The organism is Hymenobacter mellowenesis (assembly GCF_030581005.1).
In the GTDB taxonomy this organism is placed as follows: domain Bacteria; phylum Bacteroidota; class Bacteroidia; order Cytophagales; family Hymenobacteraceae; genus Hymenobacter; species Hymenobacter mellowenesis.
In genome coordinates this window covers 457467-572809 of record NZ_JAUQSX010000002.1, presented here as the reverse complement: position 1 = coordinate 572809, position 115343 = coordinate 457467, and the positions used below count along the sequence as shown (strand labels likewise).

Sequence of the window (115343 nt, the reverse complement as noted above, 5' to 3'; positions counted from 1 at the left end):
TCATTCGGCTTTACCGCGAGCGCCGGGGCAGCTACGAAACCAGCGAAGGCGACGTCGACAGCGGCCCGCTGATTCTTGGCTACAGCATCCCGGCCACGGCGTTCGCCTTCGGCAACGCCGTGGCCCTGCGCGACTGGCGCAACGCCCAGCGCCTGCGCCGCGTCATCCGCTTCGGCAGCCGCGAGGTGGCCACACCCCAGGAGCTGCACTACGGCGTGCGCTTCGTGGATTTATCCGTCAGCCCGCTGGCTGAGGCGCTCTTGTTGCACGCCGAAACCATGACGCCGTGGAGAGTAATCCATTAAAAAAGGGAAGCGGCTCAAACCTGTTTAGCCCAATTTAGAGCCCCTCGGAGGTTACCGCCGCAGCCGCACCCACTGCACGGCAATCACCGTTTTGGCATCGCGCAGCGGTTCAGCCACCAATTCATCCCAGCTTAGCTCTACCATTTCGATGTTCTCGTTTTCCTCAGCCAGCCCACCGCCCGCGCCGGGGCGCTGGCTCACTTCGGCGTAGTACACGGTAATTTCCTCTGAGCTGGTGCCCGGCGAAGGCCAGATGCACACAATTTCCTCTAGCTTATCGATTTCGTAGCCCAGCTCCTCGTGAATCTCGCGGCGCACGGCCGTTTCCGGGGCTTCACCTTTATCAATCATGCCGGCGGCAATCTCCAGAATCTCTGCTTCCGGGCCGATGCGGAACTGGCGGGTGAGCACGTACACCTGCCGGTCGGTATCATAAACCAACGCGGCTACGGCCTTGCCGGGCGCAAACTGCTCGCGCCGGAGCCGGTGCTCGCCGTCCTGCACAATGAGTTGATTGACTTTGTAGTGGCCGTCGAAAACGCGGCTGCGCTCGATAATCTGCATGAGGGAAGGTTGGGGGTGACTGCTGAAGCGCCCAAAGAACGGAAAAGGAAACCAGGATTTACGCCCGACGGCCTCCGGAAGCAGCAGGGGCAATAACGGTAAGGGCATCCTCCAGCGGCTCGAAGCTGGTGATTTCGGCCACATGAGCTAGGGGGCGCGCCGCTCCCAGCCGGTTCACCCACACCGGCCGAATGCCTACGGCCAGCGCCCCCAGCACATCAGCCCGCCAGTTGTCACCGACCAGTACGGTTTCCTCCGGACGGGCTCCCAGGCGCTGCAGGGCCACTTCAAAAATCCGAGGGTCAGGCTTGGGCAAACCTACCTCCTCGGAGGTAATCAGCGCATCTACCAAATCTGTCATGCCCAGGAAGGCCAGTTTTTCTTCCTGCTCAGCGGTGCGGTTATTGGTCACAATACCAATGCAGTAGTGCGGTTTCAGGGCTTGCAGCAAGGCCAGGGCGCCGGCTACGGGCTGCCGCATCAAGGGGTAATGAAGTTGGTTGGCCCGCACGAAATCATCGACATCGGCAGCCGAGGCGTCCGGCCAGTAAGGGGCCAGCAAGCGCTCGAAGCGCAGACGGCGCGCTTCGTCATAAGTGTAGCGGCCGGCCATCAGCTGGGCGTGGTATTCTTCCAGCAGTTCGCTGTAGAGCTGGTAAAAAGGCTCGAAATCGACGGTTTGGAAGAACGGCAAGGGCGCCGCGCTGGCCCGCAGAGAGGCCCGCGCCGTGGCAATATGGTCGAATAAGGTATCGTCCAAATCAAATAAAACCGTCGTCAGACGAGTTGACCAAGGCAATTTTTCGGGTTTTAGCGACATGAATGCGAGGCAGTTGCCAATGGGCCGGTGGCGGTTTGCGGGCCCGGCAGGCCATAAAACCCAACGATTGTTGGCGGCTGAATAGGGCGGCTCCCATCCGTTTGAGAAAGGTGAAACAGGCTTTCGGGTTTGTGTGTTGTACCTTTGTTGTCACCAGGGCCGCCGTCGGAGCAGCCCGCTGCCCGGCCGCGTCGGGCAAAGCCCCGCGCCTCGGCTGTCTCCGCGAAGCAAGCGCACCTCACTCCAATTCCTCTTCATTTCGGGAATCGGTCGGCCTCCGACGAGCCGCCCACCCTCCCCACGCCCGGCCTTTGCCCGCGTGGCCATGCCCGCCTATGCTACGGCGCAGGCTGAACCACCCATCTTGTGGACGACTGTCTACCAATAATTTATTTAAGGGCATTGTGACCGTTTCTCCGAAACGTCACGCAGAGCGCAGCGAAGCATATTTATCGCTATGCTATTCTCAAACGAATCAACGAAGCGATAAAGATGCTTCGCTGCGCTCTGCATGACGTGCTGAAACAGCCGCCAAAGCCCTCCCCAATTACCCCCTCAACATGACGTTTGACGAGTTAAACCTGATTGACCCCATCCTCAAGGCCCTCAAAGAAGAAGGCTATACCACCCCTACTCCCATTCAGGAGCAGGCCATTCCCCACGTTCTCGAAGGCAAAGACCTCCTCGGCGTGGCCCAGACCGGCACCGGCAAAACGGCTGCTTTTACCGTGCCCATCCTGCAGGTGCTGCACCGCACAGCGCAGGTTTCGAGCCACCCGCGGGGCGCCATCCGCTGCCTCGTGCTCACGCCTACCCGCGAGCTGGCCATCCAAATCAACGAAAGCTTCGGCGCCTACGGCCGCCATTTGAGCCAGATTCGCCACACCGTTATTTTCGGCGGCGTGAGCCAGGGCTCGCAGGTTGCGGCCCTCAAGCGCGGCGTAGAAGTGCTGATTGCCACCCCCGGCCGCCTGCTCGACCTCATGAACCAGGGCTTCGTGGACCTGCGTCAGGTCGAGGTATTCGTGCTCGATGAAGCCGACCGCATGCTCGACATGGGCTTCATCAACGACATTAAGCGCATCCTGCCCAAGCTGCCCACCAAGCGTCAGACGCTGTTTTTCTCGGCCACCATGCCCGGCCAGATTCAGGAGCTTGCCAGCACCATTCTGCGCCCCAACCCCGTGCGCGTGGCCGTAACGCCCGTCAGCAGCACCGCCGATACCGTGACCCAATCGGTGTATCTGGTTGAAAACAACGACAAGCCCGCCTTGCTCCGCCACATTCTGGAAGACAAAGGCATCAAGCGCGTGCTCGTGTTCACCCGCACCAAGCACGGCGCCGATAAAGTAGTGAAGGCCCTCGCCGCCAACTCAATTCCGGCCGAAGCCATCCACGGCAACAAGAGCCAGAACCACCGCCAGCGCGCCCTCTCCAACTTCAAAGCCGGCAGCACCCGCGTGCTGGTCGCCACCGATATCGCCGCCCGCGGCATCGATGTGGATGAACTGACCCACGTCATCAACTACGAAATCCCCAACGAGCCCGAAACCTACGTGCACCGCATTGGCCGCACCGGCCGGGCCGGCGCGTTCGGCACCGCGTTTTCGTTTGTCGAAGACGAGGAACGCGCTTACCTGCAGGACATCCAGAAGCTCATCAGCCGCCAGATTGACGTAGAAGCCGAGCATCCGTTCGTATCCGGCCGCATCAAGCCGGTAATGCTGCACGGCAACGAACGCATCATCCGGCCTAAGGGCCCGGCGGGTCGTCCGGCCCGCTCCGGTCCCCGCGAGGGCGGCCAGGGTGGCGGCGGCCGTTCCGGCGGCGGCCAGGGCGGCGGCGGTCGCTCGGGTGGCGGTCGCGGCGGCGAGCGCCCCAGCGGCGGCAGCAACGGCGGTGGCCGGCCCAGCGGTGAGCGCAGTCGTCCGGCCGCACCGGCCAGCAATGGCCAGTCCGATACCGCGCGCCGCTTTGGCAGCGGCGGCGCCCGCGTGAACGTGGGCGGCAACCGCGAAGGCGGCGACCTCGGCGGTCGTCGCCGGGGCGATGCCGGCGGCACCCGCCGCGGCTCGTTCTAAGCAGAACGCACCTCCCTTAAAAAGCAGAAGGTCCCGGAAAACTTTTTCCGGGACCTTCTGCTTTTTAAGACTGATACTGAATACTTGACACCCATTACCAACTTCTAGAAATGGCCCACCCCACGCTTCCCGTCATTCAGGCCCTGCGCGACACGGCCCAGCGCCTTGCCACCCAAGCGCCCTACCAGTGGGGCCACATGGGCAGTTGCAACTGCGGCCACCTGGCCCAAACCATCACGCAGCTGACCAAGGCCGAAATTCACGCCCGGGCCATGCAGCGCTACGGCGACTGGGAGCGCCAGATTGTCGATTACTGCCCCACCAGCGGCCTGCCAATCGACCAGACCATCGATGAAATGCTGGCCCTCGGCTTCACCCGCCGCGACCTCACCCACCTCGAACGCATCTCCGACCCCACCATTCGGGCCGCTATTCCATTCGAGCGCCGCGACGCCCTGCGCCACAACCAGCGCGACGATGTGGTGCTCTACCTCCGCACTTGGGCCGACCTGTTGGAGCGGGACCTGCTGGCTGGCATCAGCCTGCCGGACTTTGCCGCCGCCCCCGTGCCCACGCCGGTACTGACCGCCGCTCACTAAAGCAGCACACCCGGCAACGGCTCTATCCGAGGCCAGACCGCCAACATAAAAAGCCCCCACCAAAATTTGGCGGGGGCTTTTTGTTTATCATAGGGCCATCACCTAAAAGGTGACTGGCCGGAAGATTTAGTTACGGGTCACGTTGGAGCGTTGCGCTTCGCGGTAGCCTTCGGCGCGGTGGGCGCGCTTATAGGCAGCATCAGCGGAAGGGTCTTTCTCAGCCTCGGCGGCATCGGGAGCCTGGGAACAGGAGGCCGTCAGGAGCATGGCCGTAGCGGCGGCCAACCAAAGATTCGTGCGGGTCAGTTTCATGCTGCGAAGGTAGCCCAGCGCCGCCAATTGGACAACCGCAACCGGTTATCTCACGCCCTGCTCGCAACGAAAGGCGCACCTAGACTGAGAGATTCACTGGCATAAGTCGAGGCCAAAGTTGATGGCAAGACGGGCATCAAAGCCCATTTACAATTGACAATTCTATTTGCGCTCTTGCGCAATCACCTCTTGAAGCAGCCGAAGCCACTTCGCCAAAACCGGCCATTCAGTGTGGCAGCCCTATCACTTTAGAAATCGTATTTATGGCCGGTTGGGGCCTCAACCCTTCTACTTAAGTCAAGAGCAAAGATGCGCTCAGAGAGTTAGTAACGAAGATAAACACGAGTTTTGACGATTATAACTTAACCGCTTAGAAGGCATGTCAAATTGTTTAGTATAATTCCTGTCATTTCTACCAGGCGCAGGTTTCGAAAGCATCTCATAAAATGAGCATCAAGAAACCCATTACCGAACTGCCAGGCCCGCCTAACAGCCAACAACCAGCTTAATGTATTCAACGCGTTAGCGCTTATTATTACTATGAATATTAACACTATATGAAAAATAAAAACTCCTTATAACACATCACGATATGCTCCCCATATAAATTAGCAACACAAAGAACTAAATATTTATTTTACTACCTACACACCCCACTACTATTAGAACGATTTAAGGGACCTACTAACATACTGACAAATTGCATTTCATTAAGCACCAGCTCGCTTTTGAATCTACCAAGCGTCTTCAATATTCTGGCTGTGGTCACTTCCGTTTATGCTTAACAGCGAGGGTCCGATAGTGTGCAATGGAAAGCATCGTCATGGCTGTGACGCGCCCGATACACTGGCAAAGCAGTCATTATTCCAGGTGCCACAAGCTTCCCCAGAAGCTTCCTTCCTTTCTGCACAGGCAAGATGAGCCCGCAGTTTCTGCCGGCCTTCGCCCGCTGAAACTATCCCTTGCAATGGGTCTGTCAGGAAGAGATTATTCCGGCTGAAAGTCGGCAAAAGACCCGTCCCGGTAGAAAATCACAATACGCCGAATTGGCTTATCCGAACCGGCTATGAGTTGGGCGGCGGTGCTGCTTTGAGGTGCGCTGGCGGGCTCAGCGACGGGGATAGGTGCCGACAAAGGCTCAGGCAGCGGCGAAGCTTCAGTTGCGGGCACCGGTTGGATGGCAGGGGCCTCGGGGACTGCAGTATTTGCCGCTGGCTGGGGTTTCTTTGGCGTAAAGCGCCCGGGCATAGCACGATGGGCCGATACGGCCTCCCCAACCGACTCATCCGTGCTCGGCAAAGGGGCCTGACGGTTTTTCACAGCCTTTGCGGCGGAACCACCAGCTGACAGGGGGACGACGATTGGTGCGGGAGTAGGCACCTTAGCCGGTTCAACGGGCGGTAAAAGTGGCTCTGGGGCATTAGCCGGGGCTGAAAACGGCGCCCCAGCCAGCATGGGACCCGTGCCGTTCAGCAGCCAGGGCATCGACAAGTCTGGCATAGACGCCAGTATCCGTTGCACTACTTCGAGGCTGGGCTTATTGCGGCCCGACAGGATGTGGCTCACGATGGGCCGCGCAATGCCAATGGCATCTGCGAACTGGGTCGGAGAAAGTTGCCGGGTGTCCAGCAGCAGCCTGATACGCTCAACCATTTGCAATTACTAAGTTACAAATGTAAGAACGGTTTTTTGAAGACTGTTATCAACTGCCATAGTCCTCAGTTTACATAAGTGACTTTGCGGGTTTTCAGATTATGTGACACAATAGTAAATCGAATAGCCATGTGAACAATACTCATACTTAATACACATTTGTAATTAACATATCTGTTCATAATATGGTCTTGTAAAAGGTATTCCAAGCAAAAAGCCCAGTTGCCATTGGCAACCGGGCTTCGCAAATCTGACTTTATTTTAGCAGTGTTAGCGTGTGCCAATGCCGAGCCCTGATTGGACTAGGATTTGGTCAGCTAGTCGAAAAACTCCTTGGCTAGGGTCTTATCGTGTCCGTAGATATCATCGCGGAAGTGCGGGTGGCCAGCAGCATCGGCCCAGGCCGTGAAGTATACCAGGTAAACCGGCAGCTTTTCTTTGAGCGAAATGTACTTCTCACGGTGGGTGGCGATGGTGTCCAGAATGGTGGACTGGTCCCAGCCGGCCTTATCGCGCAGGAGGTAAGTAGCCAGTTTGACGGGCTCTTTCACGCGCACGCAGCCGTGGCTAAAGCTGCGGGCACTCTGCGAAAACAGCGCATCGTGTGGCGTGTCGTGCAGGTAAATGTCGTTCGAGTTGGGGAAGATGAACTTCACATCTCCCAGGTCATTGTCGGGGCCGGGGCGGCGGCGCAGGGTGTATTTGAAGGTATTCTGCGTCACGTTGGCCCAGTCGACGGTGGTGGGGTCGATGACTTTTGCCTTGCGTCCACTGCCTTTCACCACCTCCATATTCAGGCGGTTGAGGGTACCTACGGGGTCGGCCACGAGCTTAGGCCGCATCTCATTTTCGATGATGCTGAAGGGCACATTCCAGTAAGGGGCCAGCACCACGTACTCCATTTTGTCGCTGAATATGGGCGTCTCATGGAGCACTTTGCCCACGATGACGGGCATCGAAAAGGCCTCCTTATCGTTCTCCACCACGTGCAGGGTGTACTCCGGAATGTTCACCAAAAGATAGTTCGGCTCGAAGCGTTTGGGGAGCCAGCGCCAGCGCTCCATGTTCAGGATGAGCTGGTCGATGCGGGCCCCGATGGGCACGTTGAGCTGGCGCAGGGTTTCGCCGCCCACCACGCCGTCGGGTTTCAGGCCGGCATCCTGCTGGAACAGCTTGACGGCGGCCACCACCTCCGCGTCGTAGGTGTAGGCGGCCGGAGCCGCGCCCACGCGGGCCGAATCGGCGAGGGGCGTGCTGGCGGCTTCACCACCGGCGCTGTTGAGCAACCGCTTGCGCAGGGCTGCAACCGCCGGCGACGACTGCCCCGGCTTCAGCTTTAAGCCCGCGGGCAAGGCGGGCCAGCCGCCCGCCCGCTCTTGGGCGCGGTAGGTGGCCAGAGCCTTTTTCAGCTGGTCGTACTCGGGGTGCAGGGGGGCAAACTCGTAGTAGTTATAGCGGCTTTTACGCTCGCCCAGGAAGGTGGCCAGGGCTTTGTTGAGCTTGATTTTGTTGGGCTTTACCTGCCAGGTGGTGCTCTTCAGGTCGCGCGGATTGGCTACGCCCCGGTAGTAGTCCGAGGCCCATTTCATGTAGGTGCCGGTCAGGGCTACGTCAATTTCCCGCTCCAGAGCCGTGCGCTTGATAGAGTCCTCGCGAGCCTTTTCTAATTGAGCAAACAAATCCCTAAAGTCCTTAATCTGGTAGTCTTTAGCGTTCAAGCCTTCATCCGCAGCTTTAGCAATTATATCCTGCAAAGTCTTGACCTGAACCACCGGCTGATGGTCTTTGAACCATCCCAAACGGAACTGGCGCTCCCGGTAGAACCGGCGGGCAGGCGTCAGTTGGGCTTTGAACTGGGGCTGAGCCCGGAGGGTGTTGATGACGTAGGTGCTGTCGATGAGGGGCTGGGGGCCCAGCTCCCGCACGGCCGCTGCGCCGGCAGCGCTGCTGCCTTCACCCGACTGGCTACCATCGGAGCCGCAGGCCTGCAGAGAGGCGCCGCCAATGAAGGCTGCTAGCAGCACCCAGAGCAGCGAAGAAAAACGAAGGAATAATGACATTGAAAGGAATGAAGCGAACGAAAAAATGACCACCGGTCAACTGCCGGCAGCTGGGCGTTGTACTGCCTAGCTTAATGGGAAGTTGCGGCGGACCCGCCCGCTGGCTGTCCGGCTGCAAATTACACCCTGGCGAGGCACAGCACGCTATTACCTTGCCCGTAATCGTGCCAACTTCGTACCATTGAAGCCTGTTCAAGCTCCCCGGCACCGGCCGCTCCAACGTTAATCCACTTGCTGTCAACGTCGTTGAGCAAATAGGCCCGGCACAAAGTCGACCTGTCTGAATTGCAGCTGACCCAGGTTGCCGGCGAAAAACGAGGGGTATCAATTTCACCTTGCTACCTGACACCCCAGTTTTTCTGATTTCTCACGATTTCCTCTCTGCCTTCCCGCACCATCCTTCGCTTATGGCTCCTTCCCTGTCTCCATCCGAAACCCTTCCGCAAGACCCGCACAGCCACGCCAGCCAAAGCCCGGTGCGGGTCCGTCATCTCGACCTGGACCTTGCCGTTGACTTCGCAGCCCACACGCTGGCCGGCACGGCCACCTGGCAGCTGAGCAATTCCGACCAGGCGACCGAGGTGGTGTTCGACACGCGGGACCTGACCATCGAAAGCGTCGAGGGCATCGACACCGCCGGAAATGCGTTGTCGGCGTCCTTCACGCAGGGCCCGGCCGACCCGGTGCTGGGCCAGTCCTTGAACGTAGCACTGAAGCCCGAAACGACGGCCGTCCGCATCCGCTACCGCACCGCGGCCACCGCGGCTGCCCTGCAATGGCTTGAGCCCGCCCAGACGGCCGGCAGCCAGCCGTTTCTCTTCACGCAGTCGCAGGCTATTCTGGCGCGCACCTGGCTGCCGTGCCAGGACTCGCCGGGCATCCGCTTTACCTACGCGGCGCGGGTGCGGGTGCCTCCGCATCTGCTGGCACTAATGAGTGCCGAGAACCCACAGCAACTTGACTCGGCGGGCGAGTACCACTTCCGCATGGCCCAGCCCATCCCGGCCTACCTCATGGCCCTGGCCGTGGGCGACCTGGCCTTTGCGCCGCTGAGCGGCCGCACCGGTATCTACGCCGAGCCGGCGACGTTGCCCTCGGCGACCTACGAGTTTGCCGACCTGGAAAAAATGGTGGCAGCGGCCGAGCAGCTGTACGGCCCCTACCGCTGGGAGCGATACGACTTACTAGTGCTGCCCCCCAGTTTTCCCTTCGGTGGCATGGAAAACCCCCGATTAACATTTGTTACCCCTACCATCCTCGCCGGGGACCGCAGCCTGACGAGTTTGGTGGCCCACGAGCTGGCGCACTCGTGGTCGGGCAATCTGGTTACAAATGCAACGTGGAATGATTTCTGGCTAAACGAAGGATTTACGGTGTATTTCGAGCGGCGCATCATGGAACATTTGTATGGCGCCGAGTATGCAGATATGCTGCAGGTGCTGGGCCGCGCCGCCCTGCACCATACCATTGAGGAAATCGGAGTTTCGAGTCCCGACACCCATTTGCACCTCGCCCTGGCCGGCCGCGACCCGGACGAGGGCCTCACCGAAATTGCCTATGAGAAAGGCTGCGCCCTGCTTCTTACCCTGGAGTCGTTGGTGGGGCGCCCCCGGCTCGATGCTTTTATTAAGGAGTACTTCGCTCGCTTCAGTTTTCAGGCCATGGACACGGCCACCTTCCTGCATTACCTCCGCGCCGAACTGCTGGACCAGGAGCCCGGCCTCGAAGCGCGGCTGAACCTGGCGGCCTGGGTGGAGGCCCCGGGGCTGCCCGGCAATGCACCGGCTGTCACTTCCCGCCGCTTCGAAGTAGCGGATGCCGCGCTGGCCCAATTGGCGGAGGGTGCTTCGGCGGTAGGGGTTGCTGAAGCTACCCACGATTGGAGTAGCCACGAGTGGGTCCATTTTCTGCACGGCCTCCCTCCCACTATCTCCGCCGGAGAATTGGCTGAGTTGGACGCAACCTTCGACTTCACCACTTCCGGCAACGCCGAAATTCTGGCGGCCTGGTTTCCGCACGCGCTGCGGGCCGGTTATGTGCCGGCTGATACGGCGCTGGAAAATTTTCTGCTTCACGTGGGGCGGCGCAGGTTCCTAGTACCACTGTACCGGGCGCTGCTGGCCACGCCCGACGGCGCCCAGCGGGCCCGCAAAATTTACGCCCAGGCCCGGGCCAACTACCATTCGGTGGCCACTGGCACGCTCGATGCGCTGCTGGCCGAGCACCAATAAGCGCGTCCGGCCCGAACTTTGCCCCTGGCCTGGGCCACTGCCACGACGGTGGCATTTACTTTTGCATCTTCTCGCTATATAAATAAGGTATCCGTTGAAAACCATCATTCCGCTTGGCAAGCTCATCGCCGTGGGCGGCAACGAGGACAAGGGCACGTACCCCAACCCCCGGACCCGCCGCAAGTACTACCTCAACTTTTTCGAGTTGGGTATCCTCAAGCGCATCGTGCTCGAAACGGGCAAAACCGACCCGCGCATTGAAGTCGTGACCACCGCCTCAATGATTCCGGCAGAAGTGGGTCCGATTTACACGGGCTCTTTCGCCATGCTCAACTGCCTGAACGTGGGCATCATGGACATTCGGACGCCCGAAGATGCCCGCCAGCCCGAGTACCTGGAGCGCATGCTGGCGGCCGACGTCATCATGTTTTCGGGCGGCAACCAGTCGCGGCTGCGCGAGATGTTCGGCGAAACCGACTTTCTCGACCGCATGATTCAGCGCTACTATGCCGAGTCGCACTTCGTGATTGCCGGCACCAGCGCCGGGGCCATGGCCATGTCGCAGCACATGATTCGGGGCGGCTCGGTGCCCGATGCGCTGCTGAAAGGCGCCGTGAAAATGGGCAACGGCCTGGGCCTGCTGCCGGCCGCCATCGTCGATTCGCACTTTGTGAAGCGTGGCCGGTTCGGGCGCCTCATCGAGTCGGTGGCGCTGCACCCCAAGCTCATCGGCATTGGCCTGGGCGAGGATACCGGCGTACTCATCACCCAGGGCAATTGGGTGGAAACCATTGGCTCTAACCTGGTTATCATCCTCGATGGGCACGATATCCAGCACAACAACGCCGCCGCCGCCAAGAAGGGCACGGTGCTGTCCATCGAAAACGTGACCATGCACGTGCTGGCCAAAGGCAACGTGTATGACATGCGCGAACGGAAATTCTACGCCAGCAAAGACGCTCTCCCGATTCCTGCTGCGTCGGCGGTTACTTCCGAGCCCGCCGAAACGGCCAGTTAGCCGCCGCAAACCTGATTTTGAATAAGCCCGCTTATCGAGGAGATGAGCGGGCTTTTTGCTGCGAATGTTGTCAACAGCTGCCGGCAGCCGTATGACGGTTTCGCCTGGCTTTGCCAACTCAGTCGTGACAAGGCTTTTTCACTGATTCATCAATCTCCAAACCTCTCCTCCTTAATATGAACCATCGCAAACTGGGCAAAACCGGTCTTTCCGTTTCCGAAATCAGCCTGGGCACCTGGCAGGTAGGCGGCAAATGGGGCGAACCCTTCAGCCACGCCAACGCCGACCAGATTCTCAACGCCGCCATCGACGCGGGCATCAATTTTATCGACACTGCCGACGTGTACGGCGATGGCGAGAGCGAAAAAGCCGTGGGCCGGCTGGTCCGTTCTCGCTCCGAGCGCATTTTCGTGGCCACCAAGTGCGGCCGCCGCCTGCAGCCCCACACGGCCGACGCTTACCAGCCCGCCGCGCTGCGCCAGTTCGTGGAAGACAGCCTGCGCAACATGCAGCTCGAAACCCTCGACCTCATCCAGTTGCACTGCCCGCCCACGGATGTGTATTACCGGCCCGAAATCTTCGAGCTGTTCGACCGGCTGCGCGACGAAGGCAAGATTCAGCACCTCGGCGTAAGCATCGAGAAAGTAGAGGAAGGCCTGAAAGCCATCGAATTCCCGAACGTGACCACCGTGCAGCTCATCTTCAACATGTTTCGCCAGCGCCCGCCGGAGCTGTTGTTCAAGGAAGCCGCCCGGCGCGACATCGGCCTGATTGTGCGTGTGCCCCTAGCCAGCGGCCTGCTCACCGGCAAGTTCTCGCCCCAAAGCACCTTCGCGCCCGACGACCACCGCAACTTCAACCGCCACGGCGAAGCCTTCGACAAAGGCGAAACCTTCTCTGGCGTCGACTACGCCACTGGTCTCGCCGCCGTGGAGGAATTGAAGCAAGCCTTCCCCAACCAACCGCTGGCCGACATTGCCCTTCGTTGGATTCTGATGTTCGACGAAGTGAGCTGCGTCATCCCGGGCGCCTCCCGCCCCGAGCAGATTCTGCAGAACCTGAAGGCGGCTGAGTTGCCCCCGCTCTCAGCGGAGCAAATGCAGGCGGTGCGGAAAATTTATGATGAGCGAATTCGGCCGCTAGTGCATTACAGCTGGTAAAACGAATAATTTAAACGTCATGCCGAGCGCAGCCGAGGCATCTCGCGTGTGGTGGTAATCCAATCGTTGAATCGAAAGCATTACTTCGGCACGTGAGATGCCTCGGCTACGCTCGGCATGACGTTCTTTTTTCAAATTTCTACTCCTTATATATAGCTACCCAGGCCGCACCGCCTTCCGTCCGGCTACCGCGGTACATTCCCTCCGAATTAAAGGGCAGGGTAATGTTGCCGGCCGCATCAATGGCAATGAGGCCACCCTCCCCGCCTACCGGCGCCAGCTTGTCCTGCACCACAATCCGGCAGGCTTCTTCTAGCGGCAGTCCTTTGTATTCCATCAGGCAGGCGATGTCATAAGCCGCCACGGCCCGGATGAAATATTCGCCGTTGCCGGTGCAGCTGATGGCGCAGCGCTCGTCGGCCCAGGTGCCGGCCCCGATGAGGGGCGTGTCGCCGATGCGGGAGTAGCGCTTGTTGGTCATGCCGCCGGTGCTGGTGGCGGCGGCCAGGTTGCCGTGCTGGTCGCGGGCGACGGCGCCCACGGTGCCTTTTTTCCAGTTGGGGTCGGCGGCGTGGTCGAGCTGCATTTTGCCGGCTTTCAGGGCGTCCTGCAGCTGGTTGTAGCGATGCTGGGTGAAAAAGTACTCGACCGGCTGCAACGGCAGGCCGTATTCGCGGGCCAGCTCGTCGGCGCCGGGGAATCCTAATAGCACGTGCTCGGTTTTTTCCATTACCAAACGGGCAGCCCGGATGGGGTTTTGCACCTGCCGCACGCCGGCCACGGCGCCGGCCAGACGGTTGTGGCCGCTCATGAGGGCGGCGTCCATTTCGTGGTGGCCGTCGTGGGTGAACACGGCCCCGCGGCCGGCGTTGAACAGCGGGCAGTCTTCGAGGCTGCGCACGGCGGCCTCCACGGCATCGAGGGCGGCGGCGCCCTGGGCCAGCAGGTCGTAGCCGGTGTTCAGGGCCGTTTCGAGGGCCGCGCGGTACTCGCGTTCAGCATCGGGCGAGAGGGAGGCGCGGGCAATGGTACCGGCGCCGCCGTGGATGGCGAGTGCAAACATTTTTTCGGGAAATAAGCGGCTTAAATGGGCTGCAAAGGTAGACGGAGGGAACGGCTAGCGCGCCGCTAGCGTTTTTATTCGTAGGTTTGATGTTCAAGTTTTTTACTACCAAAACACCCCCAGTTTTATGGCATACGACGTAACCGGCCGGCTGCACGAAATCTTTGACGAACAGCAGGTAAGCGAGAAATTCCGCAAGCGCGAGTTCGTGCTCGAAGTCCAGGACGGCCAGTATCCCGAGCACATTAAGTTTCAGATGGTTCAGGACAAAACCAGCCTCATCGACCCCTTTAAAATGGGCGACGAAGTGAAGGTTACCTTCAACCTCCGCGGCCGCGGCTTCAACAAGAACGGCCAGATGCTGTACTTCACCAACCTGGAAGCCTGGAAGATTGAGCCCGCCTCGGGCGGTGGCAACGCCGGCAACAGCTACGGCGGTGGCCAGCAAGCCGCTCCCCGCCCCGCTGCCCAGAACCAGAACCCCACGCTGCGTGCCCAGCCGTCGTCGGCGGCTCCCATTGCCAGCGACGACGACAACGACCTGCCTTTCTAAGACTCGTCCAACCGTTTTCCGGCTCTGCTACTTCGGGTAGCTAAACCATAAAAAATGCCGCATCTGAGCTTCAGGTGCGGCATTTTTTATGTCCGATTTTCGTATGAATTAGGTATGGATTTACACAAACTGATTGCGCGCGGCGAGGGCGAGGAGTTGGAATTCAAGCAAAAAACCACGCATCCGAGCCGCATTTCGCGCACGCTGGTGTCGCTGGCCAACACCCGGGGCGGGCAGGTGCTGGTGGGCGTCGACGACGCCGGCCGCATACTGGGCGTGCGCGATGCTGAGGAAGAACTATTCGTTCTGCGCGAAGCCGCCCAGCACTACGTCGAGCCCCCGCTCACGAGCCTGCGCTTTCAGGAAATGGAAGAAGACGGCCGCACCGTCCTCATCGTGACCGTACCCGAAAGCTTCAACAAGCCCCACCGCGCCCAGGTAGCCCCCGACGACTGGCGCGCCTACGTGCGCGTGCGCGACGCCAGCGTGCAAACCAGCGGCCTCACCGAGAAGCTGTTGGAGCGCCAGCAGCCCGAGGCCCGCTTCGAGAAAATCCCGCTCAACAAGCAGGAACTGGCCGCCATCGACTACCTGAAAACTAACCCCCGCATCACCCTGGCCCAATACATGAAGCTGGTGAATTTCGGCAAACGCCGGGCCTATCAGACGCTGATAAAGCTGGTGTTGCACGGCTACATCCGTCACCACGACAAGGAGAAGGAGCCGTATTATACGAGTTAGCTTTCTCCAGAATCCTCGTGTTGCTGAAACGCCTCCGCCACCATCTTGTGGACTTGATTATACAGCGGGCTTGCCAGCTTCGGGTCTAAGCCTTCGGCCTTATAAACCACATCGGCGAATCGGTCAACATTGGTTGGCGGGCTATTGATGATTCTTCGCTGCGCTACCAATGGCAAGCAAAAGCCCAACTTTACGCACAAATTGAAAAGCAGCTTTTCCACTTCTTCCTTCGTAAGTAAGACTTTCATACTGACAACTTGGTATAAAAAAAGGGGTTCTTTCCAGTGATTATCTGGAATGAACCCCTTTTTTATTGGTTTCAGAAACTACTCCTGCTTGCGGGCGCGGGCTACTTTTTTCTCGTCCTTCTCCGCTTTTTTCTCTTTCATCGTTTTAACGGGTTCTTTCTTTTTCTCTTTGCGGGCGTCTTGGGCTTTGGCCATGATTGAAAAGAAGTTTGGTAAAGGTTGATTGCAGGTATTTCAACGCACGGCCGGGCCGGCGTGTTGTCACGGGCGAAGGTATAAAATTTGGCTCAACCTTGCAGAAAAGGCAGATACCGCTCGCGAATAATGTTGAGGTGATGCAACTCGTGCCCCGCTATGATGAAGAGCAGGGCCCGCACCGTGGCCGGGCCATTATTGGCAGTGCCCCGGCGGTTTAGCTGCTCGTCGGTAAAGCTTTCGGCCAATACCACGGTGGCAGCGCGCACGGCATCGTACTCGGCTAGCAAGCTGGCGAGGGAGCGGGCATTGGCGCCGCTGCAGGTCACGTAATCGTCCTGCTCGAAGCCCGGCAGGTTTTGGCCGTCGCCGCGCGCAAAGCGCAGCGCCCGGTAAGTAAAAACGCGCTCACTGTCAATTTGATGCAGCAGCATTTCCTTGAGGCTCCACTTGCCGGGAGCGTAGGGCTGCTCGGTTTGCGCTTCGCTCAGGCCGGCAAATATGATGTGGATTTCCTGCGGCTGGGTGCGCAATGCGCGGCGTGGGTCGGTGCCTTCGGGCACTAAGTTGATATAGTTGCCGGCGTAAGGCAGAAAATCGCCTTCGACGGGGCGCGAAATGGGCATGGCGAAGTCGGATTGGCGGGTGGGAAGGTCGGCCGCCGCTGGCGGGGGAACTATTGAAGGCATGTCTGTTGGCAACACCAAAGGCAGAATTTCTACCTGCCCCGGCGCCGAGGATGGCACGATGGACGGCGCCAGGTGCGGGTCGAGTTGCAGGCGCACCACGGGCAGCGGTGCGGGCAGTGTGGCAGTGCCTCCCTCCTGCCCGAAGGCCCAAATCAGAAAATCGGGCATCACGCGGCCCCAGGTGTCGGGGTGGTGGTGGCCGCCCTCCACCTGCACGTAACGCAGGGCATGTTGGGCATCGAGGCCGCCTTTGATAAGCTCCTCGATGAGGTCGAGGCAGTCTTCAACGGAGTCGATGACGCCGTTTTCGTTGCGGTCGCCGCGCTCGTCGAGGGTGCCGGTTTGCAGCCAGAAGCGGTGGCTGGGGTGCGGGCGCCGGGCACGCACGAGGCCGTGCATGATGCGGTCGGCGGGCGTGTAGCCGGCGCCCACGGCCCGTTGCCGCCACCAGAAGGAGCCCGAAAATGCCCCGGCCCGCGCAAACACCTCCGGATGGTGCCAGGCAATATCAAAAGCGGAAAGGCCGCCTAGTGAAAAGCCCGCTATCACGGCCTCGGCCGCATTAGCCGAAGCCTTGTAGTGAGTCTGGGCAAAGTCAACCAGCTCTTGTAGCACGAAATTGGTATAAGCGCCGGCCAAGCTGCCGCGGCCGTTGAAATCGGCGTGGGCGGCGGTGCCGTATTCCTGCACGCGCAACTCGTTGGCGTGGGGCGCCACCAGCACGAAGGGCCGCACGGCCCCGCGGGCGTACAGCGCATCGAGGGTGGGCTGCAGCTGAAGACGCTCCAAATCCTGGCCGTCGTTGAGGTAGAGCACGGGGTACGGCGCGGCGGTTTCGGCGGCGGCTGGGGGCAGCAGAATGCTCACCTCCACGTCGCGTTGCAAAAAGCTGGACGGTAGCACTTCCCGGCACAGCCGGGTGCCGATGGGGGAAGTTTCGGGGCTAATGAGGTCTGAAAGCATCAAACAAAGTAACGGCGCCCGTCGGAATTGCGGCTGGTGCGCAAATTTAAACCGGTTAAATGCAGCAGGTCCATCATTTCTTTACTAGTTTGCCGCGCCGCACCACCCGGACGGCTTCATCCCTTCAGCCCTCCACCCGTGCAGGAACAACACCGCCGCTTCTATTCACACCACCTCGGCCAGGACATCGACATGCTGGTTTTTGGCACCTGGGGCTACCCGGTGGTCATTTTTCCCACCTCCGGCGGCCACGACAACGAAGCCCGCGACTTCAAGCTCATCGAGGCGGCCCGCCCGCTCATCGAGGCCGGCCGCGTGAAGCTGTTCTGCATCGACAGCATCGACGCGCACTCTTGGTACGCCAAGCATCTGCCCCCGGACGTGCGGATTAAAAACCACATTTTCTACGACCAGTTTCTCAGCGACGAGTTGGTTCCCATGCTGCAACAGGAGTGCAACGTGGACAAGATTGGCGTGGCCGGCTGCAGCTTCGGGGGCTTTCATGCCCTGAACTTTGCCTTCCGTCACCCCAACCAGGTGGCCCACCTCTTCACGATGGGCGCGGCCTTCGACATTCGGCAATTTGTGGACGGCTACCACGACGAAAACCTGTATTACAACAACCCGCCTGAATACCTGCCCGGCGCGCACAGCGAGCATTTTCAGTGGATGAACATCATTCTGGGCACCGCCGAGCATGACTTTTGTAAAGATTCCAACTTCCAGATGTCGCATATTCTCAGCCAGAAAGGCATCCGGCACACGCTCGACGTGAAGCCCTTTGGCAACCACGACTGGCCCGTGTGGCGCGAAATGTTTCCGCAGTACCTGAACACTATTGGCTAAGCGCCACCCACTCCCACTCTTTCACCCCGCAATTCTTCACCAATTAGCCTAACCGCTACCCAAACACCCTTTACCGTTATGAAAAAAATAGGCATCCTCTTCGGCCAGGAAAACACCTTCCCGCAGGCCTTCGTCGACCGCGTGAACCAGAAGGCCGTGAACGGCATTACGGCCGAGTTCGTGAACATTGAGCAGGTGGAGCAGGCCGTGCCCTGCGGCTACGATGTCATCATCGACCGCATTTCGCAGGACGTGCCCTTCTACCGCGCTTATCTCAAAAATGCCGCCCTCACAGGCACGGCCGTTATCAACAACGCCTTCTGGTGGAGCGCCGACGAGAAGTTTTTCAACAATGCGCTGGCCGTGCAGCTGGGCGTGCCGGTGCCCAAAACGCTGCTGCTCCCCAGCAAGCACCGCCCCGACGACACCACCGAAAACTCCTTCCGCAACCTGTCGCTGTTCGATTGGGACAAGGCCTTCGCGCACATCGGTTTCCCGGCCTTCATGAAGCCCCACTCCGGCGGCGGCTGGAAGAGCGTTTATAAGGTAGACAACCCCGAGCAAGCTTGGCGCGCCTACGACGAAACCGGCCAGCTGGTGATGCTCTACCAGGAAGCCATTGAGTTCGAGGATTATTTCCGCTGCTACTGCCTGGGCGGCAAGCACGTGCTCATCATGCCCTACGAGCCCCGCAACGCCCCCCACGAGCGGTACCAGACTACGATGAAAACCGAGGGCGAGGCCGGCCAGAAGCTGCTCGACACCATCAAGGACTACACCCTGCGCCTGTGCCAGGGCCTGGGCTACGACTTCAACACGGTAGAATTCGCCGTGCGCGACGGCGTGCCCATCGCAATCGACTTCGGCAACCCCGCCCCTGATGCCGACGTGAACTCCGTTGGTCCTGAGAATTTTGAGTGGGTGGTAGAGCACGCCGCGCTGCTGGCCATCGAACGCGCCCAGTCCAACCGCGCCGGCCGCACCAACCTCACCTGGGGCACCTTCGTGCAGGATTCCGTACGCGCCGCCCCCAAGGGCTCGCCCACCATAGGCGCCAACGTGCAGATGGGCCAGGCCGTGCGCGAAACCAACGACCTGGGCGCCACCGGTGCCCCGAAAGCCGCCGCGAAGAAAGCCACACCTAAGAAAGCCGCTGGCGCTTTCAAGCCCGAGCCGCCCACCGGCGAGTTATCGGCCAGCCAGCAGTCGGCCGCCAAGAAAGCGGCCGCGCCCAAAGCCGCTCCCGCTTCGGCTCCCGCGAAGAAACCGGCCGCTGCCAAAGCCCCAGCCGCTGCTAAGGCTCCGGCTGCTAAAAAAGCCGCTCCTAAGAAAGGCGAATAGTTCCCTACGACTTCTGTCGGGCCCGGCGTGCGGCTTGCGCGCGCCGGGCCATGCGGGGTCGTCTTTGTCTCCATTGTATTCGTCCTGCTCATGGCCATGCCCACGTTTACCCTCGGCATCGAGGAAGAATTTCAGACCATTGACCCCGAAACCCGGGAGCTCCGCTCCCACCTTTCGCAGATTGTAGAAGGCGGCAAAGTCACGCTGCACGAGCAGGTGAAAGCCGAAATGCACCAGGCCGTGGTGGAGGTAGGCACCAATATCTGCCACAACATCGCCGAGGCCCGCACCGAAGTGCTGCACCTGCGCCGGCAGGTGATTGAGCTGGCCGACAAGCAGGGCCTGAAAATCGGGGCCGCCGGTACGCACCCGTTTTCGCGCTGGCAGGAGCAGCCCATCACCCCCGACGCCCGCTACGACAAGATTGTAGAGGAACTGCAGGAAGCCGCCCGCTCCAACCTCGTTTTCGGCATGCACGTGCACGTCGGCATCGAAAACCGCGAAATGGGCGTGTACATGATGAACACGCTGCGGTATTTCCTGCCGCACTTGTTCGCCCTGAGCACTAATTCGCCCTTCTGGGAAGGGCGCGAAACGGGCTATAAGTCATTTCGTACCAAGGTGTTCGAGCGGTTTCCGCGCACGGGCATCCCGGGCTTCTTCCACAGCGCCAGCGACTACGACGAGTTTGTCCAGTTGCTCATCAAAACCGGCTGTATCGACAACGGCAAAAAAATCTGGTGGGATGTGCGCCTGCACCCCTTCTTCGACACCATCGAATACCGCATTTGCGACATGATGATGCGCGCCGACGAAACCATCTGCGTGGCGGCTATTATGCAGGCCTTGGTAGCCAAAATCTACAAGCTGAAGGCCCAGAACCTCAATTTCCGCATCTACCGCAGCGCACTTATTAAGGAGAATAAATGGCGGGCCGCCCGCTACGGCCTCGACGGCAACATGATTGACTTCGGCATCCAGCAGGAAGTACCCACCCGTAAGCTCATCCTGGAACTGCTCGACTTCATCGACGACGTGGTGGACGACCTCGGCAGCCGCCACGAAGTAGAGTACGTGCTGAAAATGATGGAGATGGGCACCGGCGCCGACCGCCAGCTCCAGGTTTTCCGCGAAACCAACGACCTGAGCAAGGTGGTCGACTATATCCTGGCCGAAACTACCCACGGTCTGTAGTTTTCGTATCTTTGTATGAGCAACGCCCGCCTTCCGGTGGGCGTTGCTTCTTTTTTGGCCGGCGCGTAAGTTTGGCTTTTTCTGTTTTCGGGCCAAACGGCCTCTTTTATTTAGCCAATTATGGAAGCTATTCGGGTTGCTATTCTGGACATGTACGACAACGCCCGCAACGAAGGCATGCGCTGCATCCGGCAGCTGCTAGCCCGTAGCGCGGCCGAAAACGGGCTCGTTTTCGATGTCGACACCTTCAATGTTCGGGCCGAAAACCTGGTACCGGGCCTGGATTACGACATTTATATTTCCAGCGGCGGCCCCGGTAGCCCCCTGGCTTCGGATGAGCCCTGGGAACGTCATTACTTCGATTTCATCGATGCGCTGCTGGCCCACAACCAAACGCAGGACGCGAAAAAGCACTTGCTGCTGATTTGCCATTCCTTCCAGCTCGTGAGCCGGCACCTGGGCATGGGCACCATCAGCCGGCGCAAGTCGACCTCGTTTGGCGTGCTGCCGGTGCACCTCACCCCCGTCGGCGAGCAAGAGCCAGTGTTGCAAGGCCTGCCGGAGCCTTTTTACATCGTCGACTCGCGTGATTATCAGCTCACCAACCTCGACATGGACCGCCTGAATGCCTTCGGCGCTCGGGTGTTGTGCCTGGAAAAGGAGCGTCCCCACGTGCCGCTGGAACGGGCCGTAATGGCCATTCGCTTCACGCCCGAAGTCATTGGCACCCAGTTTCATCCCGAGGCCGACGGCGAAGGCATGCTGCGCTACATGCTCACTGATGAACGTAAGCAGCAGGTAATCACCACCTACGGCGAAGCCAAATACGACGAAATGGTGCGCCTGCTGGCCGACCCCACCACCATCGAGCACACCGAATCGGTAGTAGTCCCCACCTTCCTGCGCCGCGCCCTGGCCGAGCTCGGCCAGCTCAGCGCCGCCTAACCCCCGCCCCCTGCCGCTGCTTATGATTCCGGAATACCGCCACACGTTCAACGCTGCCTTCAGCCCCGCCCGCTACCAGGAAATGCTGGCCGACATCGACCAGCAGCTGCCCGGCCAGTTGGATTTCCGGGTGGCTGAGACGCCGGTATTTATTCCGGCGGGCCTGCGCGATAAATTGATTGCCGCCGGTGAAAGCATCATCGCCGTCATCGGGCAGCCCAATTTTAAGGAATTGACCGAGGCGTCTATTCCGACCCACCAGCGCGTACCAAACGAAGACGAGCGGCCCGAATTCCTGACCTTCGATTTTGCCGTGTGCCGCGATGCCAACGGCGAGCTGGAGCCTCAGTTGATTGAGATGCAGGGCTTTCCGTCGCTCTACGCATTTCAGGCTTGGCTGCCCGGCGTGTTTGCTCGGCACTATCCTATTTCGGATGCGGTAACGCCATTTATTGGCGTATCTGATTTTGATGCCTACCAGACTCGGATGCGCGAATTTATTTTGGCTGACCAACCGGCCGAAAATGTTATTCTGCTGGAGCTATTTCCGGAAAAGCAAAAAACCCGCGTCGATTTTGCTTTAAGCAAGAAATTCTGGGGAATTGACGCCGTGTGCATCACCAAAATTCGCAAGCGCGGACGGCAATTATTCTACAAAAAGGACGGGCGCGAAATTGAAATTAAGCGCATCTACAATCGGATTATATTCGATGAATTAGCGCGCTACCCGGAATTAGAAACCGAATTCAAATTAACCGATGACGTTGACGTTAAATGGGTTGGGCATCCGAATTGGTTTTTCCGGGTCAGCAAGTTTACGCTGCCGTTTTTGCATGGGCCATTCTTTCCGCCCAGCTATTTTCTGCATGAATTAAAAGAATATCCGGCCGATTTGGAGAATTATGTTCTGAAGCCGCTATTCTCTTTTGCTGGTGCGGGCGTGCGGCTCCACATTACCGCCGCTGACCTGGATGCGCTGACCGACAAGCAGAATTATTTATTGCAGCGCAAAGTCGATTACGAGCCCGTGGTGCAATCGCCCGACGGCTTGGTGAAATGCGAAATTCGCCTGCTCTACATCTGGCCCGAAGGGGAAGCCCGCCCGCAGTTATTAACCGGCCTGAGCCGGCTGAGCCGGGGCGAAATGATTGGTGTTGATTTCAATAAAGACAAGGACTGGGTGGGCGGCACCACGCCGCTTTTCGAGCGGTAGCGCGAGCCGGGCACGGTGTTTGAAAACCTCTCAACAACGCCCAGAGAGGCTTGCGCGTAAACGCAGCCTCACTCACTTGCTTGACTTTTATGTCCACTCTCGCCGAAAAAGGTCTTAAACTTTCCAAAAACGCGCTTTTCAACGTCTTTATTGGTCGCGCTACCAAACTCCTGGGCCGTCCTTTCAAGGTGGTCACGGTGCTCAACGAAGTAGCCGATAAGCTCGCCAATAAGGAAAGCAAGGACAATAAATTTCGCCAGCTTTTCGACGTGGCGCTCACGCTGGTGCGGCTGGTGCGCAGCTTCATCAGCGGCGAATACCGCAACATCGACAGTAGCACCGTTATATCCGGCCTGGCGGTCTTGCTCTACGTTCTCTCACCTATCGACCTGGTTCCTGACTTCATCCCGGTACTGGGTTTTCTGGATGATTTGAGCCTGGTGAGCTGGTACGTAGGCAAATTCCAGGGCGAAATCACGAAATTCCGCGAATGGGAGCAGAACGGGCGGGGCCAGGCAAATGCTTCGCGTGTTGCCACTACCGGCCCCGATACCGCGGCCCTTCCAGCCGAAGGCGACGTTGCGCAGCCCAGCGTAGCCGAGTTGGGGCATTCATGATTGCCGTTATTTCATTTTGAATTTATGCCCACATTTGTTGTTTCCATTCGCTTGCCGGAAACCTTCGATGAGGAGTTTATCTCCCTTATTCCGCAGCACCGGGCATTTATCAATCAATTGCTGAGCGAGAAAATTGTGGAAGTCTACGCCATTAGTAGCGACCGCAGCCGCGGCTGGGTGACCATGAACGGCGACGACGCGGCCGCCGTGCAAGCGGTGGTAGAGCAATTTCCGCTGTACCGCTATTTGCACGGAGTGGAAATAGATGAACTGTTTATTTTCGACAGCACAGCCTCACGCTTTCCGCACATCAGTTTAAATTAAATTTCCCGCACCATTGAGTTCAGGCTGCCTTTTCCATTCTATGCGTACTTTATTGTCGAGTTGCCTCACTTATACCGGGCTTGCAGGCGCAGCGGGGGCACTTTTTGTCTTGGTGGCGGCTGGCACACCGCCTCCACCCTCCATCACCACGGAGCAACTGACGGCCCGCATGAGCGCCGCCATCGAGGGCCTGAAAACCTTGCGCTGCACCGTGAAAGCGCAGGAACGCATCGGCGGCAATATCAATCAGGCGCGCAGCATTATGAAGCTAACTTACAAGCCGCTGCGCATTTACATCAAAAATCAGAAAGGGGTTGAAGTACTCTATTTGCAGGGCCAGAACAGTGGCGATGCTTGGGTGTACCCGGCAGCTTTTCCCTACGTCACGCTGAGCCTGGACCCCACCGGCAAACTCATGCGCAGCAACCAGCACCACACGGCGCTGCAAGCGGGTTTCGGCACTATCTCGGACTTGCTGCGTACCACCGGCCTGCGGCAGGATAATTCTTACAGTAAGTCATTTCGCTATGTGGGCGATACTACGCTGCAAGGCCGCACCAGCTACGTGCTGCGTTCCGATTTCCCGCAGTTTCGCTACGTGAGCTACAAAGCTGGCAAAAACGAAACCATCGAGTCGGTGGCCGAACGGTTTGGCTGCGGCACCTACCGCGTCATCACCCGCAACGACCTGACCATCGGCGAGAAAATTCCCGAAGGAAAAGTGCTGCAAGTACCCAATGCCTACGGCCGCCGCACCGTGCTGTGCGTCGACCCCAAAACGTATTTGCCCATCATGGTGCAAGTGAACGACGACAAAGGCCTGTTTGAGAAATTCGAGTTTCTTGACGTTGTTCCTAATCAGAACATTCCGCTCGAAGAGTTCTCAAAAGATTACAAGGACTACAAATTGTAACACACTGTCATCCTGAGCAAAGCGAAGGACCTTATCACGCCTGAACATATCCGGTTCAAGGCGTGATAAGGTCCTTCGCTTTGCTCAGGATGACAATGCAGTTTAGCGGCGCATTGTTTTTTCTATTTGGTCCCACATTTCGGGCGTCAGCATTTCGAGCTTATTGAATTCGCCGGCGCCATTTAGCCACTCGCCGCCGTCTATGGTCACGACTTCGCCATTCACGTAAGCCGAAAAATCCGACACCAGATAAGCCGCCAGATTAGCGAGTTCCTGAAACTGGCCCACCCGCTTGAGCGGTACGCTGGCGGCCGGGTCGAGCTTGCTGGCCAGCGGCTCGGGAAACAGGCGGCTCCAGGCGCCTTCCGTGGGGAACGGACCGGGCGCAATGGCGTTGGAACGGATACCGTACTTGGCCCACTCCACCGCCAGCGAGCGGGTGATGGCCAGCACGCCTGCTTTCGCCGCTGCTGATGGCACCACATACGCAGAGCCTACGGAGGCATAAGTGGTAACGATGTTGAGGATGGTGCCTGGCTTTTTGTCGGCTATCCAACGCTTGCCCACAGCCAGTGTGCAGTTGTAGGTGCCGCGTAGTACGATGTCGACAATTACATCGAAGGCCTTGTGGCTCAGGCGCTCGGTGGGGCTGATGAAGTTGCCGGCGGCATTATTCAGCAGGATGTCGACGCCGCCAAACTCCTGAATGGTGCGCGCCAGCATGGCTTCCACTTCGTCGTATTTGCGCACGTCGCAGGCAATGGCCAGCACCTTGCCGCCGGTTTGCTGGCGGAGCTCTTCGGCGGTTTTTTCCAGCACATCCAGCTTGCGGCTTGTGATGGTGACGTTGGCGCCGAGTTGTAGGAAGTAGGTGGTCATGGCCCGGCCCAGGCCGGTGCCGCCGCCGGTTACAATGATATTTTTGCCAGCCAGCGCGTTGTCGCGCAGCATGGGCTGGGTGTAGGGAGTATTCATGCGGGAGCAGAATGAGGGTGGGAAGCGCGGCAAAGTCCGCCGCCCGAAGGTACTAGCGGCGGGCCATCAAGCCACGGCCGTTGCATCAGGCAACTTATTTTGGTTGCCGAATATAGTATTAGTTATTTTTTTCGCACCTTCGTGCCATTAAGGCGATTTTTTTGTTGGGTTGACATGACAAGTTCCATTTCCGGGGGCTCCGCGAGCACAACATCGGGAGCGGAATTCCCCACCGTATTAGTGTTGGGTTGTGGTTGGCTGGGGCTGGCCCTAGCCCGTTCGTTGGCCGCCGCCGGCCATGTGGTGCTGGGCACTACCACCACGCCCGAAAACATCGCTGGGATGGAAGCCGCTGGTATCCAGCCGCATTTATTCCGATTGGGCTCCGAATTTGATACCACATCCGAGGCCCTGCTCCTGCGTCTGCTGAAAGCCGCCGATGTGCTGGTGCTGAATGTGCCGCCCCGCGCCGCCGCCGCGGGGGCCTACCCCACACTGCTGCGCCCAGTCCACCGGGCCGTAGCGAAAGCAGGCACACCCCACGTTTTGTTCGTCAGTTCGACCAGCGTGTACCCCGACGAGCCCCGCGTCATGCGCGAAACCGACGCAATCAGCACCCGAGATGCCGCCTCCGACGTGCTGCGCGCCGAAGGCCACTTCGTGCCGCGCTACGGCCAGTGGAAAAGCACCGTAGTGCGCCTGGGCGGCCTAATTGGACCCGACCGTGCGCCCGGCCGCTTCCTAGCCGGCCGCCGCGAGTTGGCGCAAGGCAATGCTCCCGTCAACCTGGTGCATCTCACCGATGTGGTGGGCGTGCTATCGGCCATCATTCAGCATCGCGTGTGGGGTCACACCTTCAATGTTTGTGCCCAGGAACACCCACTGCGGCGCGATTTTTACCCAGCTGCCGCGCAATACCTGAGGTTGGAACCGCCCACATTTAAACAGGAAACCAACGGCAGCGGCAAAACCATTGACAGCAGCCTAGTGCGTTCGTTGCTGCCCTATCAATTCCAGCACGACGATGTGCTGGGAGCGTTGGCGTACTGTTAGCCCGGCTACTGCGCAATAGCGGCCGTACCTTTGCCGGGTGAATATTGATGCGTCCCGACCTCTTGTAGCCGTGCTAGGTGGCGGTGCCGCCGGCTTTTTCGGCGCCATCGCCTGCGCCGAAGCCAACCCCAGCTTGCAAGTGGTTTTGCTGGAAAAAACGGGGAAGCTGCTTAGCAAAGTCCGCATCTCGGGCGGCGGGCGCTGCAACGTGACCCACGCCTGCGAGTCGGCTGCGCAGCTGGTAGCGCACTATCCGCGCGGCAGCAAGCAGTTGAAGTCGGCATTTCAGCAATTTGGGGTGGCCGAAACCATTGCCTGGTTTGCTAAACGCGGCGTGGCGCTCAAGATGGAAGCCGATGGCCGGATGTTCCCCTCCACCGATTCCAGCGAAACCATTGCGCGGGCGCTGGAAGAAGCGGCCCGTCAGGCCGGCGTCCGCATCATTACCAATGTGAGCGTGGATGAGATTCAGCCCTTGCCCACTGGCAGCTTCTCTTTGAAACTTAGTGGCAGCGGTGCCACCAAGCTCAACCAGACCTTACAAGTGAGCCGCCTGCTGATTGCCACCGGCGGCAACCCCAAAAGCGCCAATTACGACTGGCTTCGCGCCTTGGGCCACACCATTGCCGAGCCGGTCCCATCACTCTTCACCTTCAACGTGCCCAACTCGCCCCTGAGCGAGCTCATGGGTGTGAGCGTACCGCAAGCTCGCGTGGTACTTGCCGGCGAAAAGCTGCAATACGAAGGCCCGCTCCTGGTCACCCACTGGGGCGTGAGCGGCCCGGCCGTACTCAAACTCTCGGCCTGGGGCGCCCGTCGCCTGAGCGAGCTGGGCTACGTCGGCACCGCCCTGATTAACTGGATTCCTACGTTTACCGAAGAAACCCTGCGGCCCTGGCTACAACAGTTCCGGCAGGAAAACGGCAGGAAAACCGTGGCCGCCAACCCGCAGTTTGGCCTGCCCCAACGCCTCTGGCGCAATCTGACCGAGCAAGCGGGCATTGGCCCCGAGCTGCGGTGGAGCGACGTACCCGCCAAAGCGCAAAACCGCCTGCTGGAACTGCTGCTCCGCTCGCCCCTGGCCGTGCGCGGCAAAACCACTTATAAGGAAGAATTTGTGACCTGCGGCGGGGTATCACTCGCCGAAATCGACCTCAAAACCATGCAGAGCCGCCGCGTGCCCGGCCTGTACTTCGCCGGCGAAGTGCTGGATATTGACGGCATCACCGGCGGCTTCAACTTCCAGGCGGCCTGGACGACTGGCTATCTGGCCGGTCGGGCCATGGCGGAATCATCGGCAGTGACCGTGTAACCTTCCGCGCCGACAGAGAGTAAACGAGGCATAATCTTTCACCTCAAAATACTCTTTCCACATGGAAGCCAAAGCCACCCAAGCCCTGCTCAACGAACTGGTTGAAACCCTCAAAGACGGCCAGAAAGGCTACGCCGAAGCCATGGTTGACGTACAAGACGCCGACCTGAAAGACACCTTCAAGCATTTCGCCGCCCAGCGTTCGAGCTACCTCAATGAAATCGAGGACCAGATGTTCAAGCTGGACCTCAAGCCCGACACCAACGAAGGCGCCCAGGGCTCCATCACCGGTGCCGTGCACCGCGCCTGGATTGACCTGAAATCGGCCGTAACCGGCAAAGACCGTCACAGCATCCTCGCCGAGTGCGAGCGCGGCGAAGACTATGCCAAGAAAGCCTACCAAACCGCGCTGAAAGCCGAAGGCCTGCCCGCCGGCCTGAAATCAGTTATCGAAAAGCAGTATCAGGGCGTAGTAGAAGGCCACGACAAAATCAAAGCTCTGCGCGATTCGTCGAAGTAGTTTGCAGCAACATCCTTGCTTAAAGCCCAACAAAAAAGCCGCTCAATGAGCGGCTTTTTTGTCTTCTAACCTTCTTCTTAATAAACACTTATATCGTCACAGCTGGTTAATCCAGTTCATTCACGAATAGCCTATTCGTCGAAGCTCTCGTTGCGGGGCGCACGGGGTGCGGGGCGCGTGTCGTACTCGCGGGGCGTGCCGTAGCTCGGCTTGTTGCCATAGCTGGGCTTGTCGCCGTAGCTGGGGCGGTTGCCGTAGCCCGACTTGCCGGTGCCGCCTTCACGACGGTCGCCGTAGCTGGGGCGATTGCCGTAGCTGCTGCCACCGTCGCGGTTGCCTTTGTAACCGCCGCCGTAGCCACCCTCACGACGCTCGCCGCCGCCGAAGCTGCCACCGCCGCGGTTGCCGCCTTTGTAGCCGCCACCGTAGCCGCCCTCACGGCGCTCACCGCCGTTGAACGGACGACGCTCCCGGTCGCCGCCGAAGCCGCCCGGGCCGCCACCGCCCATGCGGTTAAAGCCTTCTTCCTTGGCCGCCGCGTCCTGCACCGGCGTAGCGATGCTGAAGCTAACCGGCGTGCCCTGGATGCTGGTGCGGCCCAGCTTGCTCACAATCTCGTCGGCAAATTCCGACGGTACTTCCACGAAGCTGAACTTGTCGTAGAGGGCGATGTCGCCCACTTTGGCACCGGTCAGGTTGCTCGATTCCGAAATCAAATCCACGATGTCGCGGGGGTGAATCCGGTCTTTCTTGCCCATGGTCACGAACAGGCGGGTGTAGCCGGGGCGGGCCTGGCCGGCTGCCTTGCTGGCGTCGAGGCTCTGCTGCGCGCTCTTGTCCTCCTTCATGGTCATTTTTAGCAGCGCGGCGGCAATGTCGAGCGAGGTGATTTCGTCACCCTGGTCGAGCAGGCGCTGCACGCGGCCCACGTATTTCTCCAGGTTGCCCTTCTCCACGATTTCTTTAATCTGGTTCAGGAACAGCGTGGTTTTCACTTCCGATACATCGGCAAACGACGGCACCTGCTCCAGCTTAATCTGGGCCTTGGTGAAGCGCATGATGTCGCGCAGCTTATAGATGTCGCGGCCGCTCACGAAGGTGAAGGCCTTGCCGCTCTTGCCGGCGCGGCCCGTGCGGCCGATGCGGTGCACGTAGTATTCTTCGTCGGCGGGCAGGTCGTAGTTCACGACGGCTTCCACATTGTCCACGTCGATGCCGCGGGCGGCTACGTCGGTGGCTACCAGCACTTCCAGCGTGCCTTTGCGGAATTTATCGAGCGTGTTCTGGCGCTGCTGCTGGCCCATGTCGCCGTGCAGACCTTCGGCGAAGTAGCCTTTGGCTTGCAGGTCGGCCACGATTTCGTCCACCATGCGCTTGGTGTTGGCGAAAACGATGGTCGACTTCAGGTTGAACATGTCGAGCAAACGGGTCAGCACGTCCTTTTTCTGGGGGCCGCGCACCTCGTAGTAGCTCTGCTCGATGTTGGTCACCGTCATGGTCTGGTGGTTCACCTTCACAATCTGCGGCTCGCGCTGATATTTTTTGGTGAGCTCCATGATGGGCTTGCTCATCGTGGCCGAGAAGAACACCGTCTGGCGCTGCTCGGGCATCTTGCTCAGAATGAACTCGATGTCGTCGCGGAAGCCCATGTCGAGCATCTCGTCGGCTTCATCCAGAATAATCTTGGTGGTTTTGTCGAGGCGCAGGGTGCCGCGCTCGATGTGGTCCATCACCCGGCCGGGCGTGCCAATCACAATCTGCACGCCGCGCTCCAGGGCGCGGAGCTGACGGTCATAAGGACTACCACCATAAATGGGCACCACCATCAGGCCACGCTTGTATTTGCCCAGCTTCTGGATTTCGCCCGAAACCTGCACCGCGAGCTCGCGGGTGGGGCAGAGCACCAATACCTGCACGTCCTTGCTCTCGGTATCAATGTTGTCGATGGCGGGAATGGAGAAGGCAGCCGTTTTGCCGGTACCCGTCTGGGCCTGGCCGATAACGTCTTTGCCGGCGAGCAGCACGGGAATGGCGGCCGACTGGATGGCCGAGGCTTCCTCGTAGCCCATCTCGGTGATGGCGCGTTGTACTTCCTCGGAGAGGTTCAGTTCGTCAAAGCGAACCACAATTTTTTCAGCTTCCATGAGTGGAGTTGATAAGGGGGAAAAGAGACTTAGCTCTGAAAACAGCCGTACTCAGCGACGTTTTCCCTCCTACTACCTTGTCACAATCAGGTGGGAAAAAACAACCAAAAAACTACGCGGCCAATGCGTTAGCGCCTCTCTCAGGCTTGCGCGGACTTGGGCCGTCCTCAAATGCGGGTGCAAAGGTAGGATTTTTATTTTGGAAAAGCTAATGGGTGGAGAACATGATTTTAAAAGAACGTCATGCTGAGCGCAGCCGAAGCATCTCGCGTGCGACCACTAATCATAATCGTTTGACGATTGAGTTACTACCACACGCGAGATGCTTCGGCTGCGCTCAGCATGACGTGCTGTTTTCGTTCTTGTATTGTTCAGGCATCCCCACACGGCACAAAAAAAAGCCCGCCATAGGCGGGCTTTCTTAGGGTTGCAAAGCTGCGGCTGAATTAAACCAGCGATACTTTTACGGCGTTCGGGCCTTTTTTGCCCTGAGCTACTTCGTATTGAACTTTGTCGTTTTCGCGAATCGAGCTAACTTGGAGGTCGCTGATGTGAACGAAGATGTCTTCGCCAGTTTCGTCGTTTTTGATGAAACCAAAGCCTTTGGTGTCATTAAAGAATTTTACCGTTCCGGTGGGCATGGTGGTTGGTTGTGGAGTTTCCCTAAGCGTTTGGGCCACCGTGGCTTGATGTCTTAGGTTGCGTCAAAGATAGGCAGAAATTCCAAATGACCAAGTCGATAGATATTTTTTTCGATGGACGCTGATGGTGCCCACAACAGCACATATCATAAACAGCACGTCATGCTGAGCGCAGCCGAAGCATCTCGCTTGTAGTGGTAACTCAATCGTTCAACGACGCAAGCGAGATGCTTCGGCTGCGCTCAGCATGACGTTCTTTTGTGCCTGGCTTTCTTAATTATGCACACCGCCTCCCCCATGCCCGACGCGCCCGCCCATGCTTTTTCGCACGATTTTCAAGTTCCGGCCAGCGCCATTGATGCGCTGGGCCACGCCAATAACGTGGAATACGTGCGTTGGGTGCAGGACGTGGCGGGCGCGCACTGGCTCAGCATCTGCCCGGCTGAGCTGCGCGACCAGATTATCTGGGTGGTGCGCGAGCACCGGATTCGCTACCTGCAATCGGCCTTTGCGGGCGAGACGCTGCGGGCCAGCACCTGGGTAGGCAAAACCAGCGGGGCCACGTCGCTACGCTACACCCGTCTTACCCGCGCCGCCGATGGCGTGCTGCTGTGCGAGGCGGAAACGACCTGGGTGCTGCTCGACCCCAAGAGCGGCCGGCCGGTGCGCGTGACGGCGGAGATGGTGAGTTGGCTACGGCCAAGTTAGCTATGCCTCCCCGTTAACTATTAAGCCGGTATACTTGCCAGTACTTAAATTAATAATTAAGCTATAAAAACAGTCTCCTCCATCCATGACCATTTGGATGCTGTTTCTCCAATCGTTGAATGCATGACAGAAGCAATTCACCCATACGAGTTTGTCTCCGTGCTGGTCAATAACGCAAACGTATTGTCGTTTATATACCTTCAATTTATTTTCTTGAGCGGCACGAATTAAAACCATCTCTACTTTACTTAATTCTTCATTATTAAGGGGTGCAGGTTTCGCTTCCTTTTCAAAGCCGGTAATATCCGAATCAGAGGCGTAATAAGGCAATACAACAAAATTAGGAGTTGAAATAGGCTTTGTTTTCTTAGCAACTATTAACTTCTGTTGTGCCTTTGCATCAACCCCTATCAAAACAAGTCCCAATACAGGCAGCAGCAATTTATAGATTCTCATAACTATTGCTATTTCGCTTGTTAACAAAATCAAATATACATGCCTCCCTCCTTCCGCATCTACTCCTCTTCGGCCGGCTCGGGGAAGACGTACCAATTAACGAAAGAATACCTGCTGCTGGCGCTGGGGGCCGATGACCCAGCATATTTCAAGCGGGTGCTGGCCATTACGTTTACCAACGATGCGGCGGGGGAAATGAAGCACCGCATTGTGGATGCGCTGCGGAATTTTGCCTACCCGGCGGCGGGCAAAACGGATGCGCTGCTAGCCGACATTGCGGCCGAGCTGAAGCTGCCGGCGGCGGAGGTGCGGCGGCGGGCGGCGGCCACGTTCCGGCTGGTGCTGTACCACTACGCCGATTTTGGGGTGAGCACGATTGACTCGTTTGTGCAGCGGATTGTGACGGCGTTTACCCGGGAACTGGGCTTGCCGGCCACGTTTGAGGTGGAATTGGATACGGATGCGGTGCTGCAAAGCGCGGTGGCCGCGCTGCTGGACAAGGTGAACCGCGACCCGAACAGCAAGCTGCTGTCGCAGACGCTGGCGGAATATGCGCTGGGGCAGGCCGAGGAGGGTAAAAGCTGGAGCCGCCTGCCGGAGGAGCTGGCCGGGTTTGGCCGGGTACTGTTTAATGAGACGGTGCAGGAGGCGGTGGCGCAGCTGGATAGGTTGAGCCTAGCCGATTTCCGGCGGCTGGACAAGGAGATTCGGGCGCGGCGGACGGAGATTGAGGCGGCGTTTGCGCAGACGCAGGAGGTGGGCGCGGCGATTCTGGAGCAGGCCGATGTGCGCGTGGACGACCTGTATTATGGCAAAAGCGGCATCGGCCAATACGTGCAGAAGGGCGTGGCGCTGCTGCAGGCCGACGCGGGGCCAAACAGCTACGTGCGCAAAACGCTGGCCGAGGATAAATGGCACGGCGGAAAAATTAAGTCGCCCGCCGACAAGGCGCGGGTGGATGCGGTGCGCGAGCCGCTGACGGCGCTGGTGGCCACGCTGGATAAAATGCGGGACGAGTATTTGCCGAATTATTTATTGCTGGCGGCGATGCAACCGTATTTATTTCACGCTTCGTTGTTGAGTGAATTAAATAAAATAGTGGAGCAAATCAGCCGCGAGCGCAACGTGGTATTGATTTCGGAATTTAACCGAAGAATTGCCAGCATTGTACTTACTGAGCCGGTGCCGTTTTTGTACGAGCGGCTGGGCGAGAAATACGAGCATATTCTGATTGACGAGTTTCAGGATACGTCCGTTTTGCAGTGGAATAATTTGCTGCCGCTGGTGGAAAATACGCTGGCGAATGGGCACAGCAGCCTGGCGGTGGGCGATGCCAAGCAGGCCATTTACCGCTGGCGCGGAGGCGAGATGGAGCAGATTCTGCGCTTGCACCAGGGCAACACGGAGGCGCTGGCGGCGCGGGCCCGCGAGCCGGAGATGCGCGAGCTGCTACGGGGGCGATACGAATCGTTTCGCGGGAAGCTGGAGCCGCGGGCGTTGCAGGTGAATTACCGGTCGGCGCGGGAGATTATTGACTTTAATAACTCGTTTTTTGAGGCGGTGAGTACGCGGCACGAGGCGCTGGGGCTGGTGACGGGGATTTATGATAAGGACTTTGGGCAGGAGGCACCTACGTTTACCCCACCCCCTAGCCCCCTCCCCGGTGGGGAGGGGGGACTAGATTCTAGCTATAGCTCTAATCTGGTTTATAAAAATGACGATGAAGACAGTAGTCTAGGGATAGAAACTAGTCCCCCTCCCCACCGGGGAGGGGCTAGGGGTGGGGTCAGCGGCCACGTCGAACTCCTCTTCACCCAAAAAGACGCGCCCGCCCTTCGCTACGACCCCGCCACCGGCGCCTACACTACCGAGCCCCTCCCCGGCCACGCGGCCGAGGCGCTGCTGGGCTACGATGAGAGCACCTGCTACCTCACCCTGCAGCTGGTGGAGCAAGCCCTGCGCGACGGGTATGAGTTGCAGGATATCTCGGTGCTGTGCCGCACGCGGGGGGCCAGCAAGACCATTGCCAAGTTCCTGAAAGAGCGGGGCTACGCCATTATTTCGGCCGATTCGCTGGCGCTGGAATTTGCGGAGGTGGTGAATTTGTTGGTGAGCATATTGCGGGTGCTGCATCAGCCGGCCGATACGCTGGCGCGGGCCGAAGCCCTGTTGCTCGTGGACAAGGTGGTGCGCGGGCTGGCCCCCACGCCGGCGCGCGCCCGGCACATTGCGGCGGTGGCGAATGCGGCGGGCGGCACGTCGTTTTTTGACGAACTGCGGGCGCTGGGCTACGACGTGAACGAGGCCGAAACCGGCAGCCTGGGCCTCTACGAGCTGGCCGAGCGGCTGCTGAACCTGTTCGGGCTGCTGGGGCGCAACGGGGAGAGCGACTACCTTTTCCGCTTCCTCGATTTGACGCTGGAATACAGCCTAAAATTTGGCAACAACCTGGGCAACTTCCTCACCCACTGGGAGGAGCGCAAGGGGCGCATCAGCATCAACGCGCCGGGCGGGCGGGCGGCCATCACCATCACCACGGTGCACAAGGCCAAGGGGTTGGCCTATGGCGTGGTCATCGTGCCCTTTGCCGACTGGAGCCTGGAGCCGCACCGGGGCACGCTGCTGTGGGGCCACCTGGAGGCGGGCCAGAAACCCATCGAGCTGATGCCCGACGTGGCGGTGGTGAGCTTGAGCAAGGGCATTCAGCAGACGGTATTGGGCGGGCAGTACGACGAGGAACGCGAGAAAACCTTTCTCGAAGGGTTGAATACGCTGTACGTGGCCTTCACCCGGCCGCGCCACCGCCTCTACGTCATCAGCAAGCGGCCGGAGCCCCAGAAAACCACCAAAACCGACGAATTGGACGCCGCCGCGCCCACCACGGCCGCCCGCACCGTGGCCGACCTGCTCCACGGCTACCTGCTGGGCCGCGGCGAGTGGCAGGAAGAACAGGTGTCGTTCGTCGTATCGAAAGGCACGCCCGCCGCTGCGAAAAAACCCAACACCCAACACCCAACACCCAACACCTACGAGTTGACCAACCTCGCCGCCGCGCCCTGGGAGGAGCGCCTGAAGCTGCGCCGCCACGCCACCACGCTCTTCGATTTTGACGAGCAAAAGGCCCAGAGCGAGTGGAACCGCAAGCTGCACTTTGCCCTGCGCCGCCTGCTTACGGCCGGCGATGTGGGCCGCGTGGCCAGCCAGCTCGTGGCCGAGGGGATATTGAGCGCCAAGGAGCGGCCCGCGCTGGTCGAAAGCCTCGAAACGCTGGTGAGCGACCCGCGCCTAGCCCCCTACTTCGCCCCGCACCTGAGCGTGGAAACGGAACGCGAAATATTGGTGGGCGGCGTGAAGCTGCGCGACTACAAGCCCGACCGCGTGGTGCTCGAACCCTCCCTCGAAGCCCACCACCGCCTGGGTGGCCGCGTCACGCTGCTGGATTTCCGCCTGCCCCCGCCGCAGGAGAAACACAAGCGCCTGCTGCGCAACTACGCCACGCTATTCGAACAATTGGGGTACGCGGAGGTGCGCGGGGTTATCTATTATTTCGGGACGGGGGAAGTGGTGGAGGTGTGAGATTCAATTAGGAAGCGTACCAAAACGCCAGCCATGCCAACGGGCTTTTAATTGCCCCCATTGTGTACGCGGCCAAATATCTTCCCATTTCTTGCCCGCCCATACAGGTAAGTCAAAATCTTCTTCACATTTACCTCCAAGTTGCCTTAGCAGATACAAAGCAGAAATTTCCAGATAATCAATGTGTCCTATTTCTAATTCTACACCGATACTATCCGGTAGGGCCTTATAGAATTCTATTTCTTTAGCCATCACAATACCAAACTCGCGGAGCGTTGCTTCTCTCTTAGATGCATCTTTCTCAAACTAAGAAATCGTCGCTACTATATCAGGCCGAGCAGGATGAATTACTTTTAGATACTCTTCAAATTCTTCATCAAAACGCAGAGCTAAACCCGTAATTTCTAATAACTGCGCTTTCACTTCATCCCGACTTGGATTACGTTTAAAATGAACTGTATTCCATCTGATTCCGCCCATGATTTTTCGTTTTAATTATTTGCATCAAAGCTACTTTCTTATCTGAATCACATTCTCATTTAGTCGTCTTAGAAATTCCTGAACTGCCTCCGTAACTGCTTCAAAAAGCCTTTCTAACTATGGCTTCAAAAAGCCTTTCTAACTATGGGCAAAGAATACTTCATCGAATGCCAGAAGCTCGATACTCAAGCAACTCGGCAGTTTCTTGAGCAGCGCTTTACTGTATCGGCTACTGAAAATGAAACGTTGGAGCTTTCGCTACGATATGCTGCGGCAGAGTCAGCAAGTGACTGGGCACCTGTAGTTGTTGGGCTGAAATCTAATGGTGTTTACTTCCTTGACAATTTAGCTTCTCCCTTCCAAGCGGCAAGCATTTTTATGCAGCTTGTTGACTTCCTGTTATCAAGGACAGAAGCAATTACTATTACGGAACCATAGGGGGCAACCGCTGGCCGGGGACTACCTGCGCATGGGGCGAAGATAGGCGAGCGGACCACCCGGCCCGGGAGAATTCTCGACAGCCCTTGTCACCTTAAGTTGGGAGCCGTCGAGACGCTCGGGAGCCTCCGACACGAGGTGACATGGGCTGTTGAGGGCCGCGACGGGCCATGTTACCCGGCGCCAAGGGCTCCCGAGCGTCTCGCCGGCCCTTGGCATCTTGCGCCAACGCCTGTTGAGCGCCGCGGTGGCAGTCAGCGCGGCCACCTGCAAACCATTGCGGGGAGTTTTGCCGCCTCAAAATTTCTGCGCACCTTAGTCCGGCCGTCGTACGGCGGTGTTCTTCATCCCTCATTCTTATTTGTTTACCTCAATGGCAGACCAGTCTACCACGCCCGCTACGGCCGGTGCTTCCGCCCCCACTCCTCCCGCCGATGCGCCGGTGAACCCCAAACTTCTCATCCCCAAAAAAGACGGCCCGCTGGCCGAGGTGGGCCGGCTCGTGGCCGAAGCCTGGGGCAAGGAAACCTGGTTTGCGCTGCGCTGGAAAACGCAGGCCGACTTTGCCAAGCTGGCGACCGACTTCGGCGCGGCCATCACCGACAAGCGCAGCGCCGCCGCCGCCCGCACCCCGTAAAGTCAGCGCTTGCAGGAGCTCGACGAACAGTTCGACGAGGGCCTGCGCATTCTGAAGAAATACATCAACGAAGACAGCGGCTACGACAAGGCCCGCACCGATGCCCGCCTGCCCGGCTTTGGGCTGATAACGCGCAAAAGCGGCGGCTTCGCCCTCAGCGAAGACCGCAACGAGCGCCTCAAGGCCCTGCGCGATATGCTGCTGCCCGCCGTGGCCAAAGCTCCTTTCGCCAGCCGCGAATTCGGCACCACCTATTGGCAAACCCGTTTTAATGAATACAAAACCTTGCTGGCCCAGACCGGCGGCTTGGCCGCCCAGGTGAGCAAGTCGGTGAGCCAGAAAGACACCGCGAAGCTGGAGCTGCGCCGGGTGCTGCAAGCCGTGGTGTACGGGCTGAAGGCCAACTACCCGGACACGTTCGAGGCGGAGCTGCGGGACTGTTGCTTACGCAAGGAGAGCTATTAGGCGAGGGCGGGAGGATGAGTTAAAAGAACGTCATGCAGAGCGCAGCATCTTGCCCGCCACCAGCATTCCTTTCAGTTAGGTTAGCGGTGGCAGGCAAGATGCTGCGCTCTGCATGACGTTCTTTTTTGCTGTTCACAGCCCGCGCTACGCCGACCTTTGCTCCATGCACACCCTTGCCCAACTGCGCGCCGGCCAACTTGCTGGCCTCACGCGCCTTGATTTAGCCGAAGACCTTACCGAATTTCCCCGCGAAATCTTCAACCTCGCTGATACGCTCGAAGTCCTCAACCTCACGGGCAACGCGCTGACATCCTTGCCCGACGACCTGCCGCGCCTGCACCGGCTGCGGGTGCTGTTTTGCTCCGATAACCAGTTCACCGAAGTGCCGGCCGTGCTGGGCCAGTGCTTCCAGCTGGAAATGGTGGGCTTCAAGGCCAACCAGATACGCACGCTGCCGGGCACGGCCCTGCCGCCGGCCCTGCGCTGGCTCATCCTCACCGATAACCAGCTGGAAGAATTGCCGGCCGAAATCGGCCATTGCCCGCAGCTGCAGAAGCTGATGCTGGCCGGCAACCGCCTCACTAAGTTGCCCGAAACGCTGGCCGACTGTACCAATCTGGAACTGCTACGCCTCGCCGCCAACCAGCTCACCGAGCTGCCGACGTGGCTGCTGGCTCTGCCGCGCCTCTCCTGGCTGGCCTATGCGGGCAATCCGGTTTCGCGCGCGCTGGAAGCGGCCGCCGAGCAAAACCAGCCCATTGGCCCCATCGATTGGAACACCCTCACGCTTGGGCAACTGCTGGGCGAGGGCGCTTCGGGCGTCATTTACCGGGCTTGGTGGCAGCAACCTAACACCGACGCCATAGCGGTAGCCGTAAAACTCTTCAAAGGGGCCGTGACGAGCGACGGACTGCCGCACTGCGAGATGCTGGCCTGCCTGAAGGCAGGCGCGCACCCCAACCTGATTGCGGTAGAAGGCAAAGTACGCCACCACCCGGCCGGCGCCGAAGGACTGGTGCTGGAGCTGATTGACGACGCTTTCGCCAACCTGGCCGGCCCGCCCAGCCTGGCCACCTGCACGCGCGACGTGTACGCGCCCGGCACCCGCTTCAGCCTGCCCACAGTGCTTGGCATCGCCCGGGACATTGCCGCCGCCGCCGGGCATTTGCACGCCCAGGGCATTCTGCACGGCGATTTGTACGCCCATAATATTCTTACTACCGCCGACGGCAACGCGCTGCTGGGCGACTTCGGCGCGGCCTGCTTTTTTGAAGTGACAGCCCCTAATGCCAAGGCGCTGCAAGGGGTGGAGGTCCGGGCTTTCGCCTGCTTGCTGGAAGAATTACTGACGCAGTGCCACGCCACGCCCGCCACAGAAGCCGCTCTGGCGCAGTTGTGGGTGTTGCAGCAGCGCTGCGGGCAGCCCACCCCCACCGCTCGCCCATTAATGGCCGAAATTGAGCAGGCGTTGGCGGAGGTTGCGACGGGCTTGGGTTAGAACGACTTAGGGGCAGGCCTTACCGGGTACGCCCCTACGTCGCTCTAACCCAAGCCCTATCCCCTATTACTTCGTGAGCCAGCCGTTGGCGTCGAACCAGTTGCGCAGGCGGTCAGTCCAGAGGTCCTTGGTGGTTTTGTTGTTTAGGCCGAAGCCGTGGCCGCCCTTGGGATAGAGGTGCATTTCGGCCGGCACGCCGTGGCGCAGGCAGGCCTGATAGAACACGATGCTGTTGTTGACGGGCACCGTGCGGTCGTCCTGGGCGTGCACCAGAAAGGTGGGCGGCGTCTGCGCCGTCACCTGCAGCTCATTGGAATACTGCCGCACCTGCGCCGGGGTGGGCGTTTTACCCAACAGGTTGTCGCGCGAGCCGGTGTGCTTCAGCGAGTCGTTGAAACTGATAACCGGGTACATGAGCACTAGAAACGCGGGCCGCACCGATTCCGGCCCCGGCTTGTCGCCGGCCGGCTGGGCAAACTGCGTGCCCGCCCACGCCGCCAGGTGCCCGCCGGCCGAAAAGCCCATCAGGCCAATGCGCTCAGGGTTGAGGCTGTATTTGGCGGCCTGCTGGCGCACGAGGCGCAGAGCCTGCTGGGCATCGAGCAGCGGCGCAATGGACTTGTCGGGCTGGCTTTGGTCGTTGGGCAGGCGGTACTTCAGCACGAAGGCCGTCACGCCCATCTCGTTCAGGCGCTTGGCCACGTCGTAGCCCTCGCTGTCGATGGATAGGCGGGTGTAGCCGCCGCCTGGGCAGATGATGACGGCCGTGCCGTTGGCCGTGCCTGCGGGCGGCAGAAAGGCCGTAAGGTTGGGCTGCACCACGTTGGAGATGCGTACGCCGCCGTTGGCCAGTGTCACGCTGGTTTCCTGCACTGCGCTGGGCCTGGAATCGGGCACGGTGCCGGTGTAGAGCGGGAAGGTTTGCTGGGCCGAAACCCGGCCGGCTACGAGCGTGGCCAAGGCCAGAATGCCGAGGATGGAGGTCTTTTTCATAAGATGGGCAATTGGACGCTGCATTTCATTTATTGCCAAATTATGGCATAATACGAAATTAGTGTAGAACTTTTTGACGAAAATCAGGCAAAACACAACTAAAAATGAACCTTGTCGTAGCCGGGCGGGTCTGGGTAGCATGCGAAAGACCACTCTGCTGGCCGCCGCCGCCCTGTTGGGCAGCCCCGGACTCACCCTGGCCCAAAACACCGCCGAGGAAAACAACCCCAACGTGGACGCCCCCTTTGTGCGGAACATTCGCGCCGACCGTCCCGGCCAAACCATCACGGCCCAGGTGCTCCAGCCCGGCCGCGTGCAGCTCGAAACGGGCTTCCAGCGGCAGTTTGGCGGCACGGGCCTTGCCCAAAGCCTGAGCGCCGGCACGCTGCGCATCGGCTTCTTCAACAGTATGGAGCTGCGCGTGACGCAGGGCTACCTGCACAACGGCCCCACCGTCCTCACCGAGGCCGGCGCCTTGCAGGCCCGCGGCGCGGCGCCCCTGGTGGTGGGCACCAAGCTGATGCTTTCGCCCAACTACGACACCCGTACCCAGGTAGCCATTCTGGTGGAAACGGCCGTGCCCAACACGGGCAGCGCCGGCTTGCGCAGCAGCACTTGGGCCCCCGCCGGCCGCCTGCTCGTGACCGAGCAGCTTGGCGAGCGTTTCGGCCTGGAAGCCAACTTCGGCTTCAGCCAGCGGGGCATCACGACCAAAGACATTTCCAACGGCCAGTTTCTTGGCACGTTGGCCCTGAACGGTCCCCTCACCGCCAAAACCGGCTTCTTTGTGGAAGCCTACGGTGCCGGCCGCGCCAACCTGAGCACGGGCACGACAACGGGTCTCTACTGGCGCCCCATCCCCCAGATGCGCGTTGATGTGACGGCTGGTCAGGCCATTAGTGGCCTGGCCGCGGGCACCTCCGTGGTGGGGGCCGGCCTCACCTTCAAGCTCGGGCAGTAGCCCCGACGGGGTCCTTACTGCATCTGCAATACCAAAAGCCTGCGTCGCAACGCTGGCTTTTTGCGTTAAAGGCTGATTTGAGCAGGGCAATACCCTGAATTTGCTGAAGCTTTTCATTCCTTGATTATGCGCCTCCCCCTCCTATTGCTGACGCTGCTGGCGACTGCTTGTAACACCCGCCCCGCACAGGAAACGACTTCCACCCCGCCCCCGTCCGCCCGCACCGCGCCTGATGCGCAGCTGCGTGAAACGCACTGGGTGCTCCGCCAATTAGCCGGCCAGCCCGTGACGGTGCCCGCCGATACCCGCGAAGCCTACCTCACCCTCCGCGCCGACGGCACGGCCGAGGGCAACGGCAGCTGCAACCGCTTTCGGGGCAGCTATTTCAGCGAGAAGCCCGGCGAACTAACCTTCACCCCGCTGATGAGTACGCGCATGAGTTGCCCGGCCATTGCCACGGAAAATGCGTTTACCGGAGCGCTGGCACAGGCCCGCGCCTATCGCATCAGCGGCGACACACTGCGGATTCTTGACGCCACCAACACGGCCGTGGCCCGGCTGGAAGCGGTGTATTTACATTAGCGCTTGTCGTCGGTGAGGGGCGGAATGCGGGTGGGCGTTTGCTTGCCCGCCACAATGCCGCTGGCACTCTGCGCGATGGCCTGAATGACGGCCGTCATATTGGTCAGGTTGAGGGTTTCTACTTCGTCATCAACCGAATGGTAGAGGCCGTCGGTCGGAATCTGGTCGGTGCTGATGGTGTGGGCCGGCACGCCCAGGCGGGCCAGGGTGGCATTGTCGGAACGGTAGAACAGGTTTTGTTCGGGGTACGGGTCGGGCTCGAATTTGAATTTGCTACCAGCCAGGTTGGCTTGCAGCAGCTTGCCGAAATCGGACCGCTCATAGCCGGTGATGAAGGCAGTGTTGGGTCCGAACTTGGCTTCCTTGCCAATCATCTCGATATTAAACATGGCCGTCACCTGCTGCGGGTCGAGCTGCTTGGAGAAAAACTGGGAGCCGAAACCGCCCACTTCCTCGGCCGCGAAGGCCACGAAGATGAGCGGCCGGGCGTTGTCGTTTTTCTTCTTGAAATACTCGGCCAGGGCCACCACGGCGGTGGTGCCGCTGGCATCGTCGTCGGCGCCGTTAGCGATGGAGTCGCCGGCCGGCGAGGGCTTTAGGTAGCCCAGGTGGTCGTAGTGGCCCGAGAAGACGACGTTTTCCTTGGCTCGTTTGGCGTCTTTGCCGGGCAGCATACCTACCACGTTGCGCAGCTCCACCGGCTCCAGCACGCTGCTGGCGCTGATGCGGTAGCTGAGCGACGCTGGCTTGGGACCCAGTACAAACACCGTCGAAAAGGGTTTCGGCGGCTCGGTGCTGGTCGTGCCTTTGGCCACGTACCCCATCAGCTGACGGAAGACTTTGGTATGGGCCGTATCGACAAATACCAGCGTGTTGGCCGTGGGATGGATGTAGGAGAACATCTTGCCGCGCTCGGTCGGCTCGGGGCCGATGGTGACGATGGCCGGCGGCTGGGCGTCTTCGCTGGTCCAGCGCAGCGTGGGCTGGCCGGAAATGGCCACCGCCTGCGATGGGGACTGGGTTTGGTCGTTGATAACGGCCGCCACCGGACTGGTCAGGCCCTGGTACACGGTGAGGGTTTGCTCAAAACCGGTTTGGCCGGGCAGTGGCTTTAGGCCAATGCGCTTGAATTCGGCGGCCAGAAACTGGGCGGCTTTCAGCCCGCCGGGCTGGCCCGTGCCCCGGCCCTGCATATCATCAGCGGCCAGGGTGGTTACTACCCGCGTCACGGTGGCGGCCGATACGCTGGCGGCTTTTGGAGCGGGCTTGGTGGCTTTTTTCTGGGCGGCGGCGGGCAGCGTAGCCAGCAGGCCGGCCAGGAGAAGGAATGGTTTCATTTAGAATGCGAAGGGAAATGTTGTCCGAAAAGTAGCGCGGACTTTGTAGTCCGCGCTACAGCGCTGTTAGCATTATCCTAACGGCACGGGGACGCGGACTACAAAGTCCGCGCTACAGCGCACTACGGTGGTTTAGCTCAGGGTCAATACTAAGTCGTCGGCGCTCACGCGGGTGCCTTCGGGCAGGTTGATGTCGGCCACGGTTAGGTCCTGCGGGGCGGTGATGGTGGTTTCCATCTTCATGGCTTCGATGACGAAGAGCGGGGTGTTTTTGGGCGCGGCCTGGCCGGGCTTCACCAGCACTTTGCTCAGCATGCCCTGCAGCGGGGCGCCCACCTGGCGCGGGTTGTTCTTGTCAACCTTGGCGTTGCTGACCTTGGTGACGGCCACCGATTGGTCGCGCACCTGCAGGTTACGGGTTTGGCCATTCAGGGTGAAGAAGATGGTGCGGCAGCCCTCTTCGTTGATGTCGCCCACCGACTCCAGGCGCACGATGACGGACTTGCCCCGGGCAATTTCGATGATGGTTTCCTCGCCCGATTTCAGACCGTAGAAAAAGGTGGACGTGGGCACCTTGCTCACGTTGCCGAACTTCTGGCGGAAACCCCAATATTCCTCAAACACCTTCGGATAGAGCAGCGACGACAGCATATCGGTGAACTTCGCACCAGCGAATTTCTCCTGAAACGCGGGCCATTCCTTATCGAAATCAATGGGCGCGAGGTGCTCGTTGGGCTGGTCGGTGAAGGGCGTTTCGTTCTTGAGAATGAGCTTCTGCAGTTCGGCGGGCCAGCCGCCTTCAGGCTGGCCGATGTCGCCGCGAAACAGCTCGCGCACCGATTCGGGGAAGTTCAGGCCTTCGCCTTTATCCATCACATCCTGCGGCGTGAGGTTGTTACTCACCATGAAAAGGGCCATGTCGCCCACCACTTTCGAGCTGGGCGTCACCTTCACGATGTCGCCGAACATCATGTTCACATCGGCAAATCGCTGCTTCACTTCCTCGAACTTGTCGAGCAAGCCCAGCGAAGCCGCCTGCGGGCGCAGGTTGGAATACTGTCCGCCCGGAATCTCGTGCTGAAACACCTCCGACGTGCCCGCTTTCAGGCCCGACTCGAACGGGTAGTACATCTCGCGCACGGTCTCCCAGTAGTTGCTGAACTCGTTGAGCGAGTGCTGGTCGAACTCGCGGTGGCGCGGCGTGCCCCGGAACATCTCGACCACCGAATTGAAGTTGGGCTGCGAGGTGAGGCCCGAGAGCGAGCCAATGGCCACGTCGATAACGTTGACGCCGGCCTCCACGGCCTTGGCGTAGGTGGCGGGCTGCAGCGAGGACGTATCGTGGGTATGCAGGTGGATGGGAATTTTCACCGTGTCGCGCAGGCCCTGAATCAATTCCGTAGCGGCGTAGGGTTTCAGCAGGCCGGCCATGTCCTTGATGCAGAGGATGTGCGCGCCGGCATCTTCGAGCTGCTTGGCCAGCTTGAGGTAATAGTCGAGCGTGTATTTGGTGCGGTTCGGGTCCATGATGTCCCCGGTGTAGCAGATGCTGGCTTCGGCCAGCCGGTCGGTTTTGTTGCGCACGAAGCCGATGCAGGATTCCAGGCCCTTCATCCAGTTCAGCGAGTCGAAAATTCGGAAAACGTCCACGCCGGTTTCGGCCGCCTGCATCACAAACCGCTCCGTCAGGTTGTCCGGATAGGCCTTATAGCCCACGCCGTTGGCGCCGCGAATGAGCATTTGCAGGAGGATGTTCGGGATGGCCTCGCGCAGCTTGGCGAGGCGCTCCCAGGGGTCTTCGTGCAGGAAGCGTAGGGCCACGTCGAACGTCGCGCCGCCCCAGACTTCGAGCGAAAACGTCTGGGGGTGCTGCTGGGCATAGGCACGGGCCACTTTCAGCATGTCCCAGGTGCGCATGCGGGTGGCCAGCAGGCTTTGGTGGGCGTCGCGCAGGGTAGTGTCGGTGTAGTGAATGAGCGGCTCGTTGCGCAGCCACTCGGCGAATTTCTCGGGTCCCAGTTCGTCCAGCTTTTGCTTGGTGCCGGGCGCGGGTTCGGTGTGGTCGAAGTGCGGCAGGTGTGGGCGGCGCGGGTTGGCGCGCGGGTCGAGCAGGTGGCGCACGTCGGGGTTGCCGTTCACCACCGTCTCGCCGATGAAGCCCAAGAGGCGCGTGGCGCGGTCCTGCCGGCTTTCGAACTTGAACAGCTCGGGATGGTCCTTGATGAAGTCGACGGTGGCGTGCCCAGTCTGGAATTCCTCGTTGCCAACGATATTCTTCAGGAACGGAATATTGGTGCGCACCCCGCGTACCCGGAATTCGTCCAGCGCGCGCAGCATTTTTTGGGCCGCGCCGTGCAGCGTGGGCGCGTGGGCCGAAATCTTGACCAGCATCGAGTCGAAAAACGGCGAAATAATCGCGCCCTGGTACACCGAGCCCTCGTCGAGCCGGATGCCGAAGCCGCCGGCCGTGCGGTAAGCCACGATGGTGCCGTAGTCGGGCTTGAAGTCGTTTTCGGGGTTCTCCGTCGTCACGCGGCACTGCACGGCGAAGCCCGCCCGTAGCGGCACCACGTCGGGCCCAAGGCCGATTTCGGGGTCGCTGAGTTTGTGGCCGGCCGCGATGTAGAGCTGGGTTTTAATCAGGTCGATGCCCGTAATCATCTCCGTCACGGTGTGCTCCACTTGGATGCGGGGGTTCACTTCGATGAAGTAAATCCGGTCTTGCTCGGGGTTCACCAGGAATTCCACGGTGCCCACGTTGTCGTAGCCCACGGCCCGCCCGATGCGCAGGGCGTACTCATACAGGAGGTGGCGCTGGTGGTCGGGCAGGTTCAGGGCGGGGGCCACTTCCACCACTTTCTGGAAGCGGCGCTGCACCGAGCAGTCGCGCTCATATAGGTGCACGAGGTTGCCGTGGTGGTCGCCCACCAGCTGCACCTCGATGTGCTTGGGCCGCTCCACAAACTTCTCCAGAAACACGGTGTCGTCGCCGAAGGCGTTCAAGGCCTCGTTGCGGGCCTCGAAGAAGCCTTTTTCCAGCTGCTCATCGTCGCGGATGATGCGCATGCCGCGCCCGCCGCCGCCGCTGGCCGCCTTCAGCATCACGGGGTAGCCGATGCGCTGGGCCTCTGTTTTGGCCGTTTCAAAATCAACCAAATCGGCCTCGCTGCTCTCAATCTGAGGCACCTGGCATTGCAGGGCCACTTCCTTGGCGCGCACCTTGTCGCCGAGGGCTTCCATAACCTCGGGGCGCGGGCCCACGAAAATGATGCCTTCCTCGGCGCAGCGACGCGAGAGCGTGGCGTTTTCGGAAAGGAAACCGTAGCCGGGATGGATGGCATTGGCCCCGTTTTCCTTGGCAATTCGGATGACGCCTTCGATGTCCAGATAAGGCTTCAGCGGCTCGTCGTCGCGGCCAATTTGGTAGGCCTCGTCGGCCTTGTAGCGGTGCTGCGAGTACCGGTCCTCGTAGGTGTAGAGGGCCACCGTGGGGATGTTGAGCTCGTTGGCGGCGCGCATGACGCGAATCGCAATTTCGCCGCGGTTGGCGACCAGGAGTTTAGTTATGTTCATAGAGGCTGGTGGGATGATAGGCGGGAGTACGGCGAAAGTAGGCGAAAGGCTGCTGCGAGCCTATTTTTCAGGCATCCTGATTATGCTATATTCTTAAAAACCCAGCTTTAATGGTATAGAGACGCGACACTTCGCGTCTCGGCGTTGCCCCGATGGGAGGAGAGTGCACCACCGGAGACGCGAAGTGCCGCGTCGCTACAGCGGCCAAAACCCTGCTGTGAAGGGACCTAAACCTTCGGCAGCGCTGGGCGTTGTGCAAAGACACTCAACGGCGCTTCTTGCCCAACTCCCGCATGGATTTTACCGACAAAAACATTCTACTCATCGGCGCCTCCTCGGGCATTGGCCTGGCCACGGCGAAGCTACTTAGCACGCTCAAGGTCAGCCTATTCACCGCCTCACGCCACCTTTCGCCGGAGCTGGCGGCGCTGGGCACCACGCACATCGCCTACGACGCCACCCAGGCCGTGGGCACGACCTTCGATGCGCTGCCCGACGTACTGCACGGGGTGGCCTACTTCCCCGGCAGCATCAAGCTGCGCCCGTTTGAGCGCATTCCCACGGAGGATTTCCAGACCGATTTCGACATAAATGTGCTGGGCGCGGTGCGCGTCATCCAGGCCACTATCAAGCGGCTGAAAAAGGCCGAAGGCACGGCATCCATCGTGCTGTTCAGCACCGTGGCGGCCGATACGGGCATGAGCTTCCACACCAGCATTGCCACTGCAAAGGCGGCCGTGGAGGGCCTCACCCGCGCCCTGGCCGCCGAATACGCCGCCAGCGGGGTGCGCGTGAACTGCATCGCGCCCTCACTCACCAACACGCCGCTGGCCGCCGCCCTGCTCAACTCGCCCGAAAAGGTGGAGGCCGGCGGCAAGCGCCACCCCTTGCAGCGCATCGGCCAGCCCGAGGATTTGGCCTACACGGCCTCCTTCCTGCTCTCCGACCACAGCGCCTTCGTGACGGGCCAGGTGCTGGCCGTAGACGGCGGCATGGGGAAATTGAAGTAAAGCCTTTTAGTTGTCAGTTGCTGGTTGTGAGTTGTTAAGCGCAGTTGACAGCCATTCGACCTAACAACTGACAACCAGCAACTGACAACTAACCAAGCATGAAAATCTGCATCTTCTGGCATCGGCGCGACTTGCGCATTCACGACAACGCGGGGCTGGCGGCGGCGCTGGCCAGCGGCGTGCCGGTGCTGCCGCTGTTCATTTACGACAAGGAAATTCTGGACCACTTGCCCGATAAAGCCGATGCCCGGCTCACCTTCATCCACGATGAAGTGGAAAAGCTGGCTCACGCAACCGAAGCGGCCGGTGGCACTTTCGTGGCCCGCTACGGCCGGCCGCTGGCGGTGCTGGAGCAGCTGGTGAAGGATTTCGGCGTGGCCGCCGTGCACACCAATGAGGACTACGAGCCCTATGCTACCGAACGCGACACGGCCGTGGCGAAGATGCTGAAGAAGCACGGCGTCGAGTTCCATACCTATAAGGATCAGGTGATTTTTGCCAAAGACGAAATCATGACCAAATCGGGCACGGTGCCCAAGGTGTTCGGGGCTTACTTGAAGGCCTACACGGCCAAGCTGACCGATGAGCTGCTGGAGCCTTGTGATTCCAAAGAGCTATTCACCAAAGCGCACCTGCACCACGCTGCCAAGGACAAGGCCGGGCCGCGCCCGACCTTGCAAAGCATGGGTTTCGAGCGCCGCGAGCAGTATTTCCCGCCCGTGAAGCTGCCCGCCGAAAGCGTGGTGCGCAACTACCACAAAACCCGCGACACGCCCGCTAACGAGCACGGCAGCACCCGCGAGTCGCTGAACCTGCGTTTTGGCACGTTGAGCGTGCGCGAGGTGATGAAGCAGGCCAAAGAGTTGAACCCGAAGCTGCTGGCCGAAATTATCTGGCGCGACTTCTTCATGATGCTCCTCTGGCACTTCCCCAACACCGCCACCGAGAGCTACGACCCCAAGATGCGGCGCATTTCCTACCGCAACAACGAGGACGAATTCCGGGCCTGGTGCGAGGGCCGCACCGGCTACCCGCTGGTGGATGCCGGCATGCGCCAGCTCAACGAAACCGGCTACCTGCCCAACCGCGTGCGCATGACCGTGGCCGGCTTTCTGGTCAAGCATCTGTTCATCGATTGGCGCTGGGGCGAGCGGTATTTCGCCGACAAGCTCCTCGACTACGACATGGCCAACAACGTAGGCAACTGGCAGTGGATGGCCGGCACCGGCGCCATTTCGGCCCCCTGGTTCCGGGTGTACAGCCCCGAGAGCCAGCAGGCGCAAGTCGACCCCGAGATGAAGTACATCAAAAAATGGGTGCCGGAAGTGGGCACTGCGAAATATCCAAGGCCAATAGTGGAACACAAGTTTGCGCGCGAGCGGGCCGTGGAAGCCATTCGGGCGGCGCGGCTTGCGGCGTCGTAGCGTGGACTCTGCGAGTCCGCGCATCACAGAACATCCGCTCCAGCGCGGACTCGCAGAGTCCACGCTACAATCCGAACCGTACGGCCCATGAACCGGTTATACCGGCATGGAAAAAGACCGCATCAAACAAGCCTATCTCGACTTCGTACTCAACGAAGGCCACCCGCCGCAATCGGTGTTCAAGCTCACCCAGCAACTGGGCCTGAGCGAATCGGAATTCTACCAGCACTACCCCAATTTCGAGGCCATCGACCGCGAAATCTGGGCCGATTTCGGGCGGCAGGCGCGCGAAACCGCCGCCGCTGAGCCCGTGTGGGAAGGCTACGGCAGCCGCGAAAAGCTGCTGGCGTTCTACTACACGCTGCTCGAAATTTTGAAAAGCAACCGCTCCTATGCGCTGATGAGCTTGCGCCGCTCGCTGCACCGCATCCCGGCGCTGTCGCCGCGCGTGCTCGATGACTTCCGGCAGGATTTCGAATACTTCGTGGGCGACCTTCTGCGCGACGGCCGCGTGAGCGGCGAAATCGCCAACCGCCCGCTGGTGCAGGACGGCTACCCGCGCTTTTTCTGGCAGCAGGCGCTGTTCGTGCTGGGCTACTTCGCCAAAGACGACACCCTGAATTTTGAGCGCACCGACGCCGCCGTGGAAAAAGCTGTGACGCTCAGCTTCGACCTCGTGGGCCGCAATACGATTGATTCGGCCGTGGATTTCGTGCGGTTTCTGGTGCGGAAGTAAGAACCTGTACCCCGAAGCTCCGCTTCGGCTCGCGTAAGCATTCATTCCAATCGTTTAACGACCGAAGTTCCGCTTCGGGGTATAAAACTATGTCCGAAGAACCCCAAACTTCTCTGCCGACCACCAAGGTGGCCCGTGCTGCTCGCTTCGCCAAAACCGGCTTTAACGTGGGCACCAACTACATTAAGCACTACGCCAAAAAAGCGGTGGGGGCGGAATCTACCACTGAAGACCTGCACGCCGCCAACGCCGCCGAACTGTACGGCACGCTGAGCGAGATGAAAGGCTCTGTGCTGAAAGTGGCGCAGATGCTGGCGATGGAGAAAAACATGCTGCCCTCGGCCTATGCCGACCAGTTTGCCCAGGCCCAGTATTCGACGCCGCCGCTTTCGGGCCCGCTGGTGGTGAAGGCCTTTCGGGATGCGTTCGGGAAGTCGCCGTTTCAGCTCTTTGATGAGTTTGAGCCCGAAGCGCGGCAGGCGGCCAGCATCGGGCAGGTGCATTTTGCGCAAAAAAATGGTAAAGCACTAGCCGTGAAGGTGCAATATCCCGGCGTGGCCGACAGCATTAAATCTGATATCCGCCTGGTAAAGCCCATTGCTTTGCGCATCATGGGCCTCAGCGAAGCCCAGGTGCGCCCCTACCTGGAGGAAGTGGAAACCCGCCTGCTCGAAGAAACCGACTACAAGCTAGAGCTGCGGCGCGGCCAGGAAATTGCGGCCCAGTGCCAAAGCCTTCCGCATCTGGAGTTTCCGGGCTACTACCCGGAGTACTCTACGGCCCGCATTCTCACCATGGACTGGCTCGGCGGCCAGCACATGAAGGAGTTTCTGGCCACCAACCCCAGCCCCGAAGTGCGCAACCAGCTTGGTCAGGCGCTGTGGGACTTCTACCAATTTCAATTCAATACCCTGCACCGCCTGCACGCCGACCCGCACCCCGGCAACTTCCTGATGCGGGCCGAGCACGGCGGCACGCTGGGCGTGCTCGATTTCGGCTGCGTGAAAGAAGTACCGGCCGATGTGTACCAGCTCTTCACCGCCCTGCTGGCCCCCGAAACCATCGCCGACGAAGCCCGCCTCACGGCCCTGCTCACGCAGGCCGGCGTGCTGCGCCCCACCGATGCCCCCGCCATGCAGACGCTCTACCTCCGCACCATGCAGGCGTCGCTGGAGCTGGTAGGCCGCCCCTTCCGGCAGCCAACTTTCAACTTTGGCGACCCGGCTTACATGGCCGCCCTCTACGCCCTCGGCGACGACCTGATGGCCGACCCCGAGCTGCGCAAGCAGCGCGAGCCGCGCGGCTCCGAGCATTTTATCTACCTCAACCGAACGTACGTGGGCCTTTTCGCGCTGCTCACGGAGCTGAAAGCCGACGTGCGGACGCAGTAGGCCGCTTATCTTGGGGCGGCCTTCACCCGCGCTGTCCCATGTCCGCATTTCCCATTTTTCAGACAACTACCGCCAATACGGCCCAACTACAGTTCTCGCTGAAACTATTGCAGCAAGTGGCCAAGTCCGACGACAAGGGCCCCGTGGCCCTTTCGCCGCTGGGCGTACTGGCGGCACTGGCCCTCGTCTTGGCCGGGTCCGACGGCCCCACCCAAGCTGCTTTTCAGCAGGTGCTGTTTGGAGCCACCTCCAACCCGGCCCGGGCCGAGAAAGCCTTTGCCGACTGGCTGCGGCAGCTGCTCGACCCGGGCCAGTTGATTGGCATTGATGATGAGCCCGCCGATGAAGCCCCGGCGGGAGCCTTGTTGCAACTGGCCACCAGCCTATGGGCCGACCAGCACTTCGCCCCGGCCCCCGATTTCGTGGCCCGGATGCAGACATATTACGATGCTGAGGTCGCCACGCTGGACTTCATGGCCCCCACGGCGGCCCCTGCTATCAACGAATGGGTGCGGCAGCATACGGCCGGCAAGATTGAGTCCATTGTATCGGAAGCAGCGCTGAGGCTACTGCCGCCCCCTCAGTTGATGCTGCTCAACGCTGTGTATTTCAATGCCCGGTGGGCGTATGAGTTCGACCCCGAGGCCACCCGGCCGGGCCTTTTCCGCCGGGCCGATGGCACCACGCAGGCGGCCGACCTGATGCATCAGGTGAGCGAGGGAATGGGCTACCTGGCCAGGGCCGGCTGGCAGGCGGTTTCGATGCCTTACCTCAGCTTCGGCCGCGGCTTTTCGATGCTGGTTTTCCTGCCCGATTCGCCCGATGGCCTGCCCGCCTTCCTGGCTGGCCTCGACGCAGGCAGCTGGGACTCGTGGCACAAAGCCCTCCGTGCTACTCAGGGGATAGAGGTTGACCTGACCTTCCCGCGTCTGCGTCTGGAATGGAGCGCCGACCTAGTACCGGTTTTGCGCGAGTTGGGGCTGGGCCCGGCCTTCGCACCCGGGGCCGACTTTTCAGCCCTGGGCTACCGCGACGCTGACGGCGGTGGGTTCATCGGTGCCGTGCTGCACAAAACGTTTTTACAGCTTGACGAGGTGGGCACGGAGGCCGCCGCTGTCACGGCTATCATGTGCGCCGGGGGTGGTCCCTACGAGCCTGAGCCGCCCCGCCGCGTGGCGGTTCGAATAGATTCACCGTTTCTGTATGCCATTGTGGACGACCAGGACGGCACCCTGCTTTTTGCCGGTACCGTGAGCGAGCTGACATAATCCTAAAGGACGATGAACCTGCGAACGGAACTGCTGCGCGAACACTCGGCCCGCCAAAACCGGCGCCTGACCGACTACGCCTGCGCTCATCCCAAGGCCCTGGCCGAGCTGCTCCAGCTGTTCTGGTACGGCGAGCCGCGCGAGCGGCAGCTGGCCGCCGACGTGCTGGGCTGGGCCGGCGAGCGGCGCCCGCAGTGGCTGGTGCCGCACTTGCCAGGCCTACTGGCCGCCCTGCAGGGCGGTCCCGAGCAGCATCCGGCCGAGCGGCGGGGCGTGGTGCGGGCCCTGCAATTTGTGGAAGTGCCGGAAGAATGGCAGGCCCTGGCTTTCGATACCTGCCTGCAGCTCCTGACCCGGCCAGCCGAGCCGGTAGCCGTGAAAGCCTACGCCCTGACGGCCCTCACGCGACTGGCCCTGCCCTACCCAGAGCTGGCCGCCGAGGTGCTGGCTGCCACCGAAGACCTGCTGAGCCACACCACCTCGGCCGCCCTACACGGTAGGGCGGCGCGCGAACTACCGAAACTTCGCAACATCGTGCGGGAAGGTTTGCCGAATTAGCTGTTGGGGTTGCTCATTCGTTTCCATTCTCACCAAATTCATGAAAAAACTACTGACCCTGGGCACCGCGCTGCTGAGCCTCACGTTCTCCGCTTCGGCCCAAAAGATGGCCAGCTGCTGCGCCCGGCCTGCCGGCAACTTGTCGGCTTCGGCCACAGAGGCCTTCGCCATGCTGGCGGCCGACAAGGACTTTTCGGGCGGCCACGACGCGCCCTTGCCCTACGTGTACGCTGGTGCGGGCCAGGAAATCACCTTCAAAACCCCCGACGGCAGCACCGGCAAGGGCTTCGAAATCAAGAGCGCCAAGTCGAGCAATAAGTACTTGTTCGTGATTCACGAGTGGTGGGGCCTGAACGACTACATCAAGAAAGAGGCCGCCACCTTTGCCGCCGAGCTGCCCGGCGTCAACGTCATTGCCGTGGACTTGTACGACGGCAAAGTGGCCACCACGCCCGAAGAAGCCGGCAAATACATGGGCGAGGTGAAAACCGAGCGCGCCACGGCCATCCTCAAAGGCCTGCAGGCCTACGCCGGCCCCAAGGCCCAGCTGGCCAGCATCGGCTGGTGCTTTGGCGGCGGCTGGAGCCTGCAGGAGGCCCTGCTCGGCGGCAAGCAAACGGTGGGCTGCGTGATGTATTACGGCATGCCCGAGAAGGACGTGGCCAAGCTCAAAACCCTGAACACCGACGTGTTGGGCATCTTCGCCAGCCAGGACAAGTGGATTAGCCCCGAAGTGGTGGCTCAGTTCAAAAAGGATATGACCGCAGCAGGCAAAAGCCTCACCGTGGAAAGCTACGACGCCGACCACGCCTTCGCCAATCCCTCCAACCCCAAGTACAAAAAGGCCGATGCCGCTCAAGCCCACGCCCACGCCCTGGCCTACCTGCGCGGCCGGTTTAAGGTGAAAGTGTAACCGTCATCATTATGTAGAGCGTCATGTCGAGCGTAGCCGAGACATCTCGCGTGCCGAAGTAATCAAAATCGCCTAACGATTGAATTTACTATTTCACGCGAGATGTCTCGGCTGCGCTCGACATGACGTTCTATGTTTTATCCCCGAAAAAGCCTTCCCCACCGGGAAGGCCTTTTTTATTGCTAATTTGTTGGACCAAGCTTGTCTCCCACCCCAATTCCCACCATTGCCATGGCCGCCCTGTCTGCCCTGCTCGCCGAATACGGCGAAAGCCACCAGAACCCTACCAACAAGTTGGTGCACTGGGTGTGTGTGCCCCTGATTATGTTCTCGCTGATTGGGCTGCTGTGGTCGGTCCCGGTGCCCATTACTGTGCGCGGCATCAGTCCGCTCCTCAACTGGGGTACTTTGGTGATGCTGCTGGCGCTGGTGTATTACGTGCGGCTGAGCCCACGGCTGGCCCTGGGCATGGTACTGGTATGGATAGCCATGGCGGTCGCGTTGAGCATGGTGGTCGATTACGCAGCATTGCCCCTGTGGGCCATTTGCCTCCTCATTTTCGCGCTGGCTTGGGTGGGCCAGTTCTGGGGCCACAAGGTGGAGGGCAAAAAGCCCAGCTTTTTGAAAGACCTGCAGTTTTTGCTGATTGGGCCGCTGTGGCTGCTGCACTTCGTGTACCGCCGTCTGGGCTGGGGATATTGACGCTTCGCTTAATAAGAATCAGAATGGTCCATCTGGGACAAAACTCTTTATTCCTCATTCTTCATTAAGCGAAGCGCCCCGCCAACAGGCCGGCCAGTTCCTCCACGCACTCGCTCAGCTGCTCCCAGGAGGGCAGCACGAAGTACTGGTTTTGGTAGCGGGCGCCCGTTACGGGCGTGCGCAACACGGTGGCCAGGTCGAACACCGGCCGGGGCGTGTTTTCATTCACGCAGTGGTGGATTTCGCCGGCCGACGACAGCAGGCCCGCGCCGTAGAGCAGCGGCTTGCCCTCGTGCTGCACCAGGCCAAACTCGGCCGTAAAGAAGTAGAGCGCCCACAGCTGCTCACGGGCCGGCGAACCCACCGACTGGGCGCGGTAGGCCTGCCCCAGCACGTGCAGGAAATCGGCCAGCCCTTCATCGAGCAGCATGGGCACGTGCCCGAACAAGTCGTGGAACAAGTCCGGCTGTGGGCTGAAATCGAAGGCGTGCATGGGCCGGATGCGCGTCACAATCGGAAACTGCCGCTCGGCCAGCAGCTCAAAAAACGCCGCCGGCTCGAACGGCCGGCCCACCGGGGCCAGCTGCCAGCCGGTGTGCGCCCGCACGGTGGCGCTGAGTTCGGCAATGTCCGGAATGGCTTCCCGCCGCATGCCTAGCCGCGCTAAGCCCTGGCTGAACACCGGCGCCGCGCGCTTGTGCAGCAGCGCCGTTTGGCGGTCAAACAGAATTTTCCAAATCAGTTGGTCCTGGCTGGTGGCGTTGGCAAGGGGTCGGTTAGCAAACATAGCGGGGCGGCAAAAAAAAAGCCCGATATCCTGGTGGATTCGGGCTTTTACTGGTTTTTAGAGGAGAGTGGGTTTCATGCCTTGTCCTTCCGTTCTGCCAATAAAAGCCCGAGCCCGCCCAGCTTGGGGCAAGTCATCAGAAAGCTAATATTGACGTATTGGTGGCGCATGAGTGAGACGAATTTAAGACCGGCTTTTCAAAAAGCAAGCATTCGAACTTATTAATTTTTCATTACTCCAGCTCGCCCCGCAACTGGTACACGCGGCGCAGGTTACGAATAAGCCGGGCCGATTCGTCGAAATCCAACGTCTGGGCGCCATCCGAAGCGGCGGTTTCGGGCGTTTCGTGGGTTTCGTACACGATGCCGTCGGCGCCGGCCATCACGCCGGCTAGCGCCATGGTGGGCACGTATTCGCGGATGCCAATGCCGTGCGAGGGGTCCACAATCACGGGCAGGTGGCTCTTGGCTTTCAGGATGGGCACGGCGTTCAAATCCAGGGTGTTGCGGCTGGCCGTTTCAAACGTCCGAATGCCGCGCTCGCAGAGAATCAGCTTCTCGTTGCCGCCCGAAAACACGTATTCGGCCGACGACAGCAGCTCCTCAATGGTTCCCGAGATGCCGCGCTTAATCATCACCGGCTTATCAACGCCACCGAGGGCATCGAGCAGGTTGAAATTCTGGGTGTTGCGGGCGCCCACCTGGAACACGTCCACGAAATCGTGCATCTCCTCTACCTGCGACACCTGCATCACCTCGGTCACGATTTTGATGCCGCGCGCCCGGGCCATGCGGTGGAAATCCTTGAGGCCGTCCATGCCCAGCCCGCGGAAGGCGTAGGGCGACGAGCGGGGCTTGAACACGCCGCCACGCATGAGTTGCACACCATTCTCAACGAGGTGCGTCATCACTTTTTCCATTTGCGCTTCGCTCTCAATGCTGCACGGACCGGCGCACAGGGCCAGGCTGCCCTCGCCGATGGTCACGCCGCCGCCGAGGTCGAGCACGGTGGGCTTCACGCGCCACTTGCGGCTCACCAGCTTGTAGTCGTCGCTCACGCGGTGCACGTCGCGCACGCCGGGCAGCTGGCCGATGGTGCGGATGTCGATATCTTTTTTGCCGATGGCCACCAGGTAGCTCGCGTGCTGGGTCGTGACTTCGGTGGTTTTGTAGCCCTGCTGCTTCAGGTGCTTGGCGATGGCGGGCACGGAAGCGGTTTTTTCGAGTTGAATTATCATGGTCTGGATATGAGGTTCGCCCGTCATGCAGAGCGCAGCGAAGCATCTCGCGTGCCGCCACTAATTCTGACGATTGATTTACTACCACACGCGAGATGCTTCGCTGCGCTCTGCATGACGTGTAGCTATATTTTTAAAATCAGGACTTTATACCCCGCACGAAGCGCCCGGCCGTGGCCGGCGCGTCCTCCGCATCCTCCAGGGCGCGGATGAGGGCCGAGCCGATGATGGCGCCTTCGGCGTGGCTGCAGGCGCGGTCGAAGCCCGCTTTGTCGGCGATGCCGAAGCCGATAAGGCGCGGGGTTTTCAGCTTCATGCCGGCAATGCGCTCGAAGTACTGCTCCTGCGCTTCGAGGTCGGCCAGGGTGGTGCCGCCAGTGGTGCCGGGGCCGGACACGAGGTAAAGAAAGGCGTCGGACAAGGCATCGAGGCGGCGAATTCGCTCCTCCGAAGTTTGGGGCGTGATGAGAAAAACTGCTTTCAGGCCGTACTGCTGGAACAGCGCATGATACTGTTCTTCGTACTCATCGAGCGGTAAGTCCGGGAGAATCAGGCCATCGACACCTACTTCGGCGGCTTTTTGCAGGAATTTCTCCACGCCGAACTGCAGCACTGGGTTGAGGTAGCCCATGAGCAGCACGGGTGTTTCGGGCACGGCGGCGCGCAGCTCTTGGAGCTGTTCAAACAGTACCGGCAGGTTCATCCCATTGGCCAGCGCCACGGCGCTGCTGTGCTGAATGACCGGACCATCGGCCAGCGGGTCGGAGAACGGCATACCGATTTCCAGTATATCGGCCCCAGCTTCAACCAACGATTTGGCCAGCGGCAGGGTGTCGTGCAGGCCGGGGTAGCCGGCGGTGTAGTACATGTTGAGCAGGTTGTGCTTGCTCGCGAAGGCGTGGTGAAGGCGGTCGTTCATAATAACTTGGCGGGCGAAGGCTACAGGAGCTTGTCCATGTTCTTGAGGTAGGTTTCCAGGTCTTTGTCGCCGCGGCCGGAGAGGTTCACCACCACCACGTCGTCGGGGCCGGCGCCCAGCTGGGCCAGGGCGGCCAAGGCGTGCGCCGTTTCCAGGGCCGGAATGATGCCTTCGAGCCGGCTCAGCTCCGACACGGCCGCCAGCGCCTCATCGTCGGTGATGGCAATGAATTCGGCCCGGCCCGAAGCGCCCAGGTGCGCGTGCAGCGGCCCGATGCCGGGGTAGTCCAGCCCGGCGCTCAGCGAGTAGGGCTCGGTAATCTGGCCGTGCTCGTCCTGCATCAGCAGCGTGCGGCTGCCGTGGATGATGCCCGGCGTGCCCAGCACCGACGTGGCCGCCGAATGCCCAGAATCGACGCCGTGCCCGGCCGCTTCCACGGCAATGAGGCGCACGGAGGGCTCGTCCAAAAAATGGTAAAACGCGCCGGCCGCGTTGGAGCCGCCGCCCACGCAGGCCACCACATAGTCGGGCAGCTCGGTGCCGGTTTTTTCCAGCAGCTGGGCCCGCATTTCTTCGCTGATGACGGCCTGCAGGCGGGCCACCAAATCGGGGTACGGGTGCGGGCCGACCACGGAACCGATGATGTAATGCGTATCGACGGGGTTGGCAATCCAGTCGCGGATGGCCTCGTTGGTGGCGTCTTTCAGGGTCTGGCTACCGCTTTCAGCGCGCCGCACCTCGGCCCCGAGCAGGCGCATGCGGGCCACATTGGGCGCTTGGCGCTCCATGTCGATGGCGCCCATGTACACCACGCAGGGCAGGCCCATGAGGGCGCACACTGTGGCCGTGGCCACGCCGTGCTGCCCGGCGCCGGTTTCGGCAATGATGCGCTTCTTGCCCAGCCGCTGGGCCAGCAAAATCTGCCCCACGGTATTGTTGATTTTGTGGGCGCCGGTGTGGCACAGGTCCTCGCGCTTCAAAAAAATGCGCGTACCGTAGCGCGCCGACAAACGTTTGGCCTCAAACAGCGGCGTGGGCCGGCCTACATAGTCGCGCAGCAGCAGCTGCAACTCAGCCTGGAAGCCGGAGTCGGCCAGAATGTCGAGGTAGCGGGTGCGCAGCTCCTCCACGTTGGGGTAAAGCATTTCGGGGATGAAGGCGCCGCCGAACTCGCCGTAGTAGCCCCGGGCGCTGGGTTGCTGGTAGGAAGTCATATGATTTAGTAGCAAGTAGTTCGTATTGAGTAGTTAGACGGACCGTCAGGCGGCACGCAACACTTTGAGCATTTCGGCTACCCGGCCGGCATCTTTCACGCCGGGCGCGGTTTCAAAGCCGCTGTTCAGGTCCACGCCGGCCAGCCCGGGCAGATTCAGGGCCGATAGTTCGGCGGCGTGTTCCAAACCCAGCCCGCCGGCTAAGAAGTAAGGCACGGGCAGGTTGTAAGTTGACAACAAATTCCAGTTGAAAGTGGCCCCGTTACCGCCCGGCGCCGCGCCTTTGGTGTCGAATAAAAAGAAGTCGCAATACGGCACGTAAGGCAGCAGGGCATCAAAATCAACCTTCTCCCCCACCGAAAATGCCTTCATCACCAGCAGGCCAGCCTCGTTCAGTTCCTCGCACTGCGCGGGAGTTTCCTGGCCGTGGAGCTGCACGGCGGCAAGGCCGTAGCGGTGTGCCGTGGCGAGGATGTTTTCGGTGGACTCGTTCACGAATACGCCTACTTTCCAGATGTTCGGCGGCAGGGTGCGCACCTGTTCAGCAGCGAGTGCCTCTCCCACAAAGCGGGGCGACTTCGGCGCGAAAATGAAGCCCAGAAAGTCGGGTTCCAGCTTCGCCACGTCGGTCAGCGCCGTAGCGTCGCGCATACCGCACACTTTCACCAGCAACCGCGGTGGAGTAGCGGCCGATGCCGCTGGGACCACCGCGCCGGGCACACCAGTGGCGACGGCCAAAGCCGATAGGTTGGGGCGGGGTGTTTTCATTTCCGGCAACTAGGCAATGGCGGATTCGGCTTTCGGCAGGGCTGCAATTTCTTGCACCAGGGCCGCGCAGGCTCGCTCGGGCCGGGCGTGGCGCATAAAGGCTTCGCCGAGCAAAAATCCCCGGTAGCCGGCCTCGCGCAGCTGCCCGATGGCGGCGGCGCTGGAAATGCCACTTTCCGATACCTTCACGAACTCCGTGGGAATGGCGGCGGCCAGCGCCAGCGACGTATCCAGGCTAAGGCTGAAATCGTGGAGGTTGCGGTTGTTCACACCAATCAGATTCACGGCGTCGGCGTTGGCCGAGCGGGCCAGCTCATCGGCGTCGTGCACTTCAAGCAGCACTTCGAGGCCCAGCGAGCGGGCCAGCCGGCCCAGTGAATCAATCTCATCAGGCGTGAGAACGGCCGCAATCAGCAGTACGGCATCGGCCCCGATGCTTTTGGCTTCCAGAATCTGGTACTCATCCACCACAAAATCCTTGCGCAGAATGGGGCAGAAATTGAAGCGCCGGGCCGTGGTCAGGTCCTCGTTTTTCCCGCCAAAAAACTCAGCGTCGGTGAGGATGGACAATGCCGCCGCGCCGGCCTGCATGTAGCCCAGCGTGGTGCGCTCCACCGGCGCGTACTGGTTTATCCAGCCTTTGGAGGGCGACTTGCGCTTGAATTCGGCGATGAGGCCGCTGCCGTTTTCACGCAGCAAATACTGGCGCAAAGACAGCGGCTGCGAGCGGAAATACAGGCTGCTTTCCAGCAGCTTCACGGGCACCAGCTCGCGGCGGCCGGCTACTTCCTTGCGCTTGTGCGCGACGATTGTATCGAGGATGGTGGTTTGGGACATGACTTGGAAAACAACAGCGCGCAGGGTTTGTGTCGCGCCATGTAAAAATTTATTGAGTGGCCAGCATGGTTTCAAAGGCCCTTTTGGCAGCGCCCGAATCCAATGATTCGCGGCTTAACGCCAGGGCATCGTCCCAGCTCAGGCCGGGGCGGGCGCAACGCAGGGCCAGGGCGGCGTTGGCTGTTACTACGTTGCGCTGGGCGGCAGTGCCGTGGCCATCCAGCACCTGTTTAAACATCTCGGCGGCAGCGGCTATGGTAGCGCCGCCGGCCAAATCTTCGGCCGTGCAGGCGGCCAGGTTCAAGGATTCGGCGGTGAGTAGGCGCTCGCCCTCGAACGAGGAAACCACCTTAGCCGGTCCGGTCAGGGCCAGTTCGTCGTAGCCATCGAGGGCGTGTACCACGGCGTAGCGGGTGCCAGTGGCCTGCATCAGGTAGTAGTACACACGCTGCAATTCCAGGCTGAACACGCCCAGCAGCTGCGCGGCGGGCCGGGCCGGGTTCACCAGCGGCCCCAGGATGTTGAAGAACGTGCGCAAGCCCAACTCCCGCCGCACCGGCCCCGCGTGCCGCATCGCCGGATGGAAAGCCGGCGCGTGCAGAAAGCAGATATTAGCGCGCTCCAGCTGCCGCCGTAGCTGGTCGGAGCTGGCTTCGAAATCGTAGCCGAAATGCGCCAACACGTTCGAGGCTCCCGACACCGACGAGACGCCAAAGTTGCCGTGCTTGGCCACCTGCACCCCCGTGCCGGCCACCACAAAGCACGCCAGCGTGGAGATATTGATGGTGTTTTTACCGTCGCCGCCCGTGCCCACGATGTCGAGCACTTCGTGGGTACCTAGCTGAGGGTCGCGGCTCAAATCGAGCAAGGCCTGCCGAAAACCGGCCAGCTCGGCCACCGTGATGGGCCGCATGCGGTACACGGCCAGGAAGGCGGCGGTTTCGGCTGGGTTGGCGCCGCCCTCGCCCAGCTGGCGCATGGCGGCGTGGGCCTCGGCATGCGTCAGGGGCTGGTGGTCGAAAAGCTTGTTGAGAATCTGTTTCAAAACTTGGTTTTATTTCCTGAACGTCATGCTGAGCGAAGTCGAAGCATCTCTACAGCTTCGTTGCAACAGCATTGATTACTTACGCGGTAGAGATGCTTCGACTTGGCTTAGCATGACGACCTGATTCATACTTAGTGTCCTAGCTCAACCAGTTTTCCAGCATTCGGGCGCCGTGCTCGGTGAGGATGCTTTCGGGGTGGAACTGCACGCCGCGCACGTCGAACTGCCGGTGGCGGAAGGCCAGTACTTCGCCGTTGGCGTCGCGGGCGGTGGTTTCCAGCTCGGCGGGCATGGTTTCGGGGCGCACGGCCCAGGAGTGGTAGCGCCCTACCTGGAAGCGCGGCGGCAGTCCGGCAAACAGCCGCTCGTCGGCCACGGTCACTTCAGCTTCGTTGGCCACGCCGTGTAGCACGGCGGGCATGTTGTAGAGCGAAGCGCCGAAGCTTTCGGCCAGCCCCTGATGGCCCAGGCACACGCCCAGAATGCGCTTGGTGGGCGCATAGGCTTTGATAATCTGGGGCATCAGGCCCGCCTCGGCCGGCACGCCGGGCCCGGGCGACAGCATGATGGCATCGTAGGCAGCTACCGATTCCAGCGTCAGCTGGTCGTTGCGCGTCACGGTCAGGTTGGGGCCGTGGCCGAGGTCGCGCAGCAGATGCACCAGGTTGTAGGTGAAGGAGTCGTAATTATCGAGAACGAGGATTTTCATGGCATTATGAATTATAGAACGTCATGCAGAGCGTAGCGAAGCATCTCGCTTGCTTTAACTAATTCAATCGGCTGATTTACTGCCACAGGCGAGATGCTTCGCTGCGCTCTGCATGCCGTTCAATTTTATCTGACTTCTCCCGCCGCCCGCAAGGCCGCGCGCAAGGCCCCCAGCTTGTGGTGCACCTCTTCCAGCTCCGACTGTACGCTGGAGGCGGCCACTACGCCCGCCCCGGCCTGGAAATACAGCTGGTTGCCGGTGCTCAAAAACGAACGAATCATGATGGCGTGGTTGAAATTACCATCGAAGCCCAAGTGGCCGATGCAGCCGCCGTAGTAGCCGCGCGCCGTGGGTTCCAGCCCATCAATCAATTGCAGGGCGCGGTGCTTGGGCGCACCCGAGAGCGTGCCGGCCGGGAAGGTATCGGCCACAACTTGCAGCGTGTCGGTGCCTTCATCCAGTTGGGCCGTGACGTGGCTGACGAGGTGAATGACGTGCGAGTAAAACTGGATTTCGCGCAGCGTACGCACCTGTACCTGGGTGCCGTGGCGGGCCAGGTCGTTGCGGGCCAAGTCGACCAGCATCACGTGCTCGGCGTTTTCCTTGGGGTCGGCGGCCAGGCGCTGGGCGGCGGCGGCATCAGCGGCATCGTCGCCGGTGCGGCGGTAGGTGCCCGCGATGGGGTACAGGCTGGCCTCGCGGCCCTGGACCAGCACCTGCGCCTCGGGCGAGGAGCCGAAAATTTTGCAGTCGCCGTAGTCGAAATAGAACAGGTAAGGCGAGGGATTGATGGACCGCAGCGCCCTGTACACATTGAACTCATCGCCCGAAAAACCCTGCTGAAAGCGCCGCGAGAGCACAATCTGGAACACGTCGCCGCGCAGGCAGTGCGCCTGGCCCTGCGTGAGGCGCGCCAGAAACTCGGCGTCGGTCTGGTTGCTTTGCTCCTCCCCCACGGTGGCGAAGTCGAAGGCCGGCACACTGGGATTGCGAACCAGGTTCTCGAGGCGGTCAAGGCCGTCGGCTTCGGCATATTCCTCGCCCGCCACGCGGTGCTCAAACAGGTACAGCTCCTGGCGGAAGTGGTTGAAGGCAATGACGTAGCGATACACGCCGTAGCGAATGAGCGGCACGTCCCCGGCCGGCACCTTAGCCGCGTCAAACGTCACGTCCTCAAAGCTCTGCACGGCCTCGTAGCCCATATAGCCAAACAAGCCGGTGCTGATGAACGGCATTTTGGCCGCCGCTGCATCGGGCGCGAAGGCGGCGGCAAAGCGCCGCAGCTCGGCTAGGGCCTGGCGCGGCTCCTGCAGCATCACGCTACCAGGTGCCTGGCCGGGCAGCGCCTGCCGCAGCTCCCCCCCGCGCCGCAGCTCAAAGGTGCCCAGCGGCTCGCACACCAGGTAGCTGAAGGCGTTCTGTTGGCCGTGGTAGTCGGCGCTTTCCAGCAGTAGGCAGTTGGAATACTGGTCGCGCAGGCGCAGGTAGAGGCCCACCGGGGTCACGGTGTCGGCCAGCAGGCGGCGGTGGCGGGTAATGAGTTGGTAAGGCACGGAAGCAGGTGGTAAGGGGATGAGCCGAAGCAGCGACTCGGAAGGGAATAAAAGCAAAAAGCCCGGCGAGGGGCCGGGCTTTTGTGGTCAAAGGCAAAATCAAAGGTGATTTTACGAAGCGCACAGACAGGCCGGTCCGAAGTTTCGGAACTGCCACCACCAAGCCTGAGAAGTACGCTGAAAATTCATGCGGAGAATGCGTTTTTTCTTAAACGCGTTGCAAAGATAAAAGAGCTTTTTTGAAATAACAGCAAGTCATTTCGGTTTTCAATACGACACTAGCAGATTTTTAGTTTGAACACTAGTTGATTTACAAGTGCGTTTTCTCTGCTTTACTGGATTAGGTTACCGATGCTTTGGCGCTATTTTTTGGGCAAGCCCTTGAGCCCGAACAGGAACCGGTACGCCGTCGGAAACTCACGCCGCCAAAACCATTCGCGGTGCTGTCCATCGGCCGGGGCGTGAAAAGAGATATTCGCGGCGGGTACGCCTTCCCGGCGCAACTCGTCGCGCCAGGCGGTCATTAGCGGCAGCATGGTCTTCGATTCTGTGGTGCCGCTCACGAAATAAAAACGGGTGGTAGGCGCCGCCGGATGTGTCTTGGCAAAGCTCAGCAGAGAATCATTACACACCCAGAAAGCTGGTGAAAACGCGCCCACCGCGCCGAAAACCTTTGGATATTTCAGGGCGGCGTACACCGAAATCAGCCCGCCCAGGCTGGACCCGGCAATGCCGGTATGCGCCGCCTCGGGCCGGGTGCGGTAGTGGGCATCCACGTAGGGTTTGAGGGTGAAAGCCAAAAAATCAATGTACTGGCGGCCCTGCCCGCCCCGGTGGGGCTGGTCTTTCAGTTCAGCTTCGGTACTCACCCACGGAATGTATTCGTCGGAGCGGAACTGGTCGCCATTATCAACCGCGACGACGATGCTCCCGGTGGCATCCTGCCCAGCCCGACGCAGTTGGTCGAGGGTTTCGTCCACGCCCCACTCGCCGCCGAAGCTGGTGGCGTCGTCAAACACGTTCTGGCCGTCGTGCAGGTAGAGCACGGGGTACCGTCGGTTAGGCTGCTTGGCGTAGTCGGCGGGCAGGTAGAGCCACACGCGCCGCTGCCGCCCTAGCTGCGGCATGGCAAATGAGGCCGACAGCAGATGGACCTGCGGCGTAGCGGTGTGCTTTTTAGGAATGGCGGGGGTGCCGCTCTGGTCGTCCCAGGCCAACACTTGGTTGGCAATTTCGCGGGCAGCCGTCAGGTCGGCTTTGCGATTGGCAATACCCTGGTTTTTATCATCCACTTCCACCGTCGGCCAGCTGCCGCGCGTGAATTTGTATTCAATGCTACCCAGGCTCTGCGGCAAGCTAATTTGGTAGGTGCCGTCAGCTTGCTTCTGCATGGCGTAGCGGGTGCTGTGCGGGTTCCAGCTATTGAAGGAGCCGGCCACAAACAGGGTATCCGTGGCCGGCGTGGTGGCCGGTACCCGGGTGAGCCGCAGCGTGGTCTGGGCACTGGCGATGTGGCACGCCACACCCATGGTGCTGACGAACAGCGCCGCGCGTTTCAGCATCAATCGGGGATTCATGGTTAGCGAATGGTTTCGCCGCTGCCGGCACCGCGCTCGGAGGCGTCCATTTTGCGCAGCGTGTACACGGCCCGCACCGAATCGATGCCCGGCAGACCATTGGCTTGAAAATCAAGAAGCGAGCCTTTTTTCTGGGGGCCTTTGATGAAGTGGCGGTATTCCTCGGCCGACTCGCGCACCACATACAGAAAGCCCGACGACGGCACCTTGAGGCGCGAATAGAAGCAGCGGCCGTCGCCAGCGGGGCGGCGGGTGTCTTCGGCCACGGCGCTGGTCCCCAGCAGGCGGTACTTGTTCACGTCGCTGCCAGGCAGGGCCAGGTTGCCGAGGCCATCCACAAACACCTCACGGCGGCTCATGAGGTGTTCCAGGTCCAGGGTTTTGAGCAGGCCCAGGTTTTCTTCGGCCATGATGAGCTGTTGCACCGATTTGCCGGGCGCAGGCTCTTCGTAGTACACCAGCACGGGCTTTTTGATTTTGACTTTGCTGACCACCATGGGCAGGGGCGCGTCCTCATCGGCACGGCCTGCCTGAATGGGCGAATACACAGGCGGCGGCTTCGGGGCGCCTCTGGAGCCGGGCGCCTGCTTGCTTTTGCCTTTGGGGACAGGCTTGCGGGTGCCCGGGCGGGACTGAGCAGCGGCGTCCAGGCCAGCAGTTGCCACGAGCAAGGCAACGAGCAGTAGGTGCTTTTTCATTTTCTACGGAAAAGCCAAAAGTAACAACAGCAATTCGTTCTGCAACGCGCCTACATCAACGGCTTCCCCAACGAAGTACCATAATTAGTCACTGCGCTATCTGTGCGGTGTGCCCGGGTGCGGCATTCACCGATAGCGAGCCCGGCACGGGTAAGGTACTTGGGGCCAACAGCGTCGGCACAATCCGTTTCGGCGCCGGAACCAACCGCCCACCGGGCAGTGTACTTGCCCCGGGCCGGGCCGGGTTTGGGCTTGTTGGTTTTTGGCCGGTTGATTTCCGCAGTTCAACGAGAAAATCGTGCGAAACAGATAAAAAATCCGCTCGAAAAAATCTCTTTTCAAACCTTTGTGCAATCGTTTGCAGATGACTACCTTAGCAGAATATTTGGCAGGTAGCTCCACTTTCACATTTATCATCAGCAAACTGCTCGCAGTCAGATATTTATCCAGCAAAACGCGTCGTGCTGCTGTAAATTAGCAATAGTGGCTTTGTCTACTGAATTCGGGGTTAACTTCCCCACCAAAACCCGTCATACATAGGCGCTAATGCCCTTCTACCGGTAACTTGCGTCTTTTTAGCAGTTCTCCCTAAAAACTACCACCGTTTTCATTTACACTCCTCTACACCATTTTCCCACCAACAACCGTTTCCCATGAAACACCCTTATCTAGCGAAACTATTGTTTCTGCTACTGTTCGCCGCCTTCGGATTTCCTTCGGGAGCCCAGGCCCAAACCGGCTCGGTCAGCGGCCGGGTTACCGATAGCAAAAACGAAGGCATTCCCGGCGCCACGGTCCTCATCGATGGCACCACGCTTGGAGGCTCTTCCAATGTCGACGGCACCTACAGCATTCAGAGCGTACCGGCCGGGCCGCACACCCTGGTTATCTCGTTTGTGGGCTACAACTCGGTACGCCGCCCCATCACGGTAACCGCCGGCCAGAATACCGAAGTCTCGGCAGGCCTCACCGAAAACGCTACGCAACTATCCGAAGCTGTGGTTGTTGGCTACGGCACGCAGCGTCGGCAGGACGTAACCGGGGCCGTGGCCACGGTCGACTCCAAGCAGTTTGTGCAAGGCCAGGTGACCAACCCCGAGCAGCTCATTCAGGGCAAAGTGGCGGGCGTGAGCATCACTTCAACCGGCGGCGCGCCGGGCACGGGCACCACCATCCGCATCCGCGGCAACTCGTCGCTCAACGCCAACAGCGACCCGCTGTATGTAATTGATGGGGTGCCCGTAGACAAAGGCGGCATTAACGGCGCCTCGAACCCGCTTTCGCTGATTAACCCCAGCGACATCGAAACCTTCACAGTGCTGAAAGACGCCTCGGCCACGGCCATCTACGGCAACCGCGCTTCGGGCGGCGTTATCCTCATCACTACCAAAAAAGGCTTGCAGGGCGAGAAGCTGCGCGTGGAGCTGAACTCCCAGTTGGGCGTTTCCACGGTAGCCCGGCGCTACGAAACCTTGTCGGCCGACGAGTTCCGCAGCTTGATTCGGGCCAACGGTTCGCCCTCGCAGATTGCGACCCTGGGCACGGCCAACACAAACTGGCAGAACGAAATCTTCCGCACCGCCGGCATCTACGACAACACAGTGAGCCTGATTGGCTCGGTGGCCAAAGTGCCGTTCCGAGTGTCGTATGGCAACCTATACCAGGAGGGCATCGTCATCACCAACAAGTTGAAGCGTAACTCGGGCTCGGTGAGCCTGAGCCCCACCATCCTCGACAACCACCTGCGCATTGACATCAACGCCAAGGGCTCGATTGTGGACAACCGCTTCGTGGACTACGGCAACGTGGCCAACGCCGCCTTGTACGACCCCACTCAGCCGGTTACCTCGAACGAGGCGCGCTACGCCCGCTACGGCGGTTACTACCAGTTCACCAACTCGGTGGGCCAGCCGCTGGGCAACGCTTCGGGCAACCCGGTGGCCGCGCTCAACAACACAAGCGACGTGAGCACGGTGAAACGCCTCATCGGCAACGTGCAGTTCGACTACAAAGTCCACGGCATTGAAGGCCTGCGCGCCAACCTTAACCTGGGCCTCGACCTGGCTCGTGGCCGCGGCGACAAAACCATTGCTGCCACCGATTTTGGCACCTTCAACACGGCCTCGGCCGACCCCGGCCGGAACGGCTCCTACTACCAGTACGCGCAGAATAAAGACATGAAGCTGCTGGAGGCTTACTTAGCATACGGCAAGCAGGTGGGCGGCACTAAGCTCGACATTCAGCTGGGCCACGCCTATCAGTCGTTTGTGGACGAAGGCCCCAACTACCTGACTTACCGCTTGAACCGCGACACGCTGGTGAACCGCGGCGACCGGCTGACGCTGGCCGGCTTCTACAACAAGTATGTATTGATTTCCTACTTTGGCCGGGCCACGGCTAACATCAAGGACAAGTACCTGATTACGGCCACCGTCCGCAACGACCAGACTTCGCGCTTTGCTAAAGGCTACCGCAGTGGTTGGTTCCCGGCCCTGGGCCTGGCCTGGCGTATCAAAAACGAGGACTTCCTGAAGGACAACACTACCCTCTCGGAGTTGAAGCTGCGCGCTGGCTACGGCCGCACGGGTCAGCAGGACATTGGTGGCGCCTACGACACGCAGCCGCGCTACGTGGTGAGCGGCTCGACCACCACCTACCCGCTGGGTGGCGGTGCCGGCACCGTAGTGCCCACTTACAGCCCCCAAGGCTACAACGCCCTGCTGACCTGGGAAACCACCAACACCTACAACGCTGGTCTGGACCTGGGCTTCTTCGACAACCGTCTCACGGCTACGGTTGACGTGTACCAGCGTACCGCCAGCGACTTGCTGGCCTTGGTAAACCAGTCGGCCGGTTCCAACCTCACCAACCAGCTGAATGCCAACATCGGCTCGCTGCGTAACCGCGGCATTGAAGTAGGCCTGAACTACGGCGTGCTCCGCAGCGAAAACCTGACCTGGGACGTGAACCTGAACGGCGCCTACAATGTTAACAAAATCACCGACTTGGGCACGCAGCAGGAAGGCTTCAAAGGCTACAAAGTAGGTGGCATTGGCGGCGGCACCGGCAACACCATTCAAATTCAGTCCGTGGGTTATCCCATCAGTTCGTTCTTTGCTGCCCAGCAGGTGTACGGCGCCGATGGTCGCCCCGTGGAAGGGCTGTACGTGGACAAGGACGGCAATGGCGTTATCAACGACAACGACTACATCTTCTACAAGCAGCCCGCCCCGCTCGTGACGCTGGGTTTGAGCTCGAACGTGGTGTACAAGAAGCTGGTGTTTGCTTTCACACTGCGCAGCAACTTGGGCAACTACAACTATAACGTGAACGCTGCCAACCTCGGTACCTATGCCAACGCCCAGGGTTCGACCCTGTTTGTGAATAACCTGAATCCCGACGTGCGCAACACGGGCTTCACCCGCCAGCAGGTGTTCTCGGACTACTACATCCAAAACGCTTCGTTCCTGCGCTGCGAAAACATTTCGCTGGGCTACAACGTGGGCAAGGTGCTCGGCGCTTCGTCGCTGCGCATCACGGCCAACGTGCAGAATGCCTTCCTCGTGACCAAGTACAAAGGCGTTGACCCTGAAGTATTCAGCGGCATCGACAACAACTTCTACCCCCGTGCCCGTACCTATACGCTGGGCCTGGCTCTCGGCTTTTAATTCCCACCAACCATGAAGAAATCTTTATACCGGGGGCTAACGGCTCTCACGCTGAGCACAGCCTTAGTCGGCCTCAGCACGTCTTGCACCAAAGACCTGGACCAGACGCCTAAGTACGAGTTGACGCCGGACAAGGTGTATACCGGCCTGGCCGGCTACAAGCAGGTGCTGGCCAAGCTCTACGGCGGCTTTGCGCTGACCGGCCCGTCGGGCCCCGGCTCGGGCGACATCGTGGGCATCGACGCCGGCACCTCGGACTACATCCGCCAGTGGTGGAGCGCCCAAGAGTTGACCACCGACGAGGCCGTCATTGCCTGGAACGACCCGGGCGTGCAGGAGTGGCACCGCATGAACTGGGACGCCAGCGACCCACTGACGCGCGGCTTCTACAGCCGCCTCTACTACGAGATTGCCATCTGCAACGAGTTTCTGCGCGAAGCCACCGACGACAAGCTCAGCAGCCGTCTGGGCAGCGGCGAAGTGGCCCAAGGCAAGCTGTTTCGGGCCGAAGCACGCTTCCTGCGCGCCGTGGCTTACTCGCACGTTATCGACTTGTTCGGCAACGGGCCCTTTGTGACGGAGAAGGACGCGGTGGGCGGTAGCTTGCCGCCTTATAATACTCGCCAGCAACTTTACAACTTCGTGGAAAGCGAACTGCTGGCTGTGGCCGGTGATTTGGCTCCCGCCCGCACCAACGAGTACGGCCGCGTGGACCAAGCTGCCGCGCACGGCATGCTGGCCAAGCTGTACCTGAACGCCGGCGTATACACCGGCACGGCACAGTATGCGAAAGCTGCAACGGAGGCCAAACTAGCCATTGACGGCTACTCGACCGGCGGCACCCCTTACCTCAATACCACGGCCAGCACGGCTGCTTCGGCTTACGGACGCGTGTTCCTGGCCGACAACAACGTGGCTCCAGCGAAAGATGAAATCATCTGGCCCGTTATTTTCGACGTGAACAACGTGCAGAGCTACGGCGGCACCACCTTCCTGGTCAACGGCGCCACTAGCGGCGCCGATGCCGCCTGGCAGCGCCTCGTAGGCCAGTCGACGGGCTGGGGCGGCCTGCGCACCACCAGTGCTCTGTTTGACAAGTTTTTCCTGGCCGGTGGCGATACCCTCCGCGACCGTCGGGGCCGCTTCTACACCCGCGGCCAGACGCTGGCCATCAACGACCTGAGCCAGTTTACGCAAGGCTTGGGCGTAGTGAAATTCCGCAACGTGACCTCGGCCGGTACCGGCGTGGGTGCCCCGCTGAACTTCTCCAGCGTGGACTTCCCCATGCTGCGCGTGGCCGACATGATGCTCATCTACGCCGAAGCCGCTGCCCGCGGCAACGCCGACCGCGCCACCGCGTTGGGCTATGTGAACCGGATTCGTCGCCGCGCCTTCGGGTTCCCGGTGGGCACGACCAGTTCGGCCGACATCACCGACACCCAGATGACGGCCGACTTTATCCTCGACGAGCGTGCCCGTGAGATGCACTGGGAAGGCACCCGCCGCAGCGACCTTATCCGTTACGGCAAGTTCACCGAGAATACCTACCTGTGGCCCTGGAAAGGCGGCGTAGCTGCCGGCCAGGCTGTGGATGCTAAATACAAGCTGTTCCCGATTCCGGCGTCGGACCTGACCGCCAACCCCAACCTGCGGCAGAACCCTGGCTACTAGTGTGCTGAAAGGGCTGGGCCGGTAATCACCGGTTCAGCCCTCTGACGTTTTTACCTTATGCGAGCAGGGCCCGGCACCGGGTTAAATTTTGATTCTAAATCGGACACTTTTACGAAATCCAAAGTGTTGCGGCGAAGAGTATATCAGGACCTGCATCCACCAATTCAATCAAAAATCCCATCATGAAAAATTGGCTTACCCAAGTCGCCGCTACCGTTTTTGCGGTAGCAACCCTGGCCTCCTGCGAGAAGGACGAAACCAAGGTGACCGTCACTCCTTCGGCCACTCCCACGCTGACGTCCTCCAGCAACACGGTTGTGCTGACCCAGGCTAACAGCTCCCAAAACGCCATTACCTACACCTGGACGCCCGTGCAGCTTTCGCTGAGCGGCACGTCTTACACCAAGACTCCGGCGGTAACCTACCAGTTGCAACTGTCGAAAACGGCGGATGGCTTCGGCTACCCGGCCATCATCGACGGCGGCAGCGGCACGACCAAGACCGTAACGGTGGGCGACCTGAACACGGCCCTGACCACCCTTGGTGTAACGGCGGGCACCGCAACGCCTGTGTACGCCCGCGTGGCGGCCGTGGCAGGCACCGACGCGCACACGTTCGTTTCGAACGCAGTTGCGCTGACGGCTACTTCTTATACAGTGTGCCTACCCCCGGCTGGCTCTAACACTTGGTCCATCATTGGCACGGCGGGCGTGGACTGGAACACCGACATTCCTCTGACCTACAATTGCACCACCAACACGTTTGACGTGACGCGCACGATGAATGCCGGCGAATTCAAGTTCCGCGCTAACAATGCCTGGACGCTGAACTACGGCAGCAGTTCCAACACGGGCGGCGCCATCGTGGCCAACGGCAGCAACATCGCCGTGGCTACCGCTGGTGTGAAAACCATCAAGCTGAACCTGAACACGATGACGTATTCCATCCAATAGGTGAAATAAATCAATTCATTCAGACCACAAAAAAGCCCTGCCGCACGCCGACAGGGCTTTTTTGTGGCCGGTTAGTAGTTCAGTCACTACTTTCGTAGCCACTCCCAACCCAAACCGTTTTCTATGATTCTCATTGCCGATGGCGGCTCCACCAAGTGCAGCTGGTGCCAGCTCGACGACGCCAATAACCGCGTTTACTTCAACACCGAAGGGTACAACCCCGATTTTATTGACACGGCCGGCATTGTGGCTTCGCTGGAGAAGAACCTGCCCGACACGCTGCCCCGCGAAAAAGTGAGCGACGTGTATTTCTACGGCGCGGGGGTGTCGTCGGCCCAGAAGGCGGAGGTGATTGCCGCGGCCCTGCGCCAACTGTTTCCCAACACCAAGGCCCACGTGACGGAGGACCTGCTGGCCGCTGCCCGCGCGCTGCTGGGGCGCAAGCCGGGCTTTGCCGCCATTCTGGGCACGGGTACTAACTCCTGCCTCTACGACGGCGATAAAATCACCTACAACGTCGATTCGCTGGGATATTTCCTGGGCGATGAGGGCTCGGGTTCTTTCTTCGGCAAGCGGCTGCTGCGCGACTACCTGCGCGGCCTGCTGCCCGACGGCCTGCAAGAGGCGTTGAAGGAAGAATACCACCTCGGCACGCGCAACGAAATTCTCGACCGCCTCTACAACCAGCCGCTGCCCAACCGCTTCCTGGCTAGCTTCGCCAAGTTTGCCTACGACCACAACAACGTGCCCTACTGCCGCGAAATCGTGCACGAAGGCTTCGAGGCGTTCTTCCAGAACCTGGTGCTGCACTATCCGCGCTACCAGGAATACACTTTCAACTGCATCGGCTCGGTGGGCTACAACTTCCGCGATGTGCTGACGCAGGTGGCCAAAAACCACGGCATGGAAGTGGGCAAAATCATTCGCTCCCCCATCGATGATTTGGTGAGCTACCACGAGGAAAACCGATAATTACCGGTTGCTGGCAGCGTCACTGAAAACGCCTGTCAACATTAGCTCAATAAAAAAGGCCGCTTCTTTGCAGAAGCGGCCTTTTTTATTGGATTCTAACTCAGCTAGTGCTGCACTACCAACCGGATGGTTTGGGTGAGCTGAGCGGTTTGCAGACGCACGAGGTACACGCCCGCGGCCAGCCCATCGACGGGCAAGCTCACGCTGTGCGGGCCGGCCGACTGCGGCGCGGCCGAAGCCAATGTGCGAACGGTGGCGCCCAGCACGTTTTGCACGGTGAGGGTGACGGCGGCCGGCGTGGGCAGCTCGTAATTCACGAGCGTGGTGCTGGTGGTGGGGTTGGGCGCGGCCGTGAGCTGCAGGGCCGTGGTGGCCTGGGCGCGGGTGGCCAGCAACGTAGCCCGACGGATACGGCGTGAGGTGTACACGGCATAGGCGCCGGGCTGCAGGGTCAGCTGCGCGTTCACATTGCTCACGGTGATGCTGTCGCCGGTGAGGTAGTTGTACCACTTGCCGGTGTTCTGGAAAGCGGGGTCCACGGTAGTCGACACCACGTCAAAGTTGCCAACGATGGTTACTTTGGTGTTGGCGTCGCTCAGGTGAATGGTTTTGCCGGCACCAGCCAGCGACTGCGTGTAGCTGGTAGGATTCTCGAACACCGGCTCCTTTTTCTTGAGGTTGATGAGGGCGCGCTGCACCTCAAAGAGCTGGCGGCGGTTGGCGTTCTGGTAGTAGGGCCACACGTCGGGCTTGGCGCTCAGCTTGCACTGGTCGTTCGGGTAAGGCGTGGGCACGGTGCCGTTCGAGCACATGAAGATGGACTTGTCGTACCCAATTTCGCCGAACTGCCACACCATTTTGGGGCCGGGCACGGTGAAGAAGAAGGCCGACGCCAGCTCGATGCGGGCCAGGGCGGTATTGAGGTCGCGGGTGGTGTAGGAGCCGGAAGAGTTGCCGAACGTGAGGTTCTTGTACATCAGGCGCTCCTCGTCGTGGCTTTCCATGTAGGTAATCAGGTTGGGGCTGTTCCAGCCGCGGCCGCCCTGGGCGGTGCTGCCGTAGTAGCCGTAGCTGAAGTTGGAGCCGGGCAGGTAGCCCATGGTGGCCTCGTTGTAGTTGTAGTTGGCATTGCCCCACAGCATGAAGCCGCTGTTGCTCAGAGCCAGGCCCTCGCTGTTCTCCGGAAAGTGCTCCAGGATGGGGTACATCGTGGCATCGACGCCAATCATGTGCTGGTAGTAATCCAGCCAGATGTTGATGCGCGACTGGTCGTAGTTGCCGTAGGTGTTGGTGGTGCTGGCGCGCTGTGTGAAGCCGCCGGCCAGGTCGAAGCGGTAGCCGTCTACCTTGTACTCCTGCAGCCAGAAGGTCATCACCTGCTTCGAGAAGTACTTGGTGAAGGCGCTCTCGTGGTTCAGGTCATTGTATACGCTATAGGGGTGCGGGGCCGTCTGGTTGAACCAGGGGTTGCTGGCCGAAGGGTTGCCGTTGGCGTCGGCGTACAGCTGCACCATGGGGCTTTGGCCGGTGGAGTGGTTCAGCACCACGTCCAGAATCACGGCGATGCCGCGGCGGTGGCACTCGTCGATGAGCTGCTTGAGGGCCGTTTTGGTGCCGTAGTATTTGTCGGGCGCGAAGTAGAAATCGGGGCTGTAGCCCCAGTTGTCGTTGCCATCAAACTCGTTGATGGGCATCAATTCGATGGCATTAATGCCAAGGCGGGAGATGTACGTCAGCGTGTCGCGCAGGCGCTGGAAGTCGTGGCTGGTGGAGAGGAAATCGCGCAGGTGCAGCTCGTAAATCACCAAATCGGCGCGGCTGGGGCGCTGGAAGGTAGGCGTGCCCCACACGTAAGGCGTCTGGTTGGTTTGCAGCACCGACACGATGCCCGTGGTCGAGCCCGTGGGGTAGGCCTTCAGGTTGGGGTAAGTAGCGGCCGGGATGAACCGGTCGTCGTTCGGGTCGAGGATTTTCTCGCAGTACGGGTCGGCCACGCGCAGCGCACCGTCCACCAGGTACTGGTAGGCGTACTCGCGGCCGGGCGTCAGGCCGTTGATTTGCACCCACCAGCGGTTGCCGTCGGGCGTCTTATTCATGTAGGCCGAATTGAGCGTCTGCCAGTTGTTGAATTCGCCGATGGCGTAGGCAAACTGCTTGTTGGGCGCGGTCAGGTTCAAAATCACCGACGTGCCACCGTTCAGATAGGTAATGCCGTCCTTGGCGCCGGCCGGCAGGGCCGCCACCGTCACCGTGGGCCGCACCACGAAAATGATGGAGTCAACCGCCGTTGAGGTCCCGCTGGTGGCCGTGAAACGCACTACATTGCGGCCCGTCTGGGCGATGGTCACGTTGCTGGTGAGGGTAGTAGCGCCGGCCTGCGTGGCCACTTGCGTACCGTTGAGGCTGAACGCCAGGTTGGCCGAAGCCGAGGCCACACCCGTTACACTCACCTGGGTATTCTGACTCACAAACAGCGGGTTGCCGCTGGCGCCGGGCGCTGGGCTGGTGATGCGCGCCGACAGCGCCGCTTGAGCGGCATCCACGAAAATGTCGCCGCCGCCCGAGGCGCGGCCCACGATGGAGCCGTCGGCATTCTTGAAAATCATGCCCAGTCGCAGCAGCGTTTCGGCCGCCGGAATGGGATAGTAAGTCCGGGGCGTGATGGTGATGCGGTAGAGGTTGGGGTTGGTGGCGTCGCGCGTCATCAGGGCCGTGGGGTCGGCCGCGCCGAAGCTGGGGCTGTGCACGTTGCGCCAGTTGGTGTTGCTGGAGCTAAGGTTGGTGACGGTGCCGGTCCAGATGTAGACGTTGCCGGTGAAGTTGTTCAGCGCGGCGTTGCCCTGCGAGGCATCGAAGGTGATGGTGACCGGCGTGGTGTCGGTAAAAAACACCGGCGAGGTGGTGACCACCTGGGCCTGCGCCGTCCAGGCCAGCAGGCTCAGCAGCAGCGCAGTAATTCGGGTAAATGTTTTCATTGGGGGAATTTTTGGTGGGATGATTAGAAGCCTGATGAGTGTCTATGCAATCGATGGCGGAGCAGTTGTGCAATCGATAGCGCAAGATACAACCTAGCCGCCGAGTGAGCGCGGCGGCCGGCCTACCTTTGCGAGCAACTTTGGGCCCTTATGACGCTAATTTCTCGACTTTTTGTTCCGTTGCGGCCGAGGATTCTAGTAAGCTTGCTGGCTTTGTTCGCTTATCCACAGCTTGGTGCCACGCAAACCCCGGTTATCCAGCCCGATACAATTGCTTCTCGTGAAGTGCTAGCCGGCCTTTCGGGGAAAGACCCCGCGAGCGAGTTGGACGCTGATATGCGTCAGCGCAAGAACCGCTTGCGGTTGGTGGTGGGCGGCTCGGCCCTGAGCTACGGCGTGCTCTACACCGGACTCACTACCTCCTGGTACACCGGCGAGCGGGTGCCGCTGCACTGGTTCAACGACCTGCCTGAGTGGCAGCAACTGGATAAATGCGGGCACTTTTGGGGGGCGTTTCAGGAAAGCCGGGGCGCCGTAGATATGCTGCGCTGGGCCGGCCTGAGCGAGAAAAAAGCCATTTGGTACGGCTCCTTTGTGGGCTTCGTGGTGCAGAGCCCCATCGAAATTCTCGATGGCTTCGACCCGGCCTACGGTGCCTCGGCCACCGATTTGGCGGCCAACTTCCTGGGCTCATCGGCGCTACTGGCCCAGCAGCTGGCTTGGCACGACATCCGCATCATGCCCAAATGGTCGTTTCACCTCACCAGCTACGCCAAGCAACGTCCCAACGTGCTGGGCAAAACCGTGGTGGAGCGCTGGCTGAAAGATTACAACGGCCAGACCTACTGGCTCTGCACCGACGTGGGCGCCTTCCTCCGGCCCGGCAACCGCTGGCCGCGCTGGCTGCAGCCTGCCCTGGGCTACGGCGGCCAGGACATGGTGTACAACGACGACGGCACCAACGCCGCGGCCGGCCTGCGCCCCTACCGCCAGTTCTACCTGTCGGTCGACATCGACCTGCGCCGCATCCCCACCCGCAGCCCACTGCTCAAAAAGGTGTTTTACACGCTCAGCATTTTTCACCTGCCGGCCCCGGCGCTGGAATACAACCCGCGCAACGGTTTTGGTTTCCACGGGCTCTACATGTAGCGATATGTAGCGCGAACTTTTGGTTTGCGTCCCCGCGCCACATGCCGGTCCGGAACGCGAACTGCAAGTTTGCGCTACGGCCCGCCTACCGGGCTTACTTTTGACGAATCCGTCCGGTCACGGCCGCAGTCTCGTATTTCCCTGAGAACCGCGCTGCCCGGCGCAAACCCGTAGCATTATGAACGTAGGAGACAGAGTCCGGCTATTGACCGGCACCGAAGAAGGCATCGTCACCCGCCTGCTCGACAGCGAGCTGGTGGAAGTGGCCATCGACAATGATTTTACCATTCCCGTGCTGCGGCGCGAGGTGGTGGTAGTGGCTCAGGAAGAAGGCAAGAACTTCGACCGCGCCGCCCCCGATTTGGGCCCCGGCCAAGCGCCCGGCCGCAACGCCAACGCCAGCAAGAAAGACAATACCAAGCGCCCCTCGGCCACGCCCGCCGCACCCAAGCCGGTGCAGCCCTCGCTGCAGGAAGCCTTGGCCGCCGTGGCCTCCAGCGGCAAGGGCGTGGCCAAGCCGGCCGGCAGTAGCGGGCCCAGCGCGGCCGGTGCCAAGCAGCCCGCCGCCGCTAAAGGTCTGTTTCTGGCCCTGGTGCACCAGTCGCCCGAGCTGCTGGGCGTCACGCTCATCAACAACACCGAGGCCGACGTGCTGTTTACCTATGGCGAGGAAACCAGCGCCCGCCCCTACCGTGCCCTGGCCGCCGACAAGCTCGGCCCCAAAGCCAGCACCAAGCCCCTCTCCTTCCTGCACCTCAAGGACTTCGAAACCTGGCCGGCCGTGGTGTTTCAGCTGCTGCCTACCAAGCTCAACGGCGACGCGGCTTATGAGCTGCTTAACAAGCGCCAGGCGTTCAAAGCCAGCACGTTCTACGGCAGTCAGAAGCCTGCTCCGGTGATTGGCAAAGACGCCTACCTCTTCCAGTTGGATGAGAAAGCTGCCGCTGCCATCGCCCCCGAAAAACTGGCCGCTGAAGCCCTCACGCCGGCTCCTGCCGCTCCCGCCAAGCCCGTCGGCGTGGATGCCGCCGCCCTCAAGGCCCAGCTTTCGGGCGATGCGCCGGCCAAGCCGGCGGCTGTGGTAGCGGCCGCCACGCCGGCCCCGGCCGCGCCCGTGGTGGCCCCGCCGCACGAGGTCGATTTGCACCTCGAAGCGCTGCGGCCGGATAACAAGGAAGAGCTGAGCAACACGGCCATTCTGCGCCTGCAGCTCGATGCGTTTGAGGATACGCTGAGCCGCGCCCTGGCCACCAACATGCACGAAATTGTGTTCATTCACGGCATGGGCAACGGGGTGCTGCGCAAGGAAATTCACCGCCAGCTGAGCCGCAACAAGGACATCAAGTTTTTCGAGGATGCCCGCAAGGAAAAGTTCGGCTTCGGGGCTACGCTGGTGCGGCTGAAGTAGCAGCTTAGGGTATCCGAGGGGTTAAGAAGCGTTTGTCATCCTGAGCGCAGCGAAGGACCTTATCACGTAGGAACAGTTTGTTCTGGAATGATAAGGTCCTTCGCTGCGCTCAGGATGACAAACGCTTTTTTAATTCAGACAACCCACCGCCGGCTCGAAAAACAACATGTTCATGTCATACCGCCGTATGGTTTTGACGCGGACCTTTGCCCCATGCAATTCCCCCTCGCCCTGGCCATCATCGAAGACCAGGCTGCCATCCGCGAAACGCTGCACGAGTACCTGTGCGCCCAGCCCGAGTTCCGCTGCGTGCTCATTTCCGAATCGGTGGAGGCGTTTCTGTGGGATTTGCCCGCCGCCCCCGCGCCGCCCCAGCTCATTCTGTCCGACATTGGCCTGCCCGGCCTCACCGGCATCGAAGGCATCCCCCTTATACAGGCGCAGCTGCCTGATGCGCAGGTGCTCATGCTGAGCGTGTACGCCGATGCCGAGCGGGTGTTTGAGGCGCTGCGGGCCGGCGCGGTGGGCTACCTGCTCAAGAACACGCCGCTGGCCCAGCTCAAGGAGCACCTGCTGCAGGTGGCGGCCGGTGGCTCGCCCATGAGCCCGGGCGTGGCCCGCTTCGTGGTGCAGGCGTTTCTGGGGCAGTCGCCGCAGCCCGCGCCGGCCGGCATTCCGCTCGCCAACCTGCTGCCCGAAGAGCCCCTCACGGCGCGGGAGTTGGAAATTGTGCGCGGCATCGAAGACGGGCTCAGCTACAAGCTCATCGCCGAGCGCCACTACATCAGCCTCGACACCGTGCGCAGCCACATCCGCAACGTGTACCGCAAGCTCCAGGTCAACTCCAAAGCCGAGCTGATGGCCCAGACGCTGAAGCGCCAGCGCGGCTAGGCACCCGCCCAAAACCACACGTTCATGCGATACCGCCGCGAGGCCGGGGCCGGGACCTTTGTGCGAATTATCCTCGTCCGTCTTATTGTCCGGGGGCCGCACGGCCCCGCGCTTTACACCGGGGGCCGGCGCGCCCCTTTTCCGTATGATGCACTTCTTCGCTTTGGCCGCCCGCGCGGCCCGCTTGCTGCGCCTGGCAGCCCCCGTTGTTTTACTGCTGGCGATGGTGCTGGCGGGCGCGGCCCGCGCCCAGGCCCCCGCCTGGGCCGGGGCCACCAGCGGCAGCCCCGCCCCCACCAACGGCACCAGCGTGGTGACGGCCACGGCCGTGAACGCCGCCGGCGAGGTGCTGGTGGCCGGCTACTTTACCGGCACGGTGGCCTTTGGCAGCATCACCCTCAGCAGCGCGGGCTCCGAAGACCTGTTTGTGGCCAAGTACCGGCCCGCCAGCGGCACCTGGGCCTGGGCCTACCGGGGCGGGGGCAGCAGCGACGACCGCGCCCAGGGCCTGGCCGTGAGCGGCAGCGCCGTGTACGTGACGGGCTACCTCACCAACAACTTCGCCGATGCTAGCGGCGTGACGCTGGCTGACAACCGCCCCGCCGCCACCGCCGCCGCCACCGTGCGGGGCACCAGCACCACCAGCAGCAACGACCTGCTGCTGGCCCGCTACAACGACAACACCATCGATGCCAGCCTGGCCTGGACGCAGGTGGGCGGCGGCACCGGCAGCGACCAGGGCGCGGGCGTGGCCGTGAGCGGCAACAGCGTGTACGTGACGGGCTACCTCACCAACAACTTCACCGACGGCAACACCGGGCGCCTGGGCAGCGACGGCACGGCCACCACCATCACCGGCCTGACTACCGTGCGCGGCGCCAGCTCAACCAGTAGCCAGGACGTGCTGCTGGCCCGCTACACCGACAACACCACCGCCGGCAGCCTGGCCTGGGTGCAGGTGGGCGGCGGCAGAGGCACCGACCAGGGCGCGGGCGTGGCCGTGAGCGGCAGCGCCGTGTACGTGACGGGCTACCTCACCAACAACTTCGCCGACGTCAACATCGGGCGCCTGGGCAGCAACGGCACGGCCACCAGCACCACCGGCCTCACCCAGGTGCGCGGCACCAGCACCACCAGCAGCAACGACCTGCTGCTGGCCCGCTACAACGACAACACCACCGCCGGCAGCCTGGCCTGGGTGCAGGTGGGCGGCGGCAGCGGCACCGACCAGGGCGCGGGCGTGGCCGTGAGCGGCAACACGGTGTACGTGGCGGGCTACCTCACCAACACCTTCAACGACGGCAATGCCGTGCGCCTGGGCAGCAGCGGCACGGCCGCCAACGGCACCGGCCTGACTACCGTGCGCGGCACCAGCACCACCAGCAGCAACGACGTGCTGCTGGCCCGCTACACCGATAATACCACCGCCGCCGCCTACAACTGGGCGCAGGTGGGCGGCGGCAGCGGCACCGACCAGGGCACGGGCGTGGCCGTCGGCAACGGGGCCGTGTATGTGACCGGCTACCTGGCCAACGACCTGGCTGACAACAACGCCGTGCGCCTGGGCAGCAACGGCTCGGCCACCACCGCCACCGGCCTCACCCAGGTGCGCGGCACCAGCACCAGCAGCAGCAACGACGTGCTGCTGGCCAAGTACACCGACCCCGGCGCCAGCGGCGGCACCTTTGGCTGGGCGCAGGTGGGCGGCGGCACCGGCACCGACCAGGGCGCGGGCGTGGCCGTGAGCGGCGCGGCCGTGTACGTGGGCGGCTACGTGGGCAGCAGCCCCAGCGCCAGCTTTGGGGCGGCCACCAACTCGCCGCTGCTGGGCACCGTGGGCAACCGGGCCGTGCTGGCCACGGCCACCGATGCCGGCACCACCGGCAGCTGGGCCCGGGTAGATGCCACCCTCAACGGCGGCACCAGCGTGGTGACGGCCACGGCCGCCAATGCCGCCGGCGAGGTGCTGGTGGCCGGCTACTTCACCGGGCAGGTGGCCTTTGGCAGCATCACCCTCAGCAGCGCGGGCAGCCAAGACCTGTTTGTGGCCAAGTACCAGCCTGCCAGCGGCACCTGGGCCTGGGCCTACCGGGGCGGGGGCACCGAAGACGACCGCGCCCAGGGCCTGGCCGTGAGCGGCAGCGCCGTGTACGTGACGGGCTATATTATCAACACCTTCGCCGACGCCAGCGGCGTGACGCTGGCCGACAACCGCCCCGCCACCGCCGCCGCCGCCGCCGTGCGCGGCACCAGCCCCACCAACAGCCAGGACCTGCTGCTGGCCCGCTACACCGACAGCGGCCCCAGTGCCGCCCTGGCCTGGACGCAGGTGGGCGGCGGCACCGGCAGCGACCAGGGCGCGGGCGTGGCCGTGAGCGGCAGCAGCGTGTACGTGACGGGCGCTATCGCCAACGACTTCGACGACAACTACACCGTGCGCCTGGGCAGCGACGGCACGGCCACCACCACCGCCGGCCTGACTACCGTGCGCGGTGCCAGCGCTTATGTCAGCCAGGACATACTGCTGGCCAAGTACACCGACAACACCACTAGCGCCACCTACAACTGGGCGCAGGTGGGCGGCGGCACCCTCTCCGAGCAGGGCAATGCCGTAGCCGTGAGCGGCAGCGCCGTGTACGTGACCGGCTACATCTACAACAACTCCATCGACGACGCCGCCGTGTGCCTGGGCAGCGACGGCACGGCCACCAGCACCACCGGCCTGACTACCGTGCGCGGCATCGGCGGCGACGACAGCAACGACCTGCTGCTGGCCCGCTACACCGACGCCGGCCCCAGCGCCAGCCTGGCCTGGGTGCAGGTGGGCGGCGGCGACGACACCGACCAGGGCCTGGGCGTGGCCGTGAGCGGCACGGCCGTGTACGTGACGGGCGCTATCGCCAACGGCTTTGCCGACGAAAACGCCGTGCGCCTGGGCCGCAACGGCGCGGCCACTTTTGCCACCGGCCTTACCCGGGTGCGCGGCACCAGCATTAGTGTCGGCACCGACGTGCTGCTGGCCCGCTACACCGACAACACCACCAGCGCCAGCCTGGCCTGGGTGCAGGTGGGCGGCAGCGTCGGCACCGACCAGGGCCAGGCCGTGGCCGTGCGCGGCACGGCCGTGTACGTCACCGGCTACCTCACCAACGACCTGAGCGATGCCAGCACCGTGCGCTTTGGCAGCGACGGCTCGGCCCGCGACGGTACCGGCCTGACGGCCGTGCCCGGCGCCAGCGCGGCCACCAGCCAGGACGTGCTGCTGGCCAAGTACACCGACAACACCACCAGCGCCACCTACAACTGGGCGCAGGTGGGCGGCGGCACCAGCGGCGACCAGGGCCTAAGCGTGGCCGTGAGCGGCCAACAGGTGTACGTGGGGGGCTCCGTGGTGCCGGCCGCCACCTTCGGCCCCACTACCCTCGCCCAGCCGGCGGGCAGCCAGACCCTGGTGCTGGCTCGCCTCACCGAACCCGCCCCCGCGCCCCTGCCCGTCGAGCTAACGCAGTTCACCGCCACGCCCGCCGGGCCGGCCGCCGTGCGTCTGGCCTGGGCCACGGCCACCGAAAAGAACAGCGCCCGCTTCGAGGTGGAGCGCAGCCTCGACGGCCGCGCGTTCGCCCGCATCGGCACGGTGGCCGCCGCCGGCAACAGCAGCAGCGCCCGCGCCTACGAGCTGCTCGATGCCAAGCTGCCCGCCGACGCGGCCACGCTCTACTACCGCTTGCGGCAGGTGGACGCGGACGGCAGCTTCAGCTACTCGCCCGTGCGCACGGTGGGCCTGACGGGAGCGGCTGCCGGGCTGAGCCTATACCCCAACCCCGCCCACGGCGGCGCGGCCACCCTCACGGGCGCGGCGCCCGGCGCGGCAGTGACGGTGGTTGACGCGCTGGGCCGCCCCGTGACGACGGCCACGGCCGATGCTTCGGGCACGGCCAGGCTGGCCCTGCCGGCCGGGCTGCCGGCGGGCGTGTACGTGGTGCGGGCGGGCCCCAAGGCCGTCCGCCTCACGGTGGAGTAACCAGCCGCTGGGGTCATCAGGGCCGCCCAAGCCGCCGTCGCCGTCCCGGGCGGCGGCGGTTTTTGTTTGGGGGCCGGGGCTGAAATATGACATGTTTATGTCATACCGCCGCGTTGGGCTGGGCCGGACCTTTGTGCTTTCGTTCGGCCCGCGCCCGATGCGCGCGACCGACTGGCTGGGTTTCTTTTTTTGCGTGCTTGTGCTTAACCGTTCTTATCTCCGCGTGCTGCCGCTGCTGGTGCTGTTGCTGCTAGGCAGCTGGGCCGGCCGGCGGCCGGGCGATGGCGGCAGCGCGGCCCCGGGCGGCCCGGTGCCGCCGCGCCCGGCTGTGGCCGCGGCCGTTGATATACTCCCCACCGCCGGCCTGCCCCTGGCACCAGCCCACCGGATGCGCTGGGCCGGCGCTTCCGGCCGGCCGGCGGTGCTGGCCCGGCCCGGCGGGCTGCCGCCGGGCGCGGCGGTGGTTTGCGCCGGCCTGCGTGCCAGGCGCGGGGCAGCAGAGTAACGGGGTACAACAGTAGTCTGTCCTTGGTTGGATGTTGTGATGGACCCGGTAAAAAGCTCTCAGTCGTTGGCTGGGGGCCTTTTTGTGTGCAACGGTTTCCTTGCATCCGGCAAGGGTGCTCCGGCTTGTAGCGAGGAAGCCCCGGTTTCAAACCGGGAGGTCCCGGTTTGCGGCGAGGGGGGCCCGGTTGCGGGCGAGGGGGTCCCGGTTGCGGGCGAGGGCCTCCCGATTAGAAGCGAGGGGACCCCGGTTGTGGGCGAGGGAGCCCCGGTTGCGGGCGAGGGACTCCGGGCTGAAAGCGGGGAGCATACTGTTGACTGGGAAGCGCTGGTGATGACCGAATGCAAAGGCAGGAACGGGCACAAACCCGCCCGGTGCCCATACCCTCGGGCCGGCTGAGCCCGGGGCGGGACCATACCAGGTAAAAATACGGAGTCCTTAAGAATCAGGTATTTCTACGTGTAATGCAGTGCTGTATACTCGGCTACTTTTGGCGCAGCCTTCGGGCAAAAATCTTTTTCTTTCATTTTTTATGCCTGCCCCATGACCAATGATTGGTACCCCCGCCGCGAAGCCGAGCTTCGGCTGTTTCTCCAAAACTTTGTCGACAACATTGCCGACGCCACGACGCTGATGAAGCTGCCCGCCAGCACCTTCAAGGAAGCCGCCGACGCGGCCCAGGCCGAGCTGGATTTGTTTGGCACCCGCGATGCCGCCCAGAAGGCCCTTGACACCGCTCAGCGCAACCTGGTGGAGCAAGAAGCCCTGACCGCGACGGCCGTGCGGGCCGGCGTGAAGCAAATCAAGAACACGATGAATGTACCGGCCGAGGTGCTCGACCTGCTGGAGCTGAACACCACGGCCGGCAAGCCTGCCGAGCGCGTGGCCGCCGAGGCCCCCGTGCTCAAGGTGAAGATGGACGGCATTCACCCCAGCATTGGCTGCCTGAAGCGCAGCTTCGATGCCGTACAAATCTGGTGCTGCCGTACCGGCGAGAAAGCGTTTACCCTACTGGCCACCGTCACGCACCTGCCCTACTTCGACAACCGCCCCAACGTAGACCCCGCCGTGGCCGAGCAGCGCGACTACTACGCCTACTACCTGAAGAAAAACGAGGTGGCCAGCGCCCAGGGCGCCACCTACACCCTGCTGGTGCCCGGCGGCAGCCACGCCTAGGCCGGGCGGGCAAGCCGCTTGGCCGGGCAAAAGCCGTCGCTCGTCCGTATCATTGCCCAAAATACGCCTGCGCAACGGCTGCGCGGGCGTATTTTTGCGTTTATTGGGGAGGGCACGCGGCCCCGTCGCCCATTTGTATCCCCCTGTGTCTGCCTTGGCTATTCGTGCGTTGCTGTTGGTGCTGGGGCTGTTGGCGGGCGGGGCCGGGTGCGCCGCCACCGCCCCGCCCGCCGATTCTACCCGCTGGATTGACGCCGACGATACGCCCTGGCTGCGCGAAATCCGCCGCCTGCCCGCCGCCCACGAGCGCCCCCTGGCCTACTGGCAGGCCCAAGCTCCCGCCCACCCCCGTCCCACGCTCCCCAATGCGGTGCTGCTCGACCGGCTGGCCGAAGCCACCGCCGTGCGCGATGTGGCCGCCGCCTACCCCCTGCACCAGGCGGCGCTGCGCCTGGCCCGGCAGTTGCCCTACCCGCAGGTGCGGGCCGAGATGCTGCTGGCCCTGGCCGACTACCACACCCAGCTGGCCCACTACGACTCGGCGGCTTTCTACCTGCCGGCCGCCGAAAAACAATTCCGCCTCGACCACAACCTGGGCGGCGTGGTGCGCTGCCTGGGCCGGCTGGGCCGCATTGCCGAGCAGCAGGGCCGCTACGCCGCCAGCGTGGCCTACCACCAGCGCGTGCTGGACCTGGCCACCACCGGCAACACCCGTCGCTTCCACACCGATGCCCAGATTGACCTGGGCACCCTCCATGCCCGCGTAAACGATTACGCCACCGCCCGCCACTACTTGCTGGAAGCCCGGCAGGTGGCCGCCGTTAAAGACTACCCCGACCGCATGAACCGGGCCCTGGGCGAGCTGGGCGAAATCTACCGCCAGCAGCACCAATGGGCCGCCGCCCGCCAGTACCTGACCCGCAGCGTGGCCATCAGCCGCCAGATTAAAGAAACGCCCTACGCCCTGGCCAAGCAGCTCAGCCTGGCCCTGTTGCGCGAAGGCCAGGGCCAGTACCCCGCCGCCGCCGCCGAGGGCCGCCAGGTGCTGGCCGAGCTGCAAACAGCCCAGCTGCCACTGCAGGTGCCCCTGGCCCAGGCGCTGCTGGCCCGCCTGGCGCTGCGGGCCGGGCAGGTGGGCCCGGCCATTGCCTACGGCCGCCAGAGCCTGGCCGGCAGCCGGCAGGCCCGCCTGCTGGCCGGCGTGGCCGAAGCCAGCGCCGTGCTGGCCGAGGCCTACGACCGCCAGCGCGCCTACGGCCCGGCCCTAGCCGCCCTGCGCCAATACAATACCGCCCACGACAGCCTGACCGGTGACAACACCCATCGCCGCGCCGCGCTGCTGCAATACGGTCAGGAGCGCCAGCAGCAGGTGGCCCAGATTCGGCTGCTCACCCAGCAAACCCTCGTGCAGGACCAGCGCCGCGAACTGGAGCAGGTACGGGCCCAGCGCACGCTCATGGGACTGGGCGGGCTGGCGCTGCTGGCCGGCGGGCTGGGCGGGGGGCTTTTTTGGCGCTACCGGCGGCGGGCCGCTCGGCGCCAGGCCGCCCAGGACGCGGCCCTGCGCCAGCGCCTGGCCGCCGACCTGCACGACGACGTGGGCTCGCTGCTCACCCAAATCAGCCTCCAATCCGACCTGCTGCGCGAAACCCCCGCCCCCCCCGAAGCTACCCTGGCCCGCCTCAACCGTCTGAGCGACACCAGCCGCCGCGCCGCCCGCCAGATGGCCGACGTGGTCTGGGGCCTGCACACCTCCTCGGCCGAGTTGCCCGAGGTGCTGGCCCACATGCGCGACCACGCCCACGAGGTGCTGACTGCCCAGGGCCTGGCCGTCGATTTTGCCGTGAGCGAGGAAGCCAGCGTACTCAACCCCGGCGTGGCCGTGTGCCAGACGCTCTACCTCATCTTCAAAGAAGCCCTGCACAACGTGGTGAAGCACGCCCGGGGCGCCACGCAAGTGACGGTTTGCGTGAGTAGCACGGGCAACCAGCTCTGCCTGCGCGTGCGTGACGACGCCCCCGGCCCCGCGCCCACCGTCCGCCCGGGCGGCCACGGCTTGGCCAACATGCGCCGCCGCGCCGAGGCCGCGGGCGGCAGCCTGCATTTCGTGGCCGAAGCCAACGGGTTTGGCGTGGTGGTCTGCATGCCGGCATAAGCGCAGTCCCCTTCCCTACGGCATCGTTGGGCTGCTTTACCGGACTCCTTTGGCTGGGCAGGGGCGGCTATTGGCGGGGTAAAACTTGCCGCTCGCCTGGGTTTTGTCCCCGGTATTCCTTTTCATGGAATCTGCCCGGTCTGCTTGTTCGTTAATCAAGGTTGTTTGGCCGGAACCCTCCACCTTGGGTTCGCCCCAACCGGCGACGGAGAGTTCCTCGCTTATCATTGCGGCCCCTCCGCGTATTTATGGTATCTGTTCTACCCAGCCGTCTGCCCCGCTTTGGTTCGTTTGCTGTCCTAGGGTGTCGGGCCGCCGGCTTTGGCCTGCTTCTACTGAGTTTGCTGCTGGGCGGAACGGCCCGGGCCCAGGGCCCCCCGCTGCCGCTCAAGCGTCTGGCCGTGGTGCGCGACAGCCTGGGCCGCCTGTTGGCCCACGACACCCGCCCCGACACCCAGCGCGTGAGCCGCCTCAACACCCTGGCCTTTGCCCTACGCGTGAACGCGGCCGACACCTCGCTGCTGCTCACCCGGCAGGCGCTGCGGCTGGCCCGGCAGCTGCGCTTTGAGCGCGGGCTGCTGGAGGCGCTGTTCAATCTGAGCTACTACCAGCGCGCGCATAGCCAGTACGATTCGGCCATTTACTACGCCCGCCTGGCGCTGCCCCTGGCCGCCCGCACCGGCAACCGCTACACTCAGACGCGGGTGTACTACAACCTGGCCCGTATTTACCAGGAACAGGGCAACTACGCCGCCGCCCTTGGCCCCAGCCTGGATGGCCTGGCCCTGGCCCGCACCATGGGCAACCCGCGGGTGCTGCTGTTTCAGCTGGTACTGGCGGCCCGCATCGAGCTGGCCCTGGGCGAGTACGCCACCGCCCGCGCTTACGTGGACGAGGCCCGCCCGCTGGCCCCCGCCGCCCACGACCTGGTTTCGACCGGCTACCTGCACCAGGTGGCCGGCGACCTCAGCCGCCAGCAGCAACAGTGGCGCGCCGCCCGCGACCACTATGGCCAGGCCCTGGCCGGCTACGCGGTGGTATTCAATAAGCCCGGCCTGTTGGACATGCAGCTTAGCATGGCCGAGATGACCGAATTCTTGGGCGAGTACCTGGCCGTCCGCCAGGCCGGCCAGGCCTTGTTGCGTCAGGCCCACGCCGCCGGCCGGCCCGAGCAGGAGGCGCGGGCTGCCCTGCTATTGGCCCGCGCCTGGCTGCCCGCCCGCGCCGACAGCGCCTGTGCCTACGCGGCCCGTGCCCTGGCCGTGGCCCGGCCCAGCCACCTGCGCCCGCAGGCCCGCGACGCGGCCCAGGTGCTGGCCCAGGCCCACGACCGCCTGGGCCAGGGCCACGCCGCCTACCAGTACCAGGCCCTGGCTGGCGCCTACGCCGACAGCATCGGGGGCGAAGACAACCGCCGCCGGCTGGCCGCCGTGCAGGCCCGCGCCGCCCGCTCGCGCACCCAGATGGAGCTGAACGTGGTGCGCCAGCGCGAGCGCCTGCTCCGCCAGCAGCAGGAGTTGGAACGGCTGCAAACCCAGCGCCAGCTGGCTGGTATTGGCGCGCTGGTGCTGGCGGTGCTGCTGGGGGCCGGCGGGCTGTTTTGGCGCTACCGCCGCCGCACGGCCCGCCGCCACGCCGCCCACGACGCGGCCCTGCGCACCCAGCTGGCCGCCGACCTGCACGACGACGTGGGGGCGCTGCTCACCCAAATTAGTCTGCAATCCGACCTGTTGCGCGAAGCCCCCGCCCCGCCCGAAGCCACCCTGGCCCGCCTCAACCGTCTGAGCGACACCAGCCGCCGCGCCGCCCGCCAGATGGCCGACGTCGTCTGGGGACTGCACCAGTCCTCGGCCGAGTTGCCCGAGGTGCTGGCCCACATGCGCGACCACGCCCACGAAGTCCTCGCCGCCGCCCACCTCGCCGTCGACTTTGCCGTGAGCCCCGCCGCCGCCGCTCTGCACCCCGGCGTTGCCGTGTGCCAGAGCCTCTACCTCATCTACAAAGAAGCCCTGCACAACGTGGTGAAGCACGCCGAGGGCGCCACCCGCGTCACGGTCCGCCTTTCCGAGCAGGCCGGCCAGCTCTGCCTGAGCGTGCGCGACGACGCCCCCGGCCCCGCCGCCACCGCCCGCCCCGGCGGCCACGGCCTGGCCAACATGCGCCAGCGCGCCGAGGCCGTGGGCGGGGCCTTGCACTTCGTGGCGGAAGCCTCTGGGTTTGGTGTGGTGGCGTGCCTGCCGGGGTAGGCGGGCAGTGTTGGCAGGTTTGAGCCGCCGAACATTCGGGACGTCATGCCGAGCGCAGCCGAGGCATCTCGTGTGCCATCGTAATCCAATTGTCGGGTTTACTATTGCACGCGAGATGCCTCGGCTGCGCTCGGCATGACGTGTTTTTCCCCTCCCCATCTCCCACCTTCCTCCCCATGTACGACCTCATCGGCGACATCCACGGCCACGCCGTGGAGCTGCGCCAGCTGCTGCAGCAACTCGACTATGCCCCCGACACCACTGGGGTGTTCCGCCACGCCGGCGGGCGTCAGGTCATTTTTGTGGGTGACTTCATCGACCGCGGCCCGGCCATCCGGGAGACGCTGCAAATCGTGCGCGGCATGGTGGACGGCGGCGCGGCTCTGGCCGTGATGGGCAACCACGAGTTCAACGCGCTTAACTTCTGGACCTTCGACCCCAGCGGCGGGCACCTGCGGCCCCACCTGCCGCACCACATCCTGCAGCACCTCGAAACCATTCGCGCCTTCAGCAGCAAGGAGCTGTTTGCCGAGTGGCGCGACTACCTGGGGTGGTTCATGCGGCTGCCGCTGTTTCTGGAGCTGCCCGGGCTGCGCGTGGTGCACGCCTGCTGGGATGCCCGCTACATTGCCCAGCTGCGCGAGTGGCTGCCCGACGACCGCCTGACGCCCGAGTTTCTGCTGCGGGCCAGCCGCAAAGGCTCGGCCGAGCTGGATGCGGTGGAAATCACCCTCAAAGGCCACGAAACCGACCTCCCCGGCGACCACCACTTCTTCGACAAAGACGGCCACCGCCGCACCAAGATGCGCACCGCCTGGTGGCGCGACCCGGCCGCTGCCACCTACGACGACTATTACCTCGAAGCCATCGAGGCCCTGGCCGGCCAGCCCGTGGACGTGGCCGCCCTGCCCAACAAAAGCTACTACCAGGACGAAACGCCCGTCTTCTTCGGCCACTACTGGCTGCGCGGCGAGCCCCGCCTGCTCACGCCCCACTCGGTTTGCCTCGACTACAGCGTGGCCAAAGGCGGCGAGCTGATAGCCTACCGCTGGCACGGCGAGCAGACGCTCACGCCGGCGGGGCTGGTACGCGTGTAGGTTGATGCCAATACCTTTAGGCCCGCCGCGAAGCCCAACGATGTAGGGGCGGGGCTTGCCCCCGCCCGGCTATTTGCGCCACTTCAGCAATTTTGGGCAACCAAAGGGCTGAGGTGCGAACGCCCGGGCGGGGGCAAGTCCCGCCCCTACGTCGTTCGACTGGCCTGCTGACTTCCGAACCACCCCTTTCACTCCTTTTCCCTGTTGCCCATGCCTGACGCCTCCCCCGCCGCCGCGCCCCTGCTGCACGCCCTGCCCCTGCTGCCCACGGGCGCCTTTTATGCCGCCGCCGGCCGCTTTCACTCGCTGGCCATCCGGGCCGACGGCACCCTCTGGGCCTGGGGCGGCAACAGCTACGGCCAGCTCGGCGACGGCACCACCACCCCGCGCAACGAGCCCGTGCGCGTGGGCCAGGACTCCGACTGGCGCAGCGTGGCGGGTGGCACCAGCCACAGCCTGGGCATCCGCGCCGACGGCACCCTTTGGGCCTGGGGCGAGAACCGCTATTCCCAGCTCGGCGACGGCAGCAGCGAAACCCGCCACCAGCCGGTGCAAATCGGCACCGCCACCGACTGGCAGTGCGTGAGCGCCGGCGACACCCACTCGGCGGGCGTGCGCGCCGACGGCACGCTCTGGGCCTGGGGCTACAACGAGCACGACTTCCTGGGCGAGCTGGGTCCGGACCACACCATTCGCCACCAAACCCCCACCCGGGTGGGCACCGCCACGAACTGGCGCAGCGTGAGCGTCGGCCTGTGGCACACCCTGGCCGTGTGCACCAACGACGAGGTGTGGGCCTGGGGCCACAACGAGGCGGGCCAGCTCGGCGACGGCACCGAAGAGTCGCGCCCGCACCCCGTGCCCCTCGGGGCCGTGCGGATGCGCACCGTGAGCGCCGGCCTCTACCACTCGCTGGGCGTGAGCCCCGACGGCGCGCTCTGGGGCTGGGGCCACAACGGCAGCGGCCAGCTCGGCCTCGACCATCCGCAAATCTATGCCCGCCCCACCCGTGTGGGCACCGGCAGCAGCTGGCAAAACGTGAGCACCGGCGACCAGCACACCCTGGCCCTGAGCCACGGCCCCCACGACGCGCCCGGCCGCGGCCAGCTCTACGCCTTCGGGATGAATCAGACCGGCCAGCTCGGCGACGGCACCACCGAATCGCGCTACGCGCCCGTGCTGGTGGGCTCCAGCGCTAAGTGGGACGGCCCCACCAACAACTGGCATGCGCAGGCTTTCGGGGCCGGGGCGGCCCACTCGGTGGCCTTGCGCGCGGACGGCGATTTCTGGGCCTGGGGCTACAACGACCAGGGCCAGGTGGGCACCACCCTGCTGGGTGCCAACGCCAACCCCATCCTCCTGCAGCCCAGCAGCAGCAGCGACTGGCGCCACGTGAGCGCCGGCGGCATGCACACGCTGGCCATCCGGACCGACGGCAGCCTCTGGGCCTGGGGCAACAATGGCTACGGCCAGCTCGGCGACGGCACCACCACCGACCGGCCCCACCTCGTGCAGGTGCGCCCCCACGGCGGCTGGCGCGCCGCCTGGGCCGGCATGGCCCACAGCCTGGCCCTGCGCGACGACGGCACCCTCTGGGCCTGGGGGGCCAATTTCGCGGGCCAGCTCGGGTTGGGCGAAAAGGCGGATTGCCACCAGCCCACGCCCATCGGCCCCGACATGCGCTGGCAGGCGGCGAGCCCCGGCCTCCTGCACACACTGGCCGTGCGCGACGACGGCACCCTCTGGGCGTGGGGCGAAAACGAGCAGCACCAGCTCGGCAACGGCAACATCGACCCCAGCTTTACCCCCCGGCAGGTAGGCCACGACCACAACTGGCGCCACGTGAGCGCCGGCGCGATGGGCAGTCTGGCCCTGCGCGCCGACGGCAGCCTCTGGGTGTGGGGCCTCAACCCGCAGGGCGACCCCGCCGACCCCGCCCCGCACTACCCCAAGCCCACCGCCCTGGACCGCGGCACCGCCTGGCAGGCCGCCTACCTCGGCAGCGGCCACCTCGTAGCCCTGCGCCCCGACGGCACCCTCTGGGCCTGGGGCCGCGCCCCCGCCGACGCCTACACCGATACCGGCCACGCCCTGCGCGCGCTGCCCGCCCCGGCCACCGGGAGCTGGCGCGCCCTGAGCCAGGGCAACGCCCACACCCTGGCCCTCGACACCAACGGCTCCCTCTATGCCTGGGGCGACAACGGCGCCGGCCAGCTCTGCGACGGCACCACCGTGGCCCGGCCGCAGCCCGTCAAGTTGTTTCGCTACCAGCGGTGGAAGGCGGTGAGCGCGGGCAACACCCACAGCGTGGCCGTGCGCGACGACGGCACCCTCTGGATGTGGGGCGGTAACGAATCGGGCCAGCTCGGCCTGCCGATGATGACTACCGTGCCGATGCAGGTGAAGTAGGCCCGGCTCCACTGGGACTGACCTGCAACGCAAAGAAAGAACGTCATGCAGAGCGCAGCGAAGCATCTTTACCGCGCAACGCAATCAAAAGGATTAGTGGTGGCGGTAAAGATGCTTCGCTGCGCTCTGCATGACGTTCTTTTGTGCTTTATCAACTCCTGCCTCCCCCGCCTCATGCGTTTCCTCCCCGCTGCCCTCCTGCTGCTCCCCTTTGCTGCCCTGGCCCAGCCCCAGTTGCCCCTGCCCCGCAACTTCGAGCCCCTCTACGCCAAGGGCACCCGCGCCACCACCGGCCTGCCCGGCCCCCAGTACTGGCAGAACTCGGCCGACTATGACCTGGCCGTAAACTTCGACCCGGTGAGCCGCCGCGTGGCCGGCACCGTGGCCATTCAGTACCTCAACAACAGCCCCGACTCGCTCCGGCAACTCTGGTTCAAGCTCTACCCCAACCTCTACCAGAAGGGCGCCCCGCGCAGCAAGGCCTTTGCGCCCGAGGACATTGGCGAGGGCGTTAAGATTCTCAATCTGACCATCAACGGCGAGAATTTTGACGTGAACAAGCTGGCCATTAATGCCACCAACCTGCCGGTGGCGCTGCGCCGGGCGCTGGGGCCGCACCAGGTGGCCACCGTGCGCGCCACGTACTCCTACATCCTGAACAAGGGCTCGCACCAGCGCACCGGCGAGATTGAGCCGGGCGCCGATTTTGTGGCCTACTTCTTCCCGCGCATCGCCGTGTACGACGACCTCGACGGCTGGAACAAGGTGCCCTACACCGGCGACCAGGAGTTTTACAACGACTTCGGCAACTTCCGGGCGGCCATCACCGTGCCGAAGAACTTCGTGGTGTGGGCCACCGGCGACCTTGCCAACGCCGCCCAGGCGCTCACGCCCAAGTATGCCCAGCGCCTGCGCGAAGCTGAGCAGAGGGACGCCATCAGCACCATCATCAGCGCTGAGGACCTGGCCCGCAAGGACATTACCCCGCAGGCCGACCAGAACACCTGGCGTTTCGAGGCCAAGAACGTGACGGACTTCGTGTTTGCCACCGCCGACCATTACGTGTGGCAAAGCACCAGCCTGGTGGTGGACCCCGCCACCAAGCGCCGCACCCGCGTCGATGCCGTGTACAACCCCAAGCACAAGGACTACGCGGAGGTCATCGATTTCAGCCGCCGCACGGTGGAGGCTATGAGCTACCAGTTCCCGAAGTGGCCCTTCCCCTACGCCCACGAAACGGTGTTCGACGGGCTCGACCAGATGGAGTACCCGATGATGGTGAACGACAACCCCACCGACACCCGCGAGGACGCCATCACCCTCACCGACCACGAAATCTTCCACACGATGTTTCCCTTCTACATGGGCATCAACGAAACGAAGTACGGCTGGATGGACGAGGGCTGGGCCACCATCGGCGAGTGGCTAATTTCCTCGATGATTGACCAGAAGTTGGACGACAACTACGGCATCAAGCCCTACGCCGACAACGCCGGCGCCGAGGGCGACCTGCCCATCGTCACGCCCAGCACCCAGCAAAACGGCGGCGCCTTCTTCCTCAATTCCTACCCCAAGCCGGCCCTGGGCTACCTCTACGTGAAGGACTTGCTCGGCGATGAGCTGTTCACGAAGGCCCTGCACACATACATCCGCACCTGGAACGGCAAGCACCCCCTGCCCTACGACTTCTTCAACTCGATGAACGCCGGCGCCGGGCGCAACCTGAACTGGTTCTGGCAGCGCTGGTTTTTCGACGGCGGCTACCCCGACCTGGCCATCGCCAGCGTGAATAAAACCGCCACCGGCTACGACCTCACCGTGGCCGCCCACGGCCGCAAGCCCGTCCCCGTCGACCTCACCCTCACCTTCGCCGACAACTCGACCCAGAAAATCCACCGCAGCATTGCCGTCTGGGAGTCGGGCGCGCCGACCGTCACGGTGCCCGTCGCCACCAAGCAGCAGTTGAAGCGCGTGACACTGGGCAGCACCCTCGTGCCCGACAGCTTCCCGAAGGATAATGTGTGGGAAGGGAAATAGCCCGCCGGCCCGAGCAAGCGCAGCAGGCAAGACTCACGCGGGCGCGCCAGCATTCCGGGGCATCCTTCCCGAACTACCCGCGTACCGGCCGGCGTGCGCGGGCATCCCGGCCGGTGGCTTTCATTTGAAACAAGCGGCTTCTGTGCTTCGGCAACTCAGCGGCATTTCTGGCTTACTTTTATTCGTTTTTTTCAACATCATCTTTTTTTACCACCTCAAACCCCTTCATGAAACACCTTTTCCAATTTCTCTTTTTGGCTTTCTTCGCTGCCACTACCCTTGTGCTGTCCTCGTGCGGCGATGACAAGAAGACAGACCCCACCCCCACCACCGGCACGGTGAACGGGCAGATTTCTCCCGCCAACTCCGTAACGACCGTGACGGCCACCAGCTCGGCCACCCCGGCCACCACCGCCACGGCCACCCCCAACGCCAGCGGGGCCTACACCTTTTCCAATCTGGCCGCTGGTACTTACACGCTGAGCTTCACGCCGGCCACGGGCTACGCGACCCCGGCCACGCAAACCGTGACGGTGACAGCGGGTGGCACGGCCACGGCCACGCCCGTCACGGCCACGACGAGCAGCTCGGGCGGTGCTACCTTGGCTTACACCATCAACGGCACCGCCACCACGGCCAACCTAGTCACGGCCAACGTGTTGTTTGGCTCGCTGGTCATTCAGAGCAGCAGCAGCGTGGGCGCCCGGGGTGTATCGCTCAGCCTAGACCAGGTGCCGACCGGTCCCCGCACCTACACGTTTGGCGGGGCAGGCAGCACCTCGGAAATCAGCGTGGTAGAGGCCGCGGGCGCCGGCCTGGCCGAATGGAACACCACCGTCTCGGGGGGCACGGGCACCGTCACCATCACTTCGGTAAGCACGAACCCGCGGCGGGCTTCGGGCACGTTCAGCGCCGTGGCTCAGCCCCGGAGCGGCGGCGCAAGCGGGACGCGCACCATCACCACTGGCACGTTCAGCAACGTGGGCTTCTAAGCGCAGCGGCCCAGCCGCTTTTCCCCAAAAAACCAGTTGGCCCGGCCGGCTGGTTTTTTTTGCACTCGGACGGCCCGCCATTCCCGACGTTGTACCTTTGCCCGCAGTGATGGGTCGCCCCACCGCGGCGCCCAACGCAAGACGGGCGACGAGGAAAGTCCGGGCAACGCAGAGCACCCTGCTTCCTAACGGGAAGGACTGGCGAGTATAATGCGAACCAGGACAGCCAGTGCCACAGAAAATTACCGCCTACGTCGCCTTCGGGCGGCCGGTAAGGGTGAAAAGGTGCGGTAAGAGCGCACCAGCGGGCGGGTGACCGTCCCGGCTGGGTAAACCTCAGGGGTTGAAAGACCAAATAAGCTGGTACGCCGGCGCGGCTTCGGCCGCATCGGCACCGGGCGGCTCGTCCGGCGCCAGCGGGTAGGTTGATGGAGCCTTTCCGCGAGGACTGGCCTAGATAAATGGTGGGGCAGTGGCTTCGGCCGCGGACAAAACCCGGCTTACAGACCCATCACCACTAATCAAAAAAGGCCTTTTCCGCGCGGGAAGGGCCTTTTTTTGTTTTGCATATCGAGACTAAAAAACGTCATGTCGAGCTTGCCGAGACATCTCGCGTGGGGTAGTAAACCAATCGATTTGATTACTTCGGCACGCGAGATGTCTCGGCATGCTCGACATGGCGTTCTTTTTCTGACCTCACTTCTTGGCCGCCCGCGCGGCCTTCACCTCGCCCACCGTCACGGCGCTGGCCTTGTTGCCGAAGCTGTTGCGCACGTAGGTGAGCACGTCGGCCATTTGCTGCTCGGTAAGGTGGGTTTGGGCGGGCATCACGCTGCGGTATTCCTCGCCATTGATTTCCACGCCTTTTAGGCCGTTGAGCAGCACGCCTATCAGGCGGGGTTTGTCGCCCAGCACGTAGTCGGTTTTGGTCAGGGGCGGGTTCATGCCGTCCACGCCGCCACCGTCGGCCTGGTGGCAGCTCAGGCAATTTTGGGCGTAGATGGCCTTGCCCGACGCCAGCAGCGCAGGCGACACGCCGGCCGTGGGCTTTTTGGCCGGGGCTTTGGCGGCCGGTTTTTTCTGGGCAAAAGCAGCCCCGCTGCTCAGCAGCAACAGGGACAGCAGGACACAAATATTCTTCACGAAAGACGGTTATTTCTGATTGTAGACAATGCGGTAGATGGTGCCGGCCTTGTCGTCGGACACGTACAGCGAACCATCCGGCCCCTGGGCGAGCCCGCAGGGCTTGTGGTCGGCGCGGCCGCTGGCCACCTTCTCGGCCGAGCCGGCGAAGTTGTCGGCAAACACTTCCCACGGGCCGCTGGGCTTGCCGTTCTGGAAGGGCTGAAACACCACGTAATAACCCTTCTGGGGCTCAGGCGCACGGTTCCAGGAACCGTGGAAGGCGATGAATGCCCCGTTGCGGTACTTGGCCGGAAACATGGTGCCGGTGTAGAACAACAGGCCGTCGGGCGCGGTGTGGGCGGGGTAGGCGGCGGCAGGGTCCAGGTACTTGGCGTCGGCCAGCTTCTTGCCGTCGCCGCCGTACTCGGGGGCCAGGATTTTCTGCTTCTTCACCGGGTCGTAGTACAGGTAGGGCCAGCCGGCATTAGCGCCCTTGGTGAGGGCGTAGAGGCACTCGGCGGGCAGCTCAGCCGACTGCTTGGTGTCGTACAGGGCCGGGAAGATGTCGTGCAGCTGGTCGCGGCCGTGCTGCATCACGAAAAGCTGGTTGCTCTGCGCGTTCCAGTCGAGGCCCACCACGTTGCGCAGGCCCGTGGCGAAGCGCGTGCCGGTGCCGTAAGTCTGTCCCACCTTATCGGCCCGGAACTGCCATATGCCGCCCGCCGAATCCAGAATTGGGCAGCCCGGCCGCCCCATCGAGCCTTTCTCCCGGTCCTTTTCCTGGCAGGAGTTGGAGTAGGCGCCCACGTTCACGTAAAGGTTGCCGGCGTTGTCGAGCACAATTGATTTGCTTTCGTGCTCGCCCCGGTTCAGCAGGCCGGACACGATTTTTTCGGGCTGGGCGGGGTTGGTCACCTCCCCTTTCGCATCCAGCTTGTAGCGGTACACGTCCTCATCCGAAGAGGCGTACAGATAGTTGCCTTTGGCATAGATGCCCGTGCCGCCGTAGCTGCCAAAACCACCCGTGACGGTGGCCTTGCCGCCGGCCGTATGCTTGAGTTCGAGAATGCCCTTGCCGTCTTTAGCCCGGTTCAGCTTCACGTAGATGGTGCCTTGCGGCGTGACGGCGATATGCCGGGCACGGGCGCCGGTTTCGGCCACCACCAGCGCGCCAAAGCCGGCGGGCAGCTTCAGGCCGGCGTTGTTGGGGTCGGCCGTCACGGCGCTGGGCCGGCTGGTTAAAGAATAAAGGCCGAAGCTGCTGGCCAAGGCCGCCGCGAGCAGCAGCGGACGGGTGGGATTGATTTTCATGGATGTTTTTTGGAGTGTCACGTTATACGGCTAAGTGATTTGGCGCAGGTACCGGAAAAGCCGTTTTTTTGTAGCGCATGCTTTAGCTTGCGCCCCAGCGGCGGTAATAAGCCCGGCCAGTCGCTTTTGTTTCACCATACGCCGCGCAAGCTAAAGCATGCGCTACAACTCATGCCCCGCATCCTCATCATCGACGACGAAAAAGCCATCCGCAACACGCTGAAGGAGATTCTGGAATTTGAAAGCTACACCGTCGACCAAGCCGAAGACGGCCCCGCCGGCCTCGATTTGCTGATTCAGCAGAAGTACGACGTAGTGCTCTGCGACATCCGCATGCCCAAAATGGACGGCCTCGAAGTGCTGGAACGCGCCCAGAAAATGGGCACCGACGCCGCCTTCATCATGGTGTCAGCCCACGGCAGCATCGACACGGCCGTGGAAGCCACCAAAAAAGGCGCTTACGACTTCCTGCCCAAGCCGCCCGACCTCAACCGCCTGCTCGTCACCGTCCGCAACGCCCTTGACCGCACCAAGCTGGTGAGCGAAACCAAGACGCTGAAAAAGAAGCTCTCCGTCACGAAAGGCTCCGAGATGGTGGGCTCCTCGGCCGCCCTCGGCGCCGTGCGCAAAGCCATCGAAAAGGTGGCCCCCACCGACGCCCGCGTCCTCATCACCGGCCCCAACGGCGCCGGCAAGGAGATGGTGGCCCGCCAGCTGCACGAGCTCAGCAGCCGCGCCCAGGGCCCGCTGGTGGAAGTAAACTGCGCCGCTATCCCGTCGGAACTCATCGAAAGCGAGCTGTTCGGCCACGAAAAAGGCTCCTTCACCTCGGCCGTGAAGCAGCGCATCGGCAAGTTTGAGCAGGCCGACGGTGGCACGCTTTTCCTCGACGAAATCGGCGACATGAGCCTCTCGGCCCAGGCCAAAGTGCTGCGCGCGCTGCAGGAGAATAAAATCACCCGCGTGGGCGGCGAAAAGGAAATTTCGGTGAACGTGCGCGTCCTCGCCGCCACCAACAAAAACCTGCTTCAGGAAATCGCCGACCGCAACTTCCGCGAAGACCTTTACCACCGCCTCTCGGTCATCCTCATCCAGGTCCCCGCCCTCAACGACCGCCGCGAAGACATCCCCGAACTGATTCAAAAGTTTCTCAACGACATCGCCGCCGACTACGGCAATAAGCCCAAGAAAGTGGACCCCGCCGCGCTGGAGTATTTGAAGGGTTTGGATTGGCGCGGCAACATCCGCGAGCTGCGCAACGTGGTGGAGCGGCTGGTAATTATGAGCGACGACACGATTTCGGCCGATGACGCGAAAGCGTTTGCGGGGAAATAGTTCTTTGGAGAAAATAGCGGCGCCCGAATCTTTTAATTCGGGCGTCGCTATTTTTTACTGGCTATGCAAATTAACTGTCGGCCTGAATATTCGATAAAGAGTTACCCACAGCTATTTATCAGTAGGCGAATTAATTACTTGAATTTATTTGCGATATAATTCCAAGGACAAGAACTTTTTTAAAGCACTCTATTTCCCAATTCGCAAAAAACGGGCAGCGTTGTTATACAGAATATCTTCCTTGTCTTTTTTGCTGAGAAAAGCCAGGCTATTCAGAAACTGAATTGATTTGGGTATGGCCCCCGGCCACCGCATCTGGTCGGAACCGAACATCACCCGCGACAAGCTGCCATCCGCTTTGGCCAGTTTCAGAAACTCAGTAGCGTAGTGCTGCGTGAGCGGCGACACCCACAGGATGGCGCCCAAGTCGGTGTACACCTGCGGGTACATCTGCATCATTCTAACGGCGTGCTCATAACCACACTTCCCCCGAGTGCATCATGTACAGCCGCAATTTTGGGTACTTAATCAGCACATCTTCCAGCAGGAAAGGGTCACCCAAACTCAGGCGGGCATTGGGCGAGCCGTGATAAGGCGTTTCGGGGGGGCCGCCGCCGATGTGAACCGCAACCGGCACATCGTACCGCTCACAAATGCGCAGATAAGGCTGCCAGATGCGGTCGGCCAGCGTAGAGCCGGCGTAGTACGCGCCCACCTCGCCAAACACCGCGATTTTCTTGTCCAGAATCAGCTGCTTCAGCCGAACCGTATCCATCCCGTACTCGTCGGGTTTATCGATTGCGATGGCGGGGATGAACAGGTGCGCCGAGTCTTTGCGCATCCAACTCTCTACGGCGCTTGGCGAGCCGCTGATAACCACATGCCGTGCCCCGGCTTTGCGCAGCGCCGCATAAGTTTCCTGGAAATGGGCAGAGGCGTTTTTTGCGGGGCTGCATCCTTGCAGAGTCGGCGCCGGGTATGCGAATCTGTTGTCGTCGTAACAGTGTACATGCACGTCAATAAGCTGTGGCGACTGCGCTTGCGCAACTGCGGCCTTGCCCGCCAGCAAAGCCAGGCACATTAGGAGCTTTCTCACGATTTTTGCTTTATACTACCCGGTAATTAGGCCTGTTCAACAAGTCGGCATCTCAGCATTCGACCGGCATGTTGAGCGTATAATATGTTCGCAAGGTAGTGATTCACCCAATCCCATTCACACCAGCTGATTGCACCCGCGAACGTCCGAATTATCCATGCGCCCCAGCACCTCAAACGAGCCGTCCGGGTGCATGCGGGCCAAATCCTTGGTTTCAATAAAAGCGCAGGAATCGATGTTAGCCAAATCAATCACGTTGATGGCCCCGTCTCCCCTGCTGCCAATGGAAAACGGGTCTGACGGGTCGCGCAGCAGCACCCGCAGCGGTGCGGGGCAGTGGAAACGGCCGTCGCCCAGCGAATAGGCCTGGCTGAGTAGCTCCGTCATGCCGTATTCGGAATGGATGCCAGCCGGCCCGAACGCCTGCTGCAATTCGACGTGCAGCTCCTCGCGAATCATCTCGCGGCGGCGGCCCTTCATGCCGCCGGTTTCCAGCACGGTGAGGCCTTGCAGCTCCGGCGCGGGCCCGGCTTCGGCCGCGAAATCCAGCAGCGCGTAGCTCACGCCGATAAGCATGACGCGGCGGCCCGGCGTCTGCTTGGCCTCGGCCAGCGCGGCGCGCAGAGCGGCGTGGTCGTACAGGAAAAAGGCCGGCTGCGTTTGGCCCGACTGCCGCGCGAAATAATCGACCATGGCCACCAGCGAGGAATGGCCCTGCTCCAGATACGAGGGCAGCAGCGCCAGAAACGTCCAGCCCGGGAGCGGGCCGTAGGACTGCTCGAAGATGCGGGCCGCGTTTTCGCGGTACAGGGCGGGGTCGCGCACCAGGTGGCGGCTGCGCTGCTGCAAAGTGGTGCCGCTGCTCAGAAACAGCTCCTGCGCTTCCCAAGTGGCGGGTTCGGTGCGAACTTCGTGGGTTTTGAAAAACTCGATGGGCAGAAACGGAATGTCCGTCAGCCGGGCCACGGTGGCCGGGTTTCGGCCCAGCTGCGCCAGATACTCGGCGTAGGGCGGGCAGTGCGCGACTTGGTGCCGAAACAGGGCCAAGGCGGCGGCTTCAAACTCGTCCTCATTTAACGCCGGAAGGCGGCGTAAGAAATCATCTCGGAAACTCATGCGCAAGGCTTGTGGTTAGCAACGCAGGCCGAACCAACCGGCGCTGCTATTCGTTGGGAAAAACGTACTTTGGCGCTACGTTCGTCGTTGTAATGTTGTCTCGTCACTTTCTGCTCCCATGAATCTGTTTCGTACCCTTCCGGCCGTCGCCATTTGCCTGGGCGGCCTGAGCCTCAGCGGCTGCCTCAGCGCCCCCGATTACCCGGTAGTGCCGGCCATCGATTTTAAATCGGTGACGGTAGCGCGCGTGAAAACCGGGACAAATACCGAAATCGACACACTCACGTTTTCGGTTGATTTCCGCGACGGCGACGGCGACCTCGGTCTTTCTGATGACGACATCAAAGTTGCGCCTTATAACTCTACCACCAACGGCTTCAACAACCGCGGCTACGCCTACAATTATAAGATTCAGCCTTACAAAAAGGTAGGCAACACCTATGTCCGGTTTATCAACACTGGCGGCGTGGCTGGCGAGTACGATGGTCGGTTTCTGCACCTCGAAAAAGAAGGTTCGCGCCCTGCTCCCCTCAAAGGCACCCTCAACTACAAGCTGCCCCTCAGCGTCGACGGCGCCCCGTTCTTTCCCGGCGACATATTTAGGTTCGAAATTACTATTATGGACCGGGCGCTGCATGAGAGCAACACCGTCACTACTACCGATGTAACGCTGGCCCGCTAAGGCCAGCGTTTTTTTGGCTTAATAAATTTCGGGGAATTTCTCCGGCTCGGCCTCGCTCATCAGCTCGTACACCGTGTCGAACACGTCTTCAGCGTTGGGCTTGCTGAAGTAGTCGCCGTCGGAGCTGTAGGCCGGGCGGTGGGGCTGCGCGGCCAGGCAGCGCGGCTGCGCATCCAGGAAGCGGTAAGCCCCTTGCTCGTCCAGCACGTGCTGCATCATGAAGGCGGTGGCGCCGCCGGGCACGTCCTCGTCGGCAAATACCACGCGGTTGGTTTTCTGCAGGCTGTCGGCAATGAGGTGGTCAGTATCGAAGGGCAGCAGCGTCTGCACGTCAATTACTTCCACCGAAATGCCCACTTCGGCCAGCTGCTTGGCCGCTTCCATCACAATGCGGCACATCGAGCCGTAGGTGACCACCGTCACGTCAGTGCCTTTTTTCAGCACCTCCGGCCGGCCCAGCGGCAGCGTGAATTCACCCACGTTGGCCGGGATGGTTTCTTTCAGACGGTAACCGTTCAGGCACTCTATCACCAGCGCGGGCTCGTCGCTGCGCAGCAGCGTGTTGTAGAACCCGGCCGCCTGCGTCATGTTGCGCGGCACGCACACATGAATGCCGCGGATGCTGCCCAAAATCATCTGCATGGGCGAGCCCGAGTGCCAGATGCCCTCCAGCCGGTGCCCGCGGGTGCGGATGATGAGCGGAGCCTTCTGCCCGCCCTTGGTGCGGTACTGCAGGCAGGCGAGGTCATCGCTGAGAATCTGGATGGCGTAGAGCAGGTAATCCAGGTACTGGATTTCGGTGATGGGCCGCAGGCCGCGCAACGCCGCCCCAATGCCCTGCCCGATGATGGTGCACTCGCGGATGCCGGTATCGGTCACGCGCAACTCACCAAACTTGTCCTGCAAGCCCGCAAAGGCCTGGTTCACGTCGCCAATCTTACCCACGTCCTCGCCAATGGCGAAGATGCTGGGGTCGCGCTGGAAGTTGGCGTCGAAGCAGGCTTGTAGCACTTCGCGGCCATCCACCTGCGCGGCATCGGGCGCAAAGGTGGCAGCCACTTCCTCAATGTTGCCCACCGCGTATTCGCTCTGGCTGAACAGGTTGGAGTTGTAGCGGTCGGCGTTTTCGGCCAGTAGCTGCTCCAAGTGGCGCTGCACCACGCGCCGGCCGAAGCTGCGCTTCTCATTTCGCACGGCGCGCAGCACGCGGCGCATGGTCCGCACAATGTCGGCCCGGATGGGCGTGGGGTTGGTTTTGAGCTGCTCCACCAGCTCGTGCAGCGTGTTTTCGGTGCCGGTGTCGGTCACCAGCTTTTCGAGCATGCCCACGGCCTCGTCGCGCTCGGCCTTGATGGGGTCGAAGAAAGCGGCCCAGGCAGCCGTGCGGGCCGTTTTGATGACGGCGGCGGCGTTTTTCTCGATGTCGTCCAGCTCCAATTCGGTGGCGTGGCCCTCGGCCAGCAGCCATTCGCGCAGCTTGTGCAGGCAGTCGTGCGACTCCTCCCAGCCCAGGCGGTCCTTGCTTTTGTAGCGCTCGTGCGAACCGCTGGTGCTGTGGCCCTGCGGCTGCGTGAGCTCCGTGATGTGGATGAGCACGGGTACGTGCTGCTCGCGGCACACGGCGGCGGCCCGCTGATAGGTGTCGACCAAACCGGCGTAGTCCCAGCCGCGCACTACGAAGATTTCGAAGCCCGACTGGCCTTCGCCTTCGCGCTGCAGGCCCATCATGATGTCCGAAATGCTCTGCTTGGTGGTCTGGTATTCAGCCGGAACGGAGATGCCGTAGTGGTCGTCCCACACGCTCACAAGCATGGGCACCTGCAGCACACCGGCCGCGTTCAGCGCTTCGAAAAACATGCCTTCCGAGGTGCTGGCGTTGCCGATGGTGCCAAAGGCCACCTCGTTGCCGTTGGTCGAAAGGTCGGTGAATTGGTGCAGCTCGGGGTTTTGGCGGAACAGCTTGGAGGCGTAGGCCATGCCCAGCAGGCGCGGCATCTGGCCGGCCGTGGGCGAGATGTCGGCCGAAGAGTTCTTGCTGTGCGCCAGGGCCGTGAGGTTGCCGTCGTCGTCCAGCATGCGGGTGGCGAAGTGGCCGTTCATGGCGCGGCCAGCGGTGGCGGGCTCGGCCTCCACGTCGGGGTTGGCGTAGAGCTGGGCGAAGTACTGCTCCCAGGTGAGCTGGCCGATGGCCACCATAAAGGTTTGGTCGCGGTAGTAGCCGGCGCGGAAGTCGCCGTCCTGGAAGGCGCGGGCCATGGCCAGCTGGGGCACTTCCTTGCCATCGCCGAAGATGCCAAACTTGGCCTTGCCCATGAACACTTCCTTGCGGCCCGCCAGCGAGGCGTGCCGGCTTTCCCAGGCCAGGCGGTAATCGGTGAGAAAATCGGCCTTGGTGAGGGGCGCGCTTAGCGCGGGCTGGGCAGTTTCGGCAGCAGACATATAATATCGGGGAACGGGGAAGTGGGAATTCTGAGTGAGGAAGGCAGGACCGGCCGGAGCCGTGGTGCAAAAATACGGAATCGGGGCCGGCTAGGTGGTGCGCAGGCTTTGGCCGTATATTTGGGGTAGGAACGTTGGGTTGGGTGCAGTCGGGTTATTATCCCGTGCCGCAGAATTCAATCGCCTGTCATCCTGAGCGGAGCGAAGGACCTTATCACGTCACAACGCATTGTTCAAACCTGATAAGGTCCTTCGCTCCGCTCAGGATGACAGATTGCGCTAGCGAGATGTCTCGGCAAGCCCGACATGACGTGCTTTTTTTCGATTTTCACTGACTTTCTATTTTAACCATGAAACGTCTTCTTACCCTCTGCCTGCTGGCCATCGGCCTCTCGGCCCACGCCCAGGGCGTGATGAAGTTTGAAACCGACAACCACGACTTCGGCAACGTGCCCGAAGGCACGATGGCAACCTACGAGTTCAAGTTCAAGAACACCGGCAACCAGCCCGTGGTTATTGCCAACGTGCAGGCTAGCTGCGGCTGCACCACCCCCGATTGGACCAAAACGCCCGTGCTGCCCGGCAAAGTCGGCATCATCAAGGCTATGTACAGCAGCGCCGGCCGCCCCGGTGTGTTCAACAAAACGGTGACCGTGACCAGCAATGCCGCCGACCCCAGCAAAGTCCTTAGCATCAAGGGTTCGGTACTCACCAAGGAGCAAATGAAGCCCACGCTTACGCCCGCCCAGCTGGCCGCCTCGCCCCACTTGGTGGTGGACCAGGCCAGCCACGATTTCGGCAAGTTTGAGGCCGGCCAGCAGCCCACGGCCCGCTTCACCATTAAAAACACCGGCAAAACCGAATTGGTACTCGGTGCCCTCACCTCCGGCTGCTACTGCGTGGGCTACAAGGCCACGCCCAGGCCCATTGCCCCCGGCCAGAGCGCCGTGGTGGACCTGATTTATAGCCAACGCCAGCTCGGCCAGGTGAGCGATGTAGTGACCATTGCCTCCAATGACGTGAGCGGCGACGCCAAAATCACCCTCAAGGCCAACATCGTGCGCGACCTGAGCGGCAACAGCATGGTGAAGGAAAGCGGCACGGCCGTGCCGTTTAAGTAATCCGGACCACGGATTGGCTGCGCCGAACTTCGCTTCGCTCGGATTTTTCGGATTAATCGGATTTTGTGAACGATTCAAGAAAGCCCTGCCCTTGCGGTGGGGCTTTCTTTTTTATGCATTCCGCGACAATAGATGTATGTACATTAATTGTATGTATCTTTGCTGCATGGAAAACTCAATCACCAGCGGCAACCTGACCAATGGGGGCGCTTACGTCGTGCCCGCGCAGACGCGCATTGGCCATATTCATTTGCAAGTCAGCGATATCGATAAGGCGCTGGGCTTTTACCGCGACATTCTGGGATTTCAGGTAGTGCAGCGGTTTGGCAACCAAGTGGCCTTTGTTTCGGCCGGCGGCTACCACCACCACATTGGGCTGAATACCTGGAACAGCCTGGGCGGCCCGCCGGCCCGCAAGCACGGCGCGGGGCTCTACCACACGGCCATTTTGTATGCCACGCGGGCCGAATTGGCAGGGGCGTTGAAGCAGCTGGCGCTGGCCCAATACCCCATCACCGGCTCGGCCGACCACGGCGTGTCGGAAGCCATTTACCTTGACGACCCCGACGGCAACGGCGTGGAGCTGTACTGGGACCGGCCCCGCGAAGAGTGGCCCCTGACGGCTTCGGGCGAGATACAGATGTACACCCGCGCCCTCGATTTGAACGCGCTGCTGGCCGAAGCGCCGCAATAAGGCCGAAATCCTGCGCGGCCGAAGGGAACGCGCCGCCCTATCTTTGCGTCTCGAATTTTTCACCTCTCGGTTTAACCTTCACCTCCCACCACTTCGCTCATGATAATCGGCGTTCCTAAGGAAATTAAAAACAACGAAAACCGCGTCGGCCTCACCCCCGCTGGCGTAGCCGAACTGCGCAAGCACGGCCACACCCTGCTGGTGCAAAGCACCGCCGGCGAAGGCTCGGGCTTCTCCGACGAGGAGTACCAGACGGCCGGTGCCACGATGCTCGCCACCATCGCCGATGTGTATGAGCAGGCCGAGATGATTATCAAGGTGAAGGAGCCGATTGCGGAAGAGTACCCGCTCATCAAGGAGAACCAGCTGCTGTTCACCTATTTCCACTTTGCTAGCGGCGAAGAGCTGACCCACGCCATGATTGAGCGCAAGGCCATCTGCCTCGCCTACGAGACGGTAGAACTCAGCAACCGCGCCCTGCCCCTGCTCATCCCGATGAGCGAAGTGGCCGGCCGCATGGCCCCGCAGGAAGGCGCCAAGTACCTGGAAAAGCCTCTCAAAGGCCGCGGCATTCTGCTGGGCGGCGTGCCCGGCGTGAAGCCCGCGCACGTACTGGTGCTGGGCGCCGGCATCGTGGGCACGCAGGCCGCGAAGGTGGCCGCCGGCCTCGGCGCGCAGGTGACGGTGATGGACATCAACCTGAACCGCCTGCGTGAGTTGGACGACTTCATGCCCAAAAACGTGGTGACGCAGTACTCAAACGAGTACAACATCCGCGAAGCCATCAAAACGGCCGACCTTATTGTGGGCGCCGTGCTGATTCCCGGTGCCAAGGCCCCGCACCTCATCACCCGGGACATGCTGAAGACCATGCGTCCCGGCACCGTGGTGGTGGACGTGGCCGTGGACCAGGGCGGTTGCATCGAAACCTGCCACCCCACCACGCACGAAAACCCCACCTTCATCATTGATGACGTGGTGCACTACTGCGTGGCCAACATGCCCGGCGCGGTGCCCTACACCAGCACCCTCGCCCTGACCAACGCCACCCTGCCCTACGCCGTGAAACTGGCCAACCAAGGCTGGCAGGAAGCCTGCCGCCGCGACGAGGCCCTGCGCCTCGGCCTGAACGTGGTGCACGGCGAGGTGGTGTACAAAGGCGTGGCCGAAGCCTGGGGCCTGCCGCTGGTTAGCGTGGACTCGGTGCTGGAAGGCGCGACGGTTTAAGTTAAAAATTGAGAATTAAAAATTAAAAATGCCTTCCCGCTTTGTTGTCGGGGAGGCATTTTGATGTTTTCTCTCGTCTAATTTTTAATTCCTAATTCTTTATTTTTAATTGACTTTGCTACCCTCCCCTGCCATTCGCCTGCTGCTGCGCCGATTTGCTTTGCTGATGGGCGTGTACACGCTGCTGCGGCTGGGCTTTTACGCTTTCAACTTTGCCACGTTTCGGGACATTGATACGGGCTCGGTGCTGCTGGCTTTCGTGCACGGGCTGCGCTTTGATGTGGCGGCTCTGCTCTGGCTGAACCTGCCGCTGGTGCTGTTTTCGCTGCTGGTGCCGGTGCGCAGCCGGATAGGCCAGCAGTGGCTGCGGGGGCTATTTGTGCTGGTGAATCTGCTGGGATTTTTGCTGAACGTTATCGACTGGCAGTATTTCAAGTTCATCGGGCGGCGGCTGAGCAACGAGTGGCACACCATTGGCGACGACCTATCGCGGCAGGCTGGCCAAATCGGGCTGCACTACTGGTACCTGGCCATTCCGCTGCTGGGGCTGGTGTACCTGCTGTGGCGCCTATGCCCCATGCCCACCCGGGCCGAGCTGGCGGTGCCGCCGCCCCGCGGCCGGCAGTGGCTGGGCCGGGCGCTGGAGTTTGCTGTGGTGGTGGCCCTAGTGGTGCTGGGCCTGCGCGGCGGGTGGCAGCTGAAGCCCCTGCGCACGGGTACAGCCTTCGAGCAGCAGCCCGCCGTGCTGGGCCATCTGGCCCTAAACAGCACGTTCACGGTGCTGAAATCCTTCGACGAAACGCCGGTGGAACGCGCGCACTACTTTGCCAGCATGGCCGCGCTGCGGCCGGCGCTGGCCGCCGCGCCGGTGCCCGCCCGGGCCACACCGCCGGTGGCCAACAACGTGGTGCTGCTGCTCATCGAAAGCTTTGGCTCGGAATACACGGGCGTGGAAAACGGTGGGCGCGGCGGCTACACGCCGTTTTTCGATTCGCTGGCCACGGCGCCCGGTGCCCTGCTCATGCGCGACAACTACGCCAACGGCCGCCGCTCCATTGAGGCGCTGCCAGCCGTGCTCTCGGGCCTGCCCTCGCTGATGGACGAGCCCTTCATCACCTCCAGCTTCCAGACGGCCGAGGTGCACGGGCTGGGCGAAATCCTGCGGCGCCACGGCTACGCCACGGCCATGTACCACGCCGGCACCAACGGCACCATGGGCTTCGATATGTTCAGCGGGATGGCGGGCATGCAGCGCTACTACGGCCTGAACGAATACCCCGGCGGCACCAAAAGCCCCGACTACGACGGCCACTGGGGCATCTTCGACGAGCCTTACCTGCAATTCTTTAACCGGCAGTTGACGGCCACCAAGCAGCCGTTTTTTGCCACGCTCTTCACGCTCAGCGCCCACGACCCGTTCACGATTCCGGCCCAGCACAAGGGGCAGTTTTCGGCGGGCACGCTGCCTATTCACCCCACCATTGCCTACACCGATTTGGCGTTGCGGCGCTTTTTTGCGGCCGCTCGCCGAGAGCCGTGGTTTGCGAACACGCTGTTTATTCTGACGGCCGACCATACGTCCCAAACCGACCAGCCCGGCTACCAAAGCCCGCTCGGCAACCACAAAACGCCGTTGCTTTTCTATCGGTCCGGCCAGCCCTTGCCCACCGCCAATCCGCACCGCATCACCCAGCAGGCTGACGTGCCGGCCTCGGTGCTCGACGTGCTAGGGCTGCCGCAGGAGCAAAAGCAACTGTTGCCCTTCGGTTCCTCGGTGTTTGATGCGGGCAGCCCGGGCCGCGCCTTATTCCGCGACGGCGACTCTTACTACCTCGTGCATTCGGATTTCGTGACCGAGCTGACCAACAAAAACGAAGTTCGGCTTTACCCTTATCAAACCCACTTCATCCCCACCAAACCCGTGGCCAATCCCGACCCGACACTGGTGAGAAAGTACGGCGATGAGCTACGCGCTTGCGTGCAATTTTATGTAAACGGCTTGGTGGACAACCAATTGTACAAATAGCATCAACTGCTTGGGCTCCGGGTGTCCTTCGTTTAGTCTCGTCTGTGGTTGGGTTTGTCCGCGAAACGGCAGGAAAGTCGCCAGTTTGTTCAGACACTAAAATATGACATATTCATGTCATAGCGCTGTAGGGCAATTGACGCGACCTTTGCGGCAGCTCCCAACGAGCGATTTAATTTTTGCGGCCTGCCATGCGCTTTGTTATTATCAGTTCCTGCATGCATCCCTGGGGAGGTAGCGAAGAACTTTGGGCGGAGGCGGCCCTGTGCCTGCAACAGGCCGGCCACCAGGTGACGGTTCTGAAAACGGTTTTTGAGGCGGAGCACCCACGGGTGCGGCAACTGCGGGCCGCGGGGTGTGCGGTAGAAGGCTTAAATCAACATTCGGCATTCGCCCGGCGGATAGTTAACCGGGCCTTGCCGGCCCGCTGGCAGTGGACGCTCCTCGACAGCCAGGTGGCACAGGTGCGGCAGCACCTGCGCCAGGCCCAGCCCGATTTGGTGGTGGTGGCGCAGGGCTCGAACTTCGACGGCATCCCGTTTGCCGATGCCTGCCGGCGCGGCAACCACCCCTTCGTGCTCATCTCCCAAAAAGCGGCCGAAATCTTTTTTCCGCCGGCACAGCTACGGGTGGCGGCGCGCCTGGCCTATCCGGCGGCCCGGCACTGCTATTTTGTATCGCAACACAACCTCGCGCTGACCCAGTACCAGATGGGCCTGGCGCTGGACCGCGCCAGCGTGGTGCCCAACCCGTTCAATGTGCCGCACGCCGGGGAGCTGCCCTGGCCGGCGCCGGGGGCCGTGGTGCGGCTGGCGTGCGTGGCCCGACTGGAGGTGCTGGACAAGGGCCAGGACGTGCTGCTGCAGGTTCTGGCGCTGCCAAAGTGGCGGCAGCGCCCCCTGCACGTTTCTTTTTTTGGAAGTGGCGTGGACGGGCCCGCCCTGCAGGACATGGCTGCGCTGCTTGGCCTGACCGGGCGGGTAACCTGGGCCGGGCAGGTACCGGACATTGCGGCCGTGTGGGCCAGCCACCACGCCCTGGTGCTGTCGTCGCGCTATGAGGGCCTGCCCCTGGCTTTGATTGAGGCCATGCTGTGCGGCCGGCCGGCCATTGCCACGGCCGCCGGCGGCACGGCCGAGCTGCTCGTGGACAACGAAACGGGGTTTCTGGCCGGTGCCGCCACCGTGCCCGCCCTCGACGAAGCCCTGGAGCGGGCCTGGGCCCGCTACGCCGAATGGCCGGCCCTGGGCCGGCATGCCGCCGCCCACGCCCGGGCCCAGGTACCGGCCAAACCCGGCCAGTTGCTCAGCCAGCTCCTATTGCACCAAGCCGCCACCGCCTAAGAGATTATAATCCAGCGCATAATCGTTCTTTCTATACACAAACTTCTACCTCTACATGCAACCCGGTTTAGTTTCCGTTATCATCCCTACCTACAACCGGGCCCACCTGGTGGCCGACGCCATTCGCAGCGTGCTAGCCCAGGACTATGCCCACAAGCAAATCATCGTGGTCGATGACGGCTCGACGGATGAGACGCGCCGCATCGTCGAGGGCTTTGCGGGGGTGGAATACCACCACCAGTCCAATCAGGGGCAGGCCGCGGCCCGCAACGCCGGCCTGCGCCACTGCCGGGGCGAGTATGTGGCCTCGCTGGATTCAGACGACATCTGGGACCCTGCTTTTCTGAGCGAAGGCATTGGCCAGCTGCTGCCGGAGCGCAGCATCGTGTTCATGAACTGGCGCACCAGCAACGGCAACAAAGGGCTGGAATCGTTTTTTCGACGGGCGGCGGTGCGGCGGCGCTACCTCACGCGGGCCCTCGGCAGTTGGTGGCACCTCGATGCGGCCCAAACGCGCCGCATGGTGCTGGAAATTTGCCCGGCGCCTTCGTCGGCCCTGATAATCCGGCGCTCGGCCATGCCCGGGGGCTGGAACGAACAGATGCGCATTGCCGACGACTGGTGCCTGCTGCTGGACATTGTGCTGCACCGGCCCACGGCGGCGGCTTTCACCATGGCGCCGCACTGGCTGAAACGCGTGCAGGGCGACAACATTTACGACGGCCGCAGCCACACGGCCATTGCTCAGGAGCTAAGCGCCCACGACGAGCCCCTGCTTCTGCGGCGCCACCAGGGCCAGCTGAGCCGGTCGGAAATCGCCATTTTTCAGCAGCAGCAGGCCGAGCATTACGTCAATTACGCCTACACCAGCTACAAGCATTCAGAAAAAAACGCCATGCTTCGCCACCTGCTGGCAGCCTTTCGGCTGGCGCCGTTTGCCACCGGCTGCTGCATCCTGCGGGAAGTAGCCGACTACGTGAAGCATTATTACGCCAAAAGCTACGCTCAATCGGCATGAAGCAGCCGCTGCATTTTGCCCCCGAGCACGGCCAGGGCCGCCCCCCACAGGCGCAGCCGGTGCCAGCTGTGCAGGCCAAACAGCCCGATGTGCAGGGCCAGTACTCCGGCGTCGGCGGGGTGGTGCCAGGCCTGCCCCAGCAGCAGGGCCAGGGGGTAGTACACCTCGTAGTAGTCGTTGAGCAGCAGGTGCTGCCCGGCCCGGGACTGGGCGATGACCACCGGCTGCTGCCACACGCGGGCGCGCAGGTAGGTGATGCTGCCGTAGAGGACCAAGGCCAAGTAAGCCAGCGGCTGGCGGCCGAGGTAGAGCAACAGCCCCAGGCCGACGGCCTCCAGCACCAGGGCGGCCACCGCCAGGCGGCGGCCCGCTGGCTCGCCGTGCCGCACCACGAAGGTGCCGACGCCTGCCCGCGCGTCGTTGGCGGCATCGCCCAACTGGTGCCACAGAATGTTGCGCAGCCCGCAGCCCACGGCCCAGGCCCCCACCGCCGCCAGCCACCACCCCAAAGCCGCCGCCCCCGCCCACTGGCTGACCAGCGCGGCGGTGAGCAGTTGGGGAAAAAGATGGGCGCCGGCCATATCGGCCAGCAGGCCCCAGCCGCCGCGTACCTTCAGGCGCACCGGCGGCAGCGAGTACAGCGAGTAGGCCACCCAGGCTCCCAGGTAGAGGCCGGCGGACATCGGGCTGACCTGCCAGAAATAGATGCCCGCCCACAGGCCCGCCGCCGCGCACCCGGCCAGCATGGCCGCCACCACGCGCGGCGACTGCCCGGCCAGGCGGTTGGGCTTGCCGGCGGCGTGGTCGTCGGCGCGGTCGGTCCAGTCGTTGAGCACGCTGACGTAGGTGGCCCCCACCGTGAGGGCCAGCAGCAACAGCAGCAGGCGCGGCAGCAAGGGCCACAAGGGCACTTGCGCGAAAGCTGCGGTGGCGTAGGCCGTGGCCAGAATCGGGGCAAACTTGAACGCCCACCACTCGCTGGCGCGAGCCATTCGCAGCAGCGCATAAGCGGCCCCGGCTGCGGGCGGCGTTCTATTATCCATCATCCTACTAGCGGCGTGAGCTGAAGCGCCGCGGTTGCAACGTTACCCCAAATGAAGGAAACAATTTACACTTCCCAGTCGCCCTTGCTGGCGCCGCGCGTCTTTTTGCGCGAAGTGCGGGCCGATTTGGGTGTGGTGTACCGCATCGGCTGGCAGCTGTTTGTGCGCAACCTCAAGGTGCAGGTGCGCCAGAGCCTGCTGGGCTACGCCTGGCTGCTGCTGCCGTCGCTGGTGACCGGGCTGGTCTGGATTTTTCTCGGGCGCAGCCGGGTGCTGAACGTGGCCTCGGGCGACGTGCCCTACCCGGCCTTCGTGCTGGCGGGCGTTTTTCTGTGGCAGGGCTTCGTGGAGGCGCTCAGCTGCCCGCTGCAGCAGCTTTCCAACGCCAAAGCCACCCTGGCCAAGGTGCGCGTGCCGCACGAGGCCTTTGTGGTGGCCGGCATGGCCGTGGTGGTGTTCAACAGCCTGCTGCGGCTGCTGGTGCTGCTGGCCCTGATGCGGTGGTTCGGGGTGCCTTTCACCGGCACGCTGGCGCTGGTGCCGCTGGGGCTGGGCGCGTTGCTGGGGCTGGGGCTGGCACTGGGCTGGCTGCTGGCGCTGCTGGGCCTGCTCTACGCCGACGTGGCCCAGGCCCTGCCCGTGGTGCTGAACCTGTGGTTTCTGGTGACGCCCGTGGTGTATGCGCCGCCCGCCAGCTTTGCCCGGTGGTTCAATCTCAATCCCGTGACGCCGCTGCTCATCACTGCGCGCCACTGGCTGCTAGCGGGGCCGGCGGCTCCCACGCCCGGGTTCTGGCTGGTGGCGGGGCTGGCGGGCGTGGCGTTGTTTGCTAACTGGCTGGCCTACCGCTTTGCGACGCCGCACCTTATTGCCCGTTTCTGATGCTCCGCTCCTTACCCCGGGCCTTGGTGGCCCGCTACGCACCGCCTGTTTTGAAAAAGCTCCTGCGCCGCGCCTGGCGCCGGGTGCGGGGGCTACGGACGCGCGGCCCCGGCCCTCGTCTGGTGTTTGCCTTTGCCGGGCGCACCGAGTACGCCCCCGGCACGGGCCGCGAGCTGTACGCGCACGAGCCAGTTTTTCGGGCCACCATTCAGGAGTG

Annotated in this window: 97 protein-coding genes and 1 other RNA gene (2 of these 98 cut by a window edge); 62 read left to right on the top strand and 36 right to left on the bottom strand. The window is 62.0% G+C overall.

All coding sequences use genetic code 11. The features are described 5' to 3' along the window. Positions 1-305 carry the 3' portion of a hypothetical protein gene (locus tag Q5H92_RS06435; protein ID WP_305010671.1) on the top strand. It extends 814 nt beyond the left edge of the window, so 305 of the gene's 1119 nt are visible here — the last part of the coding sequence; its start codon lies off the left edge, out of view; it ends in the stop codon at positions 303-305. Between the two features lie 51 nt (positions 306-356). Here Q5H92_RS06435 and Q5H92_RS06430 read toward each other — a convergent pair whose 3' ends face one another. Together Q5H92_RS06430 and Q5H92_RS06425 are read right to left on the bottom strand one after the other, a co-directional pair. Then, complete coding sequence (locus Q5H92_RS06430; RefSeq protein WP_305010670.1) at positions 357-869, bottom strand: NUDIX domain-containing protein; 513 nt, start codon at positions 867-869, stop codon at positions 357-359. 58 nt (positions 870-927) lie between these two features. Continuing rightward, positions 928-1689, bottom strand: coding sequence for an HAD family hydrolase (locus Q5H92_RS06425; protein ID WP_305010669.1), 762 nt, complete (start codon positions 1687-1689; stop codon positions 928-930). A gap of 560 nt (positions 1690-2249) precedes the next feature. On the opposite strand from Q5H92_RS06425, the gene Q5H92_RS06420 reads away from it, so the two are divergent. Further along, positions 2250-3770, top strand: coding sequence for a DEAD/DEAH box helicase (locus tag Q5H92_RS06420; protein ID WP_305010668.1), 1521 nt, complete (start codon positions 2250-2252; stop codon positions 3768-3770). A 110-nt stretch (positions 3771-3880) separates the two neighbouring features. Beyond that, on the top strand, positions 3881-4369 hold the full coding sequence (locus tag Q5H92_RS06415; RefSeq protein WP_305010667.1) for a hypothetical protein: 489 nt from the start codon (positions 3881-3883) through the stop codon (positions 4367-4369). Positions 4370-4495: 126 nt separating this feature from the next. On the opposite strand, the gene Q5H92_RS06410 is transcribed toward Q5H92_RS06415, so the two are convergent. The 3 genes from Q5H92_RS06410 to Q5H92_RS06405 form a co-directional block, all read right to left on the bottom strand. Continuing rightward, entirely contained in the window at positions 4496-4681 is a 186-nt protein-coding gene (locus Q5H92_RS06410; RefSeq protein ID WP_196284743.1) for a hypothetical protein, read from the bottom strand. A 987-nt stretch (positions 4682-5668) separates the two neighbouring features. Beyond that, complete coding sequence (locus Q5H92_RS26635; RefSeq protein ID WP_369811123.1) at positions 5669-6334, bottom strand: helix-turn-helix domain-containing protein; 666 nt, start codon at positions 6332-6334, stop codon at positions 5669-5671. A gap of 317 nt (positions 6335-6651) precedes the next feature. Beyond that, positions 6652-8394 (bottom strand): L,D-transpeptidase family protein, encoded by a 1743-nt coding sequence (locus tag Q5H92_RS06405; RefSeq protein ID WP_305010666.1) that lies wholly within the window; start codon positions 8392-8394, stop codon positions 6652-6654. 407 nt (positions 8395-8801) lie between these two features. Between Q5H92_RS06405 and Q5H92_RS06400 the strand changes: the two genes are divergently transcribed. The 3 genes from Q5H92_RS06400 to Q5H92_RS06390 all read left to right on the top strand — a co-directional run bounded on the left by Q5H92_RS06400 (position 8802) and on the right by Q5H92_RS06390 (position 12803). Further along, on the top strand, positions 8802-10625 hold the full coding sequence (locus tag Q5H92_RS06400) for a M1 family metallopeptidase (RefSeq protein WP_305010665.1): 1824 nt from the start codon (positions 8802-8804) through the stop codon (positions 10623-10625). Positions 10626-10719: 94 nt separating this feature from the next. Beyond that, a complete protein-coding gene (locus Q5H92_RS06395; RefSeq protein WP_305010664.1) occupies positions 10720-11643 on the top strand; it encodes a cyanophycinase in 924 nt (307 codons plus the stop codon). 176 nt (positions 11644-11819) lie between these two features. Beyond that, positions 11820-12803: an aldo/keto reductase gene (locus Q5H92_RS06390; RefSeq protein WP_305010663.1), complete on the top strand. Its 984-nt coding sequence runs from the start codon at positions 11820-11822 to the stop codon at positions 12801-12803. Between the two features lie 139 nt (positions 12804-12942). Here Q5H92_RS06390 and Q5H92_RS06385 read toward each other — a convergent pair whose 3' ends face one another. After that, positions 12943-13866, bottom strand: a complete 924-nt coding sequence (locus tag Q5H92_RS06385; protein WP_305010662.1) for an isoaspartyl peptidase/L-asparaginase family protein — start codon at positions 13864-13866, stop codon at positions 12943-12945. A 127-nt stretch (positions 13867-13993) separates the two neighbouring features. Between Q5H92_RS06385 and Q5H92_RS06380 the strand changes: the two genes are divergently transcribed. Next, positions 13994-14419: a DUF3127 domain-containing protein gene (locus tag Q5H92_RS06380; RefSeq protein WP_305010661.1), complete on the top strand. Its 426-nt coding sequence runs from the start codon at positions 13994-13996 to the stop codon at positions 14417-14419. 114 nt (positions 14420-14533) lie between these two features. Beyond that, complete coding sequence (locus Q5H92_RS06375) at positions 14534-15160, top strand: ATP-binding protein (RefSeq protein WP_305010660.1); 627 nt, start codon at positions 14534-14536, stop codon at positions 15158-15160. Here Q5H92_RS06375 and Q5H92_RS06370 read toward each other — a convergent pair. Continuing rightward, positions 15157-15408, bottom strand: a complete 252-nt coding sequence (locus tag Q5H92_RS06370) for a hypothetical protein (protein ID WP_305010659.1) — start codon at positions 15406-15408, stop codon at positions 15157-15159. The two genes, Q5H92_RS06375 and Q5H92_RS06370, sit on opposite strands and share 4 nt — an antisense overlap. Positions 15409-15695: 287 nt before the next feature. Beyond that, on the bottom strand, positions 15696-17255 hold the full coding sequence (locus tag Q5H92_RS06365; RefSeq protein ID WP_305010658.1) for an alpha/beta hydrolase-fold protein: 1560 nt from the start codon (positions 17253-17255) through the stop codon (positions 15696-15698). Positions 17256-17393: 138 nt separating this feature from the next. On the opposite strand from Q5H92_RS06365, the gene Q5H92_RS06360 reads away from it, so the two are divergent. From Q5H92_RS06360 to Q5H92_RS06325, 8 genes are all read left to right on the top strand, one after another. Beyond that, complete coding sequence (locus Q5H92_RS06360) at positions 17394-18101, top strand: esterase family protein (RefSeq protein ID WP_305010657.1); 708 nt, start codon at positions 17394-17396, stop codon at positions 18099-18101. Between the two features lie 78 nt (positions 18102-18179). Further along, a complete protein-coding gene (locus tag Q5H92_RS06355; RefSeq protein ID WP_305010656.1) occupies positions 18180-19442 on the top strand; it encodes an ATP-grasp domain-containing protein in 1263 nt (420 codons plus the stop codon). 96 nt (positions 19443-19538) lie between these two features. Then, positions 19539-20636: a carboxylate-amine ligase gene (locus Q5H92_RS06350; RefSeq protein ID WP_305010655.1), complete on the top strand. Its 1098-nt coding sequence runs from the start codon at positions 19539-19541 to the stop codon at positions 20634-20636. Positions 20637-20756: 120 nt separating this feature from the next. Beyond that, positions 20757-21581, top strand: coding sequence for a type 1 glutamine amidotransferase (locus Q5H92_RS06345; protein ID WP_305010654.1), 825 nt, complete (start codon positions 20757-20759; stop codon positions 21579-21581). A gap of 22 nt (positions 21582-21603) precedes the next feature. Then, positions 21604-22794: a hypothetical protein gene (locus tag Q5H92_RS06340; RefSeq protein ID WP_305010653.1), complete on the top strand. Its 1191-nt coding sequence runs from the start codon at positions 21604-21606 to the stop codon at positions 22792-22794. Between the two features lie 89 nt (positions 22795-22883). Further along, positions 22884-23411: a YkvA family protein gene (locus Q5H92_RS26630; protein ID WP_369811122.1), complete on the top strand. Its 528-nt coding sequence runs from the start codon at positions 22884-22886 to the stop codon at positions 23409-23411. A 24-nt stretch (positions 23412-23435) separates the two neighbouring features. After that, the gene (locus Q5H92_RS06330) at positions 23436-23735 is read left to right on the top strand and encodes a hypothetical protein (protein ID WP_305010652.1); all 300 of its coding nucleotides are present in this window, start codon (positions 23436-23438) and stop codon (positions 23733-23735) included. A 40-nt stretch (positions 23736-23775) separates the two neighbouring features. After that, the gene (locus tag Q5H92_RS06325; protein WP_305010651.1) at positions 23776-24648 is read left to right on the top strand and encodes a DUF1571 domain-containing protein; all 873 of its coding nucleotides are present in this window, start codon (positions 23776-23778) and stop codon (positions 24646-24648) included. A 102-nt stretch (positions 24649-24750) separates the two neighbouring features. Here the strand turns inward: Q5H92_RS06325 and Q5H92_RS06320 are convergent, their stop codons facing one another. After that, positions 24751-25623 (bottom strand): SDR family oxidoreductase, encoded by an 873-nt coding sequence (locus Q5H92_RS06320; protein ID WP_305010650.1) that lies wholly within the window; start codon positions 25621-25623, stop codon positions 24751-24753. A gap of 174 nt (positions 25624-25797) precedes the next feature. Here Q5H92_RS06320 and Q5H92_RS06315 point away from each other — a divergent pair, with 174 nt between their 5' ends. From Q5H92_RS06315 to Q5H92_RS06305, 3 genes are all read left to right on the top strand, one after another. Continuing rightward, positions 25798-26676, top strand: a complete 879-nt coding sequence (locus tag Q5H92_RS06315; RefSeq protein WP_305010649.1) for an NAD-dependent epimerase/dehydratase family protein — start codon at positions 25798-25800, stop codon at positions 26674-26676. Between the two features lie 70 nt (positions 26677-26746). After that, a complete protein-coding gene (locus Q5H92_RS06310) occupies positions 26747-27988 on the top strand; it encodes a BaiN/RdsA family NAD(P)/FAD-dependent oxidoreductase (protein WP_305010648.1) in 1242 nt (413 codons plus the stop codon). Positions 27989-28049: 61 nt separating this feature from the next. Then, complete coding sequence (locus Q5H92_RS06305; protein WP_305010647.1) at positions 28050-28508, top strand: PA2169 family four-helix-bundle protein; 459 nt, start codon at positions 28050-28052, stop codon at positions 28506-28508. Between the two features lie 131 nt (positions 28509-28639). Here Q5H92_RS06305 and Q5H92_RS06300 read toward each other — a convergent pair whose 3' ends face one another. Together Q5H92_RS06300 and Q5H92_RS06295 are read right to left on the bottom strand one after the other, a co-directional pair. Beyond that, on the bottom strand, positions 28640-30652 hold the full coding sequence (locus Q5H92_RS06300) for a DEAD/DEAH box helicase (protein ID WP_305010646.1): 2013 nt from the start codon (positions 30650-30652) through the stop codon (positions 28640-28642). Between the two features lie 446 nt (positions 30653-31098). Beyond that, positions 31099-31293 carry a cold-shock protein gene (locus Q5H92_RS06295; protein WP_068239330.1) on the bottom strand — a complete coding sequence of 65 codons (195 nt, stop codon included), beginning with the start codon at positions 31291-31293 and terminating at the stop codon, positions 31099-31101. A gap of 279 nt (positions 31294-31572) precedes the next feature. On the opposite strand from Q5H92_RS06295, the gene Q5H92_RS06290 reads away from it, so the two are divergent. Next, positions 31573-32001 carry an acyl-CoA thioesterase gene (locus Q5H92_RS06290; protein WP_305010645.1) on the top strand — a complete coding sequence of 143 codons (429 nt, stop codon included), beginning with the start codon at positions 31573-31575 and terminating at the stop codon, positions 31999-32001. Here the strand turns inward: Q5H92_RS06290 and Q5H92_RS06285 are convergent, their stop codons facing one another. Then, positions 32002-32457 carry an early set domain-containing protein gene (locus Q5H92_RS06285; RefSeq protein WP_305010644.1) on the bottom strand — a complete coding sequence of 152 codons (456 nt, stop codon included), beginning with the start codon at positions 32455-32457 and terminating at the stop codon, positions 32002-32004. Between the two features lie 39 nt (positions 32458-32496). Here Q5H92_RS06285 and Q5H92_RS06280 point away from each other — a divergent pair, with 39 nt between their 5' ends. Beyond that, positions 32497-36033, top strand: a complete 3537-nt coding sequence (locus tag Q5H92_RS06280; protein ID WP_305010643.1) for a UvrD-helicase domain-containing protein — start codon at positions 32497-32499, stop codon at positions 36031-36033. A gap of 3 nt (positions 36034-36036) precedes the next feature. On the opposite strand, the gene Q5H92_RS06275 is transcribed toward Q5H92_RS06280, so the two are convergent. Both Q5H92_RS06275 and Q5H92_RS06270 read right to left on the bottom strand, forming a co-directional pair. Continuing rightward, positions 36037-36285 carry a hypothetical protein gene (locus Q5H92_RS06275; protein ID WP_305010642.1) on the bottom strand — a complete coding sequence of 83 codons (249 nt, stop codon included), beginning with the start codon at positions 36283-36285 and terminating at the stop codon, positions 36037-36039. A gap of 54 nt (positions 36286-36339) precedes the next feature. After that, the gene (locus Q5H92_RS06270; RefSeq protein ID WP_305010641.1) at positions 36340-36513 is read right to left on the bottom strand and encodes a hypothetical protein; all 174 of its coding nucleotides are present in this window, start codon (positions 36511-36513) and stop codon (positions 36340-36342) included. A gap of 144 nt (positions 36514-36657) precedes the next feature. On the opposite strand from Q5H92_RS06270, the gene Q5H92_RS06265 reads away from it, so the two are divergent. The 4 genes from Q5H92_RS06265 to Q5H92_RS06250 all read left to right on the top strand — a co-directional run bounded on the left by Q5H92_RS06265 (position 36658) and on the right by Q5H92_RS06250 (position 39551). After that, positions 36658-36951, top strand: a complete 294-nt coding sequence (locus tag Q5H92_RS06265; RefSeq protein ID WP_305010640.1) for a hypothetical protein — start codon at positions 36658-36660, stop codon at positions 36949-36951. 373 nt (positions 36952-37324) lie between these two features. After that, positions 37325-37588: a hypothetical protein gene (locus Q5H92_RS06260; protein WP_305010639.1), complete on the top strand. Its 264-nt coding sequence runs from the start codon at positions 37325-37327 to the stop codon at positions 37586-37588. 9 nt (positions 37589-37597) lie between these two features. After that, the gene (locus Q5H92_RS06255) at positions 37598-38053 is read left to right on the top strand and encodes a hypothetical protein (RefSeq protein WP_305010638.1); all 456 of its coding nucleotides are present in this window, start codon (positions 37598-37600) and stop codon (positions 38051-38053) included. Between the two features lie 112 nt (positions 38054-38165). Next, positions 38166-39551, top strand: a complete 1386-nt coding sequence (locus Q5H92_RS06250; RefSeq protein WP_305010637.1) for a protein kinase — start codon at positions 38166-38168, stop codon at positions 39549-39551. 66 nt (positions 39552-39617) lie between these two features. On the opposite strand, the gene Q5H92_RS06245 is transcribed toward Q5H92_RS06250, so the two are convergent. Then, positions 39618-40544 (bottom strand): alpha/beta hydrolase, encoded by a 927-nt coding sequence (locus tag Q5H92_RS06245; protein WP_305010636.1) that lies wholly within the window; start codon positions 40542-40544, stop codon positions 39618-39620. Positions 40545-40683: 139 nt separating this feature from the next. Between Q5H92_RS06245 and Q5H92_RS06240 the strand changes: the two genes are divergently transcribed. Next, positions 40684-41505 (top strand): transporter, encoded by an 822-nt coding sequence (locus Q5H92_RS06240; protein ID WP_305010635.1) that lies wholly within the window; start codon positions 40684-40686, stop codon positions 41503-41505. Between the two features lie 126 nt (positions 41506-41631). Then, on the top strand, positions 41632-42087 hold the full coding sequence (locus tag Q5H92_RS06235; protein WP_305010634.1) for an META domain-containing protein: 456 nt from the start codon (positions 41632-41634) through the stop codon (positions 42085-42087). Here Q5H92_RS06235 and Q5H92_RS06230 read toward each other — a convergent pair. Together Q5H92_RS06230 and Q5H92_RS06225 are read right to left on the bottom strand one after the other, a co-directional pair. Continuing rightward, positions 42084-43424 (bottom strand): M20/M25/M40 family metallo-hydrolase, encoded by a 1341-nt coding sequence (locus Q5H92_RS06230; RefSeq protein ID WP_305010633.1) that lies wholly within the window; start codon positions 43422-43424, stop codon positions 42084-42086. The two genes, Q5H92_RS06235 and Q5H92_RS06230, sit on opposite strands and share 4 nt — an antisense overlap. Positions 43425-43556: 132 nt before the next feature. After that, positions 43557-46997: a pyruvate carboxylase gene (locus Q5H92_RS06225; protein ID WP_305010632.1), complete on the bottom strand. Its 3441-nt coding sequence runs from the start codon at positions 46995-46997 to the stop codon at positions 43557-43559. 293 nt (positions 46998-47290) lie between these two features. Between Q5H92_RS06225 and Q5H92_RS06220 the strand changes: the two genes are divergently transcribed. The 8 genes from Q5H92_RS06220 (at position 47291) to Q5H92_RS06185 (ending at position 54999) form a co-directional block, all read left to right on the top strand. After that, positions 47291-48007 carry an SDR family NAD(P)-dependent oxidoreductase gene (locus Q5H92_RS06220; RefSeq protein ID WP_305010631.1) on the top strand — a complete coding sequence of 239 codons (717 nt, stop codon included), beginning with the start codon at positions 47291-47293 and terminating at the stop codon, positions 48005-48007. Between the two features lie 98 nt (positions 48008-48105). After that, positions 48106-49431, top strand: a complete 1326-nt coding sequence (locus Q5H92_RS06215; protein WP_305010630.1) for a cryptochrome/photolyase family protein — start codon at positions 48106-48108, stop codon at positions 49429-49431. A gap of 106 nt (positions 49432-49537) precedes the next feature. After that, positions 49538-50167, top strand: a complete 630-nt coding sequence (locus Q5H92_RS06210) for a TetR/AcrR family transcriptional regulator (protein WP_305010629.1) — start codon at positions 49538-49540, stop codon at positions 50165-50167. 89 nt (positions 50168-50256) lie between these two features. After that, positions 50257-51558 carry an ABC1 kinase family protein gene (locus Q5H92_RS06205; RefSeq protein WP_305010628.1) on the top strand — a complete coding sequence of 434 codons (1302 nt, stop codon included), beginning with the start codon at positions 50257-50259 and terminating at the stop codon, positions 51556-51558. Positions 51559-51596: 38 nt separating this feature from the next. After that, positions 51597-52826 carry a serpin family protein gene (locus Q5H92_RS06200; protein WP_305010627.1) on the top strand — a complete coding sequence of 410 codons (1230 nt, stop codon included), beginning with the start codon at positions 51597-51599 and terminating at the stop codon, positions 52824-52826. Between the two features lie 12 nt (positions 52827-52838). Next, a complete protein-coding gene (locus tag Q5H92_RS06195; RefSeq protein ID WP_305010626.1) occupies positions 52839-53384 on the top strand; it encodes a HEAT-like fold family protein in 546 nt (181 codons plus the stop codon). A 40-nt stretch (positions 53385-53424) separates the two neighbouring features. After that, positions 53425-54297: a dienelactone hydrolase family protein gene (locus Q5H92_RS06190; RefSeq protein WP_305010625.1), complete on the top strand. Its 873-nt coding sequence runs from the start codon at positions 53425-53427 to the stop codon at positions 54295-54297. Positions 54298-54498: 201 nt separating this feature from the next. Beyond that, on the top strand, positions 54499-54999 hold the full coding sequence (locus tag Q5H92_RS06185) for an Mpo1 family 2-hydroxy fatty acid dioxygenase (protein ID WP_369811121.1): 501 nt from the start codon (positions 54499-54501) through the stop codon (positions 54997-54999). Between the two features lie 64 nt (positions 55000-55063). On the opposite strand, the gene Q5H92_RS06180 is transcribed toward Q5H92_RS06185, so the two are convergent. The 11 genes from Q5H92_RS06180 to Q5H92_RS06130 form a co-directional block, all read right to left on the bottom strand. Then, a complete protein-coding gene (locus Q5H92_RS06180) occupies positions 55064-55786 on the bottom strand; it encodes a phenylalanine-4-hydroxylase (RefSeq protein WP_305010624.1) in 723 nt (240 codons plus the stop codon). A 232-nt stretch (positions 55787-56018) separates the two neighbouring features. Further along, positions 56019-57023: a 3-deoxy-7-phosphoheptulonate synthase gene (aroF, locus tag Q5H92_RS06175; protein WP_305010623.1), complete on the bottom strand. Its 1005-nt coding sequence runs from the start codon at positions 57021-57023 to the stop codon at positions 56019-56021. Between the two features lie 139 nt (positions 57024-57162). Then, positions 57163-57942, bottom strand: coding sequence for a tryptophan synthase subunit alpha (gene trpA / locus Q5H92_RS06170; RefSeq protein WP_305010622.1), 780 nt, complete (start codon positions 57940-57942; stop codon positions 57163-57165). Between the two features lie 20 nt (positions 57943-57962). Then, positions 57963-59156 carry a tryptophan synthase subunit beta gene (gene trpB, locus Q5H92_RS06165; protein ID WP_305010621.1) on the bottom strand — a complete coding sequence of 398 codons (1194 nt, stop codon included), beginning with the start codon at positions 59154-59156 and terminating at the stop codon, positions 57963-57965. Positions 59157-59201: 45 nt separating this feature from the next. Beyond that, positions 59202-59924: a phosphoribosylanthranilate isomerase gene (locus tag Q5H92_RS06160; RefSeq protein ID WP_369811120.1), complete on the bottom strand. Its 723-nt coding sequence runs from the start codon at positions 59922-59924 to the stop codon at positions 59202-59204. A gap of 9 nt (positions 59925-59933) precedes the next feature. Continuing rightward, positions 59934-60761: an indole-3-glycerol phosphate synthase TrpC gene (gene trpC / locus Q5H92_RS06155; protein ID WP_305010620.1), complete on the bottom strand. Its 828-nt coding sequence runs from the start codon at positions 60759-60761 to the stop codon at positions 59934-59936. 49 nt (positions 60762-60810) lie between these two features. Further along, positions 60811-61806, bottom strand: coding sequence for an anthranilate phosphoribosyltransferase (gene trpD / locus Q5H92_RS06150; RefSeq protein WP_305010619.1), 996 nt, complete (start codon positions 61804-61806; stop codon positions 60811-60813). A gap of 139 nt (positions 61807-61945) precedes the next feature. Beyond that, entirely contained in the window at positions 61946-62515 is a 570-nt protein-coding gene (locus tag Q5H92_RS06145) for an anthranilate synthase component II (protein ID WP_305010618.1), read from the bottom strand. 125 nt (positions 62516-62640) lie between these two features. Further along, positions 62641-64068 (bottom strand): anthranilate synthase component I family protein, encoded by a 1428-nt coding sequence (locus Q5H92_RS06140; RefSeq protein WP_305010617.1) that lies wholly within the window; start codon positions 64066-64068, stop codon positions 62641-62643. A 362-nt stretch (positions 64069-64430) separates the two neighbouring features. Next, entirely contained in the window at positions 64431-65645 is a 1215-nt protein-coding gene (locus Q5H92_RS06135; RefSeq protein ID WP_305010616.1) for an alpha/beta hydrolase, read from the bottom strand. Positions 65646-65647: 2 nt separating this feature from the next. After that, positions 65648-66343, bottom strand: a complete 696-nt coding sequence (locus Q5H92_RS06130; RefSeq protein ID WP_305010615.1) for a hypothetical protein — start codon at positions 66341-66343, stop codon at positions 65648-65650. 653 nt (positions 66344-66996) lie between these two features. On the opposite strand from Q5H92_RS06130, the gene Q5H92_RS06125 reads away from it, so the two are divergent. The 4 genes from Q5H92_RS06125 (at position 66997) to Q5H92_RS06110 (ending at position 73607) form a co-directional block, all read left to right on the top strand. After that, positions 66997-70011, top strand: coding sequence for a SusC/RagA family TonB-linked outer membrane protein (locus Q5H92_RS06125; protein WP_305010614.1), 3015 nt, complete (start codon positions 66997-66999; stop codon positions 70009-70011). Between the two features lie 12 nt (positions 70012-70023). Further along, a complete protein-coding gene (locus Q5H92_RS06120; protein ID WP_305010613.1) occupies positions 70024-71682 on the top strand; it encodes a RagB/SusD family nutrient uptake outer membrane protein in 1659 nt (552 codons plus the stop codon). Positions 71683-71864: 182 nt separating this feature from the next. Next, positions 71865-72635, top strand: coding sequence for a SusE domain-containing protein (locus Q5H92_RS06115; RefSeq protein WP_305010612.1), 771 nt, complete (start codon positions 71865-71867; stop codon positions 72633-72635). 123 nt (positions 72636-72758) lie between these two features. Next, positions 72759-73607 carry an N-acetylglucosamine kinase gene (locus tag Q5H92_RS06110; RefSeq protein ID WP_305010611.1) on the top strand — a complete coding sequence of 283 codons (849 nt, stop codon included), beginning with the start codon at positions 72759-72761 and terminating at the stop codon, positions 73605-73607. A gap of 104 nt (positions 73608-73711) precedes the next feature. On the opposite strand, the gene Q5H92_RS06105 is transcribed toward Q5H92_RS06110, so the two are convergent. After that, the gene (locus Q5H92_RS06105) at positions 73712-76582 is read right to left on the bottom strand and encodes an alpha-amylase family glycosyl hydrolase (protein ID WP_305010610.1); all 2871 of its coding nucleotides are present in this window, start codon (positions 76580-76582) and stop codon (positions 73712-73714) included. Between the two features lie 204 nt (positions 76583-76786). Between Q5H92_RS06105 and Q5H92_RS06100 the strand changes: the two genes are divergently transcribed. The 13 genes from Q5H92_RS06100 (at position 76787) to rnpB (ending at position 97187) form a co-directional block, all read left to right on the top strand. Beyond that, positions 76787-77731 carry a DUF2279 domain-containing protein gene (locus tag Q5H92_RS06100; protein ID WP_305010609.1) on the top strand — a complete coding sequence of 315 codons (945 nt, stop codon included), beginning with the start codon at positions 76787-76789 and terminating at the stop codon, positions 77729-77731. Positions 77732-77909: 178 nt separating this feature from the next. Next, on the top strand, positions 77910-79139 hold the full coding sequence (locus Q5H92_RS06095; protein ID WP_305010608.1) for a Smr/MutS family protein: 1230 nt from the start codon (positions 77910-77912) through the stop codon (positions 79137-79139). 213 nt (positions 79140-79352) lie between these two features. Continuing rightward, on the top strand, positions 79353-80030 hold the full coding sequence (locus tag Q5H92_RS06090) for a response regulator (RefSeq protein ID WP_305010607.1): 678 nt from the start codon (positions 79353-79355) through the stop codon (positions 80028-80030). Between the two features lie 145 nt (positions 80031-80175). Then, positions 80176-84051, top strand: a complete 3876-nt coding sequence (locus tag Q5H92_RS06085) for a beta strand repeat-containing protein (protein WP_305010606.1) — start codon at positions 80176-80178, stop codon at positions 84049-84051. Positions 84052-84250: 199 nt separating this feature from the next. Continuing rightward, on the top strand, positions 84251-84556 hold the full coding sequence (locus tag Q5H92_RS06080) for a hypothetical protein (RefSeq protein WP_305010605.1): 306 nt from the start codon (positions 84251-84253) through the stop codon (positions 84554-84556). A gap of 543 nt (positions 84557-85099) precedes the next feature. Beyond that, positions 85100-85732: a hypothetical protein gene (locus Q5H92_RS06075; RefSeq protein WP_305010604.1), complete on the top strand. Its 633-nt coding sequence runs from the start codon at positions 85100-85102 to the stop codon at positions 85730-85732. 145 nt (positions 85733-85877) lie between these two features. Further along, positions 85878-87887: a tetratricopeptide repeat protein gene (locus Q5H92_RS06070; protein WP_305010602.1), complete on the top strand. Its 2010-nt coding sequence runs from the start codon at positions 85878-85880 to the stop codon at positions 87885-87887. A gap of 248 nt (positions 87888-88135) precedes the next feature. Beyond that, the gene (locus tag Q5H92_RS06065) at positions 88136-90133 is read left to right on the top strand and encodes a histidine kinase (protein WP_305010601.1); all 1998 of its coding nucleotides are present in this window, start codon (positions 88136-88138) and stop codon (positions 90131-90133) included. Positions 90134-90309: 176 nt separating this feature from the next. Continuing rightward, the gene (locus Q5H92_RS06060; protein ID WP_305010600.1) at positions 90310-91230 is read left to right on the top strand and encodes a metallophosphoesterase; all 921 of its coding nucleotides are present in this window, start codon (positions 90310-90312) and stop codon (positions 91228-91230) included. Between the two features lie 210 nt (positions 91231-91440). After that, the gene (locus Q5H92_RS06055; RefSeq protein WP_305010599.1) at positions 91441-93639 is read left to right on the top strand and encodes an RCC1 domain-containing protein; all 2199 of its coding nucleotides are present in this window, start codon (positions 91441-91443) and stop codon (positions 93637-93639) included. A gap of 174 nt (positions 93640-93813) precedes the next feature. Then, entirely contained in the window at positions 93814-95676 is a 1863-nt protein-coding gene (locus Q5H92_RS06050; protein ID WP_305010598.1) for a M1 family metallopeptidase, read from the top strand. Between the two features lie 227 nt (positions 95677-95903). Next, complete coding sequence (locus tag Q5H92_RS06045) at positions 95904-96668, top strand: carboxypeptidase-like regulatory domain-containing protein (RefSeq protein ID WP_305010597.1); 765 nt, start codon at positions 95904-95906, stop codon at positions 96666-96668. Positions 96669-96774: 106 nt separating this feature from the next. After that, positions 96775-97187: RNase P RNA component class A (rnpB, locus tag Q5H92_RS06040), an RNA gene on the top strand. A 177-nt stretch (positions 97188-97364) separates the two neighbouring features. On the opposite strand, the gene Q5H92_RS06035 is transcribed toward rnpB, so the two are convergent. Then, positions 97365-97811 carry a c-type cytochrome gene (locus Q5H92_RS06035; protein WP_305010596.1) on the bottom strand — a complete coding sequence of 149 codons (447 nt, stop codon included), beginning with the start codon at positions 97809-97811 and terminating at the stop codon, positions 97365-97367. A gap of 9 nt (positions 97812-97820) precedes the next feature. Then, positions 97821-99104: a PQQ-dependent sugar dehydrogenase gene (locus Q5H92_RS06030; RefSeq protein WP_305010595.1), complete on the bottom strand. Its 1284-nt coding sequence runs from the start codon at positions 99102-99104 to the stop codon at positions 97821-97823. Between the two features lie 171 nt (positions 99105-99275). On the opposite strand from Q5H92_RS06030, the gene Q5H92_RS06025 reads away from it, so the two are divergent. Beyond that, positions 99276-100439: a sigma-54-dependent transcriptional regulator gene (locus Q5H92_RS06025; protein ID WP_305010594.1), complete on the top strand. Its 1164-nt coding sequence runs from the start codon at positions 99276-99278 to the stop codon at positions 100437-100439. 189 nt (positions 100440-100628) lie between these two features. Here Q5H92_RS06025 and Q5H92_RS06020 read toward each other — a convergent pair whose 3' ends face one another. The 3 genes from Q5H92_RS06020 to Q5H92_RS06010 all read right to left on the bottom strand — a co-directional run bounded on the left by Q5H92_RS06020 (position 100629) and on the right by Q5H92_RS06010 (position 102651). After that, the gene (locus Q5H92_RS06020; RefSeq protein ID WP_305010593.1) at positions 100629-100898 is read right to left on the bottom strand and encodes an amidohydrolase family protein; all 270 of its coding nucleotides are present in this window, start codon (positions 100896-100898) and stop codon (positions 100629-100631) included. 13 nt (positions 100899-100911) lie between these two features. Next, positions 100912-101535 carry an amidohydrolase family protein gene (locus Q5H92_RS06015; RefSeq protein ID WP_305010592.1) on the bottom strand — a complete coding sequence of 208 codons (624 nt, stop codon included), beginning with the start codon at positions 101533-101535 and terminating at the stop codon, positions 100912-100914. Between the two features lie 117 nt (positions 101536-101652). Beyond that, complete coding sequence (locus tag Q5H92_RS06010) at positions 101653-102651, bottom strand: acyl-CoA synthetase family protein (RefSeq protein WP_305010591.1); 999 nt, start codon at positions 102649-102651, stop codon at positions 101653-101655. Positions 102652-102769: 118 nt separating this feature from the next. On the opposite strand from Q5H92_RS06010, the gene Q5H92_RS06005 reads away from it, so the two are divergent. Then, positions 102770-103333 (top strand): hypothetical protein, encoded by a 564-nt coding sequence (locus Q5H92_RS06005; RefSeq protein ID WP_305010590.1) that lies wholly within the window; start codon positions 102770-102772, stop codon positions 103331-103333. An 18-nt stretch (positions 103334-103351) separates the two neighbouring features. Here the strand turns inward: Q5H92_RS06005 and Q5H92_RS06000 are convergent, their stop codons facing one another. After that, complete coding sequence (locus Q5H92_RS06000; RefSeq protein ID WP_305010589.1) at positions 103352-105772, bottom strand: alpha-ketoacid dehydrogenase subunit alpha/beta; 2421 nt, start codon at positions 105770-105772, stop codon at positions 103352-103354. Positions 105773-106122: 350 nt separating this feature from the next. Here Q5H92_RS06000 and Q5H92_RS05995 point away from each other — a divergent pair, with 350 nt between their 5' ends. The 6 genes from Q5H92_RS05995 (at position 106123) to Q5H92_RS05970 (ending at position 113201) form a co-directional block, all read left to right on the top strand. Further along, the gene (locus Q5H92_RS05995) at positions 106123-106893 is read left to right on the top strand and encodes a DUF1573 domain-containing protein (protein WP_305010588.1); all 771 of its coding nucleotides are present in this window, start codon (positions 106123-106125) and stop codon (positions 106891-106893) included. A 166-nt stretch (positions 106894-107059) separates the two neighbouring features. Then, complete coding sequence (locus Q5H92_RS05990) at positions 107060-107587, top strand: VOC family protein (RefSeq protein WP_305010587.1); 528 nt, start codon at positions 107060-107062, stop codon at positions 107585-107587. 99 nt (positions 107588-107686) lie between these two features. Beyond that, positions 107687-108814: an alanine dehydrogenase gene (gene ald / locus Q5H92_RS05985; protein WP_305010586.1), complete on the top strand. Its 1128-nt coding sequence runs from the start codon at positions 107687-107689 to the stop codon at positions 108812-108814. Positions 108815-108929: 115 nt separating this feature from the next. After that, positions 108930-110840, top strand: coding sequence for an LTA synthase family protein (locus Q5H92_RS05980; protein WP_305010585.1), 1911 nt, complete (start codon positions 108930-108932; stop codon positions 110838-110840). Between the two features lie 191 nt (positions 110841-111031). After that, positions 111032-112183, top strand: coding sequence for a glycosyltransferase family 4 protein (locus Q5H92_RS05975; protein WP_369811119.1), 1152 nt, complete (start codon positions 111032-111034; stop codon positions 112181-112183). 55 nt (positions 112184-112238) lie between these two features. Next, the gene (locus Q5H92_RS05970; RefSeq protein ID WP_305010584.1) at positions 112239-113201 is read left to right on the top strand and encodes a glycosyltransferase family 2 protein; all 963 of its coding nucleotides are present in this window, start codon (positions 112239-112241) and stop codon (positions 113199-113201) included. On the opposite strand, the gene Q5H92_RS05965 is transcribed toward Q5H92_RS05970, so the two are convergent. After that, complete coding sequence (locus tag Q5H92_RS05965; protein ID WP_305010583.1) at positions 113189-114247, bottom strand: UbiA family prenyltransferase; 1059 nt, start codon at positions 114245-114247, stop codon at positions 113189-113191. The two genes, Q5H92_RS05970 and Q5H92_RS05965, sit on opposite strands and share 13 nt — an antisense overlap. A gap of 48 nt (positions 114248-114295) precedes the next feature. Between Q5H92_RS05965 and Q5H92_RS05960 the strand changes: the two genes are divergently transcribed. Together Q5H92_RS05960 and Q5H92_RS05955 are read left to right on the top strand one after the other, a co-directional pair. Continuing rightward, a complete protein-coding gene (locus Q5H92_RS05960; RefSeq protein WP_305010582.1) occupies positions 114296-115126 on the top strand; it encodes an ABC transporter permease in 831 nt (276 codons plus the stop codon). After that, positions 115126-115343, top strand: partial view of a cytochrome P450 gene (locus Q5H92_RS05955; protein WP_305010581.1) — the 5' end (the start) only. Its footprint extends 2041 nt past the window's final position; the window shows 218 of its 2259 coding nt (coding positions 1-218); its start codon is at positions 115126-115128; its stop codon lies beyond the right edge, outside the window. The genes Q5H92_RS05960 and Q5H92_RS05955 overlap by 1 nt, the downstream gene beginning before the upstream one ends.

What these genes read in the sequence shown, in the direction of transcription:
- Q5H92_RS06390 (WP_305010663.1), top strand. Translation starts at nt 11,820, where the DNA reads ATGAACCATCGCAAACTGGGCAAAACCGGTCTTTCCGTTTCCGAAATC.
- Q5H92_RS06285 (WP_305010644.1), bottom strand. Translation starts at nt 32,457, where the DNA reads ATGAGAATCTATAAATTGCTGCTGCCTGTATTGGGACTTGTTTTGATA.
- Q5H92_RS06110 (WP_305010611.1), top strand. Translation starts at nt 72,759, where the DNA reads ATGATTCTCATTGCCGATGGCGGCTCCACCAAGTGCAGCTGGTGCCAG.
- Q5H92_RS06265 (WP_305010640.1), top strand. Translation starts at nt 36,658, where the DNA reads ATGGGCAAAGAATACTTCATCGAATGCCAGAAGCTCGATACTCAAGCA.
- Q5H92_RS06320 (WP_305010650.1), bottom strand. Translation starts at nt 25,623, where the DNA reads ATGAATACTCCCTACACCCAGCCCATGCTGCGCGACAACGCGCTGGCT.
- Q5H92_RS06230 (WP_305010633.1), bottom strand. Translation starts at nt 43,424, where the DNA reads ATGAAACCATTCCTTCTCCTGGCCGGCCTGCTGGCTACGCTGCCCGCC.
- Q5H92_RS06270 (WP_305010641.1), bottom strand. Translation starts at nt 36,513, where the DNA reads ATGGGCGGAATCAGATGGAATACAGTTCATTTTAAACGTAATCCAAGT.
- Q5H92_RS06240 (WP_305010635.1), top strand. Translation starts at nt 40,684, where the DNA reads ATGCGAAAGACCACTCTGCTGGCCGCCGCCGCCCTGTTGGGCAGCCCC.
- Q5H92_RS06020 (WP_305010593.1), bottom strand. Translation starts at nt 100,898, where the DNA reads ATGATGCAGATGTACCCGCAGGTGTACACCGACTTGGGCGCCATCCTG.
- Q5H92_RS06340 (WP_305010653.1), top strand. Translation starts at nt 21,604, where the DNA reads ATGATTCCGGAATACCGCCACACGTTCAACGCTGCCTTCAGCCCCGCC.
- Q5H92_RS06085 (WP_305010606.1), top strand. Translation starts at nt 80,176, where the DNA reads ATGATGCACTTCTTCGCTTTGGCCGCCCGCGCGGCCCGCTTGCTGCGC.
- Q5H92_RS06315 (WP_305010649.1), top strand. Translation starts at nt 25,798, where the DNA reads ATGACAAGTTCCATTTCCGGGGGCTCCGCGAGCACAACATCGGGAGCG.
- Q5H92_RS06055 (WP_305010599.1), top strand. Translation starts at nt 91,441, where the DNA reads ATGCCTGACGCCTCCCCCGCCGCCGCGCCCCTGCTGCACGCCCTGCCC.
- Q5H92_RS26630 (WP_369811122.1), top strand. Translation starts at nt 22,884, where the DNA reads ATGTCCACTCTCGCCGAAAAAGGTCTTAAACTTTCCAAAAACGCGCTT.
- Q5H92_RS06425 (WP_305010669.1), bottom strand. Translation starts at nt 1,689, where the DNA reads ATGTCGCTAAAACCCGAAAAATTGCCTTGGTCAACTCGTCTGACGACG.
- Q5H92_RS06200 (WP_305010627.1), top strand. Translation starts at nt 51,597, where the DNA reads ATGTCCGCATTTCCCATTTTTCAGACAACTACCGCCAATACGGCCCAA.
- Q5H92_RS06005 (WP_305010590.1), top strand. Translation starts at nt 102,770, where the DNA reads ATGAATCTGTTTCGTACCCTTCCGGCCGTCGCCATTTGCCTGGGCGGC.
- Q5H92_RS06160 (WP_369811120.1), bottom strand. Translation starts at nt 59,924, where the DNA reads ATGAAAACACCCCGCCCCAACCTATCGGCTTTGGCCGTCGCCACTGGT.
- Q5H92_RS06415 (WP_305010667.1), top strand. Translation starts at nt 3,881, where the DNA reads ATGGCCCACCCCACGCTTCCCGTCATTCAGGCCCTGCGCGACACGGCC.
- Q5H92_RS05975 (WP_369811119.1), top strand. Translation starts at nt 111,032, where the DNA reads ATGCGCTTTGTTATTATCAGTTCCTGCATGCATCCCTGGGGAGGTAGC.
- Q5H92_RS05960 (WP_305010582.1), top strand. Translation starts at nt 114,296, where the DNA reads ATGAAGGAAACAATTTACACTTCCCAGTCGCCCTTGCTGGCGCCGCGC.
- Q5H92_RS06420 (WP_305010668.1), top strand. Translation starts at nt 2,250, where the DNA reads ATGACGTTTGACGAGTTAAACCTGATTGACCCCATCCTCAAGGCCCTC.
- Q5H92_RS06195 (WP_305010626.1), top strand. Translation starts at nt 52,839, where the DNA reads ATGAACCTGCGAACGGAACTGCTGCGCGAACACTCGGCCCGCCAAAAC.
- Q5H92_RS06030 (WP_305010595.1), bottom strand. Translation starts at nt 99,104, where the DNA reads ATGAAAATCAATCCCACCCGTCCGCTGCTGCTCGCGGCGGCCTTGGCC.
- Q5H92_RS06245 (WP_305010636.1), bottom strand. Translation starts at nt 40,544, where the DNA reads ATGAAAAAGACCTCCATCCTCGGCATTCTGGCCTTGGCCACGCTCGTA.
- Q5H92_RS05995 (WP_305010588.1), top strand. Translation starts at nt 106,123, where the DNA reads ATGAAACGTCTTCTTACCCTCTGCCTGCTGGCCATCGGCCTCTCGGCC.
- Q5H92_RS06000 (WP_305010589.1), bottom strand. Translation starts at nt 105,772, where the DNA reads ATGTCTGCTGCCGAAACTGCCCAGCCCGCGCTAAGCGCGCCCCTCACC.
- Q5H92_RS06145 (WP_305010618.1), bottom strand. Translation starts at nt 62,515, where the DNA reads ATGAAAATCCTCGTTCTCGATAATTACGACTCCTTCACCTACAACCTG.
- aroF (WP_305010623.1), bottom strand. Translation starts at nt 57,023, where the DNA reads ATGATAATTCAACTCGAAAAAACCGCTTCCGTGCCCGCCATCGCCAAG.
- ald (WP_305010586.1), top strand. Translation starts at nt 107,687, where the DNA reads ATGATAATCGGCGTTCCTAAGGAAATTAAAAACAACGAAAACCGCGTC.
- Q5H92_RS26635 (WP_369811123.1), bottom strand. Translation starts at nt 6,334, where the DNA reads ATGGTTGAGCGTATCAGGCTGCTGCTGGACACCCGGCAACTTTCTCCG.
- Q5H92_RS06345 (WP_305010654.1), top strand. Translation starts at nt 20,757, where the DNA reads ATGGAAGCTATTCGGGTTGCTATTCTGGACATGTACGACAACGCCCGC.
- Q5H92_RS06375 (WP_305010660.1), top strand. Translation starts at nt 14,534, where the DNA reads ATGGATTTACACAAACTGATTGCGCGCGGCGAGGGCGAGGAGTTGGAA.
- Q5H92_RS06330 (WP_305010652.1), top strand. Translation starts at nt 23,436, where the DNA reads ATGCCCACATTTGTTGTTTCCATTCGCTTGCCGGAAACCTTCGATGAG.
- Q5H92_RS06130 (WP_305010615.1), bottom strand. Translation starts at nt 66,343, where the DNA reads ATGAAAAAGCACCTACTGCTCGTTGCCTTGCTCGTGGCAACTGCTGGC.
- trpB (WP_305010621.1), bottom strand. Translation starts at nt 59,156, where the DNA reads ATGACTTCCTACCAGCAACCCAGCGCCCGGGGCTACTACGGCGAGTTC.
- Q5H92_RS06210 (WP_305010629.1), top strand. Translation starts at nt 49,538, where the DNA reads ATGGAAAAAGACCGCATCAAACAAGCCTATCTCGACTTCGTACTCAAC.
- Q5H92_RS06225 (WP_305010632.1), bottom strand. Translation starts at nt 46,997, where the DNA reads ATGAACATAACTAAACTCCTGGTCGCCAACCGCGGCGAAATTGCGATT.
- Q5H92_RS06045 (WP_305010597.1), top strand. Translation starts at nt 95,904, where the DNA reads ATGAAACACCTTTTCCAATTTCTCTTTTTGGCTTTCTTCGCTGCCACT.
- Q5H92_RS06355 (WP_305010656.1), top strand. Translation starts at nt 18,180, where the DNA reads ATGAAAAAAATAGGCATCCTCTTCGGCCAGGAAAACACCTTCCCGCAG.
- Q5H92_RS06350 (WP_305010655.1), top strand. Translation starts at nt 19,539, where the DNA reads ATGCCCACGTTTACCCTCGGCATCGAGGAAGAATTTCAGACCATTGAC.
- Q5H92_RS06125 (WP_305010614.1), top strand. Translation starts at nt 66,997, where the DNA reads ATGAAACACCCTTATCTAGCGAAACTATTGTTTCTGCTACTGTTCGCC.
- Q5H92_RS06095 (WP_305010608.1), top strand. Translation starts at nt 77,910, where the DNA reads ATGAACGTAGGAGACAGAGTCCGGCTATTGACCGGCACCGAAGAAGGC.
- trpC (WP_305010620.1), bottom strand. Translation starts at nt 60,761, where the DNA reads ATGTCCCAAACCACCATCCTCGATACAATCGTCGCGCACAAGCGCAAG.
- Q5H92_RS06295 (WP_068239330.1), bottom strand. Translation starts at nt 31,293, where the DNA reads ATGCCCACCGGAACGGTAAAATTCTTTAATGACACCAAAGGCTTTGGT.
- Q5H92_RS06280 (WP_305010643.1), top strand. Translation starts at nt 32,497, where the DNA reads ATGCCTCCCTCCTTCCGCATCTACTCCTCTTCGGCCGGCTCGGGGAAG.
- Q5H92_RS05990 (WP_305010587.1), top strand. Translation starts at nt 107,060, where the DNA reads ATGGAAAACTCAATCACCAGCGGCAACCTGACCAATGGGGGCGCTTAC.
- Q5H92_RS06215 (WP_305010630.1), top strand. Translation starts at nt 48,106, where the DNA reads ATGAAAATCTGCATCTTCTGGCATCGGCGCGACTTGCGCATTCACGAC.
- Q5H92_RS06325 (WP_305010651.1), top strand. Translation starts at nt 23,776, where the DNA reads ATGCGTACTTTATTGTCGAGTTGCCTCACTTATACCGGGCTTGCAGGC.
- Q5H92_RS06260 (WP_305010639.1), top strand. Translation starts at nt 37,325, where the DNA reads ATGGCAGACCAGTCTACCACGCCCGCTACGGCCGGTGCTTCCGCCCCC.
- Q5H92_RS06305 (WP_305010647.1), top strand. Translation starts at nt 28,050, where the DNA reads ATGGAAGCCAAAGCCACCCAAGCCCTGCTCAACGAACTGGTTGAAACC.
- Q5H92_RS06025 (WP_305010594.1), top strand. Translation starts at nt 99,276, where the DNA reads ATGCCCCGCATCCTCATCATCGACGACGAAAAAGCCATCCGCAACACG.
- Q5H92_RS06090 (WP_305010607.1), top strand. Translation starts at nt 79,353, where the DNA reads ATGCAATTCCCCCTCGCCCTGGCCATCATCGAAGACCAGGCTGCCATC.
- Q5H92_RS06275 (WP_305010642.1), bottom strand. Translation starts at nt 36,285, where the DNA reads ATGGCTAAAGAAATAGAATTCTATAAGGCCCTACCGGATAGTATCGGT.
- Q5H92_RS06010 (WP_305010591.1), bottom strand. Translation starts at nt 102,651, where the DNA reads ATGAGTTTCCGAGATGATTTCTTACGCCGCCTTCCGGCGTTAAATGAG.
- Q5H92_RS06075 (WP_305010604.1), top strand. Translation starts at nt 85,100, where the DNA reads ATGACCAATGATTGGTACCCCCGCCGCGAAGCCGAGCTTCGGCTGTTT.
- Q5H92_RS05970 (WP_305010584.1), top strand. Translation starts at nt 112,239, where the DNA reads ATGCAACCCGGTTTAGTTTCCGTTATCATCCCTACCTACAACCGGGCC.
- Q5H92_RS06205 (WP_305010628.1), top strand. Translation starts at nt 50,257, where the DNA reads ATGTCCGAAGAACCCCAAACTTCTCTGCCGACCACCAAGGTGGCCCGT.
- Q5H92_RS06120 (WP_305010613.1), top strand. Translation starts at nt 70,024, where the DNA reads ATGAAGAAATCTTTATACCGGGGGCTAACGGCTCTCACGCTGAGCACA.
- Q5H92_RS06060 (WP_305010600.1), top strand. Translation starts at nt 90,310, where the DNA reads ATGTACGACCTCATCGGCGACATCCACGGCCACGCCGTGGAGCTGCGC.
- Q5H92_RS06180 (WP_305010624.1), bottom strand. Translation starts at nt 55,786, where the DNA reads ATGTTTGCTAACCGACCCCTTGCCAACGCCACCAGCCAGGACCAACTG.
- Q5H92_RS06250 (WP_305010637.1), top strand. Translation starts at nt 38,166, where the DNA reads ATGACGTTCTTTTTTGCTGTTCACAGCCCGCGCTACGCCGACCTTTGC.
- Q5H92_RS06430 (WP_305010670.1), bottom strand. Translation starts at nt 869, where the DNA reads ATGCAGATTATCGAGCGCAGCCGCGTTTTCGACGGCCACTACAAAGTC.
- Q5H92_RS06050 (WP_305010598.1), top strand. Translation starts at nt 93,814, where the DNA reads ATGCGTTTCCTCCCCGCTGCCCTCCTGCTGCTCCCCTTTGCTGCCCTG.
- Q5H92_RS06400 (WP_305010665.1), top strand. Translation starts at nt 8,802, where the DNA reads ATGGCTCCTTCCCTGTCTCCATCCGAAACCCTTCCGCAAGACCCGCAC.
- Q5H92_RS06065 (WP_305010601.1), top strand. Translation starts at nt 88,136, where the DNA reads ATGGTATCTGTTCTACCCAGCCGTCTGCCCCGCTTTGGTTCGTTTGCT.
- Q5H92_RS06370 (WP_305010659.1), bottom strand. Translation starts at nt 15,408, where the DNA reads ATGAAAGTCTTACTTACGAAGGAAGAAGTGGAAAAGCTGCTTTTCAAT.
- Q5H92_RS06235 (WP_305010634.1), top strand. Translation starts at nt 41,632, where the DNA reads ATGCGCCTCCCCCTCCTATTGCTGACGCTGCTGGCGACTGCTTGTAAC.
- Q5H92_RS06115 (WP_305010612.1), top strand. Translation starts at nt 71,865, where the DNA reads ATGAAAAATTGGCTTACCCAAGTCGCCGCTACCGTTTTTGCGGTAGCA.
- Q5H92_RS06300 (WP_305010646.1), bottom strand. Translation starts at nt 30,652, where the DNA reads ATGGAAGCTGAAAAAATTGTGGTTCGCTTTGACGAACTGAACCTCTCC.
- Q5H92_RS06380 (WP_305010661.1), top strand. Translation starts at nt 13,994, where the DNA reads ATGGCATACGACGTAACCGGCCGGCTGCACGAAATCTTTGACGAACAG.
- Q5H92_RS06190 (WP_305010625.1), top strand. Translation starts at nt 53,425, where the DNA reads ATGAAAAAACTACTGACCCTGGGCACCGCGCTGCTGAGCCTCACGTTC.
- Q5H92_RS06135 (WP_305010616.1), bottom strand. Translation starts at nt 65,645, where the DNA reads ATGAATCCCCGATTGATGCTGAAACGCGCGGCGCTGTTCGTCAGCACC.
- Q5H92_RS06385 (WP_305010662.1), bottom strand. Translation starts at nt 13,866, where the DNA reads ATGTTTGCACTCGCCATCCACGGCGGCGCCGGTACCATTGCCCGCGCC.
- Q5H92_RS06405 (WP_305010666.1), bottom strand. Translation starts at nt 8,394, where the DNA reads ATGTCATTATTCCTTCGTTTTTCTTCGCTGCTCTGGGTGCTGCTAGCA.
- trpA (WP_305010622.1), bottom strand. Translation starts at nt 57,942, where the DNA reads ATGAACGACCGCCTTCACCACGCCTTCGCGAGCAAGCACAACCTGCTC.
- Q5H92_RS06105 (WP_305010610.1), bottom strand. Translation starts at nt 76,582, where the DNA reads ATGAAAACATTTACCCGAATTACTGCGCTGCTGCTGAGCCTGCTGGCC.
- Q5H92_RS06365 (WP_305010658.1), bottom strand. Translation starts at nt 17,255, where the DNA reads ATGCTTTCAGACCTCATTAGCCCCGAAACTTCCCCCATCGGCACCCGG.
- Q5H92_RS06220 (WP_305010631.1), top strand. Translation starts at nt 47,291, where the DNA reads ATGGATTTTACCGACAAAAACATTCTACTCATCGGCGCCTCCTCGGGC.
- Q5H92_RS06290 (WP_305010645.1), top strand. Translation starts at nt 31,573, where the DNA reads ATGCACACCGCCTCCCCCATGCCCGACGCGCCCGCCCATGCTTTTTCG.
- Q5H92_RS05965 (WP_305010583.1), bottom strand. Translation starts at nt 114,247, where the DNA reads ATGATGGATAATAGAACGCCGCCCGCAGCCGGGGCCGCTTATGCGCTG.
- Q5H92_RS06410 (WP_196284743.1), bottom strand. Translation starts at nt 4,681, where the DNA reads ATGAAACTGACCCGCACGAATCTTTGGTTGGCCGCCGCTACGGCCATG.